General features: G+C 56.9%; 82 protein-coding genes (1 of these 82 cut by a window edge). 22 read left to right on the forward strand and 60 right to left on the reverse strand.

Features of this window, described 5'->3' with window-relative positions:
- Positions 1–291, reverse strand: the start of a protein-coding gene (gene guaA, locus AC2FAJ_RS18700; RefSeq protein ID WP_003860599.1) for a glutamine-hydrolyzing GMP synthase. 1,287 nt of this gene lie to the left of the window's left edge; the window shows 291 of its 1,578 coding nt (coding positions 1–291); it begins with the start codon at positions 289–291; its stop codon lies beyond the left edge, outside the window.
- A 69-nt stretch (positions 292–360) separates the two neighbouring features.
- On the reverse strand, positions 361–1,827 hold the full coding sequence (guaB, locus tag AC2FAJ_RS18705) for an IMP dehydrogenase (RefSeq protein WP_014884799.1): 1,467 nt from the start codon (positions 1,825–1,827) through the stop codon (positions 361–363).
- Between the two features lie 158 nt (positions 1,828–1,985).
- On the opposite strand from guaB, the gene xseA reads away from it, so the two are divergent.
- From xseA to AC2FAJ_RS18720, 3 genes are read left to right on the forward strand one after another with little or no spacing between them, the layout of a single operon-like run.
- Positions 1,986–3,359, forward strand: coding sequence for an exodeoxyribonuclease VII large subunit (xseA, locus tag AC2FAJ_RS18710; protein ID WP_047364161.1), 1,374 nt, complete (start codon positions 1,986–1,988; stop codon positions 3,357–3,359).
- Between the two features lie 58 nt (positions 3,360–3,417).
- Complete coding sequence (locus tag AC2FAJ_RS18715; protein WP_028014052.1) at positions 3,418–4,437, forward strand: M4 family metallopeptidase; 1,020 nt, start codon at positions 3,418–3,420, stop codon at positions 4,435–4,437.
- On the forward strand, positions 4,438–4,788 hold the full coding sequence (locus AC2FAJ_RS18720) for a protealysin inhibitor emfourin (protein ID WP_028014053.1): 351 nt from the start codon (positions 4,438–4,440) through the stop codon (positions 4,786–4,788). It abuts the gene before it with no gap.
- Here AC2FAJ_RS18720 and AC2FAJ_RS18725 read toward each other — a convergent pair.
- The 17 genes from AC2FAJ_RS18725 to AC2FAJ_RS18805 all read right to left on the reverse strand — a co-directional run bounded on the left by AC2FAJ_RS18725 (position 4,785) and on the right by AC2FAJ_RS18805 (position 29,101).
- Positions 4,785–5,006, reverse strand: coding sequence for a zinc ribbon domain-containing protein (locus AC2FAJ_RS18725; protein ID WP_028014054.1), 222 nt, complete (start codon positions 5,004–5,006; stop codon positions 4,785–4,787). The genes AC2FAJ_RS18720 and AC2FAJ_RS18725 overlap by 4 nt on opposite strands.
- Positions 5,007–5,053: 47 nt before the next feature.
- Positions 5,054–6,088 carry a Gfo/Idh/MocA family oxidoreductase gene (locus tag AC2FAJ_RS18730; RefSeq protein WP_485454399.1) on the reverse strand — a complete coding sequence of 345 codons (1,035 nt, stop codon included), beginning with the start codon at positions 6,086–6,088 and terminating at the stop codon, positions 5,054–5,056.
- 58 nt (positions 6,089–6,146) lie between these two features.
- Positions 6,147–7,691, reverse strand: a complete 1,545-nt coding sequence (locus AC2FAJ_RS18735) for a peptide MFS transporter (protein WP_041908728.1) — start codon at positions 7,689–7,691, stop codon at positions 6,147–6,149.
- Positions 7,692–7,991: 300 nt separating this feature from the next.
- Positions 7,992–9,467, reverse strand: a complete 1,476-nt coding sequence (der, locus tag AC2FAJ_RS18740; RefSeq protein ID WP_028014057.1) for a ribosome biogenesis GTPase Der — start codon at positions 9,465–9,467, stop codon at positions 7,992–7,994.
- 112 nt (positions 9,468–9,579) lie between these two features.
- The gene (gene bamB, locus AC2FAJ_RS18745) at positions 9,580–10,758 is read right to left on the reverse strand and encodes an outer membrane protein assembly factor BamB (RefSeq protein WP_028014058.1); all 1,179 of its coding nucleotides are present in this window, start codon (positions 10,756–10,758) and stop codon (positions 9,580–9,582) included.
- Between the two features lie 10 nt (positions 10,759–10,768).
- Positions 10,769–11,389: a YfgM family protein gene (locus tag AC2FAJ_RS18750; RefSeq protein ID WP_028014059.1), complete on the reverse strand. Its 621-nt coding sequence runs from the start codon at positions 11,387–11,389 to the stop codon at positions 10,769–10,771.
- Between the two features lie 13 nt (positions 11,390–11,402).
- On the reverse strand, positions 11,403–12,677 hold the full coding sequence (hisS, locus tag AC2FAJ_RS18755; protein ID WP_028014060.1) for a histidine--tRNA ligase: 1,275 nt from the start codon (positions 12,675–12,677) through the stop codon (positions 11,403–11,405).
- An 80-nt stretch (positions 12,678–12,757) separates the two neighbouring features.
- A complete protein-coding gene (gene ispG / locus AC2FAJ_RS18760) occupies positions 12,758–13,876 on the reverse strand; it encodes a flavodoxin-dependent (E)-4-hydroxy-3-methylbut-2-enyl-diphosphate synthase (RefSeq protein WP_025757688.1) in 1,119 nt (372 codons plus the stop codon).
- 26 nt (positions 13,877–13,902) lie between these two features.
- The gene (gene rodZ / locus AC2FAJ_RS18765; RefSeq protein ID WP_045260189.1) at positions 13,903–14,910 is read right to left on the reverse strand and encodes a cytoskeleton protein RodZ; all 1,008 of its coding nucleotides are present in this window, start codon (positions 14,908–14,910) and stop codon (positions 13,903–13,905) included.
- Positions 14,911–15,201: 291 nt separating this feature from the next.
- Positions 15,202–16,368, reverse strand: a complete 1,167-nt coding sequence (gene rlmN, locus AC2FAJ_RS18770) for a dual-specificity RNA methyltransferase RlmN (protein WP_060572529.1) — start codon at positions 16,366–16,368, stop codon at positions 15,202–15,204.
- Positions 16,369–16,515: 147 nt separating this feature from the next.
- Complete coding sequence (ndk, locus tag AC2FAJ_RS18775) at positions 16,516–16,947, reverse strand: nucleoside-diphosphate kinase (RefSeq protein WP_003860625.1); 432 nt, start codon at positions 16,945–16,947, stop codon at positions 16,516–16,518.
- 123 nt (positions 16,948–17,070) lie between these two features.
- Positions 17,071–17,946 carry a 4Fe-4S binding protein gene (locus AC2FAJ_RS18780; protein ID WP_319880473.1) on the reverse strand — a complete coding sequence of 292 codons (876 nt, stop codon included), beginning with the start codon at positions 17,944–17,946 and terminating at the stop codon, positions 17,071–17,073.
- Entirely contained in the window at positions 17,946–18,734 is a 789-nt protein-coding gene (locus AC2FAJ_RS18785; RefSeq protein ID WP_028014064.1) for a dimethyl sulfoxide reductase anchor subunit family protein, read from the reverse strand. The genes AC2FAJ_RS18780 and AC2FAJ_RS18785 overlap by 1 nt, the downstream gene beginning before the upstream one ends.
- On the reverse strand, positions 18,727–19,356 hold the full coding sequence (locus AC2FAJ_RS18790) for a DMSO/selenate family reductase complex B subunit (protein ID WP_003860631.1): 630 nt from the start codon (positions 19,354–19,356) through the stop codon (positions 18,727–18,729). Before AC2FAJ_RS18790 ends, AC2FAJ_RS18785 begins: the two co-directional genes overlap by 8 nt.
- A complete protein-coding gene (locus AC2FAJ_RS18795) occupies positions 19,353–21,731 on the reverse strand; it encodes a DMSO/selenate family reductase complex A subunit (RefSeq protein WP_485454400.1) in 2,379 nt (792 codons plus the stop codon). Before AC2FAJ_RS18795 ends, AC2FAJ_RS18790 begins: the two co-directional genes overlap by 4 nt.
- Before the next feature lie 88 nt (positions 21,732–21,819).
- On the reverse strand, positions 21,820–24,147 hold the full coding sequence (gene pbpC / locus AC2FAJ_RS18800; RefSeq protein WP_485454401.1) for a peptidoglycan glycosyltransferase PbpC: 2,328 nt from the start codon (positions 24,145–24,147) through the stop codon (positions 21,820–21,822).
- 1 nt (position 24,148) lies between these two features.
- Positions 24,149–29,101, reverse strand: a complete 4,953-nt coding sequence (locus AC2FAJ_RS18805) for an alpha-2-macroglobulin family protein (RefSeq protein WP_485454402.1) — start codon at positions 29,099–29,101, stop codon at positions 24,149–24,151.
- Between the two features lie 287 nt (positions 29,102–29,388).
- On the opposite strand from AC2FAJ_RS18805, the gene AC2FAJ_RS18810 reads away from it, so the two are divergent.
- The 4 genes from AC2FAJ_RS18810 (at position 29,389) to AC2FAJ_RS18825 (ending at position 34,019) form a co-directional block, all read left to right on the forward strand.
- Entirely contained in the window at positions 29,389–30,933 is a 1,545-nt protein-coding gene (locus AC2FAJ_RS18810; protein ID WP_041908714.1) for a PTS transporter subunit EIIC, read from the forward strand.
- A 12-nt stretch (positions 30,934–30,945) separates the two neighbouring features.
- Positions 30,946–32,313: a 6-phospho-alpha-glucosidase gene (locus tag AC2FAJ_RS18815; RefSeq protein ID WP_041908712.1), complete on the forward strand. Its 1,368-nt coding sequence runs from the start codon at positions 30,946–30,948 to the stop codon at positions 32,311–32,313.
- Positions 32,314–32,403: 90 nt separating this feature from the next.
- Positions 32,404–33,249: a 3-mercaptopyruvate sulfurtransferase gene (gene sseA, locus AC2FAJ_RS18820; protein ID WP_485454403.1), complete on the forward strand. Its 846-nt coding sequence runs from the start codon at positions 32,404–32,406 to the stop codon at positions 33,247–33,249.
- On the forward strand, positions 33,249–34,019 hold the full coding sequence (locus tag AC2FAJ_RS18825; protein WP_028014071.1) for a MurR/RpiR family transcriptional regulator: 771 nt from the start codon (positions 33,249–33,251) through the stop codon (positions 34,017–34,019). Before sseA ends, AC2FAJ_RS18825 begins: the two co-directional genes overlap by 1 nt.
- Positions 34,020–34,036: 17 nt before the next feature.
- Here the strand turns inward: AC2FAJ_RS18825 and sseB are convergent, their stop codons facing one another.
- From sseB to trmJ, 11 genes are all read right to left on the reverse strand, one after another.
- Positions 34,037–34,813 (reverse strand): enhanced serine sensitivity protein SseB, encoded by a 777-nt coding sequence (gene sseB / locus AC2FAJ_RS18830; protein WP_032648693.1) that lies wholly within the window; start codon positions 34,811–34,813, stop codon positions 34,037–34,039.
- A gap of 96 nt (positions 34,814–34,909) precedes the next feature.
- Complete coding sequence (pepB, locus tag AC2FAJ_RS18835; RefSeq protein ID WP_041908707.1) at positions 34,910–36,196, reverse strand: aminopeptidase PepB; 1,287 nt, start codon at positions 36,194–36,196, stop codon at positions 34,910–34,912.
- A 53-nt stretch (positions 36,197–36,249) separates the two neighbouring features.
- Positions 36,250–36,450, reverse strand: coding sequence for a Fe-S cluster assembly protein IscX (gene iscX / locus AC2FAJ_RS18840; protein WP_003860650.1), 201 nt, complete (start codon positions 36,448–36,450; stop codon positions 36,250–36,252).
- 1 nt (position 36,451) lies between these two features.
- A complete protein-coding gene (gene fdx, locus AC2FAJ_RS18845; protein ID WP_003860652.1) occupies positions 36,452–36,787 on the reverse strand; it encodes an ISC system 2Fe-2S type ferredoxin in 336 nt (111 codons plus the stop codon).
- Between the two features lies 1 nt (position 36,788).
- The gene (gene hscA, locus AC2FAJ_RS18850; RefSeq protein ID WP_041908703.1) at positions 36,789–38,639 is read right to left on the reverse strand and encodes a Fe-S protein assembly chaperone HscA; all 1,851 of its coding nucleotides are present in this window, start codon (positions 38,637–38,639) and stop codon (positions 36,789–36,791) included.
- Positions 38,640–38,653: 14 nt separating this feature from the next.
- A complete protein-coding gene (gene hscB / locus AC2FAJ_RS18855; RefSeq protein ID WP_045260178.1) occupies positions 38,654–39,169 on the reverse strand; it encodes a co-chaperone HscB in 516 nt (171 codons plus the stop codon).
- A 76-nt stretch (positions 39,170–39,245) separates the two neighbouring features.
- The gene (gene iscA, locus AC2FAJ_RS18860; RefSeq protein ID WP_003860659.1) at positions 39,246–39,569 is read right to left on the reverse strand and encodes an iron-sulfur cluster assembly protein IscA; all 324 of its coding nucleotides are present in this window, start codon (positions 39,567–39,569) and stop codon (positions 39,246–39,248) included.
- Positions 39,570–39,582: 13 nt separating this feature from the next.
- Entirely contained in the window at positions 39,583–39,969 is a 387-nt protein-coding gene (iscU, locus tag AC2FAJ_RS18865; RefSeq protein WP_485454404.1) for a Fe-S cluster assembly scaffold IscU, read from the reverse strand.
- 24 nt (positions 39,970–39,993) lie between these two features.
- The gene (gene iscS / locus AC2FAJ_RS18870) at positions 39,994–41,208 is read right to left on the reverse strand and encodes a cysteine desulfurase (RefSeq protein ID WP_003860663.1); all 1,215 of its coding nucleotides are present in this window, start codon (positions 41,206–41,208) and stop codon (positions 39,994–39,996) included.
- 117 nt (positions 41,209–41,325) lie between these two features.
- Positions 41,326–41,817: a Fe-S cluster assembly transcriptional regulator IscR gene (gene iscR / locus AC2FAJ_RS18875; RefSeq protein ID WP_008502158.1), complete on the reverse strand. Its 492-nt coding sequence runs from the start codon at positions 41,815–41,817 to the stop codon at positions 41,326–41,328.
- Between the two features lie 216 nt (positions 41,818–42,033).
- Positions 42,034–42,759 carry a tRNA (cytosine(32)/uridine(32)-2'-O)-methyltransferase TrmJ gene (gene trmJ, locus AC2FAJ_RS18880; protein WP_028014076.1) on the reverse strand — a complete coding sequence of 242 codons (726 nt, stop codon included), beginning with the start codon at positions 42,757–42,759 and terminating at the stop codon, positions 42,034–42,036.
- Between the two features lie 132 nt (positions 42,760–42,891).
- On the opposite strand from trmJ, the gene suhB reads away from it, so the two are divergent.
- Positions 42,892–43,695, forward strand: coding sequence for an inositol-1-monophosphatase (gene suhB, locus AC2FAJ_RS18885; RefSeq protein ID WP_028014077.1), 804 nt, complete (start codon positions 42,892–42,894; stop codon positions 43,693–43,695).
- A gap of 5 nt (positions 43,696–43,700) precedes the next feature.
- On the opposite strand, the gene AC2FAJ_RS18890 is transcribed toward suhB, so the two are convergent.
- Both AC2FAJ_RS18890 and AC2FAJ_RS18895 read right to left on the reverse strand, forming a co-directional pair.
- Positions 43,701–44,693, reverse strand: a complete 993-nt coding sequence (locus AC2FAJ_RS18890; protein ID WP_485454405.1) for a nickel/cobalt transporter — start codon at positions 44,691–44,693, stop codon at positions 43,701–43,703.
- Complete coding sequence (locus AC2FAJ_RS18895) at positions 44,684–45,322, reverse strand: DUF1007 family protein (RefSeq protein ID WP_028014079.1); 639 nt, start codon at positions 45,320–45,322, stop codon at positions 44,684–44,686. Before AC2FAJ_RS18895 ends, AC2FAJ_RS18890 begins: the two co-directional genes overlap by 10 nt.
- Positions 45,323–45,447: 125 nt before the next feature.
- Between AC2FAJ_RS18895 and csiE the strand changes: the two genes are divergently transcribed.
- Positions 45,448–46,725, forward strand: a complete 1,278-nt coding sequence (gene csiE / locus AC2FAJ_RS18900) for a stationary phase inducible protein CsiE (RefSeq protein WP_041908697.1) — start codon at positions 45,448–45,450, stop codon at positions 46,723–46,725.
- Here csiE and AC2FAJ_RS18905 read toward each other — a convergent pair whose 3' ends face one another.
- Complete coding sequence (locus tag AC2FAJ_RS18905; protein ID WP_028014081.1) at positions 46,726–47,865, reverse strand: 3-phenylpropionate MFS transporter; 1,140 nt, start codon at positions 47,863–47,865, stop codon at positions 46,726–46,728. It abuts the gene before it with no gap.
- Positions 47,866–48,037: 172 nt separating this feature from the next.
- Between AC2FAJ_RS18905 and AC2FAJ_RS18910 the strand changes: the two genes are divergently transcribed.
- Positions 48,038–48,460, forward strand: a complete 423-nt coding sequence (locus tag AC2FAJ_RS18910; RefSeq protein WP_028014082.1) for a DoxX family protein — start codon at positions 48,038–48,040, stop codon at positions 48,458–48,460.
- Positions 48,461–48,514: 54 nt separating this feature from the next.
- Here the strand turns inward: AC2FAJ_RS18910 and glyA are convergent, their stop codons facing one another.
- Entirely contained in the window at positions 48,515–49,768 is a 1,254-nt protein-coding gene (gene glyA, locus AC2FAJ_RS18915) for a serine hydroxymethyltransferase (RefSeq protein ID WP_025757663.1), read from the reverse strand.
- 303 nt (positions 49,769–50,071) lie between these two features.
- On the opposite strand from glyA, the gene hmpA reads away from it, so the two are divergent.
- Positions 50,072–51,262, forward strand: coding sequence for an NO-inducible flavohemoprotein (gene hmpA, locus AC2FAJ_RS18920; protein WP_041908691.1), 1,191 nt, complete (start codon positions 50,072–50,074; stop codon positions 51,260–51,262).
- Positions 51,263–51,313: 51 nt separating this feature from the next.
- Here the strand turns inward: hmpA and glnB are convergent, their stop codons facing one another.
- From glnB to purL, 5 genes are all read right to left on the reverse strand, one after another.
- Positions 51,314–51,652 carry a nitrogen regulatory protein P-II gene (gene glnB / locus AC2FAJ_RS18925; protein WP_003860685.1) on the reverse strand — a complete coding sequence of 113 codons (339 nt, stop codon included), beginning with the start codon at positions 51,650–51,652 and terminating at the stop codon, positions 51,314–51,316.
- Positions 51,653–51,717: 65 nt separating this feature from the next.
- Complete coding sequence (glrR, locus tag AC2FAJ_RS18930) at positions 51,718–53,055, reverse strand: two-component system response regulator GlrR (RefSeq protein WP_041908689.1); 1,338 nt, start codon at positions 53,053–53,055, stop codon at positions 51,718–51,720.
- Positions 53,042–53,779 (reverse strand): two-component system QseEF-associated lipoprotein QseG, encoded by a 738-nt coding sequence (gene qseG, locus AC2FAJ_RS18935; protein WP_485454406.1) that lies wholly within the window; start codon positions 53,777–53,779, stop codon positions 53,042–53,044. The genes glrR and qseG overlap by 14 nt, the downstream gene beginning before the upstream one ends.
- Before the next feature lie 4 nt (positions 53,780–53,783).
- On the reverse strand, positions 53,784–55,208 hold the full coding sequence (gene qseE, locus AC2FAJ_RS18940; RefSeq protein WP_041908685.1) for a two component system sensor histidine kinase QseE/GlrK: 1,425 nt from the start codon (positions 55,206–55,208) through the stop codon (positions 53,784–53,786).
- Between the two features lie 533 nt (positions 55,209–55,741).
- Positions 55,742–59,629, reverse strand: coding sequence for a phosphoribosylformylglycinamidine synthase (purL, locus tag AC2FAJ_RS18945; protein ID WP_485454407.1), 3,888 nt, complete (start codon positions 59,627–59,629; stop codon positions 55,742–55,744).
- Between the two features lie 267 nt (positions 59,630–59,896).
- On the opposite strand from purL, the gene mltF reads away from it, so the two are divergent.
- Positions 59,897–61,447 carry a membrane-bound lytic murein transglycosylase MltF gene (gene mltF / locus AC2FAJ_RS18950; RefSeq protein ID WP_188246007.1) on the forward strand — a complete coding sequence of 517 codons (1,551 nt, stop codon included), beginning with the start codon at positions 59,897–59,899 and terminating at the stop codon, positions 61,445–61,447.
- On the opposite strand, the gene tadA is transcribed toward mltF, so the two are convergent.
- The 4 genes from tadA to murQ are packed head-to-tail and all read right to left on the reverse strand — an operon-like array spanning position 61,335 to position 64,804.
- The gene (gene tadA, locus AC2FAJ_RS18955) at positions 61,335–61,874 is read right to left on the reverse strand and encodes a tRNA adenosine(34) deaminase TadA (RefSeq protein ID WP_485454408.1); all 540 of its coding nucleotides are present in this window, start codon (positions 61,872–61,874) and stop codon (positions 61,335–61,337) included. The two genes, mltF and tadA, sit on opposite strands and share 113 nt — an antisense overlap.
- A 24-nt stretch (positions 61,875–61,898) precedes the next feature.
- Positions 61,899–62,534 (reverse strand): phosphatidylglycerophosphatase C, encoded by a 636-nt coding sequence (gene yfhb / locus AC2FAJ_RS18960; protein WP_028014089.1) that lies wholly within the window; start codon positions 62,532–62,534, stop codon positions 61,899–61,901.
- A gap of 3 nt (positions 62,535–62,537) precedes the next feature.
- Entirely contained in the window at positions 62,538–63,899 is a 1,362-nt protein-coding gene (locus AC2FAJ_RS18965; protein ID WP_041908677.1) for a PTS transporter subunit EIIC, read from the reverse strand.
- Between the two features lie 11 nt (positions 63,900–63,910).
- Entirely contained in the window at positions 63,911–64,804 is an 894-nt protein-coding gene (gene murQ / locus AC2FAJ_RS18970) for an N-acetylmuramic acid 6-phosphate etherase (protein ID WP_485454409.1), read from the reverse strand.
- Positions 64,805–64,922: 118 nt separating this feature from the next.
- Here murQ and AC2FAJ_RS18975 point away from each other — a divergent pair, with 118 nt between their 5' ends.
- Entirely contained in the window at positions 64,923–65,771 is an 849-nt protein-coding gene (locus AC2FAJ_RS18975) for a MurR/RpiR family transcriptional regulator (protein WP_028014092.1), read from the forward strand.
- Positions 65,772–65,817: 46 nt separating this feature from the next.
- Entirely contained in the window at positions 65,818–66,078 is a 261-nt protein-coding gene (locus AC2FAJ_RS18980; protein ID WP_028014093.1) for a YfhL family 4Fe-4S dicluster ferredoxin, read from the forward strand.
- Here the strand turns inward: AC2FAJ_RS18980 and acpS are convergent.
- From acpS to rseD, 12 genes are all read right to left on the reverse strand, one after another.
- On the reverse strand, positions 66,075–66,455 hold the full coding sequence (gene acpS, locus AC2FAJ_RS18985; protein ID WP_028014094.1) for a holo-ACP synthase: 381 nt from the start codon (positions 66,453–66,455) through the stop codon (positions 66,075–66,077). The genes AC2FAJ_RS18980 and acpS overlap by 4 nt on opposite strands.
- Entirely contained in the window at positions 66,455–67,186 is a 732-nt protein-coding gene (gene pdxJ, locus AC2FAJ_RS18990) for a pyridoxine 5'-phosphate synthase (protein ID WP_041908673.1), read from the reverse strand. The genes acpS and pdxJ overlap by 1 nt, the downstream gene beginning before the upstream one ends.
- A 33-nt stretch (positions 67,187–67,219) precedes the next feature.
- A complete protein-coding gene (recO, locus tag AC2FAJ_RS18995) occupies positions 67,220–67,927 on the reverse strand; it encodes a DNA repair protein RecO (RefSeq protein ID WP_028014096.1) in 708 nt (235 codons plus the stop codon).
- 18 nt (positions 67,928–67,945) lie between these two features.
- Positions 67,946–68,851: a GTPase Era gene (era, locus tag AC2FAJ_RS19000; RefSeq protein WP_025757643.1), complete on the reverse strand. Its 906-nt coding sequence runs from the start codon at positions 68,849–68,851 to the stop codon at positions 67,946–67,948.
- Positions 68,848–69,528, reverse strand: a complete 681-nt coding sequence (gene rnc / locus AC2FAJ_RS19005) for a ribonuclease III (RefSeq protein WP_003860711.1) — start codon at positions 69,526–69,528, stop codon at positions 68,848–68,850. The genes era and rnc overlap by 4 nt, the downstream gene beginning before the upstream one ends.
- Positions 69,529–69,750: 222 nt before the next feature.
- Positions 69,751–70,725, reverse strand: a complete 975-nt coding sequence (gene lepB / locus AC2FAJ_RS19010; RefSeq protein WP_485454410.1) for a signal peptidase I — start codon at positions 70,723–70,725, stop codon at positions 69,751–69,753.
- Between the two features lie 16 nt (positions 70,726–70,741).
- Positions 70,742–72,541 carry a translation elongation factor 4 gene (lepA, locus tag AC2FAJ_RS19015; RefSeq protein WP_028014099.1) on the reverse strand — a complete coding sequence of 600 codons (1,800 nt, stop codon included), beginning with the start codon at positions 72,539–72,541 and terminating at the stop codon, positions 70,742–70,744.
- Between the two features lie 185 nt (positions 72,542–72,726).
- Positions 72,727–73,203, reverse strand: a complete 477-nt coding sequence (gene rseC, locus AC2FAJ_RS19020) for a SoxR-reducing system protein RseC (RefSeq protein ID WP_045260167.1) — start codon at positions 73,201–73,203, stop codon at positions 72,727–72,729.
- Positions 73,200–74,153 (reverse strand): sigma-E factor regulatory protein RseB, encoded by a 954-nt coding sequence (rseB, locus tag AC2FAJ_RS19025; RefSeq protein WP_485454411.1) that lies wholly within the window; start codon positions 74,151–74,153, stop codon positions 73,200–73,202. Before rseB ends, rseC begins: the two co-directional genes overlap by 4 nt.
- Positions 74,153–74,803, reverse strand: coding sequence for an anti-sigma-E factor RseA (rseA, locus tag AC2FAJ_RS19030; protein ID WP_014832926.1), 651 nt, complete (start codon positions 74,801–74,803; stop codon positions 74,153–74,155). The genes rseB and rseA overlap by 1 nt, the downstream gene beginning before the upstream one ends.
- Positions 74,804–74,834: 31 nt before the next feature.
- Complete coding sequence (rpoE, locus tag AC2FAJ_RS19035; protein ID WP_028014102.1) at positions 74,835–75,410, reverse strand: RNA polymerase sigma factor RpoE; 576 nt, start codon at positions 75,408–75,410, stop codon at positions 74,835–74,837.
- Positions 75,407–75,490 (reverse strand): rpoE leader peptide RseD, encoded by an 84-nt coding sequence (rseD, locus tag AC2FAJ_RS19040; protein ID WP_231940818.1) that lies wholly within the window; start codon positions 75,488–75,490, stop codon positions 75,407–75,409. Before rseD ends, rpoE begins: the two co-directional genes overlap by 4 nt.
- A 343-nt stretch (positions 75,491–75,833) precedes the next feature.
- On the opposite strand from rseD, the gene nadB reads away from it, so the two are divergent.
- The gene (nadB, locus tag AC2FAJ_RS19045) at positions 75,834–77,453 is read left to right on the forward strand and encodes an L-aspartate oxidase (protein ID WP_045630975.1); all 1,620 of its coding nucleotides are present in this window, start codon (positions 75,834–75,836) and stop codon (positions 77,451–77,453) included.
- Here nadB and trmN read toward each other — a convergent pair.
- Positions 77,438–78,175 (reverse strand): tRNA(1)(Val) (adenine(37)-N(6))-methyltransferase TrmN, encoded by a 738-nt coding sequence (gene trmN / locus AC2FAJ_RS19050; RefSeq protein ID WP_309257432.1) that lies wholly within the window; start codon positions 78,173–78,175, stop codon positions 77,438–77,440. The genes nadB and trmN overlap by 16 nt on opposite strands.
- A 132-nt stretch (positions 78,176–78,307) precedes the next feature.
- Between trmN and srmB the strand changes: the two genes are divergently transcribed.
- Positions 78,308–79,636 carry an ATP-dependent RNA helicase SrmB gene (srmB, locus tag AC2FAJ_RS19055; protein ID WP_041908660.1) on the forward strand — a complete coding sequence of 443 codons (1,329 nt, stop codon included), beginning with the start codon at positions 78,308–78,310 and terminating at the stop codon, positions 79,634–79,636.
- Between the two features lie 52 nt (positions 79,637–79,688).
- On the opposite strand, the gene grcA is transcribed toward srmB, so the two are convergent.
- Positions 79,689–80,072 (reverse strand): autonomous glycyl radical cofactor GrcA, encoded by a 384-nt coding sequence (grcA, locus tag AC2FAJ_RS19060; RefSeq protein WP_006176733.1) that lies wholly within the window; start codon positions 80,070–80,072, stop codon positions 79,689–79,691.
- 314 nt (positions 80,073–80,386) lie between these two features.
- On the opposite strand from grcA, the gene ung reads away from it, so the two are divergent.
- Positions 80,387–81,076, forward strand: coding sequence for a uracil-DNA glycosylase (gene ung, locus AC2FAJ_RS19065; protein ID WP_485454412.1), 690 nt, complete (start codon positions 80,387–80,389; stop codon positions 81,074–81,076).
- A 39-nt stretch (positions 81,077–81,115) separates the two neighbouring features.
- On the opposite strand, the gene AC2FAJ_RS19070 is transcribed toward ung, so the two are convergent.
- A complete protein-coding gene (locus AC2FAJ_RS19070; RefSeq protein WP_041908658.1) occupies positions 81,116–82,216 on the reverse strand; it encodes a tRNA/rRNA methyltransferase in 1,101 nt (366 codons plus the stop codon).
- A 204-nt stretch (positions 82,217–82,420) separates the two neighbouring features.
- Between AC2FAJ_RS19070 and trxC the strand changes: the two genes are divergently transcribed.
- The 5 genes from trxC (at position 82,421) to AC2FAJ_RS19095 (ending at position 88,142) form a co-directional block, all read left to right on the forward strand.
- Entirely contained in the window at positions 82,421–82,840 is a 420-nt protein-coding gene (trxC, locus tag AC2FAJ_RS19075) for a thioredoxin TrxC (RefSeq protein WP_028014108.1), read from the forward strand.
- Between the two features lie 69 nt (positions 82,841–82,909).
- Complete coding sequence (tapT, locus tag AC2FAJ_RS19080) at positions 82,910–83,608, forward strand: tRNA-uridine aminocarboxypropyltransferase (RefSeq protein WP_045260163.1); 699 nt, start codon at positions 82,910–82,912, stop codon at positions 83,606–83,608.
- Positions 83,609–83,643: 35 nt separating this feature from the next.
- Complete coding sequence (locus tag AC2FAJ_RS19085) at positions 83,644–86,307, forward strand: bifunctional acetate--CoA ligase family protein/GNAT family N-acetyltransferase (RefSeq protein ID WP_485454413.1); 2,664 nt, start codon at positions 83,644–83,646, stop codon at positions 86,305–86,307.
- A 110-nt stretch (positions 86,308–86,417) separates the two neighbouring features.
- On the forward strand, positions 86,418–87,773 hold the full coding sequence (pssA, locus tag AC2FAJ_RS19090; RefSeq protein WP_023331103.1) for a CDP-diacylglycerol--serine O-phosphatidyltransferase: 1,356 nt from the start codon (positions 86,418–86,420) through the stop codon (positions 87,771–87,773).
- 45 nt (positions 87,774–87,818) lie between these two features.
- The gene (locus AC2FAJ_RS19095; RefSeq protein ID WP_045260160.1) at positions 87,819–88,142 is read left to right on the forward strand and encodes a YfiM family lipoprotein; all 324 of its coding nucleotides are present in this window, start codon (positions 87,819–87,821) and stop codon (positions 88,140–88,142) included.
- Here AC2FAJ_RS19095 and AC2FAJ_RS19100 read toward each other — a convergent pair.
- Together AC2FAJ_RS19100 and AC2FAJ_RS19105 are read right to left on the reverse strand one after the other, a co-directional pair.
- Positions 88,139–89,446, reverse strand: coding sequence for an MFS transporter (locus tag AC2FAJ_RS19100; protein WP_041908648.1), 1,308 nt, complete (start codon positions 89,444–89,446; stop codon positions 88,139–88,141). The genes AC2FAJ_RS19095 and AC2FAJ_RS19100 overlap by 4 nt on opposite strands.
- 151 nt (positions 89,447–89,597) lie before the next feature.
- Positions 89,598–90,050: a DUF4385 domain-containing protein gene (locus AC2FAJ_RS19105; RefSeq protein ID WP_485454414.1), complete on the reverse strand. Its 453-nt coding sequence runs from the start codon at positions 90,048–90,050 to the stop codon at positions 89,598–89,600.
- Positions 90,051–90,201 lie beyond the last annotated feature (151 nt).

Raw genomic sequence — 90,201 nt, forward strand, 5'->3', positions numbered from 1 at the left:
GCCCAGCTGCATCGCCATGGTCTGCATGCCGTAGCAGACGCCGAATACCGGCACGCCCGCTTCGAACACGTACTGCGGCGCGCGCGGGCTGTTCTCTTCGGTGGTGCTTTCCGGGCCGCCGGACAGGATGATGCCGCTTGGATTGAATTCGCGAATCTGTGCTTCCGTGACATCCCACGCCCAGAGCTCACAGTAAACGCCCAGTTCACGTACGCGACGCGCTACCAGCTGAGTGTACTGAGAACCGAAGTCCAGGATGAGAATGCGATGTTTATGAATGTTTTCCGTCATTGACGCTAATTCCGAGGCAAGTGAAACAGATTAAATAAATCGCCCGACACGAGGTCGGGCGAAGAAAAATCAGGAGCCCAGACGATAGTTCGGGGACTCTTTGGTGATCGTCACGTCGTGAACGTGGCTCTCCTGGATACCCGCGCCGCTGATGCGTACGAATTCCGCTTTAGTACGCAGCAGGTCAATGGTACCACAGCCGGTCAGACCCATACAGGAACGCAGGCCGCCCATCTGCTGGTGAATGATCTCTTTCAGACGGCCTTTATAGGCCACGCGGCCTTCGATACCTTCCGGTACCAGTTTGTCAGCAGCGTTATCGGTCTGGAAGTAACGGTCAGAGGAACCTTTGGACATCGCGCCCAGGGAGCCCATTCCACGGTAAGATTTGTAAGAACGGCCCTGGTAGAGTTCGATTTCGCCCGGGGATTCTTCGGTACCAGCGAGCATGGAGCCTACCATTACGGCAGCAGCGCCCGCGGCGATGGCTTTAGCGATGTCGCCAGAGAAGCGGATACCGCCGTCAGCGATAACCGGAATACCGGTGCCTTCCAGCGCTTCAACCGCGTCAGAAACCGCGGTGATCTGCGGAACGCCCACGCCGGTCACGATACGGGTAGTACAGATAGAGCCAGGGCCGATACCCACTTTCACCGCGCTGCAGCCGGCGTCAGCCAGCGCGCGAGCGCCTGCGCCCGTCGCCACGTTGCCGCCGATGATCTGCAGGTCAGGGTATTTTGCACGGGTGTCACGAATACGCTGCAGCACGCCTTCGGAGTGGCCGTGAGAGGAGTCAATCAGCAGGACGTCAACGCCCGCCGCCACCAGCGCGTCAACGCGCTCTTCGTTACCTGCACCCGCGCCTACGGCAGCGCCGACGCGCAGACGGCCATGCTCGTCTTTACAGGCGTTCGGTTTACGTTCTGCTTTCTGGAAATCTTTAACGGTGATCATGCCGCGCAGGTGGAAGTTCGCATCCACAACCAGCGCTTTCTCAACGCGTTTTTCGTGCATTTTCGCCAGCACCACGTCGCGAGTTTCGCCTTCGCGGACGGTCACCAGACGCTCTTTTGGCGTCATGTAGACGCTGACAGGCTGGTTCAGGTCAGTCACGAAGCGCACGTCACGACCGGTGATGATGCCCACCAGTTCATTGTCTTCGGTCACTACCGGGTAGCCGGCAAAGCCGTTACGTTCGGTCAGGGCTTTCACTTCGTGCAGGGTAGTGGTTGGCAGAACAGTCTGAGGATCGGACACGATGCCGGACTCATGCTTCTTCACGCGGCGAACTTCTTCTGCCTGACGTTCGATAGACATGTTTTTGTGGATAAAGCCAATGCCGCCTTCCTGTGCCAGGGCGATAGCCAGGCGCGCTTCAGTCACGGTGTCCATTGCCGCGGAGAGCATAGGAATGTTCAGACGAATGGTTTTCGTCAACTGCGTGCTGAGGTCGGCAGTATTCGGCAGAACGGTGGAATGAGCGGGAACGAGGAGGACGTCGTCAAACGTCAGTGCTTCTTTAGCGATACGTAGCATGGGCAATATCTCTGACCTGGGTGGTTAAATATTGCCGTGGCATTATACAGAGCGTAACCGATTGCATCTACACTTTTTTGAAAAAATGCTTGCGAATGCCTCTCAGCAGGTTACTATCGACTGAATAACTTGCTGATTTAGAATTTGATCCCGCTCACATGTTATCCTCTCAATCCCCCTCAATTTATACTGTCAGCCGCCTTAATCAGACGGTGCGTTTGCTGCTTGAGCAGGAAATGGGGCAGGTCTGGATCAGCGGTGAAATCTCAAACTTCACGCAACCGTCTTCCGGACACTGGTATTTTACCTTAAAAGACGATACCGCCCAGGTGCGCTGCGCGATGTTCCGCAACAGCAACCGTCGCGTGACGTTCCGTCCGCAGCACGGCCAGCAGGTTCTGGTTCGCGCCAATATAACCCTGTATGAACCGCGCGGTGATTATCAGATTATCGTCGAGAGCATGCAGCCTGCGGGCGAAGGTCTGCTGCAGCAGAAGTACGAACAGCTTAAAGCCAAACTCTCTGAGGAAGGTTTGTTCGACCAGCAGTTCAAAAAACCGCTGCCCTCACCCGCCCACTGCGTTGGGGTCATCACCTCGAAAACCGGTGCAGCGCTGCACGATATTTTGCACGTGCTTAAGCGTCGCGACCCTTCCCTGCCCGTCATCATCTACCCGACCGCCGTTCAGGGTGACGATGCGCCAGGCCAGATTGTACGCGCCATTGAACTGGCAAATGCGCGTAAGGAGTGTGACGTGTTGATCGTCGGGCGCGGCGGCGGCTCGCTGGAAGACCTGTGGAGCTTTAACGACGAGCGCGTGGCGCGGGCAATCTTTGCAAGCGATATCCCCGTGGTGAGCGCCGTCGGGCATGAAACGGACGTGACAATCGCGGATTTTGTTGCGGATCTGCGTGCGCCTACCCCGTCCGCGGCGGCGGAAGTGGTGAGCCGTAACCAGCTGGAGCTGCTGCGTCAGCTTCAGAACGGCCAGCAGCGTCTTGAGATGGCGATGGACTACTTCCTTGCCAACCGTACCCGCCGCTTTACCCAGCTTCATCACCGTCTTCAGCAGCAGCACCCGCAGCTTCGTCTGGCGCGTCAGCAGACCGTGCTGGAACGCCTGCGTCAGCGCATGAACTTTGCGCTTGATAATCAGCTTAAGCGCGCGGTGACTCGCCAGCAGCGTGTGACCCAGCGCCTGAACCAGCAGAATCCGCAGCCGAAAATCTATCGTGCGCAAACGCGCATTCAGCAGCTGGAATATCGTCTGGCGGAGACTCTCCGGGCGCGCCTGAGCACCACACGTGAGCGTTTTGGCAACGCGGTGACCCATCTGGAAGCCGTCAGCCCCCTCTCCACGCTGGCGCGCGGCTATAGCGTAACGACGGCAGCGGACGGCAAAGTGCTGAAGCAAACCAAACAGGTGAACACTGGTGACGTTCTTACCACCCGCCTGTCTGACGGCTGGGTGGAAAGCGAAGTGAAATCAATTAAACCGGTGAAAAAGACGCGTCAGCGCAAAACCGGATAATTCTTCGCCGGTTACTTACTATACTGCTGCTATTCCCTTTTTTAATAAGGAGAGCAGCATGTCCCATCTTCGTAGCGTTATTCCCCCTTATATTCTTCGTCGTATTATCGAAAGCGGTTCCGAACCGCAGCAGCGCTATGCCCGTCAGACCTTAACCCACGTCCAGACGCTGATGGCGCATATGCCGGGCAAACCCGCCGCGCCGCACGTGAATAAAGCCGGTCAGCTTGAGCGCGATATCTACGATGCGAAACAGACCCAGGAGCTGCCGGGTACCCAGGTGCGTTACGAGGGCCAGCCGTCGAATGGCGATGTGGCCGTGGACGAGGCGTACGATTATTTGGGTATCACCCATGATTTCTTCTGGAAAGAATATCAGCGCGATTCGCTCGATAATAAGGGGCTGATTTTGACCGGCACCGTTCACTATGGTCGGGAATATCAGAACGCCTTCTGGAACGGTCAGCAGATGGTGTTTGGCGACGGCGACGGGGAGATCTTTAACCGCTTTACGATTGCCATCGACGTGGTGGCACACGAGCTGAGCCACGGCGTCACCGAGACCGAAGCCGGGCTAATCTATTTCGAACAGTCAGGCGCGCTGAATGAGTCCCTGTCAGACGTGTTTGGTTCGCTGGTGAAACAGTACCATCTCAAGCAAACCGCCGATAAAGCAGACTGGTTGATTGGTGAAGGGCTGCTGGCCGCGGGCATTAACGGCAAAGGGCTGCGCTCCATGTCTGAACCCGGCACCGCCTACGACGATCCCCTGCTCGGCAAAGACCCGCAGCCCGCGCACATGAAAGATTTCATCAAAACGCGCGAGGATAACGGCGGCGTCCATCTTAACTCCGGCATCCCCAACCGGGCGTTTTACCTGGCCGCGACGGCGATCGGCGGTTACGCCTGGGAAAAAGCCGGTTATGCCTGGTACGACACGGTTTGCGATCGCAATCTGGCGCAGGATGCGGATTTTGATGCCTTCGCAAAACTGACGATAGCGCACGGAGAGAAACGCTCCGGTAGCGACGTTGGGGCGGCGATAAAACAGGCCTGGGAACAGGTGGGAGTGCTGTAAATGCAGGTTCCGGAACTGACGGATGACGCCGTGGTTGAGCTGGCCCGGGAAGGCGGCGTCGCTTTTATTCCTAAGCTGAGCGGCCAGCGTACCATCGCGCTCTCCTCGCTTAATGAGGCCCAGCGCCAGCGCCTGGTGAGCATCCTGGAGCAGGCCTTTCCACGCGGTCAGCCGCCGGGTCAGACGTCGTCACCCGGCAGCGGTGACCAGCGCTATTTCCGCATCCAGATTATCTGGACCGGCCAAAATCAGGCGCACTACGCCGATATCATCGTGCTGGTACCTGAGCAGGAAGCGCCCGAGTCGCTGGTCGAGCTGTGGAAAAAAGGCGAAGATTGCGTGTGCGATTAATCTTCGGCCGGAACAAACTCCACGCGCTTTTTAGAAATTAAGCCGTGGCCGTTCTGGCAGAAATAGTCCACCGCCCCGCAGGCCTTTAAGACCTGGAGTGGCTGATGGCACTCCGGGCAGCGGGCTTCGAGCGCAATATCTTTATTACAGCTGTCGCAGTGCGCCGCCCCGTTCAGGGGTTCAAGCTGTGCCTGGCAATCCGGGCAGGTAATGGTCATGGTGTCTCCTTCAGGGCGTTCAGGTCTGCGATAATTTTACCACGTCTTCAGTGCGGGCCACGCAACTGTTGCTGCAAGGTCAGCAGCAGCGCCACCTCATCGATCCTGCGGCGCGTTGTGCGGCTCACCTCCTGCGGATCGCGCTTAAACAGACTGTTTGCGCCAAGAATATGTCCGGCAAGACAGCGTTCGTAGATCGTGCCGGGGATATGCCAGCGCTGAATAGTCTTACCTTTAACTAGCTCCAGCACATCTTCCGCACCGCGTCGGTCGTAGTTGATAATGCGCCCGTCGCGTAAATAGAGACGCAGGCCCTTTTGCCCGCCCGCGGGTCCCGCGTATTTATTAAGCCAGATGCCCACCGGCACGCCGCTGATGGTTCCCTGCAAGTGCGCCTCGCCTTCCGCGGTGGTCAGGTCACCCTTTGCAATATCGTGGCCCAGGCGGTCTTTAGCCGTTACCATCTGCAGCGTCATATCGTCCTGACCGCCCAGATAGCGCAGCGTTTCACGCAGCATCGCCAGCACGTGCGTTCCGATATCCAGAATCACGCCGTCCGGGTGGCGAAGCGTTCTGGTATCCGGTTCTCCGGTCGCGAAATTGAGCGCGATGGGTTCCCCTGCGGCGTTATATCCGCTCGGCTCCTGCAAAAAACCTTCGATTCTGGCAATGTCAGATATATGGCCGACCAGCGACCGCTTCACCGTTTCGATGCGCGCCATCCAGTGGTCGAGCGCCAGCACGCGGGACGCCACGCCGGGTGTTGCCAGCAGCGTGTTGAGTTTTTCGATTTGAGGAAGCGTGGCGACAATCGGTTTTTCAATCACAATCCGCGGAACCGGCGAGGCAATCGCCAGCTCAAGCACCTCAAGGTGGTGCAGCGATGCGGTGGTAATAAAAAGGGTATCCAGCGGGGTGGCTAAAAGCGCAGCAAGCGAGGCGCAGCGCGTAACGCCTTCAGGGTGCTTTGCGGGGAGAACATCAAAGCCGAAACAACGAACAGCGCCATCGAACAGATTACGTAGTGCGGGCAGATAGGCTGTTTCCACTACCGCACCAAGACCAACAAATCCTAACTGCATGGTTTCACCTCAGGAAGTACAGTGCCGGGGCATAACGCCTGCCCCGGCACACTGAGGTTTATGAGGCGCTAGCTGCCGGTTTAGTTTGTGCATTTTCCAGCATGCGGCGCACCGGAACAATGAGGACGATCAGCACTGCGGCACAAATCAGCAGCGCGATGGAGCAGCGCGCGAAGAGATCCGGCAGCATATCCAGCTGGTCGGCCTTCACGTGACCGCCAATCAGGCCCGCCGCCAGGTTACCCAGCGCGCTGGCGCAGAACCACAGCCCCATCATCTGGCCGCGCATTCTCTCCGGCGCCAGCAGGGTCATGGTCGCCAGACCGATCGGGCTCAGGCACAGCTCACCCAGCGTCAGCATCAAGATACTGCCCACCAGCCAGAACGGCGACACGCCCGCCCCGCCGTTGCTCAGCACGTTCTGTGCCGCCAGCATCATCAGGCCAAAGCCCGCTGCCGCACACAGAATACCGATAACAAACTTGGTGATGCTGCTCGGGCGAATGTTCATGCTCGCGAGCTTTGGCCATGCCCAGCTGAACACCGGGGCCAGCAGGATGATGAACAGGGCGTTGATCGACTGGAACCATACCGCCGGAATTTCAAAATCACCGATCATGCGGTTAGTGTAGTCGTTGGCAAACAGGTTGAACGAGGTTGGCTTCTGCTCAAACGCGGACCAGAAGAACGCGGCGGAGACCAGCAGAATAAAGCAGACCAGCAGCCTGGCGCGCTCTTTGCGGTTCAGGCCCGCGAAGATGAACAGGTAGATGAAGTAGAGGGCAACAGACGCCGCAATTACGTAGACCAGCACGCTGGCTACCGCGACCGGGTTAATGACAATCACGCCCTGCGCGATCAGCGTCACGAGCGTTGCCACGCCTGCCGCCAGCGCCAGCAGCCAGACGCCCACGCCGTTGCGCTTCACCACCGGGCTGTTCCATGTCGAGTCCAGACCGACTTCGCTGTCGTAGCGCTTCATCGCCGGAACCGCAAACACGCGGAAGATAATCAGCGCCACCAGCATCCCGATGCCGCCAATACCAAAGCCCCAGTGCCAGCCGTGGGTTTTGATCAGCCAGCCGGAAATCAACGGGGCGATGAACGAGCCCATATTAATGCCCATGTAGAACAGCGAGAAACCGCCGTCACGACGCGCATCGCCTTTTTTATACAGGGTGCCGACCATCACCGAGATACAGGTTTTGAACAGGCCAGAGCCGAGCACGATGAACATCAGGCCGATAAAGAACAGGTTGTTGCCCATGATAGCCGACAGCGCAATCGACAGGTGGCCGAGCGCGATCAGAATCGAACCGTACCAGACGGCTCTCTGCTGGCCGAGCCAGTTATCCGCCAGCCAGCCGCCCGGGAGTGCGGCCAGGTACATGGTGCCGGCAAAAATACCGACAATCGCCGAGGCGTTTTCGCGCGCCAGCCCCATCCCGCCGTCATAGACGGTGGCGGCCATAAACAGGATCAGCAGCGGGCGAATGCCGTAGAACGAGAAACGCTCCCACATCTCGGTAAAGAACAGCGAACCGAGCGGATAAGGATGGCCGAAGAAGGTTCGGCTCTCTTTTTGATTAACAGAGGATTGCATAATTCTCCCGAAAGGTATGTGTCGTGCTTGTAAACACCAGCAGGTACGCCGGCCAGTTACGTATCTGACCGATTTTTTACATGCGGCGAAAAGTTAGTTAACCATTTGATAACCAGTCGCTAGTTTTGTCTAGTACCGGACCAGGGACTTTAAGATGAAAATTCGACGATTGTCTACTTTTCTGGATTTAAAGATGGTTGGGAGTGAATAGTGATTGACTTCACACAGAGAGAACCGACGGTATGATTGGGCCAAAAAAAAGCCCGCGATAAACGCGGGCCTTTTTGAGATCGGCAATGATTATTTGCTTTTCTTAATGTGCTTAATCAAACGCTTACGCTTACGCATCTGGTTCGGCGTCAGGGTGTTGCGCTTGTTGGCGAACGGGTTTTCCCCTTCCTTAAACTGGATACGAATAGGCGTGCCCATCACGTCCAGCGATTTACGGAAGTAGTTCATCAGGTAGCGCTTGTAGGAATCCGGCAGGTCTTTCACCTGGTTGCCGTGAATCACCACGATTGGCGGGTTATAGCCACCGGCGTGGGCATATTTCAGCTTCACGCGACGACCGCGCACCAGCGGCGGCTGGTGGTCTTCCGCTGCCATATTCATGATACGGGTCAGCATGGCGGTGCTCTGACGACGGGTGGAGCTGTCGTAGGCTTCACGCACGGATTCGAACAGGTTACCGACGCCGCTGCCGTGCAGCGCAGAGATAAAGTGCACGCGGGCAAAGTCGATAAAGCCCAGACGGAAGTCCAGGGTCTCTTTCACCTGCTCGCGCACTTCATTGCTCAGGCCGTCCCACTTGTTGACGACGATGACCAGTGAGCGCCCACTATTGAGGATAAAGCCGAGCAGAGAGAGATCCTGATCGGAGATACCTTCGCGCGCGTCGATGACCAGCAGCACCACGTTGGCATCTTCAATCGCCTGCAGGGTTTTGATAACGGAGAATTTTTCCACCACGTCGGTGATTTTTCCGCGCTTACGTACACCGGCGGTGTCGATGAGGACATACTCACGTTCATCGCGCTGCATCGGGATGTAGATGCTGTCACGCGTAGTGCCCGGCATGTCGTAAACCACCACGCGCTCTTCACCCAGAATACGGTTAGTAAGCGTAGACTTACCTACGTTTGGACGACCGACGATAGCCAGCTTGATCGGCAGATCCTGCGGGTTGAAGTCATCCTCAGGCTCTTCTTCTTCGCCCTCTTCACCGTCTTCGAACTGCGCCCAGTATGCGGCGTCTTCGTCCACCTCTTCCGGCGGGTTCACTTCGTCCACCCACGGCAGCAGAACGGTTTCCAGCAGGCTGGTCACACCGCGGCCATGCGATGCCGCAATCGGGTGGATATCCCCCATGCCCAGAGACCAGAAGTCCGCGATAGCCTGATCGGCATCGATGCCGTCAGTTTTGTTCGCCACCAGGAAAGTTGGCTTTTCGCGAGAACGCAGGTGCTTAGCGATTGCGGAGTCCGCCGGCATCAGGCCAGCGCGCGCATCCACCATGAACAGCACAACATCTGCTTCTTCAATCGCCAGCAAGGACTGTTCCGCCATGCGGGTTTCAACGCCGTCTTCTGTGCCATCAATACCGCCGGTATCAATACAGATGAACTCGCGTCCTTCCACCTCTGCACGACCGTACTTACGGTCACGCGTCAGCCCCGGGAAATCCGCAACCAGCGCATCACGGGTGCGTGTTAAACGGTTAAAAAGAGTGGATTTTCCAACGTTAGGGCGCCCGACAAGCGCGACCACAGGTACCATGTTTGAAGCCTCATAAAATTCAAATAAACGTCGCATTCGCGGCGTTTTTAAAAATGTCAAAACGGCTCCTGAGTGAACAGGAGCCGTTTAGTATACTACAACCGCCGGGTAATTAACGCGTGATCGCGTACAACGTGCCGTCTTTTGCCTGAATCAGCAGTTTGCCGTCAGCCACAACCGGGTCGGTCAGGAAGCCTGAACCGTCCACTTTCTGCTGCGCCACAAAGCGGCCATTCTCTGGATCAACCCAGTGCATATAGCCTTCGCTGTCGCCAACCACCAGGCTACCGTTGTACAGCACTGGCGCGGTCAGCAGACGGTGCAGCAGATCGCTTTGCGTCCACAGCGTCACGCCGCCTTCGGTGCTCAGCGCCAGCAGGCGATCGTTCTGGTCAACCATATAGATGCGGTTACCGTCCACGATGAAATCATTCACAGAGCCCAGCTCACGTTTCCACATGATCTGGCCGCTGCGCAGGTCCAGCGCGGTCAGGTTGCCGTTATAGGCCAGGGCGTAAACCACACCGTCAACGATAACCGGAGTAGTATCTACGTCGCTCAGGCGGTCGATTTCAGTTGAGCCAGTGGCCTGCGAGATACGCTGCTGCCAGATCATCTGGCCCTGCTGCATCAGCACGGCACTCACGCGACCGTTGTCACCACCCACAATGGCAGCGCCAAATGCGGTTGCAGGTGCGGATTCACCGCGCAGAGACAGCGCTGGCATATCCAGGTTAACGGTCCATTTCACCAGGCCGTCCGCTTCATTCAGCGCCTGCAGCTGGCCGTTGCTGGTATGGATCAGCACCAGCCCGTCGCTCACGACCGGACGTGACAAGGATTCACCGGCTACGGCGGTCTGCCATGCAACAGAACCATCGCTGGCATTCAGCGCGTAAACCTGCGCTTTTTCGCTGCCCACGTAGACATGCCCACCGGAAACGGTCAGGCCGCCAGACAGCAGTGCAGGTTTACGGGAGAACCAGCCGTCTTTTTCCGCCAGGTTAACGGACCACACTTCTTTCCCGTCATCGGCGTTCACCGCTTTCACGGTACCTTTGCGGTCAGCGGCATAGACAACGCTGTCTGCATACGCAGGATGAAGGTTGGAATAGAAATCACCAATCCCACTGCCCACGGAGACATCCCACGCGGTGGATGGGGTAAACTGGTTTTCAACCGTCGGCAGTGGGGACATTTTCACAACGTCTTCTTCGCCACTGAACAGTGAACAACCACTTAATAACGTAACAGAAAGCAGTCCTGGCAGAAGTAATTTACGCAATTGCATCGGGTCCCTCTCAGACGGACAAATTATTTATTTTCATCTGCATCATTTCGCTCAGCGCAGGTGACGCTTTGCTCTCTACGCCAGCTTGCCACGCTTTACGCGCGCCCGCTTTGTCACCTTTGCTCAGCAGTGCTTCACCGCGCAGATCGGCAACGATGGCAGCAAAACCTTCGCCTTTGATGGTATCGAGCGTTTTCAGCGCGTCGTCAGCTTTTTTCTGCTGAACCTGAATACGTGCCAGGCGCAGATTGATCACCGCTTTCAGGTTTTCATCGCTGGCAGCAGCAAGGCCCTGAGACAGCTGAGCAGCGGCTTTATCCAGTTCGTTTTTATCAACGTACTGCTGAGCCACTTCCAGCGCTGCCAGCGCACCGTAGGTGTTTTTGTTGTCAGCGGCAAATTTCTCTGCCGCAGCCAGCGTTTGCGGCTGGTCGGCACGAATCGCGCTAACGGTATTTTCATAGGACAGGGACGCGCCGCGCGCGGAATCCGCCTGATGGTTGTTCCAGTAACGCCAGCCCACCAGCGCACCCACACCTAAAATAACCCCAACAACCAGCGCTTTGCCGTTTTCAGCAAAGAAGCGTTTAATCGCGTCGACCTGATCGTGTTCGTTCTCGTACATTTCCACGCCGTCTTTCTCCTTAGCCCAATAGAGTGCGCAAGTGCGCCGCAACGCCGTCCTGCGTTACCGTTGTCTGCTCACCAGAGCGCAGGTCTTTTACAACCACTTCGCCGTTAGCCACTTCGGACTCGCCCAGCACCAGTGCAATACTTGCGCCCCACTTATCGGCACGAGCAAACTGTTTTTTGAAGTTGCCGCCGCCATGGTTGGTCATCAGCTTAACGCCCGGCAGCGCATCGCGCACGCGTTCGGCAAGCTGCATCGCCGCAGACTGCGTTTCCGCGCCTGAAGCCACCAGGTATATATCGACAACGGAATCTGCTTTAAATTCCGGATTAACTGCCTGAACCAGCAAAACAAGTCGCTCAAGACCCATCGCGAAGCCAACCGCAGGCGCCGCACGACCACCCAGTTGCTCAACCAGACCGTCATAACGGCCGCCGGCACACACGGTGCCCTGAGAACCGAGGCTGGTGGTTACCCACTCAAACACGGTGCGGTTGTAGTAGTCCAGACCGCGCACCAGACGCTGGTTCACGGTGTAGGCAATGCCCGCCGCTTCGAGCAGCTTGCACAGGCCGGTAAAGTGTTCGCGAGACTCGTCGTCCAGGTAGTCACCCAGCGCAGGGGCATCGTTCAGCAGCGCCTGAACATCAGGGTTTTTGGAATCCAGCACGCGCAGCGGGTTGCTGTACATGCGACGTTTGCAGTCTTCGTCCAGCTTCTCTTTATGCTGCTCCAGGAACGCCACCAGCGCATCGCGGTAGTTAGCGCGCGCTTCCAGAGAACCGATTGAGTTCAGTTCCAGCGAAACGTGCTCAGAGATACCGAGGGCGCGCCACCAGCGGGCGGTCAGCATAATCAGTTCGGCATCGATGTCCGGGCCCTGCAGGCCAAAGACTTCCACACCCAGCTGGTTAAACTGGCGATAACGACCTTTCTGCGGACGTTCGTGGCGGAACATCGGGCCGATATACCACAGGCGCTGCTCCTGATTGTACAGAAGACCATGTTCGATGCCGGCGCGTACGCAGCCCGCCGTACCTTCCGGACGCAGGGTCAGGCTGTCGCCGTTGCGGTCCTCAAAGGTGTACATCTCTTTTTCAACCACGTCGGTCACTTCACCGATCGCGCGTTTGAATAACGGGGTCTGCTCTACAATCGGCAAACGGATTTCGCTGTAACCGTAGCTGCCGAGCACCTGCTTCAGCGTGCCTTCAATGCGCTGCCAGATGGCGGTTTCGCCAGGCAGGTAATCGTTCATGCCGCGGATGGCTTGAATGTTTTTTGCCACGTTTATTCTCTTTCTATATACAAAAAAAACCCAAAGAATGGGTTCAATCATACATGGGAAGCGGCACGCTTCCCATCACGTTATTTTTCAACCTGCTGAACGCTGATGCGCTGTGTCTCGTCCATCATCGCGGCTTTGGCGCGGATGCGGGCTTCAAGCTGGTCAATCATGTCGCTATTATCCAGACGATCTTTACGAACGCCATCTTCATAGAGACCACTTTTCTTGTTACCGCCGGTTACGCCCAGGGTTGAGACCAGCGCTTCACCCGGACCGTTCACGACACAGCCGATGATGGAGACGTCCATCGGGGTGATGATGTCTTCCAGACGCTGCTCCAGGGCATTCACCGTGCCGATCACGTCAAATTCCTGACGCGAACAGGTTGGGCAGGCAATGAAGTTGATCCCACGCGAGCGGATACGCAGCGATTTCAGAATATCGAAACCGACCTTGATCTCTTCTACCGGATCCGCCGCCAGCGAGACGCGCAGGGTGTCGCCGATCCCTTCGGAGAGCAGCAGGCCCAGGCCGATCGCAGACTTCACCGAACCGCTACGCAGGCCGCCCGCTTCGGTTATCCCGAGATGCAGAGGCTGGTCGATCTGTTTTGCCAGCAGACGATACGATTCAACGGCCAGGAAAACGTCAGAGGCTTTAACGCTGACCTTGAACTGATCGAAGTTAAGACGATCCAGATGATCGACGTGACGCATGGCGGATTCGAGCAGCGCCTGCGGCGTTGGCTCGCCATACTTTTCCTGCAGATCTTTTTCCAGAGAGCCGGCGTTCACGCCGATACGGATTGGAATGTTTTTGTCGCGGGCGCAGTCAACCACCATGCGAATGCGTTCTTCATTGCCGATGTTGCCCGGGTTAATACGCAGGCAATCAACGCCGTATTCAGCAACTTTCAGCGCGATACGGTAGTCGAAGTGGATATCTGCAACCAGCGGCACGCTGACCTGCTGTTTGATCAGCTTGAACGCCTCAGCGGCATCCATCGTGGGCACTGAGACGCGAACAATGTCCGCGCCTACACGCTCTAATGCTTTGATTTGGTTGACCGTTGCTTCCACATCCGTGGTGCGCGTATTGGTCATCGACTGGACGGCGATAGGTGCCCCATCGCCGACTGGCACATTCCCAACGTAAATCCGTTTCGATTTTCTACGTTGAATCGGAGCCTGGTTATGCATGAAAAATCTCCCGCGTTGCCCGTCTGTTACTGTGCTGCTGATTGTTCGGCATTAACGGTAAGACGTGCAACCTGGTTAGTTCTGATAAAGCGGCTCAGGTCGACAGGTTTTCCTTGATACTGGATCTGTACCGCTGCCGGAGCGCCGATTTTAAGTTTGTAAGGTGCCTGACCCGTTAGGTTTAACGTGCCATCTTTCCGCTGCAGGCCGCTGAACAGTTTTTTACCTGTCGCGTCAGTCACTTCCAGCCAACAGTCGGCCGTGAAGTTCATCACCAGCGCGTTTGGATCGGCGGCTGGCGCGGCGGTTGCCGCCGGGTCGGTCGGCAGGGACGCCGCGGCGTTGTTCGCCGGCTGAGTCGGTGCAGGGGCGTTCGCCGCAGTATCGACATTTGCCTGAGAAGGGGCGACGACCGCGTTTTGATCCTGAGCCTGAGGCGCAGCGGTGTTCGCCGTTGCGGCCGGAGCCTGTGCTGCATCGGTTGCCGGAGCCGTTGTTTGCGGCTCGCTTGAGGCCGCCGCACCGTCGGTGTTCAGCGGAACGCTCTGGGCACCACCATTGCTCGCCTGATTGAGTTCAGCGGAGGATTGATCGGCCATAGTGGTGATCTCTTCCTGCTGCGCCTTGTGGTTTTGCCACCACCATGCGCCGGTCAGGCCGACAACAACAAACAGCACCAGCCAGGTAAAGCTCATCAGCCAGCCATCACGTTTTTTACGACGTTTCCCCAGGGAGAAAGTTTGCATCGGGGCAACTTTTGCTGCACGAACCGGTGCCTGCTTCTCCATCATTGGCAGTAATTCGTTTTCGGGGATGTGCACCAGTTTTGCGTAAGAGCGGATATAGCCGCGCAGAAATGTTGAAGCCAGATCGGCAGGCGCCTTATCTTCTTCAATATCGCGAACCGTGGAAACTTTCAGGCACAAGCGTTCTGCAACAGCTTGCTGGCTGAGTCCGAGTTGTTCACGGGCGTTGCGAAGACGAACGCCAGTGGAGAGTGCTTCATGTTGGTCGTGAGTGGCTTCAGTATTCATTCGCTACAACTACTGGTACGTGAAAAAAAGGGTTCAGGTGCCGGTGAGTCACAATGCCGCCCGCACCGCGAAACTTCAGGTCAGTTAACCTTGAACAGACAGTATAAGACTGTCAGCCGGTAGATGACAGTGCAGCTCTGCCCGCGTGGCTAAACTGTTGTTACGTCGTTACATACTGCCCGAAACTCATATGAAACGCACCGTAATTATTAATCAAACGTCACGAATCTGACTGATTATTCAGTCAGATTATGCATCACAGCGTAGATAATGCGCCGTGATGCATAATAATCAAACAGGTTTAACCGCAATAGTCTCGCCCTGCATGCGTTTACGCAGGGTACGTTTGGTACGGTCAATGACGTCACCGGCCAACTGTCCGCATGCAGCATCAATATCATCACCGCGGGTTTTACGCACGATGGTGGTGAAACCATACTCCATCAGCACCTTGGAGAAACGGTCGATACGGCTGTTCGAGCTACGGCCATACGGCGCGCCCGGGAACGGGTTCCATGGGATCAGGTTGATTTTGCATGGCGTATCCTTCAGCAGTTCAGCCAGCTGATGCGCGTGCTCAGTACCGTCGTTGACGTGGTCCAGCATCACGTACTCGATGGTGACGCGGCCCTGGTTTGCGTTGGATTTCTCCAGGTAGCGACGCACGGCAGCGAGGAAGGTTTCGATATTGTACTTTTTGTTAATCGGTACAATTTCGTCACGAATTTCATCGTTTGGCGCGTGCAGGGAGATAGCCAGCGCAACGTCAATCATGTCGCCGAGCTTATCCAGCGCAGGCACAACGCCTGAGGTAGACAGCGTCACGCGGCGCTTGGACAGGCCAAAACCGAAGTCATCCAGCATGATTTCCATCGCCGGCACCACGTTGGTCAGGTTCAGCAGCGGTTCGCCCATCCCCATCATTACCACGTTGGTGATCGGACGCGTGCCGGTCACTTTTGCTGCACCCACGATTTTCGCGGCGCGCCAGACCTGACCGATGATTTCAGACACGCGAAGGTTACGGTTAAAACCTTGCTGAGCCGTAGAGCAGAATTTGCACTCCAGCGCACAGCCCACCTGAGAAGAGACGCACAGCGTGGCACGATCGTCTTCCGGGATGTAGACGGTTTCAACGCGCTGATCGCCTACGGCAATCGCCCATTTGATGGTGCCGTCTGCCGAGCGCTGCTCTTCCACCACCTCCGGCGCGCGGATTTCAGCCACTTCTTTGAGCTTGTTGCGCAGCACTTTGTTGATGTCGGTCATCTCATCAAAGTTGTCGCTGCAGTAGTGGTACATCCATTTCATTACCTGATCGGCACGAAACGGCTTCTCACCCATATCTTTAAAGAACTCGCGCATCTGCTGACGGTTCAGGTCCAGCAGGTTAATTTTTCCATTTTTATTGGGAACCGCAGGAATGGCGACTTCGGAGGTATTCACTAGTTCAGACATAATTTTTTCCGGCCTCGTTGTTACACGTTGTGGCCCTTGGTGGGTTGAAAAGAAACGCCCCGGTAAGCAGTCTGCTCGTCCGGGGCGTTGCATTGTACAAAGTCTGGCGCAGGGATGCCACGTTTGCACGCGGCATTTACGAAATTATTAGCGAGTGCGCGGGCACACTTCGCCTTCAGCGAAGAAGAACGCGATTTCGCGTGCGGCAGACTCAACGGAGTCGGAACCGTGGGTGCCGTTCTCGGTGAAGCTGTCCGCGTAGTCAGCGCGCAGGGTACCTGCCAGCGCGTTGTCCGGGTTGGTTGCACCCAGCAGATCGCGGTGACGCTGTACCGCGTTTTCGCCTTCCAGCACGGAGACCACGATTGGACCGGAGGTCATGAACTCCACCAGGCCGTCAAAGAATGGACGACCTTCGTGCTCAGCGTAGAAACCGCGAGCCTGCTCAACGGTCAGGTGCAGCATTTTGGTGCCAACGATCTTAAACCCTGCTGATTCAAAGCGAGCGAAGATGCTGCCAATAACGTTTTTTGCCACCGCGTTTGGTTTGATGATGGAAAAAGTACGTTCAATAGCCATTGATAACCTCTGTAAAATGTTCTGTTGTTTTGCATACCTGAGTATGGTGTGGCGCGGATTATAAAGAGCAATAGCGCCATTGCCTATGGTTCTGCATAACATTTTTTTAAAATGAGACGAAGATTAGCAACAGGCAGGATTTCGCATACCGTGTTGATGGCGTAAACAGAGCGGGCACTGCTTTTCATCAGGCGTAAATGACCAGAACTGGCGCTGGCACGTCAGGCAAACTGATTTATATGCGGGAGTGGCCACGTTTTTTGCCGGTCCATCTGTTTCTGCGACGTTTATCGCCTCGTGCTGACATACTGCCTCACAGCCACCGCAGCCGGTACAGCACCCGGTCTCCACCACCAGCGCGGCGTTCTCAAATCGAATCGCGTTTTCCGGGCAGCTTCGCCAGCACGCACCGCACAGCACGCACTTATTAATATCGAGTGCGATATCTGACTCGCTAAACGTCGAGAATGCCCTGCGCAGCTCCCGCGGCCCCGGGGAAACGCGACAGGCTTTTACATCCTCGCGGGGAACGTGCATCAACGCACGACGAGCGATATTCACCTCGCCGATCGGTATGAGCTTAAACCCCCACTCCGCTTCACCACGGCGACGAAGCGCAAGATTAAGCCGGGCAAGCGCCAGCAGCCAGTCAGGGTATTGCTCTGCGTCGATACTGATAAAACGAACCTGGCGTTGCGCGTGCCACAGCAGCAGCTCATTCACCCCAGGTGCGCGTTCAGTAAAAGGCCCAACAAGGGTATCTCCACGCAGAAATCGCTTTCGCGGCGCGATGCCGGTAATGGCCCCGGAGGGGCAGACGAACAGGCAGTCACCGCATTCAATACAGCGATTTTCATCAACCGAGACGCCGGTTTCCGTAAAAGAAAAAGCCTGCGCTGGACAAACGTCCGCGCAGGCGCAGCAGGAAGCGTGGCGAAAACGGTGACGGACGCACGCATGCGTCACGTCCATCGCCGGGGCAAACGTCAATCTGCCCATCAGCCAATACTGAAGAAAACGAAGCGCAGCATCAGCTCACCCACAATCAGCAAGGCGCTGCCCAGCAGCAGCGTGCCGCGCGCCGCTTTCAGGCCGCCCGCAGCAAAGCAGAGCATACCTGCAACGGACACGCACCAGCTCAGCAGATGTACCGCGCGCAGCTGTTCGAGCATCCGTAGCGGTGCGTGAGGGAACGTCACCACGGTATTGTCCATGGCAGTGATGTCTGCCAGCCAGACGGGCTGCATCACCAGACGCACAAGCACCACCAGCGTGATAATGACAACCGCCGCACGCAGGGTAGTCTGGGAACGCATCCCAACTGCCATGCAGGCTGAACCGATGATACCCACCGAGCCGATAAACAGTACCAGCGTGTTAATGTGCTGCCAGGTCACCACGGACGCGTGCATGTAGATTTGTGCCATGCAGAACACGTCCACCAGCCCGACAAGACCCGCCACGGCCAAAAGCAGCTTCCAGCCAGGCTTATTGGAAAACATCAGCAGCACGGCGAGGCCAAGCGCCGCCAGGTAAAGGCTGGCGAAGATAATCTCGCGGCTCAGCCACGAGCTGGAGACGTGGCGTAGCGCGTTCAGGGCGTTGAGCGGATAGCCCATATGCAGCGCTGAGGCGAGCAGCCCCAGGCTCGCCAGTACAAACGCCCCAGCGGCAGGCAGCAGCGCGCTACGCGGTGTAGTATGCGCCCCCCCGAACGCCAGCCAGAGCGTCACGCCAACCGATCCCTGCAGGAACAGCGTAAAAATCAGCAGCGGTAACTCATGCATGACGTTTCCCCTCTTTCTCTGCGCCCTGATGCGCTTTGATCACCAGGTTCGGTTTTGTAATCGAGGAATCCGGCAAGCCCTTCACATCGCATACCGCACCGTATTTCGCCCGAAGTTCATCAATAGGCCCAAATTTGATCGCCTCAAGCGGACAGGTTGCCACGCAGACGGGCTGCTCGCCCTTCGCCTGCAGATCCACGCAAAAATCGCATTTGGACATCTGCCCGGTCTGCTCGTTGAGCTGTGGCGCGCCGTAAGGGCAAGACCACGCACAGTAGCCGCAGCCAACGCACTTGTCAGTATCGACGCGCACGATGCCGTCGCCCGGACGCTTGTGCATTGCGGTGGTCGGACAGTTTTTGGTGCAGATCGGGTCCGCACAATGGTTACAGGAAATAGAGAGCGTGTAGGCAAAAACATTGTTGCTAACGCCGCCCTGCCCGGTTGGGATGAAATTCCCGCCGTTGACTTCGTATACGCGACGGAAACGACGTCCGACCTCAAGGTTGTTTTTGTCTTTGCACGCCACCTGGCATGCCTTGCAGCCCGAGCAGCGGGAAGAGTCAATATAGAAACCCAGCTGTTTATCGCTCACCGGCGCGTAGTGTTTAAACTGACTCATGCTTTAGTTACCTCCACCAGCATGGTTTGATGGGAATTCCCTTTCGCAAGCGCGGTAATACGGGCAGAGCTGAGCACGTTCGCGCAGCCGCCTTTATCGACGCCCTGTTCGTCCGGCTGCCACCAGGCGCCTGCCTGCATGGCAACAACGCCCGGAATGATGCGCGGCGTGACTTCAGCCGGAATTTCACAAATGCCGCGCGCGTTATGAATGCGCACGGTATCCCCCTGGGAAATGCCGCGCTTTTGCGCGTCCTGCGGGTTAATCCACAGCTTTTGCTGCTGCGCCTCAATCAGCCACGGGTTGGCGTACTGGGTTGAGTTAGCACGGTTTTTCCCTTTCCAGGTGATCAGCTGCAGCGGGAAGGTTTTCGCCAGTTCGTCTTCCGGCCCTTCGTGGGCGGGCACGTAGTGCGACAGCGCCGGAATCTCCGGATGGTGCATGTCGTACAGACGCTTCGAGAAGATCTCAATTTTCCCGGACGGCGTCGGGAACGGATGATTTTGCGGATCGCGAATATTGTCTTCAAAAGCGACGAACGGCGCGCTTTTGAAAAGATGCTGGCGCGTCTTTTGTAGCGTCGCGAAGTCCGGCAGGTTTTCATCTGGCATGGAGAGCCGCGTCTGCTCCCAGATGTGCTCAATCCACGCTTTTTCGTCTCGGCCCTCGCTGAATGCAGGTTCGACGCCAAGCTTAGCAGCAACTTCCCGCAGCCAGTCGTAGTCTGAACGGCGTTCGAATTCAGGTTCAATCAGCTTTTCCGACAGGATCAGATAGCTTGCCGTGCCCCAGGTTTCGCCGATATTCCAGCGTTCCATAAAGCTGGTTTCCGGCAGGAGAAGATCGGCGTATCGGGCGCTCGGCGTCATAAACAGATCGCTTGCGACGATAAACTCGATTTTCGACTCGTCTTCCAGCACGCGCGTCGCCTGATGCAGATCCGGGTTCTGGTTAGCCAGATAATTTCCCGCCAGCGAGAAGAGGATGCGGATATTGCTGTCCAGCTTCTCTGCATCCTTCAGGCCGTCTTCCGCCGTTACCTTAGAAGCATCATCGGCGGCCTGCACCCAGTTCATCACCGATATTTTGGCTTTTACCGGGTTATCCGGCATCTCCGGCCCGGCAGCAAATTTACGATTAGCGCAGCCGCCATAGCCTGCCGCCCAGCCGCCCTTCACCCCAACGTTACCCGTCAGCGTTGCCAGTAACGTCGAGCCGCGCGCGGTGCGCTCGCCGCAGTTATGGCGCTGCGGTCCCCAGCCCTGGATCAGCGCGGCGGGTTTGGTGGTTGCGTAGTCGCGCGCCAGCTGACGAATGGTCTGCGCAGGCACGTGGGTGATTTTCTCTGCCCACTCGGGCGTTTTCGCCACGCCATCTTTTGCGCCGCTCAGATAAGCCATCAGGGATTCATTGGCCGGAACGCCTTCCGGCATGGATGCTTCGTCAAAGCCCAGGGTATAGCGCTGGATGAAGTCGCGATCGTGCAGATTCTCCGTGACGATCGTGTACATCATGGCGTCCATCAGGGCGTTGTCTGTTGTGGGAAGCAGCGGGATCCACTGGTCGGCAAGAGAGGAAACCGTATCGGAATAGCGCGGATCGACAACGATAAAGCGCGTGCCGTTTTGCTTCATCTTCTGATAGAAGTAGTTGCTGTGACCAAAGATCGTTTCCGTCGGGTTATGTCCCCAGAGAATGACCAGTTTGGTATCCAGCAGCGTGTCCAGAGAGCTGCCGCTGGCGGCGGTGCCGTAGGTATACGGCGTGGCTGCCGCCGTGTTGCCCATACTGACCGAGTGATAGCTTTCAAGATAGCCGCCGGTTAAGTTGAGCAGACGACGAACCATTTTATCGCCGGAAAACGTTCCGCCGGATACCGCAGTGCCCACATGCACATAGCGTGAGGCAGCGCCGTATTTTTGTGTAATCTTTTTTAATTGATTCGCAATAAGCGTGGTGGCTTCATCCCAGGTAATACGCTCGAATTTTCCTTCACCACGTTTACCCACGCGTTTCATTGGATATTTAAGCCGATCGGGATGATAAACAAATTTCCGATAAGCGCGGCCACGAACGCAGGCGCGCATAACAGGCATTTGAGGATCCAGTTCATTATCCGGACGCGTTGAAATTCTCGTGACTACGCCCTCGCTGACGTGAGCGCGAATATCACATTTACCGCCGCAGTCAAACGTGCTGCAGGTTTGCACCACTTTTTCTTCAGGCGTCGCGTGTGTTGCCGCTGCACTCTGTGCCTGTGCTTTACCTGTTGTCGCTACAAAAGGAAGGGCGGCAAGCGCCGACCCTGCCTGAATAAAATGACGCCGGGATAGCGCGGGAATAAGCCCCTCTCCCTGATTTTTATTTTTCTTCATTGCTCGTTCCTTAAAATAAAAACGCATTCTCGTTTTTTTTCAGGAACGAATATTGATAATTATCAAACTAACTCTTCGGGGGTAACACTTAACGGTCTAATTCAAAATTCACCGTCGCCGTTTGTCCTGAGTCATCTATTACAAGTAATTGATATTCGCCAGGCAAATATAATTTTAATGAATGAGTATTATTGCGGCCTTCTAACGGTTCTCCATTTAAAAACCACCAGCGCCCACCTTCTCCTCCAGTCGTAATAACAGATAGCGTCACGTTCCCTTCACCAGGGAGTCGCTTAATAACAGCCCCCTCTCTGATACCCGAAATCATAAGCGGTGCTGCATTGTTATTATCCAGCGGCGGGCAGAGCGTCGATCTCGCTGGAAGACGCGCAGCCCTTTTTTCCGCTGCGGGCAGCCACGGCTCCAGCGGCAGCGGCCAGACGTCGAGAACTTTTTCTGTGGCATCAGGGCAATCTGCCGCCACACGCTTGCCCGTTTTATCCAGCCAGACCGGGAAACGAATGCCGCGAATACCTTCCTGTTCCGGCAGCAGCAGCGTGGGTGGTTCACTCCCTTCGAGCAGCCAGGTCGACAGGCGACGTCGACAGTTTTCACTGCCTTCCGGTAGCGACTGGCCGCCCGGCCAGCAGATCACGCCCCGCCCAACGCTTTCCGGGCGCGGATCGCGCGGCAGGCGGGCCTCGTCTATTGTCGAGCGTGACTGAAGCAGGTTATTCACCTGGTTTAATAGCGGAACCGCGCTGGCAAAACCAAACTGCCCCGCTACCGGCGTGCCGTCAGGTCGCCCTGTCCAGATACCTATTACATACCGGGCATTGAGACCGATGGCCCAGGCATCGCGGTAGCCATAGCTGGTGCCCGTTTTCCACGCCAGCGGCGCAATTTGCGGCAGTGCACTGTCCGGCAGCGGCTGCGCTTCATTCGCCAGAATACGGCGAATAATCCACGCCGAACCTGGCGATAACAGTGGGCGTTCAGTTAGCGGGTCGCCCGGCTGTAAGCGCAGCCGGCCCGCCTTTCCATGCCTTGCAAAGGCGCTGTACGCGGCGGCGATATCCGCCAGCCTCGCGCCTGCGCCCCCCAGGATCAGCGACAGATTCGGCTGCGCTCCGGCAGGCAGGATCAGCGGGAGGCCTGCGTTACTCAGCATCCCGGCAAACCGTTTGGGACCGTAGGCTTCCAGCACCTGGACGGCTGGCAGGTTGAGCGAGCGCACCAGCGCTTCACTCATGCTGACCGGCCCGTGGAACCCGCTGTCAAAATTTCCCGGGCGATAATCACCGGTTTTTCTGGGCACGTCCTGAAGCAGCGAGGCGGGATGGATCAGGCCATCATCCAGCGCCATACCGTAGATAAACGGTTTCAACACCGAGCCCGGGGATCGGATCGCGTTAACCATATCCACATGGCTGAAACGCGTGTCATCATTGATATCCACCGAGCCGACCCAGCAGCGCACCTTCATGTCGGTATGATCGACCACTATCATCGCCAGCGAACTGCGTGCCGGCAGGCGGGATTTCCAGTTCATCGCCAGCTCTTCCAGCTGCCGTTGCAGTCCGGCATCCAGCGTAGTGACAATTTTTGTGTCGCGGCTTTTGCCGAGCATCATGCGTGCAAAGAGCGGCGCCAGTTGCGGCATCTGCCGGGGAGCCAGCCATACAGGCTCTTCACGGGACTCCTTCACCTGCTTTGCTGACCAGACGCCCTGAATCATCATGCGATCGAGCACTTTGTTGCGTGCCGCTTCGGCCCGCTCGGGCCAGCGATCCGGGCGCAGACGGCTGGGTGCCTGCGGCAGTACCGCCAGCAACGCCGCGTCGGAGTAGCTCAGCTGCGACGGGGGTTTCCCAAGGTAGGTCCAGCTTGCTGCTCCCACGCCCTGCAGCGTGCCACCAAACGGAGCACGATTGAGATAGAGCGTAAGAATGTCACGCTTAGAGAGGTGCCATTCCAGCTGCATCGCCCGCCAGAGCTGACGAATTTTGCCGCCAAAGGTGCGCGGATGCGGATCCAGCAGGCGTGCCACCTGCATGGTAAGCGTGCTTCCTCCCGAAACCACTCTTCCGGAACTGAGATCCTGCCAGGCGGCGCGCAGGACAGAGAGCGGGTTTACGCCCGGATGCTCCCAGAACCAGCGATCTTCGTACTGGATCAGAGCCTCAAGATAACGGGGAGAAACCTCTTCAATGGTCACCGGGTAGCGCCAGATGCCTTCGCTGTCGGCAAAACGCCAGAGCGGCGCGCCCTTCTCGTCCACCACAACTCGTGCGGGGTTAACCTCTTTCAGAGGCAGCGGCCACAGGCGGTCGGCGGCGACAATCAGCCCCCCTAAAACGAGAAGCGCTCCCGCCAGCCAAAGCCAGCGGGAGCGTGTCAGACGCGCTATCAACATATTACGGAACAACAATCAGCGGGCCGCTGGCCGCACCCGTTGCCCGCCACTGCGGAACGTACATAGACTCCACCATCGGAACCGGCACCTGGTAGGTGCCCGGCGTTACGGCACGGGCCAGATAAACCAGCGTAACCGGCTGACCTTCGTTTACCGGCACGGCGGCCACAAAGCGGTCGTCGCGGAACTCCATGTGCTGAATGTCCGCCTGCTGCATCTGGCTGAGCAGGTTCTGCACTTCGCTGCCGCTGTCCTGCAGGCTTGCGCTGCTGCTCGCCAGGTTCTGGTTTTCCAGCTCCAGACCAGCCGGGAGGAGATCCACAACCAGCGCATCCGGCACGTTCTGGCTGGCTTTAACCTCCAGCCACACCAGCACCAGCTCGCCGCTCTTCAGCGAAGAGAGTGATTTCGTACTGCCGTCGGTTGCCAGGATATGACGTTCGACCTGCAGCACGTTCGAGCTCGGCTGAGGGGCATATTCCGGATAACCGGTGCTGTCCAAACGTACCCAGAGCGGTGTCGTTCCGGTATTGGTTACCTGAAGCGCACCAAGCTGGTCGCCGCTTACGTTTTGTACCTGCGCTTTATCGCCACCTGATGCGGAATCTGACATTGAGGTTTTCGCCTGCCATGCACCGGACAGAGTTTGCAGCGAACGTCCGGCCAGGAACAGCGCGTTGCTCTCCTGAGTGGACAACCAGCGCTGGCTGAATGCCTGTTCAGAAAGAGCAATCAGCAGCGTATTTTGCGCATCCGGCAGCAATTTATACTCCTCCAGAAGGGAGAGCATCAGCGCGTTATCGCGAAGCGGGCTGCCGTAATCGGCCATCCATGTTTTGCTGTCGTTGCGCGGCGTTTTGAGCGCCAGATCCAGCGCCTGCTGGCTGCGCGGCGCGTCGCCCATCAGTTTGAGCGCCATACCCAGCTGCATCAGCGGCAGCCCGGAGGCGGCCTGAGCGTGGCGATCCCAGATTTCACGCAGCGCGCCCAGCGGGGCTTTTTGCTGACGCGCCAGCACCAGCGAGGCATACGCCTGCACGGCAAATTTGCTGGCCTGGGTGTCGTCGCTGTAGCGGATAGACATCATGCCCGGATCCTGCAGATAGCGCAGCAGTCGGTTGTTGGCGTTGTTCACCGCATCGGCAGGTACGCTATAACCCTGCTCGCCCGCGCGCACCAGGAAGTCAGTCACATAGGCGGTCAGCCAGTACTCTTCAGGCCCGTTTTTATCCCACAAGGCAAAACCGCCATCATCACGCTGCATCTGCAGCAGACGGGAGATCCCGATATCAATGGCAGCACGGCGCTTGTCATCGGTATCTCCTTTTATACCAAGCGCGGTAAGCTGCGCGGCGTTAGTATAGAGTGACGGGAACAGGCCGCTGGTGGTCTGCTCCAGGCAGCCATACGGATACGCCTGCAGTTCACGAATATAGCGCGCCAGGTTGAGCGGTGGTTTGCCGCTCAGCAGCAGTTGTCCCTGCAGAGTGGCGGGAGAGAAACCGTTGCTGTGCTGCGCCGGTGCGGTCCAGGATTCTCCCGGGTTCAGCATGGCACCGGTATTGACCGTCTGCGCCGGGAATGCCGGACGTACGCCAATTTTCCAGCTTTTCTGCTGCGGTGCGAAGGTTTCGCCCGGAAGCTGCAGGCCGGTCACATGCGCGGTCACTTCACCGTCACCATAACCGTCCAGTGCGCGCACCGGAATAAACAGCGTGCTGCGCGCCCCCGGTGGGAGCTGGACAGGCTGAGGCTGCGCGCCTTCCAGTGACAGTTTGCCTGCCGCGCTCAGGGCGACGTTCAGCGATTGCGGTTTGTCGGTCAGGTTAGTGAGATCCAGCGTCAGCCGTGAGGTATCTCCACTTGCCAGGAAGCGCGGAGTATTAAGCTCGGTAATAACCGGCGCGGCCACCACAACCTTGCTTTCGCTACTGCCGAAATCATCTTCCGTCCACGCCTGCGCCATCAGACGCAGTTCGCCGTTGAAATCACCAATCGGCAGCGTAACGGTGCCTTCTCCGTTGGCATCCAGCGTAACCGGCTGAGCCTGTTGGGCAATAATGGTGACGTGGTTCACCGGCGGTTTACCGCCGCGCTTGAGTTCATCGCCGTCACCACCGAAACGCAGCGCGGCCATGCGGCCCTGCCCTTCAATGACCTGGCCGTAGATATCATAGATATCCGCGCCGTAACGCTTCTGGCCGAAGAAGGCTTGCCATGGATCTGGCGTAACGTAATCGGTAATGTTCAGCACGCCGCTGTCCACCGCCGACACCAGCACGTTCACTTTCTGCGGAACCGCCCCCTCTTTCACGCTGGCCTTCACCTTCACAGAGAGCGTCTGGTTTGGACGCATTTTTTGCGGGTTATCCAGCGCAATGTTCAGGCGGCGATTTTCGTCGCCCATCGGCAGATGCAGCAGACCAACCGCGCGCTTCGGCGTGGCGGATTTGGATTTATCGCCAGGACGCACCACCAGCGTACTGAGATAGAGATCGTGACGTTTCCAGGCTTTATCCACCGGAATGGAAAGATCGAGCCCGTTTGCCGGTACGTCGATCTCTTTCCACCACAGCGGCCCTTCGCTGGACTCGATCATCACATAGCCCTTGCCTGCGGCTGGCGCTGCAATGTGCAGCTGGATGGTATCGCCTGGCTGATAGGCCGGTTTATCCAGTTTCAGGGTCACGCGGTCAGGGCGCGCCGCACCCGTGCCGTCGCTGTTATCCTGCCAGCTGTAACCTGCCCAGAAGCGCACGCTGCTGACCACATCATCAGGCGCTTTCACCTCCAGACGGTATGAGCCCCACTCCACCGGGAAGGTGACTTTGCCGGTTTCATCGGCCTTAAGGCTAAGCTCCTGCTCGCCCTCAATCAGATCTTTTTGATCAAACTGAGACTGCCAGCCTTCGCTCTCGGACCAGTTCCAGAAATAGTCGCGGCGTTCACGGATCAGGCGTACCTGCAAACCGGATACCGCTTTTTTCGCGCCGCTGGCATCGGCATAGACGATGTCAAAGCTGGCGTTACCGTTCTCGTCGACGATCGGTTGGTTGACGGTGGTATCGGTACGGTAGTCGTAGACCGCCTTACTGGCGAACTGCGGACGGATACCCGGCAGTTGCGCCGCCGGCCAGATAGCCTGCTCCGCGCGGCGCGTCACCGGACGACCGCCTGATTCCAGCAGGCTCGCCTGCAGGATCAGCTGCAGAGGAGAGTGTACCTCTTTCCACTGGCTTTCGATGGTGACCTGCCCGTGCCCCTGCTCATCCAGCGTAAGCTGCACTTCATCCAGACTGCGGCTCAGGTTTTCTTCCGCAATATCACCAAACTGGAAGCCGGGCAGCGCAGCAACGGCCTCACGCAGCGGACGCAGGAAAAGCTGGCCCTGAAGAGAATTGCCGTTGGCCGGAGCGCCATACAGGTAATAGCCCACGATGTTGAAGTCCACCTCATCCTGTGGGGAAACCGGTGCTTTTTGTCCCGTCAGATTGAGCGCCATACGCTCGGGCATAAAATCTTCGACGTGGAAATCCCACAGGCGCTGCTGGTTATCGCCCGTATTGGCGCGAATATGCCACATGCCGGTCTGCGCGCCGCTATCCAGCGGGTAGTTGAAGCGGTAGAGGCCGTTCTCAGGCTGAACAACGATCGTGCGTGCCACCTGGCCTTCCGGGCGCAGCACGTCAAGCTTCACGGGCTGATCGGGAAGCGGTTTTCCGTCGCTGTCGCGCAGCAGGCCGTTAAGAATCACCGTTTCACCCGGACGATAAAGATCGCGTGGGCCAAACATAAAGAATTGCTTGCTGAAGCCGGGGCTACCGGCGATGTCGAACTCTGCCAGGTCGAGCGCTGGGAGCTTGAGATCGAGCAGCGTAGTCTGGCCGTCTTTGCTGGCGAGGATCAGCGCGGCTTCTTTGTCTGTTTCAAGCTTCGCATGGCCGTCGGCGTCGCTGCTGGCTTCGGCGAGCGTCTGACCTTTGTCATTCAGCAGCGTGACGGTGACGCCGGACTGCGCCGCACCGTTTTCCAGGCTCTGGGTGAAAATGTCCAGCCGGTTATGATAGCGGTGAGCAGACAAACCGATATCGCTCAGGGTAAAGAGCGTTGCGGCATTGCTGTAGTTGTAGTGCCCTGCCTGGTTCATGACGGCGATATAAACGCCGGACTGCTGAAGCGGCTTGATATCTTTAAGCGGCAGGAGCAGTTTTTCACGCGTGTTGCGCGCCGGGTTGAGGTCAAAACGACCGGTATAGACCAGTTCCGCCATCTTCAGCAGATTGTCAGATTCCCAGTTGGTCAGCGAGTTGCGGTACTCCCACTGGCTGACAAACGAGGCCAGCGATTCCGGCTTCACGCGGTAGAAATTGACGTCCACATTGTTGACGTTGAGCGCCATAACCGGCAGCCCTTCCACCACCTTGCCCGGCAGCAGCGAGCCGCGGCTGGCAAAACCGACCGTCGGCTCTATATCTCGCGTGGTCAGGGCTTTTTCATAATCAATGCCAAAGGTCGCTTTGTTCAGCGCCACCAGGCCACGATCCACGGTGATAACCAGATTACGGTTTGGCTCCAGATGGCGCAGGCGCAGCTCTTTCAGGTTAGGCGCAAGTTCCCACGCCCCGTCAACTTTGCCGCTTTTCTTATCCACGACGTGAACCGTCTTCGCGAAATCCTGTTCCGGATCCAGCGGGACAGAGAAGGTCAGCACCAGCGTAGCGGCGCCGTCCAGTTGCACCTCAGACGCATCAAGCAGAGTCAGCGCTTTTCCCTGACTCTGGGCGGCCATTTTAGCCAGCTTTTCAGCGTCGGGCTTTTCCGCGGCTTTCGGTGTTGATGCGGTGGATGCTGCGGGAGCCGCAGCCTGAGGTTTATCGTCGCTGTTATCACAGCCGACAAGCGTAAAGGTGGTGAGCAGCGCGAGAGAGATCGCGGCTAAGCGAAACGGTTTCATCCTGTGTCCCTGGCCTGAGGGGGCCTGTTGGTCGTCGTCCGGATAAGTATTATCCGCAAGTTTCGTTAATACAAAAAGTCCAATTTAAGAATCTGGAAAGCGCCTCGCAGAATGGCATCACGCCGCTACACCGGGATGGAACCGCGATCACAACGCATAACGTCACATGTTACCTTTTACGTCATTTGTTTTTAAAACAAGAAGATAGCTGGATATGTTCGCTCAGAGCCTGCTAGTTTTATGACCATGACGCACCCCGAGTGCGCGGTTCAAAAAGAGAGAAAGCCATGAAACGAGCCGTGAACGCCCTACAAAATTTCGGAAAATCATTATACGGACCGGTACTTATCTTACCGATTGTCGGTCTGTTTATCGCCTTTGGCAATGTGCTGGGCAACGGTAACCTGGCCGAATACCTGCCGTTCCTTGGTCATCCGCTTATCCAGAGTATCGGCCAGCTGATCGCCAAATCTGCCGTGTCGGTGCTGGTCAACCTGGCGCTGGTGTTTGCCGTCGGGATCCCGATTGGTCTGGCGACGCGCGATAAAGGCTACGCGGCGCTGATTGGTCTGGTGACTTTCGTGGTGTTTATCAACGCCATGAACGTGACGCTGCAGCTGCAGGGCGAACTGGCCCCCGCTGAGCAGATGAAAGCTGCGGGGCAAAGCATGGTGCTGGGCGTTCAGGTTCTGGAGATGGGCGTTTTCGCCGGGATCCTGACCGGGGCGCTCTCCGGTTACCTGTATAACAAATACTCCGGCGTACAGTTTAACGGCGCGATGGCGATTTACTCCGGCCACTGTTTTGTGGCGATTGTCATGTTGCCCGTCTCTATGCTGCTCGGCGTGGTAATGAGCGAACTCTGGCCGTTTGCCCAGCACGGCATTAGCGCCCTGGCGCTGGCAATTAAAGGCTCCGGCCCGTTCGGGGTGGCGATCTACGGTTTCCTTGAGCGCATTCTGGTGCCGACCGGCCTGCACCATCTGGTTTATACGCCGTTCCTGTATACCGAACTGGGGGGCACGCAGGAGGTGTGCGGCACGGCTTATCAGGGGGCGCGCAATATCTACTTCGCCGAGATGGCCTGCCCGGACGTGAAGCAGCTCAGCAGCACGGTAGTGTGGGACGCGCGCGGCATCAGCAAGATGTTCGGCCTGCCCGCCGCCGCGCTGGCGATGTACATGACCGCGAAGCCGGAGCGTAAAGCCGTTGCGAAAGCCATTCTGATCCCGGCGGCGCTGACCTCGCTGCTGGTCGGCGTGACCGAACCGATTGAATTCTCCTTCCTGTTCGTCGCCCCGCTGCTGTTCGTGGTGCATGCGGTCCTGACCGGTATTGGCATGATGCTGTTCTCGCTGCTGGGCGTTCATGCCATCGGCGCCAACGGGATTATCGATTTCATTCTCTACAACCTGCCGCTCGGCACCGAGAAATCCAACTGGCCGATGTACATCGTGGTTGGGCTGATCATGTTTGCCCTCTACTTCGTGGTGTTCCGCTTCCTGATCCTGCGTTTCAACATGAAAACGCCGGGCCGTGAGGATGAAGATCAGGAGACACGCCTCTACAGCAAGCAGGAGTACCAGGCGAAAGGCAATAACGACGGGCTGGGCGAGTCCATCGTGGTGGGCCTGGGCGGCCGGGAAAATATTGAGGTTGTGGATAACTGCTACACCCGCTTACGCGTCACGGTGAAGGATGTTGCCATCATCGACGAGCCGCGCCTGAAGGCGACCGGCGCGAAAGGGGTTATCAAACAAGGTAACAACGTTCAGGTGGTCTACGGGCTGCACGTCAAAAAAATGCGAGAAGCCGTTGAGACGTTTCTCTGAAAGGAGCTAAAGATGTTTACACCCCCATTCATTCTGTCGATTGCCGGCGGCGGCAGCACTTACACGCCGGGAATTGTGAAAAGCCTGATGGTGCGCCTGCAGGATTTCCCGCTGGCCGAAATCCGCCTCTATGACATTGACGAGGCGCGTCAGAACACCATTGCGCCGGTGGTTGAGAAAGTGATTCGCGACCACAGCCAGAGCATCAAATTTACCGTCACCAGTGACCCGGAAGTGGCCTTCAGCGGCGCGCATTTCGTTTTCGCCCAGATGCGCGTCGGCCAGTACAAAATGCGCGAGCAGGATGAGAAGATCCCGCTGCGTCACGGCGTCGTCGGCCAGGAGACCTGCGGCCCCGGCGGGCTGGCCTACGGACTGCGCACGATCCTGCCAATGGTCGAGCTTATCGATCTGGTGGATCGTTACGCGCATGAGAAAGCCTGGATCGTGAACTACTCCAACCCGGCGGCGATCGTCGCGGAGGGCGTGCGACGCCTGCGACCAAATGCTCGCGTGCTGAACATCTGCGATATGCCGGTCGCGGCGATGCGTAATATGGGAGCCATTCTGGGTGTCGATCGTCGCAAACTGGAGGTGGACTACTTTGGCCTGAACCACTTCGGCTGGTTTACCCGCGTGCTGGTGGACGGCGAGGACAAATTACCGGAGCTGCGTAAACATATCGCGAAGTTTGGCCTGCTGACGGAAGATGCCGCAAAAACCGATCCGCAGCACTCGGATCCTTCGTGGGTTAAAACCTGGCGCAACATCAAGCCGATTATGGATAACTTCCCTGAGTACCTGCCGAACCCGTACCTGCAGTACTACCTGATGCCGAACCAGATTGTGGAGCATCAGAACCCGGACTATACCCGCGCCAATGAAGTGATGAACGGGCGTGAGAAAAAACTTTTTGCTGCTGCTGAAGAGTACAAGCGCACCGGGATTTTACCGGATGCCTTCCACGTGGGCGTTCACGGCGAGTTTATCGTCGATGTCGCCTGCTCGCTGGCCTTTAACCTGCGCCAACGCCATCTGGTAATGGTGGAGAACCGCGGGGCGATTACCAACCTGCCTTATGATGCGGTGGTGGAAGTACCCGCCTATATCACCTCCGAAGGGCCGGAGCCTGTGCGCGTGGGGCTGGTACCGCTGTTCCACCAGACCCTGCTGCAACAGCAGCTGGCGTCTGAACAGCTGCTCGTAGAGGCGACCATCGAAGGCAGCTATGAGAAAGCGCTTCAGGCGTTCACCCTCAACCGCACCGTGCCCACCATGGAGCACGCAAAAGCGATTCTGGATGAAATGATAGAAGCCAACCGCGACTACTGGCCTGCGCTGCAAAAAGCCTGGCAGGACGGCGAAACGGTGAAAAAATAGGGGCTTGCTCGCGAGTTGAACGTGGTTTGCTTGTCGGTGTCAGAAAAAACACCGACAATCCTTTTTTACGGAAAAGAATGGAGGCAACCCATGTCCACCTCATATTTTGTCGCCGCCGACTGGCTGATTGAGCACGGCGACGATCCGGATGTCCAGATTATTGACGCGCGTATGGCCCCGCCGGGCCAGGAACATCGTGACGTTCCCGGTGAATACCGCGCAGGGCATCTGCCTGGCGCGGTATTTTTTGATATCGAAGCCCTCTCCGATCATACCTCTCCCCTGCCGCACATGCTGCCGCGTCCGGAAGCGTTTTCCGTGGCGATGCGCGAGCTGGGCGTCAGCAAAGACAAACATCTTGTTGTTTACGATGAAGGCAATCTGTTCTCCGCGCCGCGCGCATGGTGGATGCTGAAACAGTTTGGCGTGGAAAAAGTCTCGATTCTGGCGGGCGGTCTGGCGGGCTGGAAGCGTGACGAGCTGCCGCTCCAGCAGGGCGACGTGACGCTGCCGGAAGGCGAGTTCGACGCGACGTTCGACGCTAACGTGGTGAAGCGCCTGACCGACGTACTGGTCGCGAGCCATGAAAAGACGGCGCAAATCGTCGATGCGCGCCCTGCACCACGCTTTAACGCTGAAGCGGATGAACCACGTCCAGGGCTGAGACGAGGCCATATTCCAGGTGCGCTGAACGTGCCGTGGGGCGACCTGGTGTTTGAGGGCGAGCTGAAAACTACCGACGAGCTGCGTGCCATTTTTGACCGCGCGGGCGTGGATTTACATCGCCCGATTATTGCCAGCTGCGGCTCCGGCGTGACGGCCTGCGTGGTGATCCTGGCGCTCGCCACCCTCGGCGTCAACGACGTTACGCTCTACGACGGCGCCTGGAGCGAATGGGGGGCGCGTGACGATCTGCCAGTTGAACCGGCGAAATAATGGATAACCGCCTGGCCACGCTGTTAACGCGCGGGGCGTCCCTGACCCGCGCGGAGTATCGCGTCCTCGCCCACCTGACGGAGCATCCGCTGCTGGTGGGCAACATCACGGTGCGCGAACTGGCGCAGGCGACGTTTGTTTCTACCGCCACCATTATGCGGCTGTGTCAGAAGCTGGGGTTTAGCGGCTTTAGTGAGTTTATCTGGCACTGCAAGCAGTTGCTCTCCGACACGCCGCATATTGCCGCTCAGGCGCAATCCCTTCCTGAGCTCCCGGCGCTGTTTAATCAGTTTATCGCTAACTATCAGCACACCTTCCAGTGGATCACGCAGGAGAAGCGCCAGCAGTTCGCCGACCTGCTGCGGCAGAAAGAGAGCTTTTTTCTCTACGGGGCCGGGTTTTCCTATCTCTTTGCCGAATACCTGACCAAGAAGCTGCAGGTGTTGGGCAAAACGGCGTTCATCTCCGGGCCGGGGGACAGCCGAAACATTTTTCTCAGCAACGCTGCGCGTTATCAGGTATTTATTGCCGTCTCCCGCAGCGGCGAAACGGAACAGGTGCTGGATAAGGCGCGGATTGCCAAAAACGTCGGCATGACGGTCGTCGCCTTTACCCGCGCCTCGGCCAATACGCTGGCGGGCATGGCGGACGTGCACTTTGCGCTGTATGACGAGGCGGTGCACTTCGCTGCCGAAGCCGCGGGCGTGACGTCGTTTGAGTCGAATCTGGTGCTGCTGATGGATTTACTGCTGCTGGAGGCAACGGGGTGACATTCACCCCGCCGTAATCAGATGATGCGGTTGGTCTTGAGATCGCGCAGGAAGCCGCCCCAGCGACGCTCATAGAACGGCGTGATGTGCTCGGTAATAAAATGGCTGATGCCCTTCTCACCGTTTTTCACCTGACAGATATCAATCGGCTCATCGCCCGGTAGCGTGTCGGTGGCCACGCTTCCCGCCGCCTGAACGATCTCGTCGAAATCGCCATCGGCTTCAATACCGATCAACAGCACCGGCTTTTCGTCCGCGCGCTCTTTAATGGAGCAGAGAAACGCGCGCCTGACGGGCTTGAGCGTTTTGAACAGCGTCGTCAGGGAATCGATCATCTGCGCAGGCGGCTCGGCCACCTCAGATAGCAGCAGCGTTTCGCCCCCTTCCAGCACTTCCTGCGTGCTGAGCGGATTGCCCTCTTCACCAATCAGGTGGCTGATCTCGCGCGGGGTGAACTCTTTCCCGGTTGGCAGCTTAGCGTTAAGGAACAGCGTCTGGCCCAGCGTCATTTCGAACAGCGTGCGCACCGGCATCACCACGAACGCCTGTTCATCTTCTACCGCTTCCTGCAACGCTTCCAATGAAGTGAAGAACGGGATAACCGACGTGCCGTCATCTTTCTCCCAGTGCAGCAGATCCAGCGCGCTGTCTTCGACAACCTGCTCACCTTCCGCCGCGGTGCCCGGTACCCAGACGGTGGATTCCAGTAGCGTGCGGAAAAATGCCGGACGGTGGGCGGGCTCGGTCGCCGCCTGTTCCAGCAGGGTTTCTAATTCGTTTTTGGTATCTGACATAGTTTGGCTACTTCAATAAACGCCGGGTGGCGCTTTGCTTACCCGGCCTACAAAACCACAGGCCCGTGCAAGCGCAGCGCCGCCGGGCAAAAAAGATCACTCAGCCGTCAGCAGGTTCGCCACGGTACGCACGCCCAGACCGGTCGCACCCGCGGACCACTGCTCAACTGCCGCCTTACGGTAGGTTGCGGAGCAGTCGATGTGCAGCCAGCCTTCGTGATAGTTCTCAACGAAGTGCGACAGGAAGCCTGCTGCGGTACTTGCACCCGCCGGGTACGCCGCGCTCGCGGTGTTATTCAGCTCGGCAAAGTTAGACGGCAGCTGGCTGCGGTGGAACTCGGCCAGCGGCAGACGCCAGAACGGTTCGTTTTCCGCAGCCGCGCTTGCCAGCAGGCGAGCGGCCAGCTTGTCGTCAAAGCTGAACAGCGCGTGGTAGTCGTTGCCCAGAGCGGTTTTCGCCGCGCCGGTCAGGGTCGCCATGTCGATAATCAGCTCTGGCTTCTGGGCAGAGGCGTCGATCAGGCCATCGGCCAGCACCAGACGGCCTTCGGCGTCAGTGTTCATCACTTCGACATTTTTACCGTTACGGTAGCGAATGATGTCGCCCAGCTTGAAGGCGTTACCGCTCACCATGTTGTCCGCGCAGCACAGGTAGAGCTTCACGCGCTTGTTCAGACCGCGGGTGATGGCAAACGCCAGCGCGCCGGTGATGGTGGCCGCGCCGCCCATGTCGGACTTCATGGAGTCCATGAACGCGCTTTGCTTCAGGCTGTAGCCGCCGGTGTCGAAGGTGATACCTTTACCGACCAGGCAGGCAAAGACAGGCGCTTCTTTATCGCCGGTTGGGTTGTAATCCAGCGCCAGCAGGACCGGAGGACGTTCGGAGCCACGGCCCACGGTATGAATGCCCATGTAGTTCTGCTCGCGCAGATCTTCACCTTTGGTGATGCGGTAGGACATGTTATCCCCCGCCACGCCGCACAGCAGGTCAACCGCACGCTGCGCCAGTTGCTCAGGGCCTAACTCCTCCGCCGGGGCGTTAATGGTGTCGCGCACCCAGTCGATAATTTTCAGGCGGCTTTCCAGTTCTTTCTGACCGGCTTCATCGAGGTTCGCCCACTCAATTTTACGGGTGCCTTTCGGGCCTTTGTAGCCCGCCCAGAACGCCCAGCTGCGGTCAGTATCCCAACCTTCGCCTTCCAGCGAGACATGCTTAATGCCCAGGCCGTCAATTTTACGCGCGGCGCGCTGGATCAGACCTAAATCATCTTTGCCCGTCAGGTGCAGGGTGATACCGTCGTTGTTGATGCTGTAGCTGGCTTTCTCGCCCCAGCGCGCGTCGGCGGGCTGCGTAGAGAGCGTAATCTTCATCGCTTCGGTCATTTTATTTATCCTTATTAGCAAACGGGCCGCCTGAAGGCAGCCCGTTAAGTGATTTACTCTGCTTCATCTAACCAGACTAACAGAATCGCCTCCAGAATTTTTTCATTGGATGCGTTTGGATCGTCGTCGAAATCCTCTAAATCGCAGATCCACTGGTGCATGTCGGTGAATCGTACGGTTTTGGGATCGAGATCCGGGTTCGCGTCGTAGAGCGCTTCGCCGATTTCACGGCTGTCTGTCCACTTCAGTCCCATATTAATGCTCGCGTGCGTGGTTGATGGTGTAGCGTGGGAATTCCACAACCAGATCTTCATCGGTCACCGCGGCCTGGCAGCTCAGACGGCTGTCTGGCTCCAGACCCCATGCTTTATCCAGCATGTCGTCTTCGTCTTCGGTGCTCTCGGCGAGAGAGTCGAAACCTTCACGCACGATGCAGTGGCAGGTGGTGCAGGCACAGGATTTTTCACAGGCGTGTTCCACTTCGATACCTGCACGCAGGGCAACATCGAGAATGGTTTCACCGGTCTTCGCTTCCAGAACAGCGCCATCCGGACAGAGGTCCGCATGAGGCAAAATAACAATCTTTGGCATATTAAACCTCGTCCACGGACTGGCCTTTCAGCGCGACGCGGACAGATTTGTCCATGCGGCGAGCAGCGAAGTCCTGGGTTTGTTTATCAACGTTTTTAATGGCTTCTTCTATTGCGTCAGCGTCATTGCCTTCGGCGACTGCGCGTAAGCGCGCGGCAGCCTCGTCAATCACCTGACGCTCGGCGGCGCTTAACAGCGCGGCATCGGCAGCGAGCGCCCCGTTCAGACTTTCCAGCACGCGTGCGGCTTCAACTTTCTGCTCAGCCAGCATACGCGCCTTCACATCCTGCTCGGCGTAGCTCATTGAATCCTGGATCATGGAGGCGATTTCGCCATCGGTCAGGCCGTAGGACGGCTTCACCTGGATGGACGACTCCACGCCGGTCGATTTTTCCATCGCCGTGACGCTCAGCAGGCCGTCCGCATCTACTTGGAAGGTCACGCGGATATGCGCCCCGCCAGCTGGCAGCGCCGGGATGCCGCGCAGCGCAAAGCGCGCCAGAGAGCGGCAGTCCTGCACCAGTTCGCGCTCGCCCTGCATCACGTGGATGGACATCGCGGTCTGGCCGTCTTTGAAGGTGGTGAACTCCTGCGCACGCGCCACCGGAATGGTGGTGTTACGCGGGATCACTTTCTCCACCAGGCCGCCCATGGTTTCTAAACCGAGAGACAGCGGGATGACGTCCAGCAGCAGCATTTCACTGTCCGGCTTGTTGCCAACCAGAATATCGGCCTGGATAGCGGCGCCGACGGCAACCACTTTGTCCGGGTCGATGGAGGTCAGCGGCGTGCGGCCAAAGAATTCGCCCACGCGCTCGCGCACCAGCGGCACGCGCGTTGAGCCGCCCACCATGACCACTTCCAGCACCTCGTCAGCCTCCACGCCCGCATCCTTCAATGCGCGACGGCAGGCCAGCAGGGTGCGTTTAACCAGAGGCGCAATCAGCTCGCTGAACTGGTCGCGGGTGATTTCACCCTGCCAGCCTGCGACATTAACGCTGACCGACTGCGCATCGCTCAGCGCAATTTTGGCGTCGATGGCCGCATCCAGCAGTTCGCGCTGAACGCGCGCATCGCTGCGATCGCTGATGCCCGCCTGATCGCGGATGTAGTCCGCCAGCAGATGGTCGAAATCATCGCCGCCGAGCGCGGAATCCCCGCCGGTCGCCAGCACTTCAAACACGCCGCGGCTCAGGCGCAGGATAGAAATATCAAAGGTACCGCCGCCGAGGTCGTAAACCGCAATCACCCCTTCCTGACCGGAGTCGAGGCCGTAGGCAATCGCCGCCGCCGTCGGTTCGTTCAGCAGGCGCAGCACGTGCAGGCCCGCCAGACGCGCGGCGTCTTTGGTGCCCTGTCGCTGTGCGTCGTCAAAATAGGCCGGAACGGTGATCACTACGCCGTCCAGATCGCCGCCAAGCGTCGCCGTCGCGCGCGCCGCCAGCGCTTTGAGGATGTCAGCAGACACGCGAATTGGGTTCAGCAGGCCGGCCACGGTCGCGATCATCGGCAGGCCGTTTTCACTGGCCTGCAGCTGATACGGCAGGTGCGGGTAGCGGGTCTGGATATCGGCCAGCGAGCGGCCCATCATGCGCTTTACGGAGCTGATGGTGTTGGCCGGATCGCGCGCGGCGTTGGCGCGGGCGTCATAGCCGACCGCGTGACCCTGCTGCTGGTAGTGGACCACGGAAGGCAGCAGATGGCGGCCCTGCTCGTCGGCCAGCGTTTCCGCCTGGCCGCTGCGCACGGTCGCCACGAGGGAATTGGTGGTGCCCAGGTCAATACCGACCGCCAGACGACGCTGGTGCGGTGCGGCGCTTAAGCCAGGCTCACTAATTTGTAATAAGGCCATAATTGCTTCCGAAATTAAAAATCGAGCAGCTTTTCTTCGAGTTGTTCAGCGCTGCTTCGCAGTTTATCGAGAAAACGGAGTTTGCGCACAGTGTCTGCCGCCACGTCCCAGGTCTCGTTGTTCAGTTGCTCCACCATCTGCTGATGGCGGGTATCGAACATGCCCTTCACGCGCGTGATAAAACGTTCCAGACGCGCTTCGTCTTTGGCCTGTTCAATCTCATCCAGCTCTTCGCGCAGCTCCAGCTGTTCCATCAGAAACGCGGTGTCGCGCACGGTGTGCTGTTCGCTCGCCAGATCGAAGCCGTGGAGCGAGAGCAGATATTCTGCACGCGCCAGCGGATGGCGCAGCGTCTGCCAGGCCTGGTTGATGGTCGCGGAGTGCGATACCGCAGCCAGCTGCTCTGCCTGCGTCCCGCTGGCGAATTTATCCGGATGATACTGACGCTGCAGATCCTGAAAACGGACCGTCAGCGCCTGAAGATCGATCGGGTATTGAGCGGGTAGTCCGAAGAGAGTGAAGTAATCCATAACAATCTCAGGGGTAGCCTGTTAGAACAAACCCCACGCGCAGCAAAGCCACGGTGGGGTTTCGGATGACGCGCGGTTAAACGTGGAAGCTTTCGCCGCAACCACACTCGTCTTTGACGTTCGGGTTCGTGAATTTGAACCCTTCGTTCAGGCCTTCTTTTACGAAGTCCAACTGAGTGCCGTTGAGAAATTGCAGGCTTTTGCCATCGACCACCACCTTCACGCCCTTGTCTTCAAACACGGTGTCATCAGACGCCGGCTCGTCAACAAACTCCAGTACGTAAGCCATACCAGAACAGCCGGAGGTACGTACGCCCAGTCGCAGGCCAAAGCCTTTACCACGGTTCGCCAGAAAAGAGCTTACTCGCGCGGCAGCGCTGTCGCTAAGGGTAATCGACATACTCAAACCTCAATTATTTTGCTTCACGTTTGCTTTTGTAATCCGCAATGGCGGCTTTGATCGCGTCTTCTGCCAGAATTGAACAGTGAATTTTCACCGGCGGCAGTTCGAGTTCTTCAGCAATATCCGTGTTCTTAATTGCCTGTGCTTCGTCCAGAGACTTGCCCTTCACCCACTCGGTGACCAGGGAGCTGGACGCAATTGCAGAACCGCAGCCGTAGGTCTTGAAGCGCGCGTCTTCAATGATACCTGCATTGTTGACTTTAATCTGCAACTTCATTACGTCGCCACACGCCGGCGCACCAACCATGCCGCTACCGACAGATTCATCGCTGTTGTCAAAAGAGCCAACGTTGCGCGGGTTCTCGTAATGATCGATAACTTTTTCGCTGTATGCCATGATTGAATTCTCCTTATATACCGATTAGTGATGTGACCATTCAATGCTGTTCAGATCCACGCCCTGCTTGAACATTTCCCACAGTGGAGAAAGGTCGCGCAGACGGCCAATGGAGTTACGAACCAGCTTGATGGTGTAGTCAATCTCTTCTTCGGTAGTGAAACGACCTAAAGAGAAACGGATAGAGCTGTGTGCCAGCTCGTCAGTCATACCCAGCGCGCGCAGCACGTAGGATGGCTCCAGGCTTGCAGACGTACAGGCAGAACCGGAAGAAACGGCCAGGTCTTTCAGCGCCATGATCAGCGATTCGCCTTCAACATAGTTGAAGCTGACGTTGAGGATGTTCGGCGCGCCCTGCTCGAGATCGCCGTTCAGATACACTTCTTCCATATCTTTCACGCCGTCCCACAGACGGTTACGCAGCGTGCGCAGGCGCGCCATCTCGGTTTCCATCTCTTCTTTCGCAATGCGGTACGCTTCGCCCATGCCCACGATCTGGTGAACAGGCAGCGTACCGGAACGCATGCCGCGCTCGTGACCGCCGCCGTGCATCTGTGCCTCGATGCGGATACGTGGCTTACGACGAACGTACAGCGCGCCGATCCCTTTCGGGCCATAGATTTTGTGGCCGGAGAAGGACATCAGGTCTACTTTCAGCTGGCTGAGGTCGATAGGCAGTTTACCCACGCTCTGGGTCGCGTCCACGTGGTAGATGATACCGCGCGCGCGGCACATTTCGCCGATGGTGGCGATGTCCTGAACGACGCCGATTTCGTTATTAACGTGCATGATGGAGACCAGGATGGTGTCGTCACGCATCGCCGCTTCGAGCTCTTTCAGGTCAATAATACCGTTGCTCTGCGGCGCCAGATAGGTCACTTCGAAACCTTCACGCTCCAGCTGACGGCAGGTGTCCAGCACGGCTTTGTGTTCGGTTTTGCTGGTGATGATGTGCTTGCCTTTTTTCTGATAAAAGTTGGCTGCACCTTTGATCGCCAGGTTGTCGGATTCGGTCGCACCGGAGGTGAAAACAATCTCACGCGGGTCGGCACCGACCAGGTCAGCAATCTGATTACGGGCGATATCAACCGCCTCTTCAGCATGCCAGCCAAAACGGTGTGAACGGGAAGCTGGGTTACCAAAGTTTCCGTCCAGGGTCAGACACTGCATCATTTTCTCGGCAACACGCGGGTCCACCGGCGTGGTTGCGGAGTAGTCGAGATAAATCGGTAATTTCATTGCTCTATAAACTCCGTACATCGCTTCAATGCAAGGAATCAGGCAACCGGCTGGATGTACGACCGAGTACGCGGGGTGTGACCACCCCGGCCTGATTCTGAAATACTTATCGTTTTATTACGCGCGTAATTTGACGTCGATAGCGTCCTGCGCGCGGGTGCTGCGTTGTGAATCATGGCTGTGCTGACGACCTGATACGTCCAGAACTTCCTGATTATTGACCAGTTCACCGAGGGTGATGTTGTTCAGGAAGCCGGTCAGACGGTCGCTCAGATCGCGCCACAGCGCGTGGGTCAGGCACTTATCGCCGCCCTGGCAGCCGCCTTTACCCTGGCAACGGGTTGCGTCAACGGATTCATCCACCGCGCTAATCACTTCGCCAACCGCAATACTGCCCGCGTCTTTACCCAGCAGATAACCGCCGCCCGGGCCACGAACGCTGGACACCAGTCCATTTTTACGCAGTCTGGAGAACAGCTGTTCCAGGTAAGAGAGGGAGATCCCTTGTCGTTCAGAAATATCAGCCAACGGAACCGGGCCCGCTTCGGAGTTGAGCGCAACGTCCAGCATCGCGGTCACGGCATAACGCCCTTTAGATGTCAGTCTCATGTCTTACTTAACCTCAAACTCGCCCCTGCCCGGGGTTTTTTATTGTAAAATGGGGGTATTGCATAGCAGGGCCAAGTCTGACATTCCTGACTAAAATGGTCAACTATTTACTTGACTGTTTTAGTCAGGTATTTAACCTTCTGTGCCTTCATAATATAGGTGCGGCCTGATGCCCTCACCCCAACCCTCTCCCACGGGGAGAGGGGGAAATCGGCACTACTCTTTATTCTTCTGCTCAATCGACGCCAGAATTCCGCGCAGGATGTTCAGCTCCTGGCTTTCCGGACGCGCGCGGGTAAACATGCGGCGCAGCTTATTCATCACCTGGCCAGGGTGGCCTTCACGGATGAAGCCGGTAGCGAGCAGCGTCTGCTCCAGGTGACCGTAGAAACGCTCAAGGTCGTCCACCAGCGGGTAGGCCGTCTCTTCTTTCGGTTCTGCCTGCTTCTCCTGCGTCGCCAGCCAGGCCATGCGCACTTCGTAGGCGATTACCTGCACCGCCATTGCCAGGTTCAGCGAGCTGTATTCCGGGTTGGCGGCAATTGCCACGTGGTAGTGGCACTTCTGCAGTTCGTCGTTGGTCAGGCCAACGCGCTCGCGGCCAAACACCAGCGCAACCGGCGCCTGCTCTGCTTCTGAGACGCTTTTCAGGCCGCATTCGCGCGGATCCAGCATCGGCCACGGCAGCGTGCGTGAACGCGCGCTGGTGCCGACAACGAGGCTGCAGCCGGCCAGCGCTTCGTCGAGGGTATCAACGATCTGCGCATTACCGATCACGTCGCTGGCCCCGGCCGCCAGGGCGATAGCCTGAGAGTCTGGTTTCACCAGCGGATTAACCAGCCACAGGTTCGTTAAGCCCATGGTTTTCATAGCGCGGGCAACGGAGCCCATGTTGCCGGTGTGCGATGTTTCGACCAGCACGATTCGAATGTTTTGCAGCATAATTTTTAGATGTCTGGGTTCAGTGTCTGAAGAATATTCGGGCATATTATCATAAACGGGAGACATAATCCGATCCCGCTGCTATACTCTGCGCCGATTTTCCTGTTCTTTAACATCCAGTGAGAGAGACCGATGCATCCGATGCTGACCATCGCCGTGCGCGCAGCGCGCAAGGCGGGTAATGTAATTGCCAAACACTACGAAACGCCAGACTCCGTAGAAACCAGCCAGAAAGGCAGCAATGATTTCGTGACTAACGTCGATAAAGCCGCAGAAGCGATTATTATCGAAACGATCCGCAAATCTTACCCGCAGCACACCATCATCACCGAAGAAAGCGGTGAACATGAAGGTACCGATCAGGATGTTCAATGGGTTATCGATCCACTGGATGGCACCACCAACTTCGTTAAACGCCTGCCACACTTCTCTGTGTCAATCGCAGTACGCATTAAAGGCCGTACTGAAGTCGCCGTTGTTTACGATCCAATGCGTAACGAACTGTTCACCGCGACCCGCGGTCAGGGCGCACAGCTGAACGGCTACCGTCTGCGCTGCAGCAATGCACGCGATCTGGACGGCACCATCCTGGCGACCGGCTTCCCATTCAAGGCGAAGCAGCACGCAACCACCTATATGAATATCCTGGGCAAGCTGTTCACCGAATGCGCGGACTTCCGTCGCACCGGCTCTGCTGCGCTGGATCTGGCCTACGTGGCAACCGGCCGCGTTGACGGTTACTTCGAACTGTCACTGAAGCCGTGGGACTTCGCTGCGGGCGAGCTGATCGCACGTGAAGCAGGCGCGATTGTTTGCGACTTCACCGGCGGCCACAACTACATGACCACCGGCAACATCGTTGCGGGTAACCCACGCGTTGTTAAAGCCATGCTGGCCAACATGCGTGACGAGCTGAGCGATGCGCTGAAGCGTTAATCTCCTCATCTCAGCCCTCTCCCCAAAGGGGAGAGGGTGCTAAACGGCGCCGCGCTCATCCACATCGTTACCGCCGCCACCAGCAGAATCACTCCCCCCGCCAGCGCGAGCGTTGTCCATCCTACCTGCCGCCACAGTACCGGCGTTTTATTGCCGCTGAGTTTTACCGCAAGCTGACGGAAGCTGTGAACCAGCAACGCCAAAGACGAAATGGTGAGAGAGGTTCCTGCCGCCATCGCCAGCGCCGAGAGCATGCCCCAGCCGAACACGCCAATCACTTTACTGAACAGCAGCACCATGATTGCCCCCGAGCACGGGCGCATCCCCATAGAGAGAACTATCATCAGCCGCGCGCGCCAGTCGTCACCGCTCTGTAATTGTTCCTGCGTCGGCAGATGCTGATGCCCGCAGCCGCAGTGTTCATCATGAACGTGGTGCGGCGTAAAGGTTTTGAATTTGGGCTTTTGCAGCAGCGCGCGCAGCTTTTTCAGCGCCCGCCAGCAGAGGATCAGCCCCAGCACGCCGACCAGCGCATAGCTGCCCTTCTCCAGCCAGAAGCTGCTCAGGTGCAGCTGGCGCGCGGGAAGCTGTAATAGCGAAAGCACAACCACCACCAGCGCAATCGCCACGCCCCCCTGAAGCAGCGAAGAGGCCAGCGTCAGGCCAATGCTTGATTTCAGCTTCGACGGATGGGTGGCAAGCCAGGTGGTGATGACGATTTTGCCGTGCCCCGGCCCCAGCGCGTGCAGCACGCCATAGATAAAGCTGAACGCCAGCAGAGAACCGCCCGCTTTGGTCGGGTTCTCCGCCACCGCCTTCAGCAGCCCGCTCATCTGCTGGTTGACCTCACGCTGCCAGACGATGCTTTTCATCATCACCTGCGGCCAGGCCTGCCACAGCCAGAGCGAACCGCAAACGGCGAGCAGTAGAAAAAGCGCCAGCGGCCAGAGGTGCAGCCAGCGGCGCGGCTTTCGTACCGGAGAGGATATCACTGACATTGTAACGTTACCTTCTGCGCAAACTGTTTACCCAGTTCCATGTCCTCCGGTGGGGCATCCTCTTTATCAAGAGAGACAGCAAAATTCAGCGTCTCTTCGCTGGGCTTCGGGGTGTGAACCGTAATGTTGCAGGTTTTTTGCAACGACGCAGGAAGCTGCACGTCGCTGTCCTCGGCGTAGCTCATATCGACGTAGTACGTTGGATCAAAGGTAGAAAACGTATAGGTTTGTCCTGCCAGCGGCTGCGGATGCGCCAGTGGAAGCACGAACGTCAGCACCGCCTGATGTCCGTCGCGGGACATGCCGTATTCTGTCGGGCGATTGAGGAACTTCACCTTTTGTCCGTTATGCCAGAACTCGGTGAAGTAGTGCTGCCCGAGCACGTTGGCCATCACTTCTGCCGCCAGCTTTTTCCAGATTTCGTCGCCCGGCTTCGCGTTACCCGCATCATAAAGCAGATCCGCCGAGGTGATTTCATCCATCGTCCAGCGCATTTTCAGGCCGCTCAGCTGCGTGCCGTCGGTGACCAGCTCGGTTTTCAGGCTGATAAAACTGTGAGGATGTGCGCTGGCGGTAAAGGTGATAACCGCCAAAAATAACGCCATCGCATTTTGTTTAACTGTCTGCATCAATTCCTCACGTCAAAAATTCTGTGATGTTCCCCAGCAATCCTGAGTGAAAGGCCTGCCGGCGCGCTTTTCAGCGCCCATCCTTTAGCTATTCTTATCAAACATTCACACTGGATACCCGACAGATGATGACGACGCTTGAAATTCCATCTGTGCTTTCCAGTTCGCAGCGCCGCTGCCAGGTGCTTTTGATGCTTTACCTGCCCGATGCTGCCGTCACCGCACAGAGCATAATCGCTGCCAACGGCGTGGACGAGGTCATGGCACGGCAAGATATAGCCGAGACGCGCGATGAAATCCAGCGCTATCACCGGCTGGATATCGTCACGCACCATGACGGTAGCTACCGAATTGAAGGCACTGCCCTGAATCAGCGTTTATGTCTGCTGCACTGGCTGCGCAGGGCGCTCCGCCTTTGTCCGCAGTTTGTCTCGCACCAGTTTACCCCAGCCTTAAAAACTGCGCTTAAACAGCACGGCATCGCGCGGCCGCTCTACGACGATGCTAATCTGCGGGCGCTGATCGGCTTCTGCTCACGCAAGCTGCAGCGTCAGTTTGAATGCCGGGACGTCCAGTTCTTACAGCTCTACTTGCAATACTGCCTCATCCAGCACCACTTAGGGAATACGCCGCAGTTTTCCCACGCGCAGCGCAGCTGGACCCAGTCGCGGGGAGAGTATTTTACGGCGCAGGAGATTGTTCGTCACTGGAAGCGGCGCGTGCCGCAGGGCGCGCACGTGGACGAGCAGCTGTTTCTGGCGCTGCTGTTTATGATGCTCCGCACGCCCGATCCGGTGCTTGATAAACACCAGCAGGATCAGCGCCTCCGCCGCGCCATTGTGCGCATGGTGGCCCGTTTCCGCTCCCAGACCGGGATGAACTTCAGCGATGAGCAGGGGCTGACCGATCAGCTGTATATCCATCTGGCTCAGGCGCTGGACCGCTCGCTGTTTGAGATCGGCATCGACAATAGCCTGCCTGAGGAAATTCACCGTCTCTATCCCCGGCTGTTACGCACCACGAAAGAGGCACTCTTTGAGCTGGAAGCCGAATTTGGGCTGCGGTTCTCCGATGAAGAGATGGCGCTGGTAGCGGTTATTTTCGGCGCCTGGCTGATGCAGGAGACCGATCTGCATGAAAAACAGGTAGTGCTGCTGACCGGGGAGGATAAATCCTGTGAGGAGGTGATTGAACAGCAGCTGCGCGAATTAACCCTGCTGCCGCTCAACATTCGCTATCTGACGCTGCAGGCGTTCCAGAAAGAGGGGGCACCGCGCGAAGCCGCGCTGGTTGTCACCCCCTATCCTACCGTGCTGCCGCTGTTCTCGCCGCCGCTGATCCACGCGGTTGAATCACTTAACGCGCAGCAGCAGGAACATATTCGCGCCATGCTGGAATCGTAATCAGGCGCGCGCGGCCACTTTCGGTCGAACAAACATCGCCGGGAGCGCCACCAGCGCCATGACCCAGAACACGCCGTGTCCCAGATGCTGATACAGAAAGCCCGCAAAGACCGTCATCACCGCAATGCTGCCGCCCATCGCCACCGCAGAGTAGACCGCCTGCAGACGGATCACGTCCCCGCCCTCGCGCGCCGCGATATAGCGCATCGCCGCCAGGTGGCACACGGTGAAGGTGCCGCAGTGAAGGATCTGCGCCATAATCAGCCACGGCAGTTCGGTCGTCCAGCCCATAATCCCCCAGCGCGCCACGCCGCAGACCGCGGAAAGCAGCAGCAGATCGCGCGCGCCGAAGCGGCGGAACAGCTTTTTGCTGAGGGCGAAAATAATGACTTCTGCCACCACCCCCAGCGACCACAGGTAACCGACCGCTGAGGCCGAGTAGCCCGCCCCCTGCCAGTAGATGGCGCTGAAGCCATAGTACGCCGCATGCGCCCCCTGAAGCAGACAGACGCACGCCAGAAAACGCCAGCTCTGGGCCACCAGGCTCCGCCAGGCGGGCCAGCCGGCGCTCTCCTGATGGCGACTCTCCCCTTGCGGCATCACCGACGGGCGCAGCAGCATGCCCAGCAGCATCGAGGCAATACCGATACTCAGCAGCGCCAGAATCGCGCGGTAGTCGTAAAGGCTGACCAGTTTCCCCACCAGCGCAGAGCCGATCACGAAGGCAATCGATCCCCAGAGGCGCACACGGCCATAATCCATGGTGATCTGCTTTTGCCAGGTGTTCGCCAGCGCATCCGTCAGCGGCACCAGCGGGGAGAAGAACAGATTAAAGCCAACCATCACCACCATCAGCCAGGCAAACTGGTGGCTGACCCAGAAGCAGGCCGCGAAGACCAGCGTCAGCAGGGCCAGAATGCGCACCGCTTTAATCAATAAGGAGGGATCGCTGACGCGGGGGGCAATCAGCAGGCTTCCGAGGAAACGCGCCACCAGCCCCGCGCCCAGCAGGATGCCAATGGTTTCTGGCGTCAAACCAATTCCCTTAAGCCAGACGCTCCAGAAAGGCAGAAAAATACCGTAGCTAAAGAAGTAGGTGAAGTAGCTGAGCGCCAGCCAGCGCGTGGAATGCAAGACCATGAATCCCTCCCGAAATGGAGGCGATAGTCTGGCGTTTATCCTGCACTTTAGCAAGTCGTTAGCGCGCTATAAATTAACGATAAATTAACGTCATGGACAGCCGGTCGGCGTATGGCGTGAGCGGCAAAATTGTATTACGTTTAAAAGACATCGCCTGAAGAGGTCGTTTGCCATGAACAGCTTACGTTATTTCGATTTCGGCTCCTCACGCTCCTTCCTGCTATTGATTGCCCGAATTGCCATCGTTGTCCTGTTTATTATTTTTGGCTATCCCAAGCTGACGGGTTTTAGCGGCACCGTTCAGTATATGACGTCGCTCGGCGCCCCCATGCCGATGCTGGCGGCCATTATCGCCGTAGTAATGGAGGTTCCCGCCGCTATCCTGATCGTGCTCGGCTTTTTCACCCGCCCCCTCGCGGTGCTCTTTGTCTTCTATACGCTGGGCACGGCGATTATCGGTCACCACTACTGGGATATGACCGGAGATGCGGTTGTGCCGAATATGATTAATTTCTACAAGAACGTCAGTATTGCTGGCGCGTTTATTTTGCTGGCGATTGTGGGACCGGGGGCCATTTCCCTGGACCGACGTTAAGCCATAAAAAAAGGCCGCAAGCGCGGCCTTTTTTATTTCTGCAAAGCAGAGGAATTATGCGTATACCGGGAAGCGTGCGCAGATATCCAGAACTTTACCTTTGACGCGCTCGATAACCGCTTCGTCATTGATGTTGTCCAGAACGTCACACATCCAGCCAGCCAGCTCTTTCACTTCCGCTTCTTTAAAGCCGCGACGCGTCACGGCCGGAGAACCGATACGGATACCGGAGGTCACGAACGGGCTCTTCGGATCGTTTGGCACGCTGTTTTTGTTCACGGTGATGTTGGCGCGGCCCAGGGCAGCGTCAGCTTCTTTACCGGTCAGGTTCTTATCAACCAGGTCCAGCAGGAACAGGTGGTTTTCAGTCCCGCCGGATACCACTTTGTAGCCACGGTTCAGGAACACTTCCACCATCGCTTTGGCGTTCTTAGCAACCTGCTGCTGATACACCTTGAACTCTGGCTCCATCGCTTCTTTCAGCGCGACCGCTTTTGCGGCGATAACGTGCATCAGCGGGCCGCCCTGCGCGCTTGGGAACACAGCAGAGTTCAGTTTTTTGTACAGCTCTTCGTCACCGCCTTTCGCCAGGATCAGGCCACCGCGTGGACCCGCCAGGGTTTTGTGAGTAGTGGTGGTCACAACGTGAGCGTGAGGAACCGGGTTCGGGTAAACGCCTGCGGCGATAAGGCCCGCAACGTGCGCCATGTCAACGAACAGGTACGCGCCGATGCTGTCTGCGATTTCACGCATTTTTGCCCAGTCAACGATACCGGAGTAAGCAGAGAAGCCACCGATGATCATCTTCGGCTTGTGCTCTTTAGCCTGCTTAGCCATGTCTTCGTAGTCAATTTTACCGGACTCATCAATACCGTAAGGAATGATGTTGTACAGTTTGCCGGAGAAGTTAACCGGGGAGCCGTGAGTCAGGTGGCCGCCCTGCGCCAGGTTCATACCCAGAACGGTATCGCCCGGCTGCAGCAGCGCGGTGTAAACAGCGAAGTTAGCCTGAGAGCCGGAGTGCGGCTGAACGTTCGCGTAGTCAGCGCCGAAGAGTGCTTTCGCACGGTCGATCGCCAGCTGCTCGACGATATCAACGTATTCGCAACCGCCGTAGTAGCGCTTGCCCGGGTAACCTTCAGCGTATTTGTTGGTCAGCTGAGAGCCCTGCGCCTGCATCACGCGCGGGCTGGTGTAGTTTTCGGAGGCGATCAGTTCGATGTGCTCTTCCTGACGTACTTTTTCCTGCTCCATAGCCTGCCACAGTTCGGCATCATAATCGGCAATGTTCATTTCACGCTTTAACATCCGCATCTCCTGACTCAGCTAACAAGTAAATTTTGGCCTGAAAAGGCAGTCCTGTTGGACGACGGGCAACAGTATAACTGAATAGTTCTGTGATAACAGGTCTTGACAAACGATTTTACGCAAACGTTTTCCTTCACGCCACGCAAGGGTTTGAGGAATAAAGATCTCACTATTTCCAGCGGATTTCTTTTCAGGTTTGTGATGCGTATTTTTCATCTTGCAAAGAACCATTTACAAAGCATGGGTATTTTTTATAAGATGCATTTAAAATACATCATTAGGTAATATCAGAAGGAAGCTGCCATGCTCGACGCTCAAACCATCGCTACCGTTAAAGCCACCATTCCCCTGCTGGTGGAAACCGGTCCTAAACTTACCGCCCATTTCTACGATCGCATGTTCACGCACAATCCGGAGCTCAAAGAGATTTTCAATATGAGCAACCAGCGTAACGGCGATCAGCGTGAAGCGCTTTTCAACGCCATCGCGGCGTACGCCAGCAATATTGAAAACCTGGCAGCGTTGCTGCCCGCGGTGGAAAAAATCGCGCAGAAGCACACCAGCTTCCAGATCCAACCCGAGCAGTACAACATCGTCGGCACTCACCTGCTGGCAACGCTGGACGAAATGTTCAGCCCGGGCCAGGAGGTGCTGGACGCCTGGGGTAAAGCCTACGGCGTGCTGGCAAACGTGTTTATCAACCGTGAAGCGCAGATCTACAGCGAAAACGCCAGCAAGAACGGCGGCTGGGAAGGAACGCGCGCCTTCCGTATCGTCGAGAAAACGCCGCGCAGCGCGCTTATCACCAGTTTTGAATTTGAGCCGGTTGACGGCCAGCCGGTGGCCGATTACCAGCCGGGCCAGTATCTGGGCGTATGGCTGAAGCCTGAAGGCTTCCCGCACCAGGAGATCCGCCAGTACTCTCTGACCCGCAAACCAAACGGTAAAGGCTACCGCATTGCGGTGAAGCGCGAGGACGGCGGTCAGGTATCCAACTGGCTGCATAACGAAGCGAGCGTGGGCGACGTGGTTCATCTGGCCGCGCCGGCGGGCGACTTCTTTATGGCCATTGAAACCAATACCCCGGTCACGCTGATCTCCGCGGGCGTAGGCCAAACGCCAATGCTGGCGATGCTGGATACGCTGGCGAAAGCCAACCACAGCGCGCAGGTTAACTGGTTCCACGCAGCGGAGAACGGCGACGTGCACGCCTTTGCGGATGAAGTGAAAGCGCTGGGAGCGACCCTGCCGCGTTTCACCGCGCATACCTGGTATCGCCTGCCGACGGAGGCAGACCGCACTGCCGCACGCTTTGACAGCGAAGGACTGATGAATTTAAGCCAGATGGAAGGGGCGTTTAGCGCGCCGGAAATGCAGTTCTACGTCTGTGGACCCGTGGCGTTTATGCAGTATGCCGCGAAGCAGCTGGTTGAGCTGGGCGTGAATAAAGACAACATTCATTACGAATGTTTCGGGCCGCATAAGGTGCTGTAACGCAAAAAGCCCCTCGTTTGAGGGGCTTTTTTTTCGCCGGGTGGCAAATGGTTAAATCGCGGCGTCGTCTTCTTCGCCGGTACGGATACGGATCACGCGCGCCACGTCAAAGACGAAGATTTTCCCGTCGCCAATTTTGCCCGTCTGCGCCGTGCGGATAATGGTATCCACACAGGTATCGACGATATCGTCGCTGACCACGATTTCAATTTTCACTTTCGGCAGAAAGTCGACCATGTACTCTGCGCCACGATAAAGCTCGGTGTGGCCCTTCTGACGACCAAAACCTTTCACTTCCGTCACGGTCATCCCGGTGATGCCTACTTCCGCCAGCGCTTCACGTACATCATCCAGTTTGAAAGGTTTAATAATCGCATCAATCTTTTTCATGGTGGGTCCTTAAACTCTTGCCTGTAAGCTGCCTCGTAATCGATTGCTCACAGTACCATACGGCATTACTCTTTAAAATCGTTTGCTTCCAGCTCGTGGCGTGAGAGCAGCTTATAGAACTCGGTGCGGTTGCGTCCGGCCATCCGCGCCGCGTGGGTCACGTTGCCTTTGGTGATCTGCAGCAGCTTGCGCAGATAGTTCAGCTCGAACTGGTTACGCGCTTCCGCAAACGTCGGCAAGGCCGTGTTCTCTCCTTCCAGCGCCTGTTCCACCAGCGCGTCGCTGATAACGGGCGAGGACGTCAGCGCCACGCACTGCTCAATCACGTTCACCAGCTGGCGCACGTTACCCGGCCAGCTGGCGGCCATCAGCCGTTTCATCGCATCAGTCGAAAAGGCGCGCACGAACGGTTTATGCCGATCTGCCGCCTGGCGCAGGAGGTGATTCGCCAGCAGCGGAATATCTTCCGCACGCTCCGCCAGCGCCGGGATCTTCAGGTTCACCACGTTCAGACGGTAGTAGAGATCTTCACGGAACTCGTTGCGGGCCATCACTTTGGGCAAGTCGCGGTGGGTGGCGGAAATGATTCGCACGTTAATATCTATATCGCGGTTGCTGCCCAACGGGCGCACTTTGCGCTCCTGAAGTACGCGCAACAGTTTGACCTGCAGCGGAGCAGGCATGTCGCCAATTTCGTCGAGGAACAGCGTGCCGCCTTCCGCGGCCTGGAACAGCCCCTCCCGGCTGCTTACTGCGCCGGTAAATGCGCCGCGGGCATGGCCAAAAAGTTCAGACTCAAGAAGCTGCTCTGGGAGGGCACCGCAGTTAATGGCGATAAAAGCATTTTTACTGCGCGGGCTGGCGTTGTGGATCGCCTGCGCCAGGATCTCTTTCCCGGTTCCGCTCTGGCCGTTAATCAACACGCTGACGTCTGACTGTGCGACCATTCGCGCCTGCTCAAGCAGACGCAGCATTATCGGGCTGCGGGTGACGATAGATTCACGCCATGCGTCGTCTCCGGAGGGCGCGGCGTGCTCCAGCGCGCTGTCGATAGCTTTGTAGAGCGCGTATTTATCTACCGGCTTGGTGAGGAAGCTGAACACGCCCTGCTGGGTTGCGGCGACGGCATCCGGGATTGATCCGTGCGCCGTCAGGATAATGACCGGCATGCCAGGCTGCTGCTTCTGGATTTCGGCGAACAGCTGCATGCCATCCATTTCGTCCATCCGCAGGTCGCTGATCACCAGGTCAATCTTTTCGCGGCTGAGGACTTTAAGCCCCTCCTGCCCGCTTTCCGCGGTCACCACGGTGTAGCCTTCACTCACCAGACGCATCCCCAGCAGCTTTAAAAGGCCGGGATCGTCATCCACCAGTAAAAGATGGGCTGGTTTACGGCTCGTCATGCTTCACATCCTCTTGTTTCGGCATATCGCTGTCCGGCGCAGCAGATGAACTACCAGGCTGATATTTACGCGACGAGAGCTGTCTTTCGATATCGGTCAGGTTTTCCAGCTTTCGCGTCGTGGTATCCAGCTGAGTACGTAAATGCTGTTGCTGTTGGCGCAGCGTATCCAGCTCGTTGTCGGTTGACTGCTGTAGCTTGCTGTAGCGGGAGCGCTCTTCAGACAGCTGCAGCTGTAACGTCTGCCCATCCCGCCAGAGCTGGTATACCGGGCGCACCTGTGCGGGAAGATTGATCACAAACGTGTCCAGACGGGTCACGTTGGCCCGACGCTCAACGGGGGTAATTTTCGCATCGGCCAGTAAAATCCCACGCTTGAAAGCGTCCTGCCAGGTGTCTACATCCAGCATCGCCGCCTTCATGCGGGCGTCTACCGGCGCAAGCCGCTGGGCGCAATCTATTCCACGCAGCCAGAACAGCGGATTATTTTCGACATCATGCCCTGACAGATTCCAGATATCCTCACAGCGGGTAGAGAGGAAATCCGCCAGCTGGTTATCGGGCCATTTGTCTTCCTGTTTACCGCTTATCGCACTTTGCGGCGCATGGGAAACGCACCCCGCCAGAACTAAACAGGGCAGACTCAGGCGACCCGCTTTGCTGGAAAACACCGCGCGTATGGCGCGGAAAAAGACGTGTGACATACTCACCAGATATAGATTCATTTTATTAATTTTTCCGGCTCAGGGGCAGTTCAATACGGAAGCAAACATCTGAACGTTCGTCCGTGGCAATGTTTAGCTCACCCTGCATGCGTCGTATGCAGTCCCGGGCAATGCTTAATCCCAGACCGCTTCCTTTTACCGCGCCTTTCCGCTGATGACTCCCCTGGAAAAAGGGTTCGAAGATCATGGTTTTTTCGTCATCGGGGATCGGGGTGCCGGTGTTTGCGACGTCAATAAACACCCGGGAGCCCTTCGTATAACTTCGGATATAAATGTTACCGGATTCAGTACCATAGTGCACCGCATTGGAGTAAAGATTATCCAGAACGCTCATTAATAGCATGGGTTCAGCCAGGCAGGTCGGCGCATTCAGCTCCACCCCGGTATGCATCATTTTAGCTCTTGCCGGCAAGCTATGGGCGGAGATCACCATATCCACCAGTGGCTCAATCTCCACCTCTTCCAGTACCACCGTCCCGTCAGCCAGCTTGCGGTTATAATCCAGAAGCTGCTCGATCAGCTTTTGCAGGTTGCGGCTGCTGGCGTCCAGAATTTCGACAATCTCTTTCTGCTCCGGCGTAAGCGGCCCTGCCACCTCGTCCGCCAGCAGCTCCGTTCCTTCACGCATGCTGGCCAGCGGGGTTTTCAGCTCATGGGAAATATGGCGCAGGAACTGATGACGCTGGGATTCCAGCCACGCCAGGCGCTCGGATAGCCAGATAATGCGCTGACCGACGGATCGCAGCTCGCGCGGGCCTTTAAAGGCAACCGTATCCCCGAGCGATTTCCCCTCCCCCAGGCGGTTGATCATACGCTGAATACCCTTCACCGGGCCGATGATCATGCGGGTAAAGAGCAGCACCAGCCCGAGGCTCACCAGGAACAGCACCAGCGCCTGCCAGCCGAAGAACTGGCCGCGCTCGGCAATCTCCTGCTGCAGCTGCTGGCCGCGAGAGAAAATGACCGTGCGCGTTGACTGCACCATTTCGGTATTGGCGGCGGCGAATGCCTCAAGGCGCGCGGCGGCAGCCGCATCCGGGCCGCTGTTCTGGCACTGCAGCTGCGCGAGATCGTTCAGATCCTGACGTAACGCCTGATACAGCCTGTCGTCCGGCAGCACGCCCGCGTGGGCATCCAGCATTTCGCTGTAGCGCTTGCGCTGGCTCTGGTACACCTTCTCCAGCGTCCGATCGTCGAGCACGCAGTACTGACGATAGCTACGCTCCATCTCCAGCGCGGCGTTGGTCATCGCTTCACTGCGTCTGGCATCGATAAGCGTGGTGCGGTTCGTCAGTGCCGCCTGGGCACTCAGCGCGTTGAGGCTCTGCCATGCCTGCCAGGCGAGGATCAGCAGCGGCAGCAGGATCAGCAGAAAGGCCATCATCACGAGCTGTCGCAGGGAGCGGGGAAAAACGGGCCAGCGTTTCAACGCATTACTCTCTTCATGGGGGTTTACGGAGAGCGTAACTGAGTCTGCCCTTCAGATACAACAAAGCCGGGTAAAAACCCGGCTTTGTTATGGAATAAGGCGGTGCCTAACTCGACGTTTCGCCCTGGCCTGATAAAGCATCGCTATGATCAGTAGTTGGACGGCAGGCACCTTTTTGTGCGTCATTCGAAGTTTATGTAGCACGTCCCGAAGGGGCTGACATAAGAAGGTGAATGAGCCACTGGTTAATATTATGCAACACCCATGCCAGAATGCAAAACAAAATATTAACACATTGAAATATGTATCTTTTATTCGTTTAATCGATTTATTGTGCGCTGAATGATTTCCAGGCTAAGTGTCGCTATTAAGCAACACCTTAACGGGAACCTGTCCTGCCATATATAAATCAATAAGTTAAATGTCTCCATTTGGAGACACCCCTATACCATCTTTGTCGCAATTTTGCGACACGCATAAAAAAACCCGGTGGCGCTACGCTCACCGGGCCTATAAAGTACCTGCTTTACATCTTAACCCAGCTGTTTACGCGCGTTGCGGAAGATACGCATCCACGGGCTATCCTCGCCCCAGTTTTCCGGGTGCCAGGAGTTGCTCACGGTACGGAACACGCGTTCAGGGTGCGGCATCATGATGGTCGCGCGACCGCTTTCGCTGGTCACCGCCGTAATACCGTTGACGGAGCCGTTCGGGTTCGCCGGATAGGTTTCCGTGACCTTGCCGAAGTTATCGACAAAGCGCAGCGCCACCAGGCCTTTGCTCTCGAGCTGCGCCAGATGGGCCGCATCGCGCACTTCTACCTGACCTTCGCCGTGGGAAACGGCGATTGGCATCTGAGAGCCAACCATCCCCTGCAGCAGCAGAGACGGGCTCTGAGTCACTTCAACCAGACTGAAGCGCCCTTCGAAGCGGTCGGACTGGTTGCGCACAAAGCGTGGCCAGGCTTCGCTGCCCGGGATCAGCTCGCGCAGGTTAGACATCATCTGGCAGCCGTTGCACACGCCCAGCGCCAGGGTTTGCGGACGATGGAAGAAGGTCTCGAACTCGTCGCGCACGCGGCTGTTAAACAGAATGGACTTCGCCCAGCCTTCGCCTGCGCCCAGCACGTCGCCGTAGGAGAAACCGCCGCACGCCACCAGCGCATGGAAATCTTCCAGACCGGTACGCCCGGCCAGCAGGTCGCTCATGTGGACGTCGATAGCGTCAAAGCCCGCGCGGTGGAAGGCTGCCGCCATCTCAACGTGGGAGTTAACGCCCTGCTCGCGCAGCACCGCCACTTTCGGACGCGCGCCGGTCGCAATGTACGGCGCAGCGATGTCTTCGTTGATGTCGAAGGAGAGCTTCACGTTCAGGCCAGGATCCTGGTCATTCGCTTTCGCGTTATGCTCCTGATCGGCGCATTCCGGGTTATCGCGCAGGCGCTGCATCTGCCAGGTGGTTTCTGCCCACCACATGCGAAGCCGTGAGCGGCTTTCGCTGAACACGGCGTGACCGTCGGCCTCAATGACGAAGCGGTCGCCCTGAACGGCTTTCCCGAGATAGTGGACGCAGTCTGCCAGACCGTGCTTCGCCAGAATCGCTTCCACCGCCTCGCGGTCTGCGGCGCGAACCTGAATCACCGCACCCAGCTCTTCGTTAAACAGCGCCGCCAGGCGGTCTTCGCCAAGCGTTGCAATGTTCGCTTCAACGCCGCAGTGGCCGGTGAAGGCCATCTCTGCCAGGGTCACCAGCAGGCCGCCGTCGGAACGGTCGTGGTAGGCCAGCAGCTTGCGCTGTGCCACCAGCGCCTGAATTGCGTCGTAGAAGCCTTTTAGCTGCGCCACGTCGCGCACGTCGGCTGGCTTGTCGCCAAGTTGACGGTAAACCTGCGCCAGTGCGGTGGCGCCCAGCGCGTTGTGGCCCTTACCCAGGTCAATCAACAGCAGGGCGTTATCTTCGGTCGCCAGCTGCGGCGTAACGGTATGGCGCACGTCTTCCACGCGGGCAAACGCGGTGATCACCAGCGACAGCGGAGACGTCATCTCGCGCTGCTCATTACCCTCCTGCCAGCGGGTTTTCATCGACATGGAGTCTTTACCCACCGGAATGGTCAGGCCGAGGGCTGGACACAGCTCCTCACCCACCGCTTTCACGGCTTCATACAGGCCAGCGTCTTCACCAGGGTGACCGGCTGCCGCCATCCAGTTCGCGGAAAGTTTGATACGTTTGATGTCGCCAATCTGCGTCGCCGCGATATTGGTCAGCGCTTCACCGACCGCCAGTCGTGCAGAGGCGGCGAAGTCCAGCAGCGCCACCGGGGTGCGTTCGCCCAGTGCCATCGCTTCGCCGTAGTAGCTGTCGAGGCTCGCGGTGGTCACGGCGCAGTTCGCCACCGGGATCTGCCACGGGCCAACCATCTGATCGCGCGACACCATACCGGTAACGGTACGGTCGCCAATGGTCACCAGGAAGGTTTTCTCTGCCACAGCAGGCAGGTGCAGCACGCGGTTGACCGCTTCCGCCACGGTAATGCCCTGGCGATCCAGCGCTTTGCCCGCCGCTTTACGGGTTGTTACGTCGCGGGTCATCTTCGGCGTTTTACCGAGCAGCACGTCCAGCGGCAGATCGATAGGCTGGTTGTCGAAATGGGTGTCGCTGAGAGTCAGGTGCTGCTCTTCGGTCGCTTCACCGATGACGGCATACGGCGCGCGTTCGCGGCGGCACAGCTCGTCAAACAGCGGCAGCTGGTCGGCCGCAACCGCCAGCACGTAGCGCTCCTGGGATTCGTTACACCAGATTTCGAGCGGGCTCATGCCCGGCTCATCGCTCAGGATATCGCGCAGGTTGAAACGGCCACCGCGACCGCCGTCGCTCACCAGCTCCGGCATGGCGTTGGACAGACCGCCCGCGCCCACGTCGTGGATGAACAGAATCGGGTTGGCATCGCCCAGCTGCCAGCAGCGGTCGATCACTTCCTGGCAGCGACGCTCCATCTCAGGGTTGTCACGCTGCACGGACGCGAAGTCGAGATCCGCATCAGACTGGCCGGAGGCCATAGAGGAGGCCGCGCCGCCGCCCAGACCGATGTTCATCGCCGGGCCGCCCAGCACGATCAGCTTCGCGCCGACGACGATCTCGCCTTTCTGCACATGATCGGCACGGATGTTGCCGATCCCGCCTGCCAGCATGATCGGTTTGTGGTAGCCGCGCAGTTCTTTGCCGTTGTGGCTGTCCACCTTCTCTTCGTAGGTACGGAAGTAACCGTTCAGCGCCGGACGTCCAAATTCGTTGTTAAACGCCGCGCCGCCCAGCGGGCCTTCGGTCATGATATCCAGCGCGGTCACGATGCGCTCTGGCTTGCCGAAATCTTCTTCCCACGGCTGTTCAAAGCCAGGGATGCGCAGGTTGGAGACGGAGAAACCGACCAGACCCGCTTTGGGTTTCGCCCCACGACCGGTCGCCCCTTCGTCACGGATTTCGCCGCCGGAGCCGGTCGCCGCACCCGGCCACGGAGAAATGGCCGTCGGGTGGTTGTGGGTTTCCACTTTCATCAGAATATGCGCAGGCTCCTGATGGAAGTCATAGCGCCCTGCTTCGCGATCGGCGAAGAAGCGGCCCACCTCGGAACCTTCCATCACCGCAGCGTTATCTTTATAGGCAGACAGCACGTGGTCAGGGGTTTGTTCCATGGTGTTTTTGATCATTTTGAACAGCGACTTCGGCTGCTGTTCGCCGTCGATAATCCAGTCGGCATTGAAAATCTTATGGCGGCAGTGCTCAGAGTTGGCCTGCGCGAACATGTAGAGTTCGATGTCGTTCGGGTTGCGGTTGAGCTTAACGAACGCGTCCTGCAGGTAGTCAATTTCGTCTTCTGCCAGCGCCAGGCCGAGACGCAGGTTGGCGTCAATCAGCGCCTGACGGCCCTGCCCCAGCAGGTCCACGCTCTGTACCGGTGCAGGCTGATGATGGGAGAAAAGCTTCTGTGCGTCATCAAGAGAGGCAAACACGCTCTCCATCATGCGGTCGTGCAATTCAGCCGCAACCGCCTGCCACTGCGCGTCGCTCAGGGTAGAGGCTTCGACGTAGTACGCTACGCCGCGCTCCAGACGGTTAATCTGGCTCAGGCCGCAGTTGTGGGCAATGTCGGTGGCTTTGGAAGACCAGGGGGAGATGGTGCCCGGACGCGGCGTCGCAAGGATCAGTTTGCCGGTTGGCGTATGGCTGCTCAGATTTGGGCCATACTTGAGCAGGCGTTCCAGCTGTACGCGCTCCTCTGCATTCAGGGGGGCATTCAGGTCAGCAAAATGGACATACTCAGCGTAAATATTGCTTACCGGAAGGTCGGCCGCCTGAAAACGTGCCAGCAGTTTGGTAATACGGAAGGCAGACAGTGCAGGCGAACCACGCAGAATTTCCATCATAAGTCTCTCGTCTTCGAAGCGCCGGGGCGCTTACAGTGTGCGCAAGGGGGGAAAACGGGCGTCATTATAGAGAATCCTGAGCGCCGACGAAACCGTTTGCGTCGAAATAAAATCGACTTCAGCGTTTAACAATAGATGTGACCTGTCTCTCTAATTGGTTGCCAAGTGGCGCAAGTTTACGCAAAATGCCGCTCATTCAATGACAAACCTTATGATTAACATGGCTACAGCAGACTGAGGCAACCGGCGTCGCAGAGAATTAACTAATTGAAAAAATTAAAGATTAATTATCTGCTCATCGGCATTGTAACGTTGCTGCTGGCAGTGGCCCTCTGGCCTTCCATCCCCTGGTTCGGCAAAGCCGAAAATCGTATCGCCGCCATTCAGGAGCGGGGGGAACTGCGCGTCAGTACCCTCAACTCTCCGCTGATTTACAGCGACATCAACGGCAAAATTATTGGTCTGGATTATGAGCTGGCGCAGCAGTTTGCCGATTATCTGGGCGTGAAGCTTAAAATTACCGTCCGCCAGAACATCAACCAGCTGTTTGACGACCTGGACAACAACAACGCCGATATCCTCGCTGCCGGGCTGGTCTATAACAGCGAGCGCAGCAAGAACTACCAGCCGGGCCCGACCTACTACTCTGTTTCCCAGCAGCTGGTTTATCGCGTCGGGAGCCTGCGCCCGCGTACGCTTGCCTCGATCAACGCGCAACAGCTGACGATTGCTCCCGGCCACGTAGTGATTGACGACCTGCGTGAGTTAAAGGAGAAAAAATACCCGGATCTGAGCTGGACGGTTGACCCTAAACTCGGCACAACGGAGCTGCTGGAGCAGGTCAAAGATCAGAAACTGCCCTACACCATCGCCGATTCGGTGGCGATCAGCCTGTTCCAGCGGGTGCATCCTGAAATCGCCGTGGCGCTGGACGTGACGGACGAACAGCCGGTGACCTGGTTTACCCATCTGGATGATGACCAGACCCTCTCGGCGGCCATGCTGGATTTTTATAACACCATCAATGAAGACGGCACGCTGGCGCGACTTGAGGAGAAGTACCTCGGCCACGGGGATGACTTTGACTACGTTGACACCCGCAGCTTCCTGCGCGCGGTTGACAGCGTCCTGCCTGACCTGCAGCCGCTTTTCGAAAAATATGCCCAGGAGATTGACTGGAAACTGCTGGCGGCTATCTCGTACCAGGAGTCCCACTGGGACACCCAGGCCACGTCGCCAACGGGCGTACGCGGACTGATGATGTTAACCAAAAATACCGCGCTGAGCCTGGGCGTTAACGACCGTACCGATGCGGAACAGAGCATCAGCGGCGGGGCGCGCTACCTGCAGGATATGATGGCTAAAGTCCCGGAAACCGTGCCGGATGAGGAACGGATCTGGTTTGCGCTGGCGGCCTACAACATGGGCTACGCGCACATGCTTGACGCGCGGGCTCTGACGGCGAAAACGAAGGGAAACCCGGATAGCTGGTCAGACGTAAAACAGCGCCTGCCGCTGCTGAGCCAGAAGCCATGGTACAACAAGCTGACGTATGGCTACGCGCGCGGACATGAAGCCTACGCCTACGTGGAAAATATACGTAAGTATCAGATTAGCCTGGTCGGCTATCTGCTGGAGAAAGAGAAAGAGGCAACAGAGGCAAAACAGCTGGCGGAAAGTTATCCGGTTGTGGCGCCGGACGAGCTTAATCATCCGACAACTTCAATTCTGCCTTTTGTTGCTTTTTCTGCTGACGGCGCATTCGAAAGAAATCGCTTAATAGCCCCGAACACTCTGGTGCAAGTACCCCACCGATAGTCTGCACCTGATGATTCATTCCTGGATGACCCAGCACGTCCATCAGTGAACCGGCCGCACCGGTTTTTTCATCCCGCGCTCCAAACACCAGGGTACCGATTCGGCTGTGCACCATCGCCCCTGAGCACATCACGCAGGGTTCAAGGGTGACGTACAGGGCGGTATCGAGCAGACGATAGTTTTGCAGCACCAGGCCGCCCTGACGAAGCGCCATAATTTCGGCGTGCGCTGTAGGATCGTGGCGGCCAATAGGACGGTTCCACCCTTCCCCAATCACCCGATTGTTATGAACCAGCACCGCGCCCACGGGCACTTCGCCCTCGTCCCAGGCCCGTTGAGCCAGCGCCAGCGCGTGGCGCATCCAGTATTCATGATTGTGTTCTGAGGTGGACAAGGGCTGATACTCCAGTCTAAAAGCGGGCGGCATTATACACAGCCCTTACAGATAAGACTATTCGAGTTGCTGAAGTTCACCGAGGGGAGTAACGCGCCAGCGGTGCTGGCAAAAATAGAGCAGCGGGTTGTCCTGCTTGCTGTCGCTGTAGCCGCTGTAAAGGCGCAGCGGCGTGCCGATGCGTTTTTCCAGCTGGACCACTTTTTCATGCCCCAGACAGCGCATCGTCAGGACCCAGCCGCCGTAGCCGCGGGAAATTTGCGTGGCGATAAGGTTTACGCGCGGCAGCCAGGGGGTATCAAAGTAGACCTGCTCCACCAGCGTCTGCGGGGAGCCGGTAATCAGCCAGATATCGGCATCGTTGGCGTCAAGATAGCTGGTCAGGCGCGCCTGCACCACGGGAAACGCGGCAACGTGGCCGCGGAACCAGAGAGCGAACTCCTTTTCGAGCTGTTTGAGCCGCGCTTCGCTGTGGCCAAACGTACATCCCCACAGCAGCAGGCTCATCGGCCAGCGCGCCGCCCGGCCTTTTACCAGCAGCGCGATGCCAATGAGGGGTAAGAGCGGTAAGACGAGCAGCGCGTTCAGAGGCTGACGCCGCAGCAGGTAGCGCATAAACGTACCAAACATATCCTGCTGATGCAGCGTTCCATCCAGATCGAAAAAGACAACGCGACGCTCGTGATTGGCCAAACCTTACTCCTCTGGGTCGTTGAATCCTAACAGCCAGGTAAACAGGAACCCGGCGATCACCGCTACTAAATAGCCTAACAGATAGAGCATGACTTTTCCGGTCACGATGGTTAATGCCAGCGGTAAACCGGAGAGACCAAAGGTGATAACGGTGGCGACTTTCCAGTAGCTGATGAGTGCCCCGCCTACCGCGCCCCCCAGACAGGCCGCAAGGAACGGTTTACCCAGCGGCAGCGTGACGCCGAATATCAGCGGCTCGCCAATGCCGAGCAGCCCGACCGGCAGCGCCCCTTTAATCACTTTTTTCAGGCGCGCGTTGCGGGTTTTCATCAGGACGGCAATCGCTGCCCCCACCTGCCCGACGCCCGCCATCGAGAGAATAGGCAGCAGCGCGTTATAACCGTGCGCCTGCACCAGCTCGACGTGGATCGGCACCAGCCCCTGATGCAGGCCGGTCAGCACCAGCGGCAGGAAGGTACCTGACAGCACCGCCCCCACCAGCAGGCCGCCGCGGTCGATAGCCAGAGACGCGCCGTGGGCGATGGCGTCAGAGATCCACCCGCCGAGTGGCTGAAGGACCACAATCGCGACGCTACCGGTAATTAACGTGGTTAGCAGCGGGTTGAGGATAAGCTCAATCGAGCCAGGCAGAACCGCGCGTAGCTTTTTCTCGATCCAGCACATAAGAATAACCACCAGCAGCACGGCAATCACCCCGCCGCGACCAGGCTGGAGCGCCTCGCCAAACAGCGTGATTTGCGCCAGCTGCGGGCTGGACAAGATCCCTGCCATTACGCCGCCCATGGCCAGCGAGCCGCCAAACACCTTCGCGGTATTGACCCCGACCAGGATGTTCATAATGGCAAACACCGCGCTGCCGAAGATCCCGAGAATGCCCAGCAGGTTCGGATACTGCGTGGCAAAATCCCCGACGATATCCGGCCGCTTGAGGATGTTGATGATCCCGGTGATCAAGCCGGAAGCTATAAACGCCGGGATCAGCGGGATAAAGACGTTTGCCAGCTGTCGCAGCGCATCGCTCATGGGAGCTTTGTATTTGGCCTTCGCCTGCGCTTTGGTGCGTTCAGCGTCGTCAACCGTCACGCTTGCACCGCCGACCATCAGCGCGCGCATGGCATCGACAACCTGCGCCGCCTTGCCCGGCCCGACGATCAGCTGGTGTTGCTGCCCCTGTTTTACGTAGCCGCTGACGCCGGACAGCTTCTTCAGGCCCGGCACGTCAAGCTGGTCGTCGTTATGCACCTCGACGCGCACGCGCGTCATGCAGTTTTCCAGACGCTGAATATTTTTCTCCCCGCCTATCCCCTGCAGGATATCGCTGGCGAGCGCTGCTGTTTTGTCCATAAACGCCTCTGCTAGTTTTCTAATGCCGCCCGTAAGAAGCCGTTATGCGCGTCGAGTTTGGCTCGCGCAGCCGCCGCGTCCAGCCCGCTTAAGATCATCAAAATGGCTGGTTTTACGTCGTGATCGGTCTGCCTGAGCACCGCTTCTGCCTCTTCACGGTCCGCGCCTGTCGCCTCCATCACCATGCGGCAGGCTCTGTCCACCAGCTTGACGTTGGTGGCCTGCATATCGACCATCAGGTTCTGGTAGACCTTGCCGAACTTCACCATCGCACCGGTGGAGATCATATTGAGCACCAGCTTTTGCGCGGTCCCGGATTTCAGGCGCGTGGAGCCGGTGAGCGCTTCCGGCCCAACGACCGGAGAGATGGCGATAGCGGCCACCTGCGCAATCGGCGAGCCGGGGTTGCAGGAGATGGCGACCGTCGTGCAGCCGGTCCGGTTGGCGTATTCCAGGCCGCCAATGACGTACGGCGTGCGCCCGGATGCCGCCAGGCCGACCACCAGATCGTTCGCCGTCAGGTTCAGATCCTCCAGGTCATCCTCACCCAGCTGTTTGTTGTCCTCCGCCCCTTCAACGGCCTTCAGCAGCGCGCCGGGACCACCTGCAATCAGGCCAACCACCAGGCCGTGCGGAACGCCAAAGGTGGGCGGACATTCCGAGGCATCCAGCACCCCGAGACGCCCGCTGGTACCGGCCCCCATATAGATAATGCGACCACCGGCCTTAAGAGCTTCCGCCGCCGCATCGACCGCTTTCGCCACCTCTGGCAACGTCTCTTTAACTGCCTGCGCGACCAGCGTATCCTGTTGATTAAAGCGGTTAACCAGCTCCAGGGTGGAGAGCGCATCCAGATCCATGGTTTGCGGGTTACGCGTTTCAGAAACAAGTGAGCCAAGATTCATTTTTTGTACCTCAAGAATTTTTAATTCATAATAATCACACTATAATGGAATATAAAATTCATACAGGCGAGCAGAATTCGTTTTTGCGCAGACAATCACATTTCCGCCGGGAGTACTCATGAACTGTTTAATTCGCATTCGCCAGCGCTACGCCGGCTTTGCTCAAAGCGACAAAAAGCTGGCGGATTTTCTGCTTTCTCAGCCCGATCGCGCCCGCCACCTCAGCTCACAGCAGCTGGCAAGCGAAGCTGGAGTGAGCCAGTCAAGCGTGGTGAAATTTGCCCAGAAGATCGGGTTTAAGGGTTTTCCCGCTCTTAAGCTGGCAATCAGCGAAGCGCTGGTGAGTAACCCGAATCCGCAGTCCATGCCGGTGCATAACCAGATCCGCGGCGATGACCCGATGCGTCTGGTTGGGGAAAAGCTGATCAAGGAGAATGTGGCGGCCATGCACGCCACGCTGGACGTGAATACCGAAGAGAAATTACTGGAAAGCGTGGCGATGCTGCGGGCGGCGCGGCGAATTATTTTAACCGGTATTGGCGCGTCCGGTCTGGTGGCGCGTAATTTTGGCTGGAAGCTGACTAAAATCGGTTTTAACGCCATCGTCGAGCAGGATATGCACGCCCTGCTGGCGACCGTGCAGGCGATGGATCCTGACGATCTGCTGCTGGCCATCTCCTACTCCGGCGAGCGCCGCGAGATCAACATGGCGACCGACGAAGCCCTACGCGTCGGCGGCAAAATTCTGGCGATCACCGGCTTTACGCCTAATGCGCTGCAGCAGCGGGCAACGCGCTGTTTGTATACCATTGCCGAAGAGCAGGCCACGCGCAGCGCGGCAATTTCGTCCACCAGCGCACAAATGATGCTGACGGACCTGCTGTTTATGGCGCTGGTACAGCAGGATCTGGAGCGCGCGCCTGAGCGCATTCGTCACAGCGAAGAACTGGTAAAGAAACTGGTTTGACGCGTATAATGCCCGCCCAGTTTGTGTTGTTTCTGAGAATTTCCTGATGGCGCTGTTAATTACCAAAAAATGCATCAATTGCGATATGTGCGAACCCGAATGCCCGAACCAGGCGATTTCGATGGGTGACAGCATTTACGAGATTAACAGCGACCGCTGCACGGAATGCGTCGGCCACTATGAGACGCCGACCTGCCAGAAGGTGTGCCCGATCCCCAACACTATTCTGAAGGATCCGACACACGTCGAGAGCGAAGAGCAGCTGTGGGATAAATTTGTCCTGATGCACCACGCGGACAAAATTTAGCTTTCGATAATCACCGTCGCGCTGGCATAGTGGCGTTCATCTGCGATCGTCACGTGCATATGATTCACCCCCAGCTTCTCCGCCAGCTTTTGCGCTTCACCCCACAGACGCAGGCGCGGTTTGCCCAGCTCATCATTAAAAACTTCGAACTGGTTAAATGCCAGGCCGTTACGAATGCCGGTCCCGAACGCTTTGGCTGCCGCCTCTTTTACCGCAAAGCGCTTTGCCAGAAAACGCACCGGCTGCTGGTGCGCTTCCCAGATGGCCCATTCGTTATCGCTCAGCACGCGCCTTGCGAGGCGATCGCCGCTCCGGGCGATCACCGCTTCAATGCGGGCTATTTCGACGATATCGGTGCCTAAGCCCAAAATGGCCATTACTGACGCGCTTCCAGCATCAGGCGTTTCATCTCTGATACCGCCTCTTTCAGGCCGCTCATCACCGCGCGGCCAATAATGGCGTGGCCGATGTTCAGCTCATGCATTTCCGGAAGAGCAGCAATGGCCTTCACGTTGTGGTAGGTCAGGCCGTGACCGGCATTAACCTTCAGTCCCAGGCTCGCGGCGTAGGTGGCCGCTTTGGCGATACGCTCCAGCTCTTTGGCCTGCTCGGCATCGTTTTTAGCATCGGCATAGCAGCCGGTGTGAATTTCGATATACGGCGCGCCCACGTCGGCTGCCGCTTTAATCTGCGCGAAATCGGCGTCGATAAACAGAGAAACCAGGATACCGGCATCCGCCAGGCGCTTGCAGGCATCGCGCATTTTGTCCTGCTGCCCCGCCACGTCCAGCCCGCCTTCGGTGGTCACTTCCTGGCGTTTTTCCGGCACCAGGCAGCAGAAGTGCGGTTTGGTCTCGCAGGCAATGGTCAGCATCTCTTCGGTGACCGCCATCTCCAGATTCATACGGGTGTCCAGCGTCTGACGAAGAATGCGCACGTCGCGGTCGGTAATGTGGCGGCGGTCTTCACGCAGGTGAACGGTAATGCCATCGGCACCAGCCTGTTCAGCGATAAACGCCGCCTGAACCGGATCGGGATACGCCGTGCCGCGCGCGTTGCGCAGGGTGGCGATGTGGTCGATGTTGACGCCTAACAGTAATTCAGCCATGACAATCCTCGGTTTTCTTTCTGATGCTGTGGTCTAACGTTTGGGCATAAACTGCCTGAATAATTCGCGGCTCTTTAAGGGCTTGCCGCCAAGATACGGCTTGAGGGCAATCCGGGTAAAGCGTTTTGCTGCGCGCAGGGTATCGGCGTCCGGAAACTCGCGTTCATAAAGTGCTCTGAGCTGGCGTCCGGTAAAAGTACTGTTATCAACGACGACGCTGGCAATAAAGCCTTTTTCTTCGCGGTAGCGGTAGGTCATGGTGTCTTCCACCTCATCACCACTGCCTGCGCAGTGCAGAAAATCCACGCCGTACCCGAGGTGGCCCAGCAGCGCCAGTTCGAAACGACGCAGGGCGGGTTCGGGCGTGCCGGTCGCACCAGCCAGAGCCTGGATACAGTGCAGATAATCGAAGAAAAGTTCCGAGAAGCGAGTCTCATGTTCAAGGACGCGGGAGATGAGCTCGTTGACATACAGACCGCTGTAGAGCGTGATGCCAGAAAGGGGAAGCGCCAGAGAGACGGCTTCAGCGCTGCGCAAGGTTTTGACTTCCCCTCGCCCGCCAAAGCGAACCAGCAGCGGCGTAAAAGGCTGTAGGGCACCCTTCAGATTAGAACGTTTGGAACGTGCGCCTTTCGCAACAAGGCGCACGCGGCCCGACTCTTCCGTGAAGACGTCCAGCATCAGGCTGGTTTCGCTCCAGGGACGACTATGGAGAACGAAGGCGCGCTGCCAACCTTCCATTATACTCGTCGTCTTGAGTTACTGATCTTCGCCGTAACCGAGGCTGCGCAGAGCACGCTCATCATCGGCCCAGCCAGATTTCACCTTCACCCACAGTTCCAGATGAACTGGCGCTTCGAACATCTCCTGCATGTCCTTACGGGCTTCGATACCGATGGTTTTGATCTTGGCGCCTTTGTTGCCGATCACCATCTTCTTCTGCCCTTCACGCTCGACGAGGATCAGGCCGTTAATGTCGTAGCCACCGCGCTCGTTGCTCTGGAAACGCTCGATCTCCACCGTCACAGAGTACGGCAGCTCGGCGCCCAGGAAACGCATCAGCTTTTCACGGATGATTTCAGACGCCATAAAGCGCTGAGAGCGATCGGTGATGTAATCTTCCGGGAAGTGGTGAATCGCTTCTGGCAAGTGCTTACGTACGATGCCCGCGATGGTATCGACGTTCAGGCCGGTCTCAGCAGACAGCGGAACGATATCCAGGAAGTTCATCTGGCTGCCCAGCCACTGCAGGTGCGGCAGCAGGTCAGCTTTTTCCTGCACGTTGTCAACTTTGTTGACCGCGAGGATCACCGGCGTTTTGCCGTCACGCAACTTGTTCAGTACCATTTCGTCGTCCGGCGTCCAGCGGGTGCCTTCCACAACGAAAATCACCAGCTCTACGTCGCCGATGGAGCTGCTCGCCGCCTTGTTCATCAGACGGTTAATGGCACGCTTCTCTTCCATGTGCAGGCCAGGGGTATCGACGTAGATTGCCTGATACGCGCCTTCAGTATGGATGCCGACGATGCGGTGACGCGTGGTCTGCGCCTTACGCGAGGTGATGGAAATCTTCTGCCCAAGCAGATTATTCAGCAGGGTGGATTTGCCGACGTTCGGACGTCCGACGATGGCAATAAATCCGCAATAGGTTTTGTCGATGCTCATTCCAGCTCCAGCATTTTTAACGCCTGTTCGGCGGCAGCCTGTTCAGCCTTACGGCGGCTCGAACCTGTGCCCACCACCGGTTCACTCAGGCCACTGACCTGGCAATGGATGGTAAATTCCTGATCGTGCGCTTCGCCACGCACCTGCACCACCAGATAGGATGGCAGCGGCAGATGACGGCCCTGCAAATATTCCTGCAGGCGCGTTTTCGGATCTTTTTGTTTATCGCCCGGGCTAATTTCGTCCAGACGGGTCTGATACCAGTTAAGGATCAGCTTTTCTACGGTCTGGATATCGCTGTCCAGGAACACGCCACCAATTAATGCTTCGACCGTATCGGCAAGAATAGATTCACGACGGAAGCCGCCGCTTTTCAGTTCACCCGGCCCAAGACGCAGACATTCGCCCAGTTCAAATTCGCGCGCGATTTCAGCGAGGGTGTTGCCGCGCACCAGCGTGGCGCGCATGCGGCTCATATCACCTTCGTCCACGCGCGGGAAACGATGATAAAGCGCATTCGCAATCACGAAACTTAAAATAGAGTCACCCAGAAACTCGAGACGCTCATTATGTTTGCTGCTGGCACTGCGATGGGTTAATGCCTGTTGCAACAACTCCTGATGATGAAAAGTGTAGCCCAGCTTCCGTTGAAGCCGATTAATTACGATGGGGTTCATGCGATACCAATAAATGAATGCGTCAAAAATGCAGCACACGAAACCGACCTGAGAAAACCAACGCGGTTTCGTGTGCCGTGGCACCCTTGCAGGGCCAACCTTAAACTTCGGGGGAATATTCTATACACAACGACAGGGGATGTCGTTAGTTCAAAGAGATTTATCGAGGAAATAATTCACGTAGCCGCGAAATAACGCGGCTACGTGTTCTTTTCCTGAGAATTAATGGATTCCGCCAATACGATTCAGGCGCACGCCGGTCGGCCACTCGCCTTCCTGCTTCTCAAAACTCATCCAGATCGCGGTTGCTTTACCCACCAGATTCGCTTCCGGCACAAAGCCCCAGTAACGGCTGTCCGCGGAGTTATCGCGGTTATCGCCCATCATGAAGTAGTGTCCCGGCGGTACGATCCAACTGGCCAGCTGCTGACCCGGCTGTTTGTAATACATCCCCACCTGGTCCTGCGCGATTGGCACGGTCAGAATGCGGTGAGTGACATCGCCCAGCGTCTCTTTGCGCTCAACCAGACGAATGCCGTTCTCTTTGGTTTCACCTTTTGGCACCTGGAAGAACCCGCTGGTCGCTTCACCGACGTTACGACGGGCGAAAGTCTGCACGAAATCACTTGGCTCAACGTTTGAGTAGGTGATTGGCAGCGCGTTTTCACACGCGGTACCGGAGCTGCAGCCCGGCTGAACGGTGACTTCCTTCGCAACCGGATCGTAGGTCACTTTATCACCCGGCAGACCCACCGCGCGCTTAATGTAATCCAGACGCGGATCGTCCGGATATTTAAACACCACGATGTCGCCACGTTTCGGATGCCCCGTTTCGATCAGCGTTTTCTGGTAAATCGGATCTTTAATGCCGTAGGCAAACTTCTCAACCAGAATAAAATCACCGATCAGCAGCGTTGGCATCATTGATCCCGATGGGATCTGGAACGGCTCATAAATAAACGAACGTACCACCAGCACAATCGCCAGCACCGGGAACACCGACGCGCCCGTTTCCAGCCAGCCCGGTTTCGGGCCAACTTTCTTCAGGGTTTTCGCGTCAAGCGCATCGCCAGTCGCTGCCTGCGCGGCAGCCTGACGTTCACGGCGTTTTGGGGCGAAGATAAACTTATCCAGACACCACAGCAGGCCTGTCACCAGCGTAGCGATGACCAGGATCAGGGCAAACATGTTCGCCATGCCAACTCCTTAAAGGTTATTTGCCGTCTTTACCGACATGAAGAATGGCAAGGAATGCTTCCTGCGGCAGCTCAACGTTACCGACCTGCTTCATACGCTTCTTACCTTCTTTCTGCTTCTGCAGCAGCTTTTTCTTACGGCTGACGTCACCGCCATAGCACTTCGCCAGAACGTTTTTACGCAGCTGCTTCACGGTTGAGCGGGCAATGATGTGGTTACCGATGGCCGCCTGAATCGCAATGTCAAACTGCTGACGCGGGATCAGATCTTTCATCTTCTCAACCAGCTCGCGGCCACGGTACGGCGCATTGTCGTTGTGGGTGATCAGCGCCAGCGCATCCACACGCTCGCCGTTGATCAGCACGTCCACGCGCACCATGTTGGAAGCCTGGAAACGCTTGAAGTTGTAATCCAGTGACGCATAGCCACGGGAGGTAGACTTCAGACGGTCGAAGAAGTCGAGCACCACTTCCGCCATAGGGATTTCATAGGTCAGCGCCACCTGGTTACCGTGGTAAACCATGTTGGTCTGCACGCCACGCTTCTCAATACAGAGCGTAATAACGTTCCCCAGGAACTCCTGCGGCAGCAGCATGTGACATTCTGCAATAGGCTCGCGCAGCTCGTGAATGTTGTTCAGCGGCGGCAGCTTGGACGGGCTGTCGACATAGATCACTTCTTTCGAGGTGGTTTCCACTTCGTAGACTACCGTTGGTGCGGTGGTGATCAGATCCAGATCGTATTCACGCTCCAGACGCTCCTGAATGATCTCCATGTGCAGCAGGCCGAGGAAGCCGCAGCGGAAACCAAAGCCCAACGCCGTTGAGCTTTCTGGCTCGTAGAAAAGGGAGGCATCGTTCAGGCTCAGCTTGCCAAGCGCATCGCGGAAGTTTTCGTAGTCGTCAGAGCTGACCGGGAACAGACCCGCGTAAACCTGCGGTTTCACCTTTTTGAAGCCAGGCAGCGCTTTGTCTGCCGGGTTACGCGCGCCGGTCAGGGTATCGCCCACTGGCGCGCCGAGGATGTCTTTAATCGCGCAGACCAGCCAGCCCACCTCGCCGCATTTCAGCTCGGTACGGTCAACCTGTTTTGGCGTGAAGATACCCAGACGGTCTGCGTTGTAGACCTGTCCGGTACTCATAACCTTGATTTTGTCGCCTTTACGCATGGTGCCGTTTTTGATACGCACCAGAGAGACCACGCCCAGGTAGTTATCGAACCATGAGTCGATGATCAGCGCCTGCAATGGACCATCCGGGTCGCCTTCCGGGGCCGGAATATCACGTACCAGGCGTTCCAGCACGTCGGTCACACCCACACCGGTTTTCGCGGAGCAGCGTACGGCGTCGGTCGCGTCAATGCCGACAATGTCTTCAATCTCTTCCGCCACGCGCTCAGGATCGGCGGCGGGCAGGTCGATTTTGTTCAGAACCGGCACAACCTCGAGATCCATTTCCATCGCGGTGTAGCAGTTCGCCAGGGTCTGGGCTTCTACGCCCTGCCCGGCATCGACCACCAGCAGCGCACCTTCACAGGCCGCCAGCGAGCGTGATACTTCATAGGAGAAGTCAACGTGGCCTGGGGTGTCGATAAAGTTCAGTTGATAGGTTTCGCCATCAGAAGCTTTATAGTCGAGCGTCACGCTCTGCGCTTTGATGGTGATACCGCGTTCGCGTTCCAGGTCCATGGAGTCCAGTACCTGGGCTGCCATTTCACGATCAGACAGGCCACCGCAAATCTGGATAATACGGTCAGACAGCGTCGACTTACCGTGGTCAATGTGAGCAATGATCGAAAAGTTACGTATGTTCTTCATATAGTTAAATAATTATGCCTTACGAATTCCTGGAGGCCGCTGTTCTTAGCCTGACGTTTTTCAGTGCGAAAACGCAGCATTCTACACTACATACCCGCAACCTGGAAATGCACTTAGAGCCAAGCATAGCGCGAAGAAATGGCGTTTTCTTTTTTGAGATGTAAATAATGATAAAGCCCGGTGGATCACCGGGCCTCAGAAGAGAGCGTCTCGACGCGAAGTTGGTCAGGCGCCAGCGCAACGCTCAGAATAACGGGCTGCCACTCATCGCGCGCGGCGAGCTTCGGTGAGATGCCTTTGGCAAGCCAGAATCCCCCTACGCCACCCAAAGCTGCGCCGCACATGGCTGCCACGTCGGTACCAAACAGCATCTGAAAAAGGCCGCCCATGACAAACAGCCCCACCAGCGGGGAGAGATAGACCAGCATAGCGGAACTCAGCAGACTGCCTTCCGTAATGCCCAGTTCCACCTTCTGACCCGCCACCAGCGGCTGTTCGCTCGGCACGGAGATTGTATGCGATGTCTGTGGCCCTAACTTATTTAGCACGCGACTGCCACAACCGGCTCGGGATGCGCAGCTATTGCATGAGGCTTTAACATCACAGCTGACCAGCGCAATACCATTCTGCCACGAGACGACGGTCGCCCACTCTTTAATCATTGTGCGGCCCTGAATTTAATGCTGTCTGAAATGCGCTTCGCCGTCTGCGGAGGTAATTCCCCCACAATCGTGATTTCTGCGTTATCGCGAACCGTGGTGCTGACCGTACGACGCCCGGTACGAAGCATTTGTTCAGCGCTGTTTGCCGTTGCGCGGTTGATATTCACCGAGAAGCTGAACAAGCCATCGGAATAGAGGCGTGATTCAACCGGCGTATCAATGGTGGGCAACTGACGACGGCTGCTGGACACTTCGCTAAAGCCTTGCGGTATCCAGGAAGGAACCCAGTTGAAATTAGCGGAGTCCCCTGCAGGAACAGAAAGCAGCGGCGGCAGGCTGGCCTTCGCCAGATTCTGCATGCTGGTGCCAACCTGATTGTTCACGCTGAAGGAGATGACGCGGAACTGTTCAAGCGTCTCGCCGTCGCGGTCGAGCAGGTCCACGCGCATCGGCAGCTTGGTTTCCGCATCAATCCAGACGATATAGCTGTAGCGCGTGCCATCGCGCGCAACCACGCGGATCACTTCACACAGCCTGTCTGCAATACGGGTACGCCCTACCGAAATAAAATCATAGTAAGGGGCAAGTCGTTTGAAGTCGGTATAGATAAGCGACGGCAGAGAATCAACGATATAGTCGCCATTCAGGGTGAAAGGCTCCAGACCGGGCTCGAAATAGCTGATTTCGTTGCCACGCTGGACAACTTCCCGACGCGGGCCATCCATCTGTAAAAGCTGGGCGAGCGGCTGGTTATCAAGACGGGCATGGCGATAGCGTAACGACTCGACGCCCTGCTTGTTGATGCTGATAAATGCCAACTCGTAATTGAGTGACTGGCTGGCCAGATTCATTTGCTGCAACAACGCCCCGGATGAAATATCAGCCGAGGCGTTAGCAGAGAAGAACAGGCTACCCGCCATCAGAGACATGGCGAACCAAAGTTGCTTCATTACTGCGATTGCGTTCCTAAAGTTTGGTTTCCGGGCACCTGCACAGCAGCTTGCTGAGTTTGGGCCTGCTCAAACTGAAGCTGTTCAGAGTGCAGACGACGCTGCAACTCATAATCCTGCAACATCGCATTAATGCGACGGCGCTGCTCCTGAACCTGCTGTTGCTGACCGCCGCTGGCGGAGGCATCAGCCGGTACGCCCAGACTTACCGGGCTGGCTTTGCCCATCATCGGCAGTGTGTTAAACACTGGCGCTTCTGGCTGCTGATTAGTTTCAGACTGAGTATTATAGTGCTGGACGCCAACGATAACTGCAAGCGATACGCATGCAGCCACCCCCATTTGGGTGAGCTGGCTGGCCCACGGACGCACTTTTTGCCAGAACGGCATTTTCTGCCACTGGTGCGGTGCGGGTTGCGCTTCAGGAATCAGCGGAGTGGTCTGATGAACAGGCTCATTCTCGATGGCCGCCATCACGCGGGCTGAGATATCGAAATGGAGAACCTCTCCGGTATCACCGCGCAGCGTGTCACGGATGAGATGGTAACTCTCCCAGGTCTCTTGCATTTCGGGAGAATGAGACAGCTCGTTGAGCAGCTCACTATCCAGCGTCTCACCATCCATTAAAGCGGAAAGTTTTTCTTTCTGCATGCCTAATACCTTTTCCAGTATCCCGCTATCGTCAACGCCTGATAAGCGGTTGAACTTTATTATCAATAGCTTCTCGCGCACGGAAAATTCGTGAACGAACCGTGCCGACCGGACAATCCATGATAGCGGCTATCTCTTCATAGCTCAGACCATCAAGCTCCCGTAACGTAATTGCCATGCGTAAATCTTCCGGGAGTGACTCGATCGTGCGAAAAACAATTTGTCTCAGTTCTTCTGACAACATTAAGTTCTCAGGGTTCGAAATTTCTTTCAGCGCACCGCCACTTTCGAAGTTTTCGGCGTCGATAGCGTCTACATCACTGGACGGCGGACGACGACCCTGAGCAACCAGGTAATTCTTTGCCGTATTGACAGCAATACGGTACAGCCAGGTATAAAAAGCACTATCTCCCCGGAAAGATTCCAGCGCGCGATAGGCCTTAATAAAAGACTCTTGCACCACATCAGGTACATCACCTGACGGTACATAGCGGGAAACCAGACTCGCCACCTTATGCTGGTAGCGCACCACCAGTAGGTTAAAGGCTTTCTGATCTCCCTTCTGGACCCGTTCAACCAGGACCTGGTCCGTTAACTGCTCGCTCATCCGAGGTAATGTCTCCCCAAACCTAAATTCCACGCGTTATCGAAACGCCACTCTATAACTACCGCACTTTGAGCAAGCACCAGCTTAGAGTGTCTGATCTTCAATAAGTTCCGTAACGCCTTTGTTTTTGTTCATCGCGCCGCAGACCGTTCATTTTCTCTCATTATAAGTCTGTTCACGATACGCACCACTTTCTGACAAGAAACATCTTTTTCCCGCAAGAAGAGTAACGCAACACAGGCTTTATTTCACCACAAAATCTGACGCTAACGATCTGCTTCGCAAAATAATTTCATTTATTTACCCTTCGTTTACCCCTGCCTGTGCGTTTAGTCATTGCAACTTCCATTAAAAAAAACGTGCGATATCTCGCATTCAGGTGCTATTCTGCCTCAACACTGTTTAGTAAATTAAACAACAATCATGAACACAACACCTGAACTTCATTGTGATGTACTGATCATCGGCAGCGGCGCTGCCGGTCTCTCTCTGGCGCTGCGTCTGGCTGAACATCAGAACGTTATCGTTCTGAGCAAAGGCCCGATAAGTGAAGGCTCTACATTTTATGCTCAGGGCGGCATTGCCGCGGTATTTGACGAAACCGACAGCATTGCGTCACATGTGGAAGATACGCTGATTGCCGGGGCGGGGATCGTGGATGCGCACGCGGCAGAGTTTGTCGCCAGCAATGCCCGCCATTGCGTTCAGTGGCTTATCGATCAGGGTGTTTTATTCGATACTCAGGTTCAGCCCAACGGTGAAGAGAGCTACCACTTAACGCGTGAAGGCGGCCATAGCCACCGCCGCATCCTGCACGCCGCGGATGCTACCGGAAAAGAAGTGGAAACCACGCTGGTCAGCAAAGCGCTGAACCATCCTAACATCCGGGTCCTTGAGCGGAGCAACGCGGTTGATCTGATCATTTCCGACAAGATAGGCCTGCCCGGCACGCGTCGCGTGGTGGGAGCGTGGGTCTGGAACCGTAATAAAGAGAAGGTGGAAACCTGTCAGGCGAAGGCTGTGGTGTTGGCTACAGGTGGCGCCTCTAAGGTGTATCAGTACACCACGAATCCGGATATCGCTTCCGGGGACGGAATCGCTATGGCCTGGCGCGCCGGCTGCCGCGTGGCGAATCTCGAATTTAATCAGTTTCACCCCACCGCCCTGTTCCACCCTCAGGCGCGAAATTTCCTGCTGACGGAAGCCCTGCGCGGCGAAGGGGCTTATCTGAAACGCCCTGACGGTACCCGCTTTATGCCGGACTTTGACGCCCGCGGTGAACTGGCGCCGCGTGATATTGTTGCCCGCGCCATCGACCACGAAATGAAGCGCCTTGGCGTGGACTGCATGTATCTCGATATCAGCCATAAGCCGGCAGAATTCATTCGCCAGCATTTCCCGATGATTTACGAAAAGCTGCTCAATCTTGGCATTGATTTAACACGCGATCCGGTGCCCATTGTGCCAGCCGCCCACTATACCTGCGGCGGCGTGATGGTTGACGATCACGGACGCACTGATGTAGACGGTCTGTATGCTATTGGTGAGGTCAGCTATACCGGGCTACACGGCGCGAACCGTATGGCGTCTAACTCGCTGCTTGAATGTCTGGTGTACGGCTGGTCAGCGGCGGAGGACATCACGAAGCGCATGCCTTACGCCCGTGAAACAGAGCGTTTACCGGCCTGGGATGAAAGCCGCGTGGAGAACCCGGACGAGCTGGTAGTGATCCAGCACAACTGGCACGAGCTACGGTTGTTTATGTGGGACTACGTTGGGATTGTGCGCACCACGAAACGTCTGGAACGCGCGTTGCGCCGCATTACGATGCTGCAGCAGGAAATTGATGAATATTATGCCCATTTCCGCGTCTCCAATAATCTGCTGGAGCTGCGCAATCTGGTGCAGGTTGCCGAGCTGATTGTTCGCTGCGCGATGATGCGTAAAGAGAGCCGCGGTTTGCACTATACACTCGACTACCCGGATCGGCTTGCTGAGTCCGGCCCGTCGATACTCGCCCCGCAGGTTTACATAAACAAATAAAACGCCTGGGTCAGAGCCGTGTAATCTTCGGAGTAACGCTGGTCTGGCCCACGGATCACCATACGGTCATTAAAACACTCACCCTCTTTTGGCGAAAGCGCCAGCAGCACGCGGTGCGGCAATCGGCCTTCTGTATCAGAGATGTCAGTTCGCAAACGTAACGTCCAGCCGATCTCCTGCGCGGTAGCGATAAACGTGTTGCCCGTACTTTCTGGCAGCACCACGCAGAAAAAGCCCTCTTCTGAGATAAGCTCAGCCGCGTTGACGAGCAGCGCTTTGTGATCGAGTGAACCGGTATAGCGCGCCTGTTCACGCTCCGGTGTACCGCACTCCACGCCGGGCTCGTAGTAAGGGGGGTTGCTGACAATCAGATCGTAACGCGCCGTCTGCTCTGGCGCCCAGGCCAGCACGTCCGCACACTTAACGGTTATCCGGTCAGCCCAGGGTGACTCGGCCGCGTTTTCACCCGCCTGCCCTGCGGCCTGCGCATCCAGCTCCACGGCATCAATAGTGACATGCTCTTCAGTACGCTGCGCCAGCATCAAGGCCACCAGCCCGCTGCCGGTACCGATATCAAGAATACGCTTAACACCTACGACAGGTGCCCATGCTCCCAGTAAAATGCCGTCTGTACCGACTTTCATGGCACAGCGATCGTGAGCGACAAAAAATTGTTTAAACGTAAAACCATCGCGGCGCAGCTGCGCTTTGAGTTGAGACATGTCAGGGCAACCTTCTAAGTGAAACTGGAGTAGCATAGGGGAAAGCGAAGTGGCCGCAAAGCGATATCCATACAAACAGATGAAGATTACAGCCGTAACGTCTATAATCAGCGCCCCACACAGAGGTAGAACATGACTGTAACGACTTTTTCCGAACTTGAACTCGATGAAAGCCTGCTCAATGCTCTTGAGAGCAAAGGCTTTACACGCCCGACCGCCATTCAGGCAGCGGCCATTCCGCCTGCGCTTGAGGGCCGCGATGTGCTCGGTTCTGCGCCAACCGGCACGGGGAAGACAGCAGCCTATTTGCTGCCTGTGTTGCAGCATCTGCTCGACTTTCCACGTAAAAAATCTGGCCCGCCGCGTATTTTGATCCTGACGCCTACGCGCGAGCTGGCCATGCAGGTTGCCGATCATGCGCGTGAACTCGCGGCGAATACGCATCTGGATATCGCCACCATCACCGGCGGCGTTGCGTATATGAACCACGCCGAAGTGTTCAGCGAAAACCAGGACATCGTCGTCGCGACGACGGGCCGCCTGCTGCAGTATATCAAAGAAGAGAACTTCGACTGCCGCGCGGTAGAAACGCTGATCCTCGACGAAGCGGACCGCATGCTGGACATGGGCTTTGCGCAGGATATCGAGCATATTGCAGGTGAAACGCGCTGGCGTAACCAGACGATGCTGTTCTCTGCCACCCTTGAAGGGGATGCGATTAAAGACTTCGCAGAGCGTCTGCTGGAAGATCCGGTGGAAGTCTCTGCGACGCCATCCACGCGAGAGCGTAAAAAGATCCACCAATGGTATTACCGTGCGGACAACCTTGAGCATAAGGTTGAGCTGCTCAAGCACCTGCTGAAGCAGGAAGACGCAACCCGCACTATCGTGTTTGTGCGTAAGCGCGAGCGCGTGCACGAGCTGGCTGAAATGCTGCGCAACGCCGGGATCAACAACTGCTATCTTGAAGGTGAGATGGCGCAGATCAAGCGTACCGAAGGCATTAAGCGCCTGACCGATGGCCGCGTTAACGTGCTGGTCGCAACAGACGTTGCCGCCCGCGGGATCGACATCCCTGACGTGAGCCACGTCATTAACTTCGATATGCCGCGCAGCGGAGATACCTACCTGCACCGCATTGGCCGTACCGGTCGCGCGGGTCGCAAAGGGATTGCAATTTCACTGGTTGAAGCGCATGACTACCTGCTGCTGCAGAAAATTGGCCGCTATGTTGACGAGCCGCTGAAAGCGCGCGTTATTGATGGCTTGCGCCCAACCACACGTGCGCCGAGTGAAAAAATGACGGGTAAACCGTCCAAGAAAGCGCTCGCGAAACGTGCTGAGAGAAAAGAGAAAGAAAAAGAGAAGCCGCGCGTGAAGCAGCGCCACCGCGATACCAAAAATATTGGTAAGCGTCGTAAGCCAAGCGCTGCCGCGCAGGAAACGAAGACTGAAGAGTAAGAAAAAGCCGGGGTAATCCCCGGCTTTTTTGTTCCCCCCCGTGGCTGAAGCCTTACAGGCTTTCAGTAAAGGTACGGGCGATAACGTCGCGCTGCTGTTCTGGAGTCAGTGAGTTAAAGCGAACCGCATAACCAGACACGCGGATAGTCAGCTGTGGGTATTTTTCCGGGTGCTCAACGGCATCCATCAGCGTTTCGCGGCGCAGCACGTTAACGTTCAGGTGCTGACCCCCTTCAACGCGCACTTCCGGCTGCACTTCCATTGGGATTTCACGGTATTCGATTTCGCCCAGTTTATTCACCGGTACGATTTCATCTTCAGCAAAACCCGCTTTCGCAACCACACAGCGCGCTTCATTTTTCTCGCTGTCCAGCAGCCAGAAAGAGTTGAGCAGATCGTCATTTGCCGCTTTGGTAATCTGGATACCTGTAATCATGTGTTGCCTCCCTTAGGCTACATTAACTGATGCTGGCCTTACGCGGCCAATTGGTAAAACCATTGTTTCTTGTGTGTATATATATCATTCACACCACGGCGATTTATTGATTTAAATCAACAAAAATACCAACCACATAAAGAGTGTGGTTGGTATTTATTGCTTTAGATCAATTTCACACCCCCATCGACTCAACTTAACCTGCATCATTTCAAAATAAATTTAACGACTTAGCACGCATTTCAGCGCGTAATTTTGCTCACAAGCGTTAAACAGGTAAGCTAGTGACAGATTGAGATTCGCAGGAGAGCGACATGACGACACCTTTAACCTGGCATGACGTGCTGGCAGAAGAAAAGCAGCAGCCTTATTTTATCAATACGCTCAGTACCGTTGCCGCTGAGCGTCAGTCCGGGCAAACGATTTATCCGCCGCAAAAAGATGTATTCAACGCGTTTCGCTATACCGAGTTGAGCGATGTGAAAGTCGTCATTCTGGGCCAGGATCCCTATCACGGCCCTGGGCAGGCGCACGGGCTGGCATTTTCCGTACGCCCAGGCGTGGCGATCCCCCCTTCTCTGCTCAACATGTATAAAGAGCTTGAGGGAACCGTGCCCGGGTTTAACCGCCCCAACCACGGTTATCTGGAAAGCTGGGCGCGCCAGGGCGTGCTGTTATTGAACACGGTGCTCACCGTACGGGCGGGCCAGGCGCACTCGCACGCCAGCCTTGGGTGGGAAACTTTTACCGATAAAGTTATCAGCCTTATCAACGAGCATCGTGAAGGGGTCGTGTTTTTACTCTGGGGTTCTCACGCGCAGAAGAAAGGGGCAATTATCGATCGTCAGCGTCATCACGTGTTGAAGGCACCGCACCCGTCACCGTTGTCTGCCCATCGCGGTTTCTTTGGCAGTAATCATTTTGTTCTGGCAAATGAATGGCTGGAAAAACGTGGCGAAACGCCAATTGACTGGATGCCTGTGTTACCGGCAGAGAGCGAGTAGGGTTTGAATGTGCCGGGTCAGGCCCGGCACATAAGAGGCTTATGCCTTATTCTGACGCCACCACTCGGCCAGCAGCACGCCGGTCGCAACGGATACGTTCAGACTTTCCACATTGCCCGTCCCGTCGATGGAGACGCTCAGATCCGAACTGGAGAGCGCCGCATCAGACAGACCATCGCGTTCCTGACCCAACACCAGCACCATCTTGCGCGGCAGCGTCGCTTTAAACAGCGGCGTACCGGCATGGCTGGATGTGGTCACGATGGAATAGCCCGCTTTACGGAACTGCTCGAGGGCATCCAGAACGCTGTCGCCGGTGATCGGCTGTACGTGCTCGGCTCCGCCTTCCGCAGTACGGATCGCGGCGCCGGATTCCAGCAGCGCGGCATCCTGCAGCAGCACGCCCTTCACGCCAAAATGCGCGCAGCTGCGCATCATTGCGCCCAGGTTGTGCGGGTTGCCCACGTCTTCCAGCGCCAGCACGCAGTCATCGGCATCTGCCTGGCTGACCCACTGCTGAACTGTCGTGCCGTTACGTTTTTTAATCAGGAAGCAGACGCCGCCGTGGTGCTCGGTACCGGACGCTTTTGTCAGTTCAGCATCATCAACCACGTGGTAAGCTTTGCGGTTCGCGGCCATCCAGCGCAGCGCTTCTTTAAAGCGCGGGGTCACGCTCTGGATAAACCAGGCGCGGACGATACACTCAGGACGGCTCTGGAACAGCGCCTGGCAGGCGTTCTCGCCATATACGCGGGTCTCTTCCGCGCGCTGACGACGCAGCACTTCCGGGTCGATAAAGCTTTTACCGCTGATACCGCCGTGATCGGCTTTTTCCGGCGTCTCATCGCCAGGGGCGCGAGAAACGGTGCGCCACGGAGAGGCGTTATCACGTGAGAAGTCATCACGCGGACGGTCATCGCGCTTGCGATCGTCACGCTTGCGGTCATCACGTTTGCGGTCATCACCGCGGTTATTTCTGTCATCGCGGGCGGGGCGACGGCCACCGTCTGCACGAGAGGACGCTGGACGCCCGCCACCTTTTCCGGTACGCGGATTTTGGGTGCGTTTATCAGAGTCATCATCACTGCGGACATACATCACTTTGACCTTGCCGCTTTTGTTTTTCATTTCGTCGTTCATGCTTTTCTCCACCAGCGCTGCGCGAAGCGCGCAGATTACCCGATGTGCCAGCGCATAGCCATAATTTCGTACAAAAGCCTGTGACTATTGTTCCCATTGAATAAAACGCATTGTCGTTTCATACAGGCTCACTGATAATATGTAACATATCAGAAACATTATCGGCGTTCTGCCGCTGTCCCACGGCTCTATCAGAGGTTAGTTATGAATACCGTATGTGCCAACTGTCAGGCTTTAAACCGCATTCCGGACGATCGGATGGATGACGGTGCGAAATGCGGACGTTGTGGCCATGAATTGTTTGATGGCGATGTCATTAACGCGACGGGTGCTACGCTGGACAAACTCCTCAAGGACGATCTCCCGGTGGTGGTCGATTTCTGGGCGCCATGGTGCGGTCCGTGCCGCAGCTTCGCGCCAATCTTCGAAGATGTGGCCGAAGAGCGCAGCGGAAAAATGCGGTTCGTTAAGGTTAATACCGAGGCCGAACGCGAGCTAAGCGCACGTTTTCGTATTCGCAGTATCCCGACCATCATGATTTTCAAAAATGGTGAAGTGATCGATATGCTCAACGGTGCGGTTCCAAAAGCACCTTTTGATAGCTGGTTAAACGAATCGCTGTAACATTCCCGGGGCACACCTTGTGCCCCGTTCCCGCCTCTGCGAAAATAGGGTTTTTCCTCCATTTCGCCCATGACTGATAACGCTGTCCTTAAATTACGCGCCGAACGCCTTGCGCGCGCGACTCGCCCCTTTCTTGCTCGTGGCAATCGCATACGTCGCTGTCAGCGCTGCCTGCTGCCGCTGAAGGTGTGTCTGTGCGAGACGCTGGCCCCAAGTACTGCGGAGAGCCGCTTTTGTCTGGTCATGTTCGATACCGAGCCGATGAAGCCCAGTAATACGGGGCGTCTTATTGCCGATATTCTGCCGGATACCGCCGCGTTTCAGTGGTCGCGCACTGAGCCACCTCAGGCTCTGCTCGACCTGGTGGCAAGCCCGGACTACCAGCCGATGGTGGTTTTCCCGGCATCTTATGCGGGAGAACAACGTCAGGTCCTTACCGCGCCGCCATCAGGGAAACCACCGCTGTTTATTATGCTGGACGGTACCTGGACCGAAGCGCGGAAAATGTTTCGCAAAAGCCCTTACCTCGACGCTCTGCCGGTTATTTCTGTCGATCTTTCCCGCGTCTCGGCCTACCGCCTGCGCGAAGCGCATGCTGACGGGCAATACTGCACTGCCGAAGTAGCCATTGCGCTACTGGATTTAGCAGGAGATACCGCTGCAGCTGGCGCCCTGGGCAACCATTTCTCATGCTTCCGGGAGCGCTATCTGGCGGGAAAAACCGTTCATAAGGGCAGCATCACAGCAACGGAGACAGAAAGCGTTTAAAATCATCAGGTCGCTTGCATTCACAGGAGGCCTGCATGAGCCAGAGAGGGTTAGAAGCGCTACTCCGTCCTAAATCCATTGCCGTCATCGGCGCATCAATGAAACCGGATCGTGCAGGCTATCTGATGATGCGCAACCTGCTGGCCGGAGGATTTAACGGTCCCGTTATGCCCGTCACGCCGTCTTATAAGGCCGTTCAGGGCGTGCTTGCCTGGCCGGACGTGGAGAGCCTGCCTTTCGTACCGGATCTCGCCGTTCTGTGTACAAACGCCAAACGCAATCCGGAACTGCTGGAGTCACTCGGCAAGAAAGGGTGTAAAACCTGCATTATTCTCTCGTCTCCGCCTGAACAGCAGCCCGAACTGCTGGCCTGCGCCAGCCGCTATCAGATGCGCATTCTCGGGCCGAACAGCCTGGGTCTGCTCGCGCCCTGGCAGGGGCTGAACGCCAGCTTCTCCCCGGTGCCGATCCGTAAAGGCAAGCTGGCGTTTATCTCGCAGTCGGCTGCGGTCTCAAACACCATCCTTGACTGGGCGCAGCAGCGTGAAATGGGATTCTCCTACTTCATTGCTCTGGGCGACAGCCTGGATATTGACGTTGACGAACTGCTGGATTTCCTGGCGCGAGACAGCAAAACCAGCGCAATCCTCCTTTATCTTGAGCACCTGAGCGACGCCCGTCGTTTTGTTTCCGCTTCGCGTAGCGCATCGCGCAATAAACCGATCCTCGTTATCAAAAGCGGTCGCAGCCCTGCGGCACAGCGTCTGCTGCAGTCTCATTCCGGTATGGATCCGGCCTGGGATGCTGCCATTCAGCGCGCGGGGTTGCTGCGGGTGCAGGATACACACGAGCTTTTTTCCGCCGTTGAGACGTTGAGCCACATGCGTCCGCTGCGCGGCGAGAAGTTAATGATTGTCAGCAATGGCGCGGCCCCTGCCGCGCTGGCGCTGGATGAGCTTTGGCTGCGTAACGGCAAGCTGGCCACGCTGGGTGAAGAGACGCTGCAACGCCTCAGAGAGGCGCTTCCGGCAAGCGTGACGCCCGGCAATCCGCTTGATTTGCGCGATGATGCCAGCAGCGATCGCTATATCAGGGCAATCTCCATTTTGCTGGACAGCCAGGATTTCGATGCGCTGATGATTATCCACTCCCCCAGCGCGGCCGCGCCGGGCAGTGAAAGCGCGCGGGCGCTGATTGAGGTGGTACGAAATCATCCGCGCGGCAAATATGTCACCCTGCTGACCAACTGGTGCGGTGAGTTTTCCTCTCAGGAGGCGCGACGCTTGTTCAGTGAAGCCGGACTGCCAACCTACCGCACGCCGGAAGGCACCATCACGGCATTTATGCATATGGTGGAATATCGCCGCAACCAGAAACAGCTGCGTGAGACACCTGCCTTGCCCGGAAACCTGACGGCGAACACCGTCGACGTTCATCGGCTGTTACAGCAGGCCATTGAAGAAGGCGCGACCTCGCTTGATACGCATGAAGTGCAGCCCATACTGGGCAGCTACGGGATGCAAACTCTGCCAACCTGGATCGCCAGCGACAGCGCTGAGGCCGTACATATAGCCGAACAGATTGGCTACCCGGTCGCCCTTAAGCTTCGTTCCCCCGATATCCCGCATAAGTCTGACGTTCAGGGGGTCATGTTGTACCTGCGTACGGCAACGGAGGTGCAGCAGGCAGCCGATGCCATTTTCGATCGCGTCAAAATGGCCTGGCCGCAGGCCCGGATCCACGGACTGCTGGTGCAAAGCATGGCTCACCGCGCGGGCGCCCAGGAACTGCGGGTGGTGGTTGAACACGATCCTGTCTTCGGCCCGCTCATTATGCTGGGGGAAGGCGGCGTTGAGTGGCGTCCAGAGGAACAGGCCGCGGTGGCGCTACCGCCGCTGAACATGAATCTGGCGCGCTATCTGATCATTCAGGCGATTAAAAGCAAAAAGATCCGTGGCCGCAGCGCCCTGCGTCCGCTCGATATTGCCGGGTTGAGTCAATTCCTGGTGCAGGTGTCTAACCTGGTTGTAGATTGTGCGGAGATCCAGCGGCTGGATATCCATCCGCTGCTCGCCTCCGGCACTGAGTTTACGGCGCTGGACGTAACGCTGGATATCGCGCCATTTGAAGGGGACAGAGAGAGCCGCCTGGCGATCCGTCCGTATCCTCTGCAGCTGGAGGAGTGGGTCGAGATGAAGAATGGGGAACGCGCCCTGTTCCGCCCTATTCTGCCGGAAGATGAACCGCAGCTGCGTGCCTTTATTTCTCAGGTTACGAAAGAAGATCTCTATTATCGCTACTTTAGCGAAATCAACGAATTTACCCACGATGATTTAGCCAATATGACCCAGATCGACTACGATCGAGAGATGGCGTTTGTCGCCGTTCGACGTTCCGATCGGGGCGATGAGATCCTCGGCGTGACGCGCGCAATTTCCGATCCGGATAACATTGACGCGGAATTTGCTGTGCTGGTGCGCTCCGATCTTAAAGGCCTGGGTCTGGGCAGACGACTGCTGGAAAAACTCATCAGTTATACGCGAGATCACGGATTGTTACGCCTGAATGGCATTACTATGCCGAACAATCGCGGTATGGTGACCCTGGCGCGAAAACTCGGATTTGACGTTGATATTCAGCTGGACGAAGGTATTGTCGCCTTATCCCTCGGCCTGACACCGGCAGACAAACCCGAGTAAGCTACTGGAAATGTTACCCACTTTGGACGGGACTGGTGGTATCATTGTCCGCTTATGTTGTTTGCATGGTACAGACAACCCTTCAATGAACAGAGAAGAAACGCACTGTGATGTTGTCAAAATTTAAGCGTAATAAACATCAACAACACCTTGCTCAACTACCGAAGATTTCTCAGTCAGTTGATGATGTAGAGTTCTTTTACGCTCCCGCTCATTTTCGGGAGACGCTTCTGGAAAAGATTGCCAGTGCCACGCGACGCATTTGCATTGTGGCCCTGTATCTTGAACAAGATGAAGGCGGGCGTGCGATCCTGAACGCGCTCTATGAAGCCAAGCGTCAGCGTCCGGAGCTGGATGTTCGCGTGCTGGTTGACTGGCATCGCGCCCAGCGTGGCCGTATTGGCGCGGCCGCTTCAAACACCAATGCAGACTGGTATTGCCGCACGGCGCAGGAAAATCCTGGCGTCGATGTACCTGTTTATGGCGTCCCGGTGAATACCCGCGAAGCGCTCGGCGTCCTTCATTTTAAAGGATTCATCATCGATGACAGCGTGCTTTACAGCGGCGCAAGCCTCAATGATGTCTATCTGCATCAGCTCGATAAATATCGCTATGACCGCTACCATCTGATCCGTAATCCTCAGATGGCCGATATCATGTTTAACTGGGTTGATAAAAACCTGGTACATGGCCGTGGCGTTAATCGCCTTGACGATCCCGAGCGCCCTAAGAGCCCGGAAATCAAAAACGATGTTCGCGCCTTCCGCCAGGAGCTCCGCGATGCTGTTTACCATTTTCAGGGCGACGCAAACAACGAAGAGTTATCCGTTACTCCGCTGGTTGGGCTTGGCAAATCAAGCCTGCTGAATAAAACGATCTTCCATCTGATGCCGTGCGCGGAGCAAAAGCTCACCATCTGCACGCCGTACTTTAACCTTCCTGCCGTACTGGTGCGTAATATCATTCAGCTGCTGCGCGATGGTAAAAAAGTGGAAATTATCGTCGGGGATAAAACGGCGAACGACTTCTTCATTCCTGAAGATCAGCCGTTCAAAATCATCGGTGCGCTGCCTTATCTTTATGAAATTAACCTGCGCCGCTTCCTGAGCCGTTTACAGTATTACGTAAACACTGACCAGTTGGTTGTGCGTCTGTGGAAAGATGAAGACAACAGTTACCATCTGAAAGGTATGTGGGTCGACGATGAGTGGATGCTGCTGACCGGTAACAACCTGAACCCGCGCGCGTGGAGACTGGATCTGGAAAACGCGATCCTGATCCATGACCCGCAGCATGAGTTAGCCGCACAGCGTGAGCGTGAACTGGAGTTGATTCGCACGCACACCACGGTGGTTAATCATTACCGCGAGCTGCAGAGCATTGCCGATTATCCGGTGAAAGTTCGCAAGCTGATTCGCCGCTTGCGTCGTATCCGTATTGACCGACTTATCAGCCGAATTCTGTAATGTCCAGGCCCTGTTACCCGCAGGGCTTTTTTATGGAGCCCGTTGATGCGTATTCCTCTGTTACTGAGCGCTTTCTTTCTGACTGGCTGCAGTCATATGGCCAATGATAGCTGGTCCGGTCAGGACAAAGCACAACACTTCCTCGCTTCCGCTATGCTGTCTGCAGCCGGTAATGAGTACGCGCAGCATCAGGGATACAGCCGGGACCGTAGCGCGGCGATAGGGTTGATGTTCTCAGTGGGCCTTGGGGCATCAAAAGAACTATGGGATAGCCGCCCCGCAGGGAGCGGCTGGAGCTGGAAAGATTTCGCCTGGGATGTAGCCGGCGCAACAACCGGCTACGCCGTCTGGCAGATGGCACATTATTAAAGGCGGATACCTTTTCCTTTGCGATGCAGCATCAGCGAGACAATAAACGCCAGCGCTCCCATTACGGTGACATACCAGAAGAAGGTCGTTTCACTGCCCCACGACTTAAGCGATAGCGCGACATACTCCGCCGAACCGCCAAACAGGGCATTCGCGACCGCATAAGAGAGGCCAACACCCAGCGCCCTCACCTGTGCGGGAAACATTTCCGCTTTCAAAATGCCGCTGATTGCCGTGTAAAAACTGATAATAATGAGTGCCACCATGATCAGCGCGAAAGCGGCATACGGCGACGTTGTCTGCTGTAGCGCAGTCAAAAGCGGAACGGTACCCAGGGTGAGCATGCCGCCAAAGATCAGCATGGAGGTGCGGCGACCTATTTTGTCCGACAGCGCGCCGACAATCGGCTGGATAAGCATAAAGACGAGTAACGCCACCGTCATAACGACGCTCGCAACGTTTGCATGCATGCCCGTGGTGTTAACCAGATATTTTTGCATGTAGGTGGTAAAGGTATAGAAACTTAGCGAGCCCGCGGCGGTAAAACCTAACACCATCAAAAATGCTTTGCGGTTTCGCCAGAGCCCCTTCATCGAGCCCGCCTCTTTCAGCGCCCTGACCTCCTGTTGAGAGGTTTCATCAAGCTGACGGCGTAGCCACAGGGCGACAACCGCCAGGGCAGCGCCCATAGCAAACGGGATGCGCCAGCCCCAGGCGTGCAGATCTTCATCGCTAAGGATTTGTTGCAGGATCACCACAACCAGTAATGCCAGCAGCTGTCCGCCAATGAGGGTCACATACTGGAATGATGCATAGAAACCTTTTCGGCCTTCAACCGCCACTTCGCTCATGTATGTCGCACTGGTGCCGTATTCCCCACCGACCGACAGCCCCTGGAACAGACGTGCCAGCAGCAGCAACGCGGGTGCCCATGTTCCGATAGTGTCATATCCGGGCAGGCAGGCAATCACCAGCGAGCCGACGCACATCATGCATACGGAGATGAGCATGGAGGTCTTGCGCCCTTTTCTGTCTGCGATCCTGCCGAACAGCCATCCACCGATAGGGCGCATCAGGAACCCGGCGGCAAAAACGCCTGCGGTTTGCAGAAGCTGAGTGGTGGTATTCCCGGACGGGAAAAAGATATGCGCAAAGTAGAGTGAACAGAATGAATAGACGTAAAAGTCAAACCACTCTACGAGGTTCCCCGAGGAGGCCCCAACGATTGCCCAAACCCGACGACGGGTATCCTTACCTGCCAAATTGGTGTTATCCGTATCTGCACTGGCTACGGTTTCTGTCATTTTAAAATCCTCTGTCTCACATTGCGGGCCATTGCCCACAAACAGTAAAACCGGATTTAAAACGAATCGTTAGGTAAATAAAATGTTTCTAATATGTTTCATTACGTTTTGTGAACTCGATCAGGTCTCGAATTATTAGCGGACGTAGTAATTATCCCCACTTCTGCTGATGCGCCTTTTTTCGCTGCAAATAATCTTCATCTGCACGAATTTTATCCCACCACTTTTTGAAGACCGCGGCGGCTTCGGCTTTTACGGGATCGCAATCCAGCTGTTTTACCTGGCGCTTCTCATCGTACTTTTTACCGCCTTTATGATTGGCGTATCGCCTGGCGCGCGTATAGCCCATCTGAATGAATTTACGCGCCATATCCATACCCACAAAGTCGTTTTGCTGACGATATTCTTCAAACAGGGCGTAAATTTCTTTTGCCGATCGCGCTGCCACTTCAGCATCTTTGTATCGCCAGTGCGGAAGGATCTCGCTTTTGTAAGGTTCCACCATGAGCACACCCTGCTCTCCCCGCCCCACCTGATACAGCTCTGCATGGTCACGGAAATTAATGTTGGCAAAATCTTTTTGGTAATCAAAGGGACGTGTCAAAGCGGCACCATTGTTAAAATCGTTTTAACAATTGTAGGCACGGTCAGGCGGTGCCGCCATCCGGTATTTTCCGGCGCACAAAGCAAAAAACCCCGCACCTTACGGTACGGGGTTCTTCTTGATTGATGCCTGGCAGTTCCCTACTCTCACA

It is taken from the genome of Enterobacter cloacae complex sp. 385G4, assembly GCF_057320665.1.

Coding starts and splice junctions, on each gene's coding strand:
- rseB (WP_485454411.1), bottom strand. CDS start 74,153: ATGAAGCAACTTTGGTTCGCCATGTCTCTGATGGCGGGTAGCCTGTTC.
- ndk (WP_003860625.1), bottom strand. CDS start 16,947: ATGGCTATTGAACGTACTTTTTCCATCATCAAACCAAACGCGGTGGCA.
- rnc (WP_003860711.1), bottom strand. CDS start 69,528: ATGAACCCCATCGTAATTAATCGGCTTCAACGGAAGCTGGGCTACACT.
- bamB (WP_028014058.1), bottom strand. CDS start 10,758: ATGCAATTGCGTAAATTACTTCTGCCAGGACTGCTTTCTGTTACGTTA.
- AC2FAJ_RS18780 (WP_319880473.1), bottom strand. CDS start 17,946: ATGGGCAGATTGACGTTTGCCCCGGCGATGGACGTGACGCATGCGTGC.
- AC2FAJ_RS18720 (WP_028014053.1), top strand. CDS start 4,438: ATGCAGGTTCCGGAACTGACGGATGACGCCGTGGTTGAGCTGGCCCGG.
- AC2FAJ_RS18910 (WP_028014082.1), top strand. CDS start 48,038: ATGAACAGCTTACGTTATTTCGATTTCGGCTCCTCACGCTCCTTCCTG.
- rodZ (WP_045260189.1), bottom strand. CDS start 14,910: ATGAATACTGAAGCCACTCACGACCAACATGAAGCACTCTCCACTGGC.
- guaB (WP_014884799.1), bottom strand. CDS start 1,827: ATGCTACGTATCGCTAAAGAAGCACTGACGTTTGACGACGTCCTCCTC.
- nadB (WP_045630975.1), top strand. CDS start 75,834: ATGAACACAACACCTGAACTTCATTGTGATGTACTGATCATCGGCAGC.
- AC2FAJ_RS18980 (WP_028014093.1), top strand. CDS start 65,818: ATGGCGCTGTTAATTACCAAAAAATGCATCAATTGCGATATGTGCGAA.
- murQ (WP_485454409.1), bottom strand. CDS start 64,804: ATGAATCTTGGCTCACTTGTTTCTGAAACGCGTAACCCGCAAACCATG.
- glrR (WP_041908689.1), bottom strand. CDS start 53,055: ATGACGAGCCGTAAACCAGCCCATCTTTTACTGGTGGATGACGATCCC.
- pdxJ (WP_041908673.1), bottom strand. CDS start 67,186: ATGGCTGAATTACTGTTAGGCGTCAACATCGACCACATCGCCACCCTG.
- ispG (WP_025757688.1), bottom strand. CDS start 13,876: ATGCATAACCAGGCTCCGATTCAACGTAGAAAATCGAAACGGATTTAC.
- iscA (WP_003860659.1), bottom strand. CDS start 39,569: ATGTCGATTACCCTTAGCGACAGCGCTGCCGCGCGAGTAAGCTCTTTT.
- trmN (WP_309257432.1), bottom strand. CDS start 78,175: ATGTCTCAACTCAAAGCGCAGCTGCGCCGCGATGGTTTTACGTTTAAA.
- era (WP_025757643.1), bottom strand. CDS start 68,851: ATGAGCATCGACAAAACCTATTGCGGATTTATTGCCATCGTCGGACGT.
- AC2FAJ_RS19095 (WP_045260160.1), top strand. CDS start 87,819: ATGCGTATTCCTCTGTTACTGAGCGCTTTCTTTCTGACTGGCTGCAGT.
- purL (WP_485454407.1), bottom strand. CDS start 59,629: ATGATGGAAATTCTGCGTGGTTCGCCTGCACTGTCTGCCTTCCGTATT.
- AC2FAJ_RS18895 (WP_028014079.1), bottom strand. CDS start 45,322: ATGCAGACAGTTAAACAAAATGCGATGGCGTTATTTTTGGCGGTTATC.
- hscB (WP_045260178.1), bottom strand. CDS start 39,169: ATGGATTACTTCACTCTCTTCGGACTACCCGCTCAATACCCGATCGAT.
- grcA (WP_006176733.1), bottom strand. CDS start 80,072: ATGATTACAGGTATCCAGATTACCAAAGCGGCAAATGACGATCTGCTC.
- rlmN (WP_060572529.1), bottom strand. CDS start 16,368: ATGTCTGAACTAGTGAATACCTCCGAAGTCGCCATTCCTGCGGTTCCC.
- lepA (WP_028014099.1), bottom strand. CDS start 72,541: ATGAAGAACATACGTAACTTTTCGATCATTGCTCACATTGACCACGGT.
- AC2FAJ_RS18825 (WP_028014071.1), top strand. CDS start 33,249: ATGGATAACCGCCTGGCCACGCTGTTAACGCGCGGGGCGTCCCTGACC.
- lepB (WP_485454410.1), bottom strand. CDS start 70,725: ATGGCGAACATGTTTGCCCTGATCCTGGTCATCGCTACGCTGGTGACA.
- AC2FAJ_RS18905 (WP_028014081.1), bottom strand. CDS start 47,865: ATGGTCTTGCATTCCACGCGCTGGCTGGCGCTCAGCTACTTCACCTAC.
- AC2FAJ_RS18785 (WP_028014064.1), bottom strand. CDS start 18,734: ATGCATGAGTTACCGCTGCTGATTTTTACGCTGTTCCTGCAGGGATCG.
- recO (WP_028014096.1), bottom strand. CDS start 67,927: ATGGAAGGTTGGCAGCGCGCCTTCGTTCTCCATAGTCGTCCCTGGAGC.
- pbpC (WP_485454401.1), bottom strand. CDS start 24,147: ATGTTGATAGCGCGTCTGACACGCTCCCGCTGGCTTTGGCTGGCGGGA.
- fdx (WP_003860652.1), bottom strand. CDS start 36,787: ATGCCAAAGATTGTTATTTTGCCTCATGCGGACCTCTGTCCGGATGGC.
- AC2FAJ_RS18815 (WP_041908712.1), top strand. CDS start 30,946: ATGTTTACACCCCCATTCATTCTGTCGATTGCCGGCGGCGGCAGCACT.
- xseA (WP_047364161.1), top strand. CDS start 1,986: ATGTTATCCTCTCAATCCCCCTCAATTTATACTGTCAGCCGCCTTAAT.
- AC2FAJ_RS19085 (WP_485454413.1), top strand. CDS start 83,644: ATGAGCCAGAGAGGGTTAGAAGCGCTACTCCGTCCTAAATCCATTGCC.
- iscS (WP_003860663.1), bottom strand. CDS start 41,208: ATGAAATTACCGATTTATCTCGACTACTCCGCAACCACGCCGGTGGAC.
- AC2FAJ_RS18805 (WP_485454402.1), bottom strand. CDS start 29,101: ATGAAACCGTTTCGCTTAGCCGCGATCTCTCTCGCGCTGCTCACCACC.
- rpoE (WP_028014102.1), bottom strand. CDS start 75,410: ATGAGCGAGCAGTTAACGGACCAGGTCCTGGTTGAACGGGTCCAGAAG.
- AC2FAJ_RS18725 (WP_028014054.1), bottom strand. CDS start 5,006: ATGACCATTACCTGCCCGGATTGCCAGGCACAGCTTGAACCCCTGAAC.
- pssA (WP_023331103.1), top strand. CDS start 86,418: ATGTTGTCAAAATTTAAGCGTAATAAACATCAACAACACCTTGCTCAA.
- tapT (WP_045260163.1), top strand. CDS start 82,910: ATGACTGATAACGCTGTCCTTAAATTACGCGCCGAACGCCTTGCGCGC.
- pepB (WP_041908707.1), bottom strand. CDS start 36,196: ATGACCGAAGCGATGAAGATTACGCTCTCTACGCAGCCCGCCGACGCG.
- AC2FAJ_RS18715 (WP_028014052.1), top strand. CDS start 3,418: ATGTCCCATCTTCGTAGCGTTATTCCCCCTTATATTCTTCGTCGTATT.
- AC2FAJ_RS19100 (WP_041908648.1), bottom strand. CDS start 89,446: ATGACAGAAACCGTAGCCAGTGCAGATACGGATAACACCAATTTGGCA.
- AC2FAJ_RS18790 (WP_003860631.1), bottom strand. CDS start 19,356: ATGAGTCAGTTTAAACACTACGCGCCGGTGAGCGATAAACAGCTGGGT.
- iscU (WP_485454404.1), bottom strand. CDS start 39,969: ATGGCATACAGCGAAAAAGTTATCGATCATTACGAGAACCCGCGCAAC.
- AC2FAJ_RS18730 (WP_485454399.1), bottom strand. CDS start 6,088: ATGCAGTTAGGATTTGTTGGTCTTGGTGCGGTAGTGGAAACAGCCTAT.
- AC2FAJ_RS18890 (WP_485454405.1), bottom strand. CDS start 44,693: ATGTCAGTGATATCCTCTCCGGTACGAAAGCCGCGCCGCTGGCTGCAC.
- trmJ (WP_028014076.1), bottom strand. CDS start 42,759: ATGCTGCAAAACATTCGAATCGTGCTGGTCGAAACATCGCACACCGGC.
- AC2FAJ_RS18810 (WP_041908714.1), top strand. CDS start 29,389: ATGAAACGAGCCGTGAACGCCCTACAAAATTTCGGAAAATCATTATAC.
- AC2FAJ_RS19070 (WP_041908658.1), bottom strand. CDS start 82,216: ATGAACGACGAAATGAAAAACAAAAGCGGCAAGGTCAAAGTGATGTAT.
- tadA (WP_485454408.1), bottom strand. CDS start 61,874: ATGCCGCCCGCTTTTAGACTGGAGTATCAGCCCTTGTCCACCTCAGAA.
- srmB (WP_041908660.1), top strand. CDS start 78,308: ATGACTGTAACGACTTTTTCCGAACTTGAACTCGATGAAAGCCTGCTC.
- trxC (WP_028014108.1), top strand. CDS start 82,421: ATGAATACCGTATGTGCCAACTGTCAGGCTTTAAACCGCATTCCGGAC.
- hscA (WP_041908703.1), bottom strand. CDS start 38,639: ATGGCCTTATTACAAATTAGTGAGCCTGGCTTAAGCGCCGCACCGCAC.
- der (WP_028014057.1), bottom strand. CDS start 9,467: ATGGTACCTGTGGTCGCGCTTGTCGGGCGCCCTAACGTTGGAAAATCC.
- sseA (WP_485454403.1), top strand. CDS start 32,404: ATGTCCACCTCATATTTTGTCGCCGCCGACTGGCTGATTGAGCACGGC.
- iscX (WP_003860650.1), bottom strand. CDS start 36,450: ATGGGACTGAAGTGGACAGACAGCCGTGAAATCGGCGAAGCGCTCTAC.
- glyA (WP_025757663.1), bottom strand. CDS start 49,768: ATGTTAAAGCGTGAAATGAACATTGCCGATTATGATGCCGAACTGTGG.
- suhB (WP_028014077.1), top strand. CDS start 42,892: ATGCATCCGATGCTGACCATCGCCGTGCGCGCAGCGCGCAAGGCGGGT.
- hmpA (WP_041908691.1), top strand. CDS start 50,072: ATGCTCGACGCTCAAACCATCGCTACCGTTAAAGCCACCATTCCCCTG.
- csiE (WP_041908697.1), top strand. CDS start 45,448: ATGATGACGACGCTTGAAATTCCATCTGTGCTTTCCAGTTCGCAGCGC.
- AC2FAJ_RS18965 (WP_041908677.1), bottom strand. CDS start 63,899: ATGGACAAAACAGCAGCGCTCGCCAGCGATATCCTGCAGGGGATAGGC.
- qseG (WP_485454406.1), bottom strand. CDS start 53,779: ATGAATCTATATCTGGTGAGTATGTCACACGTCTTTTTCCGCGCCATA.
- acpS (WP_028014094.1), bottom strand. CDS start 66,455: ATGGCCATTTTGGGCTTAGGCACCGATATCGTCGAAATAGCCCGCATT.
- iscR (WP_008502158.1), bottom strand. CDS start 41,817: ATGAGACTGACATCTAAAGGGCGTTATGCCGTGACCGCGATGCTGGAC.
- ung (WP_485454412.1), top strand. CDS start 80,387: ATGACGACACCTTTAACCTGGCATGACGTGCTGGCAGAAGAAAAGCAG.
- AC2FAJ_RS18735 (WP_041908728.1), bottom strand. CDS start 7,691: ATGCAATCCTCTGTTAATCAAAAAGAGAGCCGAACCTTCTTCGGCCAT.
- AC2FAJ_RS18975 (WP_028014092.1), top strand. CDS start 64,923: ATGAACTGTTTAATTCGCATTCGCCAGCGCTACGCCGGCTTTGCTCAA.
- rseA (WP_014832926.1), bottom strand. CDS start 74,803: ATGCAGAAAGAAAAACTTTCCGCTTTAATGGATGGTGAGACGCTGGAT.
- rseC (WP_045260167.1), bottom strand. CDS start 73,203: ATGATTAAAGAGTGGGCGACCGTCGTCTCGTGGCAGAATGGTATTGCG.
- glnB (WP_003860685.1), bottom strand. CDS start 51,652: ATGAAAAAGATTGATGCGATTATTAAACCTTTCAAACTGGATGATGTA.
- AC2FAJ_RS18795 (WP_485454400.1), bottom strand. CDS start 21,731: ATGAAGAAAAATAAAAATCAGGGAGAGGGGCTTATTCCCGCGCTATCC.
- sseB (WP_032648693.1), bottom strand. CDS start 34,813: ATGTCAGATACCAAAAACGAATTAGAAACCCTGCTGGAACAGGCGGCG.